The organism is Erysipelotrichaceae bacterium 66202529, from assembly GCA_017161075.1.
Classification (GTDB): Bacteria; Bacillota_I; Bacilli_A; order Erysipelotrichales; family Erysipelotrichaceae; genus Clostridium_AQ.
This window is the reverse complement of record CP046174.1, coordinates 1,672,471-1,787,813: the sequence shown is the minus strand read 5'-3', so window position 1 is coordinate 1,787,813 and position 115,343 is coordinate 1,672,471. Positions and strand designations below refer to the sequence as shown.

Here is a 115,343-nt window from a genome sequence, read left to right as displayed (position 1 = left end):
ATAATCGCAGGCCCCAAGGGAAAAGCCCTTGACCACATCGGCATCCTGATCTCTGGAGGTCAGAAAAATTATAGAGGCATTGTTTTTATCAATTTCCTTGATTTTATGATAAAGCTCATAGCCCTCGGTATCCGGCAGTACCACATCCAGTAAAATCAGATCCGGTGCAAAGGCTGTGACCGCCTGCAGTGCATGTGCTCCGTCATTCGCCTTACGCAGCTCTATATTCTCACTGCTGAAGATTTGTTCGATCATATGGCAGATATAGGCACTGTCATCAATAATCAGCAGTCTAGGTATCGTATCCATTCATCAGCTCTCCCTTACTATATAACTTGTATTCCATTGTTTACTGTCCTGACTTTCAGACTTCCATCCTGACACGACAGCCAGATCGTGCGTCCGAAGTTGCTTCCGGTATGCTCCGCAGCAAGCGGTATCCGCAGCTCCCGCAATACCGCTTTTACGGCTGCGACATTGCGCTTTCCAATCTGACTGTTCAACGTTTCCTGCTGAAACATTTCTGCTCCCCCTGCAATTTTCGCAATGATGCTCTGACGCTCCGCTCCCCTGCAAAGCATACCGTCCAACAGCTTTTTCACACCGCTGTCCGCAAATTTAAAGGCATTGTCCTGATTGACTGCCGCCGCTCTGCTGGGCAGCAGAATATGCACCATACCGCCGATCCTGCGCTTTTTCTCATACAGGCACACGCCCACACAGGAGCCCAGTGCATAGGTGACGAGAATACAGGGCTGCCTTGCGATGGCAGCATCCGCAATACCTATCGTGATAACCTCATTCATAGGACAGTCCCAATGTATCCAGCATGTTCTTCAAGGAATCCAGCTCCGGCAAAAACAGGACATGGCATACAAAGGACGCATCATCAAAGCAGAACCGGTTTTCGATGAACATCAGCTCATCGCCCAGATTGGCAAAACGAATCATCGGAACACTGAGTAACGCGCCTGCCATATCACAGCAAACCGAGGGTACAGATACATGGATTTGCATATCCAGCATCTGGGATAATGCATTGATATAGGAGCAGCACATGATGTTTCCTGTTTCACAGATTGCGGATTTGCTCATTTCATCCGGCCTTCTGACATCCACAATCTCACAGCCGAGCAATTTTTGCAGCATGCGGGCTGTAAAATCCTCATTCAGCAAAAACATGAAAATGCCCTTTAAACCGTGACTGACCTCCAGAAGGATTCCGGTCTCCACGATTTCCGCACCGCCCAGCAAGCCGGGAGCATCCTGATACGGAACGATTCTGATAACCGGAATTTCCAAATCAATCTCCTGATTGGTCATCGCAGATAACGCTGTGGCAGCATTTCCGGTTCCGATATTCCCAAGCTCCCGCAACGCATCCTTTGCCATTTCATTCAAATCCGAATATTTACGCAGCATACTCTGACCTCCTAAAGATGCAGTATGTTCTTAACTACCTTACGAAGCTGCTCATCGGCAAACGGCTTGATTATAAACTCTCTGGCACCGCACTGTACCGCCTTAACGATTTGCGATTCCTGTCCGATAGCGGAGCACATAACAACCGGTACCTCATTGTTGATCCGCATCATTTCCTTTAAAGCCTCCAATCCGTTCATAACTGGCATGGATATATCCAGAATGACCAGATCCACCGGCTGTGAAGTGAATTGCATACAGCCCTCCTGTCCGTTGGAGGCCTCCAGAAGCTCACAATCCAGCGGCTCCAGCACCCGTTTTATTTTCATACGCATAAAGGCCGCATCGTCAACGATCAATACCTTCTTTTTCATAGCACCTTCCCGTCTCTTTCCAGCAATTCAAATCGGGATACCAGCTCCCGCAAAATCTGTGCCTGCGCTGCGAGCTCCTCACTTGCGGCCGCACTTTCCTCCGAGGTCGCAGAATTTCCCTGTACGATATCAGAAATCTGTTCAATGCTCTGACGAATCTGGATAATGAAATTTGCCTGCTGTATATTGGATTGCGAAATCTGTTCGATTTTAGAAGCAACATCCCGCGCTCCGTCAACGATGTGCTTTAAGGACTGCTCACTGGCATCGATAAGAGCGCTTCCCTCTTCAACTGATTTTGTTGATTTCTGAATCAGCTGGGCTGTTATTTTACTGGCATCGGTTGTTTTCGTCGCAAGCTTACGGATTTCTTCGGCAACCACCGAGAAACCGCGCCCGGCATCCCCTGCCCGTGCAGCCTCCACCGCTGCATTTAAAGAAAGCAGATTTGTCTGAAATGCGATATCCTCGATTTCCTTAACAATACCGGTGATATCCTTAGAGGTCTGACGAATCTGGGCAATCGCCATCGTGACTGCTTCCATCTGTGTACTGTTATCCATGATTTCCTGTTCCACGGCATCTGCCAGATCACTGGCTGTCACGGTATCATCCGCATTGCGCTTCACCGTTTCCGAAATCTCATTGATATTTGCCGCCAGCTCTTCAATAGAGCCCGTCTGTTCACTGGCTCCCTGAGACAGCATCTGCGCACCGTTGGATATCTGCTGAGCCCCGCCGGATACCTGTTCCGCACTGTTGCTGATTTTCATCATAGACTCACTCAGCATAACGGAAATATGATCCAGAGAACGCTTCAGTGCTATAAAATCCCCTTTGAATTCCACCTCTGTCTGATAGTTCAGTTTTCCCTTTCCAATCAGCATCATACTCTTTTCTATTTCCGACATATACTCACGCAGCGCCTGAATAGTCATCCGCATGCTTTCCGCAAGTGAGCCCAATTCATTTTCTGCCGTATAGCTTATTTCCGTATGCAGATTTCCAGCCGCAAGCTCTTCAGCGGAACGCTTCAGCTCCTGAATCGGACGCGTGATGCTTTTTGAAATCAGATACCAGATAGCGCTGGAAAACAGAACCGTGATACCTGCAAGCGCGATAAGAACAAGCAGCATGGTATCCGAGCTTTCCTCACTCGCCTGATAATATGCATCCGCTTCCTCCTTCGTCGTCGTTTCCATCTGACGCAAAAACGTCCTTGTTTCCATCGCCTGGGGATTATATTCCTTTTCATAGATTTTCATCGCTTCATCAAACTTCTCTGTTTTCAGAAGATTTAAAACCTTTTCTCTCGGTGTAACCAGCTTTTCATAGCGTGTTTTCAGCTCACTCAGCATCTCCTTATCCTTATATAGACGCTCCAGATTTTTCATGGAATCATCGACAACCTCCATACTGGCCTCGGTTTCACTGAGTGTTTCCGCTGAAACTGCAAGATCACGATCCGATATGATCTGTAATACATTGCGGGCAACGATGTACTGGTTCAATCGAAAATTCATGGATTCCTTCACGATCTGATAAGAATTGTTATAAAATTCGTTAAAGCTGCCGGTAATGCTGTGTACGCCGACTAGCGTAGCGGATATGCTGATGACATACAGAAGAATTACAGTTAGAAAGCTGAGCAGCAGCTTTCTGGTAACCTTCATATTTTTAAATGCTTTCATTACGATTTTCCTTTCCCTTTTCTTCAGATATGATACACATATCTGTTTCCTGTTTCGATATAGACAATTCCGGTTTCTATATGAAAATGCAGTGTTCTGCCGTACATATCTCCGACATCCTCTCCCTCAATCGGGATATGCAGCCTTGTCAGGGCCGCATAGGCCGCCTGGATATTCGCTCTGCCAACCTCTTTGCTGCGATCCTCATCCGGCAGTAGAAACAGCTTTGCCCCTCCGATGATTTTGGCATACAGCTGGTGGTCATGAACGGCATAGCGCTGCATGGCATGATACAGCATCATAACCGCATCGCCGACATATTTTGCATTTTGCTGTGCTCCGGGATTTTCCGGAAGAATGCTGTTGACATAGCCTCCAACCCTTTTTTCTTTATCATAGAGGCAGATGCCCAGACTGGAGCCGAGCGCATACGATGTGATGATTCCATCCTGCTGTGCAATAACAAGCTCTCCTGGCCGTGCCACGACCTCCTTCATATCGCCACCTCCAGCCTTGCCATCAGATTTTGAATGCTGTCGATATTCATGATAAACAGCAGATGACTTGGTTTTGCGGAAGCAGAAAGCTTCAGCTCATGATCCAGCCAGAAGGCCTCCTTTTCCTGCCGCAGAATAAAGGAAAGACCATCATTGATAATCGAACCCTTCATGTCCATGGACACTGCAGGCAGCTGTACACGAATATTGATATCCGCAAAGGATGCCAAAGCGGATAGATAGGAGGAAATCATAATACTGCAGATTTCCTGCAAAACCGCCATACATTCCTTATTCAGATCCGCAAACCTCACCGTTTTGTGAAGATAGCTGTTCGAGATAGCACAGGCGAATTCCTCCTCCAGAATAAAGAGTCCATATCCCTGTATATCCTTATCATATGGAAACAGGATCCCTGCGACCTGATCCTCCAGCAGCTTCTGATTTAATAAAAAAGCATCGTCAATGACTCCAAGCCTTGAGGTATTGGTAAGCACCCGCTGCTGCAGGAGCGCAGATAGTGCGGTTGCGGCTGCCCCGATTCCAATATTTCCCAGCTCCTGAATCGTATCCTGTACCTGCAGCTGCTTTGTAACTGTATCCATCATTGATCCCCCAGTGCCGTAAGAACCTGAAGAAGCTGTGCTTCTGTAAACGGCTTAACGATGAAATCCCTCGCTCCCTTACGCAAGGCGTCCGCAATCAGCTCCTCCTGACCAAGTGCAGAGCACATGATGACATATGCATCGGCATTTTCATTCAGCAGCTCGTCCAGTACCTCCAGTCCGTTTTTCTGTGGCATCGTGATATCCAGCAAAATGATATCCGGTTGAACTTGTCTGTACAAAGCCAGACATTCCTCCGCATTCGCAGCCTGTACGATGTCCTCATATCCATTACCTCGCAACATTTTTTCTATAAGCTTGCGCATAAACATGGCATCATCCACAATCATGATTTTTTTTCTCATGTTCCATTACCTCTTTTTCTCCCCTTGACTTCATAATGCCTCCACAGCGTATCCGCAATCCTGTCCAGTGGCAGCTCCACGCATTGGGCCTGCAGGGATTTGGCCTCCCTGGGCATCCCATACAGCTCACAGGATGGTTCATCCTGTATGATTGTAAAGGCACCCGCCTGCTTCATTTCCAGCAATCCCCGTGCCCCATCCGTTCCCATACCGGTAAGCAGCACCCCCGCTGCCTGTGCTTTGACCTGATTGGCAAGTGAGGAAAACAGGATGTCGATGGATGGACGGACAAAATTCACCTTTGGCCCTTGCTTTAGATGCAGATAAAAGCCATCTGTTTCTTTTATCACCTGCAAATGTCTGTCCTCTGCCGCAATATATACCATTCCGTTTCGTATCAGCAAATGCTCGCTGGCAAGCACAACCGCAGGTTCACACAGGGCATCCAGATAGCGGATAAAGCTGTGCAGCTGTTTTATTGCCATATGCTGTACTACCACAATACCGCAGATATCCTCTGGCACATGCCGCAGTATTTCACAAAGAGCATGCGGCCCTCCTGCAGAAGCACCAATACCGATGACTGCACGGCTCGCTGTTCCCTGCTGTCCTGCCTTCGCTTTGCTTGTTGCCTTCTGCAAAACGAGTACATGTACGAGCATCTGTCGCGCAAAGGCCGGAGTAACTGATTCTGGCTTGATCAGCACCGTAAGCGGACAGTGCTTTGCACTTACGCGATGGCAGACGAGTAAAACCGGCATAGAAAGCAGTCTGACATTTTCCCCCTCCTGCAGTATTCGTTCATCTGCCGTATCACATTCCATTATCACCGCGGTGATACTATAGCGCGTTCCGTATGCCTGCACCTCATCAGATGTACGGGCATAATGAAGAATCAGCTCCTGCTCCGTCATGAGAATGGAAGCCGCCATTGCTTCCTGCTTTTGATCGATATGATATATAACGATGTGCTGCTTATCCATACGGCTGTCTTTCCTTTAAACGGTAAACAGAGGATTTCAGATATTCATACGACGGATATCCCTGCGTAATCATTTCCGCATGTCCCAGAATCAGATAGCCTCTGTTCTTCAGACTGGATGCGAAATTCTCATATATCCGTAAGCGGGATACCTCATCAAAATAAATTAGTACATTTCTGCATAAAATCAACTGAAAGTAGTTGCGATGATAGGGCTCCATAAGATTGTGATGGACAAATTTCACCTGCTTTTTCACAAACGGACGGATCGTAAAGGTTTTACGTTCCTCATGCACCTGACAGTATGCGTGCTTCCAGTGTCTGGGCAGTACATCCAGTGCCTCAACAGGATATTCCCCCTGCTGTGCCTCCTGCAATGCTTTTGTGCTGATATCCGTCGCTGTTATGGTAATTTCAGGAAGCTTTACACCCCGTTTTCTTTGATCCTCCAGACGCATGATAAGCGTATAGCATTCCTGTCCACTGGAGCAGCCCGCAATCCAGATATGATAGGGTGCATGCATATCAGCTTCTGGCAGGATGTGTTCTTCAATGAATTGAAAATGCGACGGCTCCCGCATAAAGAAGGTATAATTCGTTGTCAGCCGGTTGACGAGCTCCTCCTCCAGCTTCCCGCCAGTATCCTTTTTCAATAGCCGCAAATACTGGGAATAGCTGGAAATATGCTCGTTGTTCAATGTATTCATCAGGCGGTATTCTATCAAAATACGCTTTTTTGACAGATTGATTCCGTATTTGGTTTTCATAAAATCACAGAGCTGTATAAATTCATCATCCTTCAGCCTGATCATAGCCATCACCTCCCTCAAGACCATCCAGCTGCAGATGGTACAGCTCCCTGTCTCCATCCTTTATGGAATAGGGCAGCTTTTTACAGGTAGAGGGCTGCCAGCGTTCTTCGTCCAGCTCCTGTATCCCCGCAATGTTTGCAGCACAAACACCTACATATTCTCCCTGATGCTTTAGCACGATGATATAGCGCTCCTGCAAGGGCTCACGATGAAAGAGGAAGGCTTCCACATCTACGACGGCAGCCAGCTGCTCATCTACCTGCAGGAGTCCTCTCACCATCGTTTCCTTTATCGGCAGCTTATAGATATGCCCCGCCGTAAGAATACGGACAACCCTGCTGTTTTCAATGGCATACCCATGCGTTCCCTGATAAAAAACAAGATATGCTTCATGTGACATGCGAATCGCCCCCTTCAAAGACTGTCCACAGCCGTTTTTGCAGCTGCTCCATCGGACACGGTCGTGAATAATAATACCCCTGTGCTATATCACAGCCGATTTCCTTTAAGAAATCCACCTGCTGCGCAGTTTCAATACCCTCGGATATGACATGCATATTCAGCTCCTCTGCCATGTGTACGATATTGCTTAAAATTATTTTCTCCCGCTGATTGCTTTCCTTTAAAAAGAATGTACGATCCAGCTTGAGACTGTCCACCGGAAGCTCACTGAGCAGATTGAGAGAGGAAAAGCCGGTACCAAAATCATCCATGGACAGAAGAAAGCCTGCCTGCTTTAATTCCTTGGCCCGTTGTATGACAACTGTTTCATTTTCCAGAAATGCCGTTTCTGTAATTTCCAGCTCTATGAGCTGACGCTGAATATGATACCGGTTGCATATATTTACGATATGGTAAACGATATCCGCATCCTCCTCAAGATGGATTCGTGATAGATTAACTGCAATCGGGAATGATACGGCATTGCGTTCCTGCCATTCCTGCAGCTGATGGCATACCATTTCCAGCACATACATGTCCAGCTCCCCGATAAATTTATTTTTTTCAAACAAGGGAATAAAATCATTGGGCTGAATCAGCTCACCGTCTGCGCGCTTCCAGCGTACTAATGCCTCAAGACCAACGCATTTCTGTGTCCTGATATTCACCTTTGGCTGATAATAGACGATAAATTCCGCATCCTGCAGGGCCTGCTTCATGATGCGTGTAAGGGAATGCTCGCGCATATGCTGAGCTTCTATCTCCTTATTGAAGAATGCACAGGCGCTCTTGTGAGAATTCTTTACGGATTTTCTTGCCATATTGGCACAGTCCAGCATTTCAGATACGCTTCTTCCTGAATGTCTGCTTATATAGATTCCCATCATGCAGACAACGGTAACCGGCGGATTACTATGTACGCCACAGCGTTCTATTTTCTGAATCAGCGATGTGATGCGCAGCTTTAACTGCTCCATATCCTGATATTGCAGCATGACGACAAAATTATCACCGTCCCCACGCGCATAATATTCCTGTGCATCCAGATATAGCTTCAATATCTGAGAGATGGAGATGAGAATTGCATTCCCATACGGATACCCGTATTCGGCGTTGATGAATTTAAAATTTTTGATATCCAGTGTGATGACAGCCGTACATGCTGATGGATGCTCCTGCAGATACTGCTCCACCGTTTGTGTAAAGGTCTTCAGATTCCATGCGCCGGTCAGCATATCGTGACGGACGATCTGTTCACTGATTCGCTGGGAACGAAGCTGCATAATGGCAGTTCCAATGATTTTCACCAGGGTGGAAAACGTCGCCGTTTCTGTGGAAGTCCATACCCTCTCACTTTGACAATCCAGCATACTGAGATATCCGATATAGCGGCCATTATCATAAAGGGCACATTGCAGCAGGGCCTGTGCTCCGCGGACACGTTCCCGCAACGCTGTCATAACATCGTATTTAAACATATCCGACAGCTGTGAGCATACCAAAAGATGATGCTCATCGAACAGCTTCTGATGGCGGTCACCTACGGTAAGCGGCAGCCTTCTGAAATTGGCATTTTCCACCTGCTGATCGTGACACAGCCATTCGTGTGTGATGGCATAGCCCTCATCGCTGCTGTCACGCTCCATCACATAAATCTGCTGGGTATCAAAGTATTCACACATGCAGGATAACACCATTTCCAGGCCGAAATGCAGATCGTTGCAGCCAAACAGAAAATTCGTCATATCTATGATAAAGCGAACATCTATATCCTGATAATCCCAAGCATGCACCGGTATTTCCTGCGGATAGGCGTAAGAAAGCGGCTTCTGTGCATCCTTTACTTGGCAGTCAGCGACAAACAGCAAATCCTGTTCAACAGCCTGTGCAAGGGCGTATTGCGTTAACGTTAAAAGCTCCTGAAAGCTGCATTCCTTCTGTACATGACTGACACCGACATGCAGCCGGCATTCCTTCAAACAGCGTGCCAGAGAAGCTGTTGTTTTCATATGCGTATACAGCAGCTGCAATCTTCTTTGAATATCCGCAGATTCCATGTAGCCATAGCTGTATACAAAAAAAGCAGCAGGAGCGATTCTGACGAAGATATCCGTTTTATGAAATAGTTTCGTTAGTAAAAAGGAGAGCTTGGCCAGCGAAAAATCTGCCGCCTTATCCCCTGCAAGCTCACAAAAGCCTTCCCAATTATCCACCTGAAACAGCAGGGCCGTATCATGGCCGCCCCCGCGCTGCAGCACCTCATCGATTTTTTTACTGCCGTATGCATATCCGAAAAAATTCGTAAGTGCATCAATATGTCCGCTTTCCTGTTTCATATGTGGCTCCTTTTTCGTTATCATATCCATGCTGCTCCAGCAATACTCTGATGTTTAACAAATATGCCAGGCGTTCCTGATCCAGCAGATGGCATTCCTGTATATAGGTGAGCCGTGCCTGCAGGTATGCAGGAAGCTTACCGCACTGCTCCTGTAATTCCTGTATGCCGCAAACCTTTTGGACAAAGAGAAATGCCTCGATATCCTCATTCTGAAGCAAAACAGCATAAAAGACGTTCTGTTTGCGGGTTTGAGACATCACCTGCTCCAGATAAAAGCAGGGCAGCCTTCGTTCCTGATATACTACCGTATGTGCATCAGTGAATACCATATCGCTATAAGGCAGAATACTTCCGATATAGGACAGGGGAAGCAGAACAGTCATATCATCATTGTACAGTTCCAGCGCATACCGCTTTCCTGCAGACATTTCACTCATATATTCTCCCTTCCGCTGTACAGCAATTTATATAAAAGGCATGTCACGCCTTCAAAAAAAGCTGAGCATGCCGGTAATGTAGAATAAGCCTTATAGAATTGTGCATTCCCAGTGTCTTTGTTCCTGTAACAAATATTACAATATGAAAAATATTGCGTATTTTTCAGAAATACAAAGCAACGACTCATGTTATACATATTATACCTTTTGTGGAAGTTATAGTCAAAAATAAATGCTATATTTCCTGTAATTTTACAATCTTTTCTATTTTATTAAAGAATACAATATGAAATATATAAGAAAATCGCTCAATTTTCTGAGATAGGAATAAAAAAAAGAGATACCTTTGATCTCTTTTTGTAAGCAAGCAGCTGGTACGCAGACTTCTTTCATCTCAGCCATGTGTACAGTCACTCAGCCTTATTGCTTGTCTGTGATTTAATTTTTCAGATACTGTTTCAGCTCCCCCATGTGATGAATTCTTGCATATGCCTTGCTCTGATCCACTCCATAGCGGTCATCCGCATAGGCAAGCACCCGCATACCGGCAGCATTCCCTGCCGCGATTCCATACATGCTGTCCTCTACTGCAATACATTCCTCTGGCTCCACCTGCAGCTTTTTAGCCGCTGTCAAATAAATTTCAGGATTCGGCTTGCTCTCGTGAAACATCTCTCCGCTCAGCAGCTCATCAAAGCAGCCAACCAGATCACATACATTTTCCATAGTCTGAATCTGATGCATGCTGGAGCTGGATGCCACTGCTGTTTTATATCCATGCTCACGCAGCCAGATTAGCGTTTCCTTGACTCCCGGATTCAGCACCTCGTCATACCCGAAGGCATGATGCTTACAATATTCATCCAGCTTCTCCTTGAATTTTTCAATAGGCCAGTCCATATGCATAACCCGCATACTTTCTGTATAGGTATACGTGTAGGAGCTCCCTACCAGTGAATGCAGAAAAGCATCCTCCACGTCCGTTCCATAGCTCTTATAAAACCCTCTCAGCTGTTCCAGATTTTTCGGCTCACTGTCCACCAGCACTCCGTCCATATCAAAAATTACGGCTTTGATCATTGCTTACCTTCTCCTTTTTCCTTTTCTATCACAAGTATACAGGGACAATCCCGCTTATTGTGCATCGTGATTTTGCATACGCTGAAGCATCTGCTTTCCAGCTTTTCACACCATGTTAAAAGAGCAGTGCTTTCTTCTCTGTTATGCGCCTGTCCCCAATACAAGACCAGAATCAGAATACCATGCTTTCTCAGCAGATGCAATGCTTTTGTGATTGCGCTCACAGAGGAAGCATAGCGTGTTGTAATGGCAGGATCACCATGCGGCAGATACCCGAAATTAAATACCCCCAGATCCAGCGGCTCCTTGATATAGGAATCACAGTATTCATGGGAAGCCAACAGGAGGGAGGTCTTTTCCTCCAGATGCTCCGCCTGCAGCTTTTGCAAGGTCATATCGTATGCAGAGGGCTGTATATCAAAGGCATATACCTTTCGGCACTCCTTCTGCTGCGCCAGAAATACTGTATCGTTTCCCTGTCCCATTGTAAAATCCGCACATACGCTGCCCTCTATCACATGCTGTCTTATGATATCATGCACAATCTCAACAATCTTTTTCATGAAATCTCCTTTTTTCCCTGCTGTATTCATTATATAATAGCAGAAAGGAGAATGCTATGAAAACAATCACTGATCCAAAAATTATGCAGCTTTTGCAGCGATTCTCAACCATTCAGGAGGAGGCATGGCTGGTTGGAGGCTGTGTGCGTGATATGCTGATGGAGCGTGAGCTGCATGATTATGATATTACCACCAGTGCACCGCCGGATGTCGTCATAAAGCTGTTTCAATCGGCGGGCTATCGGGTTGTACCAACGGGATTAAAGCATGGTACTGTTACGGTGCTGGCAGACAAGGAGCCCGTGGAAATTACAACCTATCGTACAGAGAGCGGATACATCCATCATCGCAAGCCGCAGGAGGTCAGCTTTACCCGCAGTCTCGACGAGGATTTGAAACGCCGTGATTTTACCATGAATGCCATCGCCTGGCATCCTGTCCATGGATTTCATGATCCCTTTCATGGCAGAGAGGATATAGAAAAGAAATGCATTCGCTGCGTAGGTGATGCGTCCTTGAGAATGAAGGAGGATGCCTTGCGCATTCTGCGCGCACTGCGCTTTCACTGCACCCTGCAGTTTTCTCTGGAAGAAGCCACAATACAGGCAATCCGCACGCATGCACAGCTTCTATCCTGCATTTCAAAGGAGCGTATCCGGGAAGAATTCAACCGCATACTGCTGCAGGATTATCCAAACACCTTACTGCTGTTAAAGGATATGCATGTACTAGATGAAATCCTGAAGGGCTATACAAAGCTGATGTGCAGAAGCCAAAACAATCAATGGCATATTTATGATCTGCTTCAGCATACGGATATCGCATTAAACCACACAGCAGGCTACCCGCTGGAAAGCAAGCTGGCGGTTATATTTCACGATACCGGTAAGCCGCAGTGTGAGCAAATCGATGCAGATGGTATATCGCATTATTACGGTCATGCAAAGCAATCGGTTATACTTGGGGAGCAATGGATGAAGGAGCTGCGCTATGATAAGAAAACCATACGCACTGTTTTGCAAAGAATCGCTTTTCATGATTACCAGCTGACACCGCGGCGAGCAGTCCTGCGCCGATATCTTTCAAAATTTGATAATGATGTATCCCAGGCATTGCTGGCGATGGATGTTCAGCTTGCCGATCAGCAGGCTAAAAATCCCTTCTATGCAGAGGACGGTATCAAAACATTAGCGGCGTGCAGGGCGTTGCTGCTGAGTATGCGGGAGGAAGAACAGCTGCTATCCCTGCGTACCCTGGCTGTCAACGGGACAGACCTGCTTGCCTGCGGCTTTCAGGGAGCTCAGATTGGCAGCATGCTGAAAAAGCTTCTGGAATATGCAATAGAGGATCCATCCAGAAATACAAGAGATCAGCTGCTCGCAAAAGCCAAGGAGGAAAAAGATGCTTAAAGATAAAGAGCACCGGAAGCAGTCTGCCATGAAAACAGCTCGTGTCTGCCTGTAAAGGAGCTGAAAATCTGTATATGGATGAAGCAATTTCATGATTCCATTCGGACAACGCGCCTAGGCAATCCCAGAATATAAGGGATATTACAGAATCATAAAAAAGGAGGATGGAGATTTCCTTATCAAAGCAGAAATCCTATCCTCCTTTTCGATATCGTGAACAATCGCAGTATTTCTTGTGTTTACTCACTCAAACGCTTTAAATCATCCACCAGATTCTCACATATCTGTTCATCGAGCTGTGACAAAATATATCCCTGATAGGTACAGTATTTTGTCTTGATATCCTGTATCGTTTTCAGCTCTGTTTCATTACGTACCTTATCCTGCAGCTCACTGAGGATGTCCGCTGTCAGACGAATCGGCTGATCGTATACCATGGTGATATCCGCAAGAGAACAATTCCTCTGTCCCCGTATCCTGCTGACTGCCTGATTGAGATAATACTCTATCATAACCGCCTGTCTGTGAATCTGTAATCCGTAACTCATATAGCATCATCCTTTCTGACAATGCTATCGTACTGCTTATTGTTACATTATACATGTAATAAATACTAAAATGTTAAAGCTCCGCTTATAAGACCGTAACCAACTGCCAGAACACCACATAGCAGCATGACCGTAATCGGACTCTTTTTATATTTTCTTAACAGAAAGAGGCCCAGAGCAAACAGGCATATGCTTTCCACGTTCAAATCTGCCATGGAAATCGCCTTTCCTCCCCAGAAGGCATTGATGCCAAGAGATACACCCGCAGATGCAATCAATGCCACAACAGCCGGGCGAAGTCCCTTTAATACAGCCTGAATTGCATCCAGCTGCCGGTACTTATAGTATAGAAAAGACAACGTTAATACGATGATAAAGCTTGGCAGCACAACGCCGAGCGACGCAATCAATGCTCCAGGTAGTCCTGCGATCTTTGTTCCGACAAAGCTTGCGGCATTGATTGCAATCGGCCCAGGTGTCATTTGCGATATCGTTAAAATATCCGCAAACTCCCGCATGCTCAGCCAGCTGTGCATTGACACCACCTGATCCTGTATGATCGGCAATGCCGCATAACCGCCGCCAATACTCAACAGACCAATCTGCAGGAAGCTAAGCAACAACTGAAGTAAAATCACTGCAGACCACCTTCCTTTTTCATGGCACGCTCAATCATATAGCCGAGTGCACCGCACACAACTATGATGATCAGCAGATTCACATCGAATAGCACATTGCATACAAAAGCCACAAGCATAATGAGTACATATACCTTTTGCGGCTGACTCCAAACCTCTTTTCCCATCGTCCAAACGACATCGCAGATTGTAGCAACCACACCTGCCTGCATACCAAACAGCATGATTTGAATCCACTGGATTTTGATGAAAGCCTCATAACAATAGGATATAACCGTCAAAATAACAAGCGGCGGCAGCACCGTACCGATAACAGCGACAACAGCGCCTAAAATACCTGCACAGCGATACCCGATACTGATTGATGCATTGACCGCGATTGCTCCGGGAGAGGATTGCGCAATGGCGACCAGATCCATCATCTCCCCCTCCTCAATCCAGTGCAGCTCCTCTACAAATTTCTTTCTCATCAGCGGTACGATAACATAGCCTCCACCAAAGGTACAGGCACTTAACATAAATACGGAAGAGAATAGCTTCCAGTACATATTTGCATTTTTCTCCATTTTTATCACCTTCCCTATTATTATATTCCTTGTTATTTCATAATGAAAATAGTATTATTATATATATTTTATAATATTTTCTTATGAAAGGAGAATTGTATGACCCTACGACATTTGCGTATTTTTGTAGCGGTATGCACCTGGGGAAGCATTACCAGAGCCGCTGAAAAGCTGCACATGGCACAGCCCTCTGTTTCCCTTGCCATCCGTGAGCTGGAGGAAACCTATCAGCTGCAGCTGTTTGACAGAATTTCACGCAGACTGTATCTGACTAGTGACGGAGAAAAATTTCTCAAATATGCCGGACATATCACAGCACTGTTTGAGGAAATGGAAAACAGTATGGAGCACTGGAGCGATATGGAGCGTATGAGCATCGGCTCCAGCATCACGATTGCCAACAGTCTTCTCTGTGAATGTCTGATAAGCTACAAGCAGCATTATCCAAAACGACGCACACAGATTCTTATTGAAAATTCCAGCATTCTGGAGGAAGCAATCGCATCCAACCAGCTGGATCTCGCTCTGATTGAGGGCATACCGACACATGAGCATATACAAAAAATATCCTTTTTCAAGGATGAGCTTGCCGTCATATGTGCATTGGATCATCCGCTGGCAGAAAAAGAGAAGCTGTGCCTGCAGGATATCGCACAGGAAGCCTTTTTACTGAGAGAAAAAGGAAGCGGTACAAGAGAAATATTGGATTCCATCATGAAGGTACACGATATTCAACTGCATCCCATCTGGGAAAGCGCCAGTACAAGGGCACTTGTTAAAGGAGTACAATATGGCTTCGGCATTTCCATTCTCCCCTATCAGATGGTAAAGGCTGAACTGGAAGCAGGTATTGTCACCCGGTTGTATTTATCGGATGTATCCTTTCAACGCGATTATTATATTATTTTTCATTCCAATAAGCATCTCCATGCAGGATTACAGGACTTTATCACTACCTGTCAACGCGTCTGTGCCAGCATTCAGGCAAAAGAATAATCAAATAGGAAGGATGAATTGCATAGAAATTCTAAGGGAAAGAAATCTCTCTGCGATACACTTCTTACTTGAAAACAGGCAGCATCATCGCATAAACATAAAGGATGCAATATCATCCTCACACCAGATGATATTGCATCCTTTTACATACCGTTTTTTAGATAATCACCAGCATGGAATCCATTCCATGAAACGCTTCGACATTATCAGCTGGATGTGATTCCTAATAAAATTCAGTAAGCTGTCATAGAACTATGCTGTGCCTATTTCCGCTGCCATTTCTGCAGTGCCTTCTTCACATCGCTAACTGCAGAAAATTCAATATCCTCTCCCGTCAAATACTGGTATACATAATTCCATTCCTGAACAGAGAACTGATGATCATCGATGCGGAAAATTATATCCGCATATTCCTGAAATATCAGCTTCTGCCGAAGGTCAGAAATATAAGCGATATCGCTATTTTCAAATATATAATCCAGCAGTGCATCCTTCATGACTTCGCCCCATTTCCTTGTGTATATCTATAAAATTATACGTAAATAGACAGTGTGTTTTTTACCGGTTTTACCGCTTTTTTTATAGGAAAACGTCTGTTTCCTTCTAAAATATGCCTATTTCATAAAGTATGCTTTTTTATATACATCCATTGATATTATAAAAGAATTGCCATCTTTTTACAATATTTCACACATAAAATCCGAAAAAAATGAAATCACCATGTGTTTTACGGTAATAGATATGCGTTTCACTGATTTTTGACGGTGTTTTCCTTATGAAAGATGTATATTTGATCATAACCAGCATCTTTTAAAAGGGGAATCGGATTTCCATAAGAAAAAGAAGAACAATTCGTCCTTCTTTTTTCATTATGCATTCTGATAAGCGATTTCCCCGTTAATGATCGTATAACGTATAATATTCTGAGTATCCAACAGGGAGCTGTCACAGATTATGATATCCGCATCCTTCCCCTCCTCGATGCTTCCAATGCGTTTATCCAGTCCCAGAATCTTTGCCGGGTTAATGGTAATCGCCTTCAGGGCTTCTTCCTGCGGCAGACCGTCCTTCATAGCCAGTGCTGCACAAAGTGGCAGATACTCCTGTGGTACAACAGGGGAATCCGTCGTAATAGCGATCAGAATACCCTCCTTACACAGCACACCCGGTGTTGTAAAGGATTTGTTTGCCAGCTCGAATTTTGATTTATGTGTCAGGGATGGCCCGACGATTGCCGGATAACCGCTCGCCTTCACCTGGGCTTTAATGATTTCACCATCTGTGCAATGATCCAGTGTCACACGGACATCAAATTCCTTTGCGATACGAATCACCGTCAGAATATCATCTGCACGATGCGCATGGCATTTCAACGGCAGCTCCTTTTTGATAACCGGAATCATTGCCTCCAGCTTCATATCGTAAACCGGCATTTTTAGTGGATCATTGTTTGCGGCTTCCTTTTTTGCGATGTATTCCTTTGTTTTTGCCAGCGTTTCCCGCAGCAGCGCCGCGATGTTCATTCTGGTTTTGATCCGGCTGTCCTGATAAACACGCTTTGGATTTTCTCCAAAGGCACATTTCATTGCCACCGGATTTTGGATGACCATCTCATCGATGCTGACGCCATACGTCTTATAGGCCATGAAGGTACCGCCGATGACATTGGCACTTCCCGGGCCTGCGGCTACTGTGGTGATTCCGGCATTGCGGGCATTGACAATCGTTTCATCCAGCGGGTTACAGCCGTCAATAGCACGTACCTGCGGTGTAATCGGATCACTCATTTCATTCACGTCGTCGCCTTCTCCGCGAATGGCGCTTTCTTCCATTCCCAGATGGCAGTGTGCTTCCACCATGCCTGGGAAAACCTGCTTACCGGAAGCGTCAATAATCAGCTCTCCGGCCTCCTCCTTCAGATTTTCACCTACTGCCGCAATCCTTCCATCTTGTACACGGATATCCGCTTTGATGATACCGCTTGCCGCCATCGTATTGATTGTTCCATTCTTAATTAACATGCTGTCTGCTCTCCTTTGCACTTCCTATGCGTTTGTAATCAGTTCCGCAATCGTATCTCCCATCTGGGAACATGTCTGATATGTTTTTCCTTCTTCCATGATATCCTTTGTTCGGTATCCTCTGCGCAATGCTTCTTCCACAGCAGCCTCTATCGCTGCATATTCCTCATCCATATCGAAAGCATATTTCAACATCATGCCGGCGGCAAGTATTGTACCGATCGGATTGGCGATGTTCTGCCCTGCGATATCCGGTGCAGAGCCGTGAATCGGCTCATACATACCGCGCTTTGTTTCGCCTAATGATGCACTTGGAATCAGACCGATGGAGCCGGTAATCATGCTGGCCTCATCACTCAATATATCCCCGAACATATTTTCTGTCACGACCACATCAAACTGGGATGGATCCTTCACAATCTGCATGGCGGCATTATCCACCAGCATATGAGAAAGCGTCACATCCGGATACTCATTTGCGACTTCACTTACGATTTTACGCCATAAACGGGAAGTGTCAAGCACATTTGCCTTATCGACGGAAATAACACGGCCTCCCCTTTTCCGTGCCGTCTGGAAGGCTGTATGTGCAATTCTGCGGATTTCATGCTCGTAATAACACATATTGTCACTGGCATACAGTTCACCGTTCTTTTCAACCGTACTTTTTTCACCGAAATACACACCGCCGATCAATTCACGAACGACCATAAAATCAATGCCGTTTGCCACGATATCCTTACGCAGCGGAGAGGCATCGGACAGCTCTGCGAAAATTTTTGCAGGACGCAGGTTCGCATACAGACCAAGCTCCTTACGGATGCTCAGCAGTGCCTTTTCCGGGCGTATGGATGGATCAACAGCATCCCATTTCGGCCCGCCGACTGCCCCCAGCAGCACGCTGTCACTTGCCAGGCAGGCATCCAGACTTTCCTGAGGAAGAGAGGTTCCGTATGCATCAATGGCACATCCTCCGGCAGCTACCTGCGTATATACAAAGCGGTGTCCATATTTCTTCGCAATGACATCCAGTACCTTCACCGCCTCTTTGACAATTTCCGGGCCAATCCCGTCTCCCGGTATGACCGCAATCTGCTTCTCCATCCTATTTTCCTCCCTCTTTAATGGCATTCAGTAATCCGTTATGCTGCATAATATTCTGAATAAATGCAGGAAACGGCTGTGCCTGATAGGTTTCATTTTTTGTTTTATTTATGATTTCTCCGGTATCAAAATTGATTTCCACTTCATCCTTATCATCAATGCGTTCACTCGCCTCCACACATTCCAGGATCGGCAGACCGATGTTAATGGCATTGCGGTAGAAGATACGCGCAAAGCTTTTGGCAATTACACAGGAGATGCCGCTTGCCTTAATGGCGATCGGTGCATGCTCGCGACTACTTCCGCAACCGAAGTTAAAGCCTGCCACCATGATATCGTCCGGTTTGATTTTCTTCACAAAGTCCGCATCGATATCACACATGCATTTTTCTGCCAGCTCTTTAGGATCACTGGTATTCAGATATCTTGCAGGAATGATAACATCGGTATCGACATTATCTCCGTATTTATGTGCTGTTCCATTTGCATTCATACTTACGCTACCTCCTTTGGTGCTGCTATTCTGCCCATAATGGCACTGGCTGCCGCTACAGCTGGGCTTGCCAGATAAACCTCGGAATCCACATGCCCCATACGGCCGACAAAGTTCCGGTTCGTTGTCGCAACACAGCGTTCATTCTCTGCCAGGATTCCCATATAGCCACCCAGGCAAGGCCCGCAGGTCGGTGTTGATACAACGCAGCCTGCATCGATGAAGATTTCCGTATAGCCCAGTTGGATACACTGCTTGTAGATTTCCTGGGTTGCCGGAATGATGATGGCACGCACGCCCTTGGCAACGTGTTTTCCCTTCAGAATTTCAGCAGCCTCCTTCATATCGGACAGCCGGCCATTGGTACAGGAGCCAATGACAACCTGGTCAATGACAACCGATTCCTTTATTTCATCTATCGTCTTTGTATTTTCCGGAAGATGCGGGAAGGCTACTGTATGTGTGATTTGGCTTAAATCCAAATGGTACACATTGCTGTATTCCGCATCTGCATCCGCTTCATAGGTTTTATACGGGCGCTGTACACGCTCCTTGACATAAGCCTCTGTAATCTCATCAAATGCGAAGATTCCGTTTTTAGCACCGGCCTCGATTGCCATATTTGCCATACACAGACGATCATCCATGCTCAGGCTCTGTAACCCGATGCCACTGAATTCCATGGATTTATATAAGGCACCGTCCACACCGATCATACCGATGATGTGTAAAATAACATCCTTCCCGCTGACATGCGGCGCAAGCTTTCCGCGCAGATCGAATTTAATAGCTTCCGGAATTTTGAACCAGCATTTGCCGGTTGCCATTCCTGCGGCCATATCCGTACTGCCCACACCTGTTGAGAATGCGTTCAGCGCACCGTACGTACAGGTATGGGAATCTGCACCGATGATGCATTCCCCCGGCCCTACGATTCCCTTTTCCGGAAGCAGAGCATGCTCGATTCCCATTTCCCCGACATCGTAAAAGTGTTCAATGTTCTTAGCATAGGCAAAGGTACGGCAGGCCTTGCACTGCTGAGCCGCCTTGATATCCTTATTCGGTGCAAAGTGATCCATTACCATGCTGATTTTGCCTGGATCAAATACCTGTGTAAAGCCGTATTTTTCAAATTCCTTAATAGCAACCGGGGATGTGATATCATTTCCCAGTACCATATCCAGATTCACCTCAATCAGCTGTCCTGCCTCTACGTGATCCAGACCGGCATGTGCTGCCAGAATTTTCTGTGTCATTGTCATTCCCATTATGGTTTTCCTCCTGCTTTTATTGTTTAAGCTTTTGCTTCTTGTTCTGCCTCACGGCGCTGTGCCACTGCCCGGTTGATGGCAGAGAATAATGCCTGTACACTGGATGCGATGATATCGTCATGCACTCCCACACCCCATTGATTCATTTTGCGGCAGTCGATGATTTCCACATAGGACACCGCTCTGGATGAGGAGCCCTTACTCAATGCATGCTCCTTGTAGTCCAGGATATCGAAGGTCAGATTCATATTGTCGCGAAGGGCGTTGCTGACGGCATCCAGACGGCCGTTTCCTGTGGCGGTGATGAATTGCGTTTTTCCTGCATAGGTGATATTCATCGTTACGGTTACAATATCTCCCTGACGGACAAAGTGATAATCGTTAAGTGCATAGGGTGCATTGACATTCATGTATTCCTTCTGGAACAGATCATTGATTTCATTCGGCAGCAGCTCTTTATGCTCGTGGTCGGATACATCCTTCATATAATAGCCGACCTGCTCGCGCATATCGGATGGCAAATCATAGCCGTAGTATTCCTCCAGCATATAGCCGATACCGCCCTTACCAGATTGAGAATTGATACGGATAACATCGGTTTCATATACTCGGCCGACATCTCTTGGATCGATTGGCAGATATGGTACTGTCCAGTGATTGGGATCCTTCTCGTCACGATAATGCATGCCCTTCGCAATGGCATCCTGATGGGAGCCGGAGAAGGCTGCAAATACCAGCTGCCCTGCATACGGCTGTCGCATGTGTACCTGCATACGGGTACAGCGCTCGTATATTTCCACGATACGCGGCATGTTGGTGAAGTCCAGCTGCGGATCAACCCCCATGGCATACATGTTCATTGCCAGGGTGATGATATCCACATTTCCGGTACGCTCCCCATTGCCGAACAGCGTCCCCTCGATGCGGTCTGCACCTGCCAGAATGCCCATTTCCGTATCTGCAACACCACAACCGCGGTCATTATGCGGATGCAGGGATACGATGACATTCTCACGATATTTCATATGCTTGCACATATATTCAATCTGCTGTGCGTAAATATGCGGCATGCTCATTTCCACGGTTACCGGAAGATTGATAATGACCTTATGCTCTGGGGTTGGCTCCCAGATATCCAATACGGCATTGCAGACCTCCAGCGCATAGTCCACCTCTGTTCCGGTAAAGCTTTCCGGAGAGTATTCAAAGCGGTAATTCCCGCCGTCCTCCTCTGTCAGCTTCTTTAACAGCTTGGCACCCTCCACGGCGATATTCAGGATTTCTTCCTTTGATTTTTTAAATACCTGCTCGCGCTGTGCCAGTGATGTGGAGTTATATAAATGAATCACCGCATTTTTGGCGCCCTTGACTGCCTCAAAGGTTCTGCGGATAATATGCTCTCTGGCCTGTGTCAGCACCTGAACCGTTACATCATCCGGAATCAGATTTTCATCAATCAGCTTTCGCAGAAATTCAAACTCTGTCTGACTTGCTGCCGGAAAGCCGATTTCAATTTCCTTGAAGCCAACCTCGACAAGCAGCTGGAAAAACTCGATTTTTTCATCCAGACTCATCGGTATGATCAATGCCTGATTGCCATCCCGCAAATCCACACTGCACCACTGCGGTGCTTTTTCTATATACTCTTTTTCTGCCCAGTCCATACAAGGCTTTGGTGGTAAAAAATACTGTCTTTTGTACTTCTGATATCCTTCCATCATCCTGTCCTCCTTATTGTAACAAAAAAACTCCCATCTCTAAGCTAAGAGACGGAAGTTTATCACCAATTCCGCGGTACCACTCTTTTTGAATGATAAAAAATATCATTCCCCTCACATATCCAGACTTCGAATATGTTCTCACGGTAACGTGTGAGCAGACGGTAACGTTTACTGACATTTCAAAATGTGTTCAGGTTACAGCTTACGGGTGAGTGGATAAGATTTCTGCGCCGCTTTTCACCAGCCAGCGGTTCTCTACAGCAGAAGGTTCCTATGCTTGTCCCGATCCTTGCCTTTGGTTTTGTAGTCACTATCAAAAGGATAAAGCATTTTCTGTAAATTGTCAATGCATTTCTGTAATTCCGTTACATTATTTTGTGAAAATATTTTCATTTTTCTATTCTACGCAATCCTGTCTCTTATTTACAGACATCTGTTTTTGCATTATGGTATCAGCTGCTCGCTTATGCCGTATGCAGCAGCTCTATAATTTTGAATACGTTTCAGTGTGGAGCCGTTACAGTCATTGTCTAATATTCTTCCGGTATTGCAATATAACCGCTGTGTTTAAAGGCTTCTGTCTGCAGCTCCCTGATGATGGACACCCCGGCGCTTGTTCCGATACGCAAAGCTCCGCAGGCAATCATTTTCTTGAATGTAAGAGCATCCCGTATTCCGCCGGATGCCTTTACCTTGACTGCGTTACCGACACACCTGCGCATCAGCTGCACATCCTCTGCAGTGGCTCCCCCGCTTCCAAAGCCGGTGGAGGTTTTCACAAAGTCCGGTTTCACATCAACCGCAATTTTACAAATCTGTATGATTTCGTCCTGCGTCAGATAACAGGTTTCCAAAATGACCTTGCACAGCCTCTTACTGCTTCTGCATACGGTGACGATTTGCTGCATTTCTTCCTTCACATAGTCCCAGTTCCCCGCCTTAACCTCGGTAAGATTGATCATATAATCAATTTCATCCGCCCCGTTGTGTATGGCATCCTGTGCTTCAAATACCTTGGCGGCAATGGTTGTCTGCCCCAGCGGAAAGCCGATGGCGGCTCCTACATGAACATCACTCCCCTGCAGAAATTCTGCACACAGAGCGGTTTGTGACGAGTTGATAGCTGCCATTGCGAAATGATATTCTCTGGCTTCACTGCACAGCTGTTCCATCTGTTTGCGTGTTGCATCTGCTTTGACGTAGGTATGATCAATCATCCCTGCCAGCTCTTCTACTGTCCATCGTTTCATAAGTATCTCCTATCCAGAAAAGTCCTGCCTTTTCTTATTGATATATCATACCCCAGTTGTTACACAGAGGAAAGGGGTATCTTGTAGACGATTTGATAATCACTAAGCATACCAACCAGCACTCTATTAAAATTTTCAATCCAATCGGTATATGCTTCACAGCTTTCAGCTTTTGTATTTATATTATATCACGACAGCTGTAACAGATGAAAGAGAATTAAGCTCTTTATGTTGGTAACCACTGTATTCTGATAGTGAGATATGCTACAATCACAGTAGATATGGAAAAGTCAGGAGGTTAATGTTATGTATATTGTACGTCCCATTACGATGGAAACCCTCTGGGGAGATACGCGTCTGCATTCCTATCAGGGTGATCGTGCTGCGCAGACAATTGGCTGTGTTTATACGCTGAGTGGAATTGATGGAATTGACTGTGAAATTTATAATGCAAAGGAACGGACAACGCTTCACAGGGCGGTACAAAAGAATCCTTCTGCCTTCGGTCTTCAAGAGGGTGAGGATTTTCCTGTGATCATAGCTTTTGATTCCTGTGCACAGGATGTCAGCTTTCAGATTCATCCGACCGATACCTATGCAAAAGAGCAGCTGCACTTGCCCTATGGAAAAAGCGAGGCCTGGTACTTTATTGAAAAGCCAAGTGAAGGCTGGGTATATGCTGAGAACAAGGCAGGTCATCGAACAGCTGTTGAGACTGCGCTGCAAAGGAAGGATTTTCATGGTGTGATCGATCATATTCCAGTTTCGAAGCATGACCTTGTGTATATCCGAAGCGGTACGATGCATGCCCTTACCGCAGGATCCTTAATCTATGAGATTCAACAGTCCACCAACATCACCTACCGCTTATATGATTATGAACGAACGGATAAGCATGGCAATACAAGACCACTTCATGTAAAGGAAGCACTTGCGAATCTGGATTCCTCCCTGCATGTACAAAAACAGAGCTTCCCAAAGGGAACCAGCTTTGACCAACGGGAATTCTCTTTACAGCACCTCACCTTATCCGGCAGCTATACGAATACGTATTCCATCGCATCCGTGATTTCCGTGGTTTCCGGTAGTCTTTTCGTAGGTACATTTCCCGTGTCACAGGGCGTAAGTATCCTTGTTATGCCAGAGGAATGCATTCAGCTTACAGGAAGCGCGGAATGCATCATCGCGGCAGCCCATCCGTATTGGAGAGTATAGGAATAGAAGAAAGAGCTGCTATAAAAAACGCGTATGCTGAAATTCCGATTCCAATATACGTGTTTTTTTCAATTTAGCCTTCCTGTAGCTTTCGCATATAATAATCTTGATACAGCGTACCATCCCATCCAATCAACGGCTCCTTGGATGGACAAAATCCTAGATCCAGCAATACAGCCCTGCGGTTTTCTGCTTCCTGCACACATTTGGTTATAACGTGTGTACACTGGAACAGTCCTTTGATATGCGGTAGAATCATCATAAGGATTTCTCGAAGACAGGACTGCTTTTCATATTTGTGCAAAAGATCAAGTCGCAGTACCGCCATGTTATCATAGGCATCATCCGCTGATTGTTTAAAAAGCTCCATCGTACCAATCACAGTTGAGGAAGTGCAATCGAGAATACTCCAGCGAACGAACCCTTCTCTATGGTATTCCATGATCCAGTAATTGATAGCCTCTTCCATCCGGGCTTTCCTCGTATAATAAAAATTATCTTCACAATTATCACAATTGCAAAGAGCGACTGTTTTTGCTTCACTATACACCTTTAACAAATCATTCGCATCCTCCTGTTTTACGAATCGCATACGGTAATTTTCATTTTGATATGTGGGACATTCTCTATATGGATTCATTGTATTCTCCTTTCTGCCACAAAACTGAAGGGAATTGCTTGTGACAGCTTCATCATAACTTAAAAACTGCGACAGCGTTATGTCACAGTTTTCATAAACTACAGATCATCCATATATTGCATGTCAAATAACATTATGGAAGTGCTACGATCAGGCATGATTTTTTATAAAATGCTATTCCATACCCTACAATATCTGTATATCCCTTCTTCTTCAGCCCCTCCAGATACTGTTTTTCCTTTATCTGCTCACATGCCTGAACTGCTGCATGTTCCACCTCTTCCTCTTTTGAGGCAACTTTTAATTCCAGTAAGAACCCCCGTTTTTTCTTATAGAATGGAAGCACTGCAAGATCGAATCTGCCCAATCCGGATTCCTGATTCGAAAGAACCTGATAGTTACTAAACAATCCAACCAGCATACCATGATAAAATTTTTCATCGTAATCAAAATAGCTGATGGATTCAAATAAGATGCTATTTAATAGCTCATTTGCCAGATTCACATCTTCCTTTCGCAATGCTTCTGCAAAATCACTACGTATTTCCTTTACCTGTTCCTGAAACCATTCTTCAAAAATCGTAGTATAAATTCTTTTAATCTCTTTATTTGGAATCATGAGGCGATACACGCTGTTCTCCTCATCAACGCAGTTTATTGCCTTCAAATACCCTGTATATAATAAAAAGCTATATACATTATTGATTTGATCCATCTCTCTATATGTCAGACTTTCCTTCAGTGGTTTCTCAATATAACCGCCAGAAGACAATATCTCAAACTCCTGTCGCATGGTAGCGTCAGCTTCTTTTATATAGCGGTAAATAATATCATTCCCACTCGTATTTGCCCAAAAGGATACCGGCGTCTTCCGGCTTGTGTTCAGTAACTGATCCATATACATCAATACACTCCATGGATTGTAAATATCCTGTTTCCCAAACCGGTATCCATCATACCAGTCTTTTATGTCCTTTTGATATTCACTGAAATGATAATCCTGTAACAATGTACTGATTTCCATAGGGGAAAAGCCAAATTGTTGACTGGATACCTCATCAAAGATAGAATTAACTTTAAAATTATTAAGACCTGTAAAAATGGATTCTTTCGCGATTCGCAGGCAGCCGGTTAGAATTCCTTTTTCCAGAACTTCATTTGTTTTCAATGCTGCACTGAAGATACCACCAAGAAAATCTGTCATTTCTTCATAATAAGCATTTAAATACGCATTTTGCAAAGGTACATCGTATTCATCAATCAGAAGAATCACTTTCTTCTGATAATGTTTATATAGACACTGACTTAAAAAGCGCAATCCATTTTTTAAGTCAGCAATGTTCACATTACCTTCCTGATAGCATATGAGAAGCTTTTTATCAATATCATCCAGTCTTTCGCTAGTGAATAAATCCTTATATTTACCAATCAGTTCCCGTATGATCACTTTAAAAATATCAATCTGATTTTGAAACCTGATATCCTTCATATCCTTAAGTGTTATCAGAATAACCGGATACTGATTTTGATACTGTGCTGCACCCTTGTTTTTGGTGATGTTGAGTCCGTCAAATAGGTACGCATTTTCTTTTTGTTTGATTGAGAAAAAATAATAGAGCATGCTCATGTTCAATGTTTTCCCGAATCTTCGCGGTCTGGTATACAGAACAACTTTTTCTTTCAATACATCCTGAATAAACATGGTTTTATCGATGTAATAATATTGATGATCGATCAATTCTTTAAAGTCTTCTACACCAATCGGTAAACGCTTCATATCATCAGCTCCTTAGTGGTATTATACCACGTGATTGGAAAATCTCAATCCTGTTGCTGACCTATAATGTACCAAGTACAAGATGAAAGCTTACACTTCCCTCTTCCTGTGTCATAAAAATATCACCATCCATTTTCTGCATCAGCTGCTTACAGATGTACAGACCCAGGCCGTTTCCTGAATGCTTTGTTGCGTTACTTCCCCGATAAAAGCTTTGAAAGATTGCATTCACATCCAATTTATCTATATTCATCCCCGAATTTTCAATTTGCAAAATACTGTGATGATCCTCCTCATAAAAGGATACATGAATCCATTTTCCATCTCCGTATTTCAATGCGTTGTCTACGACATTACTAATAACCTCCCGCAGCCGGATGAGATCAGTATAAATCAAATGCTCTTTACAGGGCTTCTGCTCATAGGAAACAAGTGCCAATTCAACACGCTCCTGCTCATGCTTTAACAGGTTTTCCACTTCATGCAGATACACCTCCTCCATATGAACGTGAAAATCAAACAGGTCTTCTTTACTGGCGTGCATGATTTCCTTGACATACTGATCGATTTTATCACAGTTTTCATACAGTCGCTCACAAATCAGCTCTTCCGGATACAGGTGCTCCCTCATAGCATCCGTATACAGGCGGATGTTGGAAAGCGGTGTTTTGATATCATGTGAAAGAGAAGCAATCATTGTCTGCTTATCCTTCATCAGCTTGTTCTCCCTGTCCTCATGATGCCGCAGCTCCTCCTTCATCACATCGATTGCCCAGACGAATTTTCCGAAAAAGCGCTGTTTCTGCTGTGGCAGCTCATAGGTGAAATCTCTGTTTTTCAAAGCAGTTGCCATTGTCTCCATATTATGAAAGGGCTGTATAATCTGCCTGCGGATATAGAATAGAAGATAAATAACAAACAGGATGACACCAAGCAGGGTGGTATTTATAATCCAGAAGATTGCGGATGGTATGCGCTGTACCTGATAGGTAAAGCGGTAGAAGCTGCCCTCCTTGCTCGCTGGAAGAAGCACAGCTCTGGTTCTGGAACGATCCATGTAGGTCTCTATGGAGGTCTTTTTCATATCAATCAGCGCAACCTGGATATCCGTTTGATCTAGCTCATGCATCGGCGTTCCATTCTCCAGCTCTCTTGCCATGCGATTGATATCAACCAGAGCCTCATCCGGTATCGTTTCATCCCGCAGCTGCAGAAGCACTACATTCAAGACCAGCAGAACAAGCAGAAGCACTGCCGGAATAAGCCAGGTCAGTCTACTCCATGCCTTCATAGCGATACCCTACTCCCCACACAGTAATCAGCCGTTTTGGATGACGCGGATCAGTTTCTATTTTTTCACGGAGCGTATTGACATGTGTTGTCAGCGTAGACAGCTCACTGTCTGAGGCATCCGTCCAGATTACGGAAAATATATAGTCCTTACGCAGCGTTGTATGCTTTTTTCTCAGCAGCAGAACAAGCAGCTCAAATTCTTTTACCGAAAGAGCCAGCGGTTCTCCCCTCAATGTCACAATATGTCGTTCGATATCTATGGTAAGGTCGTCATCCTTTAGAATGCTGCGTTCCTCCTTCATTTCATAGCTTCTTCTCAGCTGGGCTTTAATTTTTGCCAGCATTACAGCCATGGCGAAGGGCTTTTCTACATAGTCATCCGCCCCCAGCTCATAGCCCAGCAGCTGATCGCTTGTCTGCGTTCTTGCACTCATGATGATGATGGGAAGATTGCTGCATTGTCTGGCCTGAGTACAAATGCGAAAGCCATCCATATCCGGCAGCATAATATCAACGAGAAGAAGACGCACCTTCTCCTGTTGTAAAAGAGCAAGTGCGTCATTTCCCCGGTTTACACAGCGTGTCTGATATCCCTCATGCAGCAGAAACCGCTCTAATACATCCCGCAGCTCATTATTATCTTCAACAACAAGAATATCAATCATACACACGCATCCCTTCTACCAGCCCTTTTCCATCAGCCAGTTATATACCTTCTTTTCCCGTTCCTTCAGCTCATCCGTATGCTTCAGCACACCAATATCAAGATTGCTTTCAATTTTCCCATCATTGATATAGCAGATGCGCTGTGCATAGGAAGCCACCTTTACATCATGGGTTACCATCAGGATGGTCGTTCCCTGCTCGTGTACCTTTGAAAACATATCCATGACTTCTCTCGCACTGGAGCTGTTCAATGCCCCGGTCGGCTCATCCGCAAACAGAATCTGCGGCTGATTGATCATTGCTCTGGCGATACAGGCACGCTGCAGCTCTCCGCCGCTTACTTCCTGAATGCTATGTCCTGCAATTGAGGTGATTTGAAACTTTTGCAGCAGCTCCTCCGCATAGGCATTGATTTCTTTGTGCTTCCTTTTCTTTGCCATATAGCCTGGAAGAATCACATTGTCATAGATGTTCAGATTATTTAGAAAATGCATCTGCTGGAAGATAAAGCCCATTTCATGCAGGCGCAGCTTCGCCATTTCGGTTTCATTATACCTGCTGATTTCCTTATGGTCAAATTCCACAATTCCGGAGTTGATATGATCCATACCGCTGATCGTATACAGCAGAGTGGATTTGCCACTGCCGCTTGGGCCCATAACGGCGATGAATTCTCCTTTTTGAATGGTGAGATCCACATTACGCAGGACGTGATTCTGTTTTTTATTTACAACAAAGCTTTTGCATAGCTGTCTGACTTCTATCATTGTTTCCATACGGTTTCCTCCTTATGAATTACGCTCATGTATTTCAACTTCTTTTTTGGATATAGTATCGGAAGCTTTTATTCCTCGCTTAAATCTTTGATATTCCATGCCGGTATGGTACGGTTGACAAGCCATTGCGCCGCCATGGCAGATAGAAGGAACAGCAGTGGATACAAAACATACATATTAAAGGGAGCACTTCTCAGCTCTACACTTCCCATTCCCATGGATTCCAGATAAGCCTCCAGCAGTCCGTTTGTACAGAAGGTGTGTACCAGAATTCCCAATAGAAGACCGCTCAGCACCTGAATCATACAGCGGGCAAACAGCCATCTGCGGATATTGCGTTTCGCATACCCCATGCTGCGCATAAGTGCAATCGCTTTTTTGGCTCGCAGCATGTGCAGCTTGGAGAACAGAATTGTCAGTGCAAAGATGATGATCAGAATGATTGAGATAATCAGATTGGACATCATGGTAATCTGCTGCGGCATATCTCCGCTGAAGGATTTCGTCATCTGCTTGCTGTCAATCAGCTTGAGGTCTGTATACTCCTTTTTTATAGCTTCTGCGATCTGTTGATTTGCTTGTTCGTCCTGTGACAGGTGGATAACCAGATAGCCGGTATATGCGTATTCATAGTCAATATCGCCTGCAAGGATGTTATTTCCCAGATTCATCATACTGCTGTAGATACCGCTGATGAGGTAGGTGTGTTTCTTTCCTTCATATTCCATACTGATGGAATCACCGACCGTTTTTCCATAACGCTTTGCCAGTGTAGTGGAAAGTGCAAGCTCATTGGACAGCTTGGGGGCCTTGCCGTGATCAAAGGTGATTGTATTCCCATCGGCGCGTTTCATGAGGTATACCGAGGTGTTCAGACCGTTATCGCTAAGAGAGGCACTGGTCATAGTTTCCATATCAACACGGACATTCTCATCATAGGCTTTCAAATCACGGCGCACCTTGGCACGTTTTTCTTTTAAATCCTTTATACTGATTCCTCCGTTTTGCTGGGAGTATAGATCACCGGTTGATATTTTGAGTATCTGCAGGAAGGTATCCTTTTGAAAGGCATCCTTGAGGGTTAGAGGAACGAGTATCAATATCATGCAGAAGGCATAAATGATGACCATCATGAGAAAGTGCTTCCTGTGTGCCATTAAATCGTTGAAGGCCAGAAAGTTGTGAAGCTTATGAAGGCGGGTTTTTGCGAGGGTGAAGTGGGTGTGTTCTTTATAGGTCTCTCCTTCATTTCCTTGACGAATGGCATCCATTGTACTCTGTTTTTTCAGCTTTCGCAGAACAAGGGTTGTTACGGTATAGACAAGTGACGGGATCAGGATGACAATAATCAGGGACAGATAGGTTCCTGTGTTCCCCGGCATAAGAGGGACGATACCAGCCTGCATGCTTTCCAGCAGTTTAGCAAACGGGATGGAGGCGAAGAATCCAATGATAACTCCAATCAATGTGACCCCCATGTATTTCATCAGATAGAGCGGTTTGATTTGAGAGTGCTGAAAGCCGATTGCTTTCATGATACCGATTTCCGCATAGTTGCTTTCAATCTGAAAGAGGATGGTGAAGCGGATAATCAGAAAGGACATGCAGAGCAGGATAATACCACTCATGAGCAACATGGCACTGGTTCCGAGGCTGACTCCCATAAAGGAAAGCTCAGCGGTTTCTTTGTCTACGAGAATTGCATTGGGCAATCCGGCCTTCTGCATATCATATTCCAGCTGTTTTGTGTTTGGCCCGTCATTTACCGAGAGTACCACAGCATGATCAATGTCCTGTGTGATATCGTATTGAATTTGATAATCTGCAGGATGCAGGATAATGCGTTTTTGTCCCATCATATCGGAGCCATATACAGAATCACGTACGAAGCTGGTGATGTTATAGGTGTAGGTCCTCGTCCCGCGCAGAATCTGGAAGGTGTCATTAAGCTGTAGGTTTAGCTGATGCTTCATGGATAGCGGAATGCCTACTTCACCCGGTTGAATATCCGGGGTTTTGTTGTTTTCATCAAATAGAAAATTATAGGTCTTGGGCAAGGTTGTCGCAAAGCAGCCGGAGCTTTCCAGGTCATTACGGCCGTTGAAGCACATAACACTCAGTGGCAGGGTGATATCGTGTTCGATTTGATACTCATCGATGCCTTTTGCTTTCATAAAGGCTGTGATTTTCTGTTCGTCTTTTTTGGTAACATTCATCATGGAGAAGTTATAGTCTGCCACCTTTCCCATATCGTCCATGAAGTAGGATATCTGGTTTTGTGATGAATAGATCAGGGATATACTGGCACAGGACAGCATGGTGGATACGGCAAGGAAGATCATTATCATGAAGTTGGTCAGCTTGCCATGCAGCAGGTCGTTTTTTAGTAGTCGCAGCAACATTTTGATTACCTCTCATTTCTGTATGTTCAGTATATCGCAGGAATTCTAAAGAAATCCTAAAGTGGAAGAAAATATGTAATGTTAACATTATTATTCTAATCCTTTTATAACTGCCTGTTCCGCTTTTCTTCCTGGATGAAATACGTAACTAGCATTTGAGAATTCCTTTTCAAATATTGGTGTCAATACTTGGCTTACTGCTTGTTCTATCCACCTATCCTTTACGCTTGGTACACCCAAATTTCATTTACTTCCGTCGTCCTTTGGTAAATGCACTCGTCTGACTGGCAATGGCCTATATCTTCTTTTTCTTGTGGTTTCACATAGCTCATCACCTTGTTCCTCAATATACTTTGGATGTTGGAACACTGTCATTTTGTTTACTACCGCAGAGCCTTTATTACTCATTACCTTACGCTTTGCTTCTTCCAAATTTTCTTCCGAAAGAATCTTTTCCAATATCTTTATTGTCATGTCTGCTTCTTCTTTTCCGTCGCTTGTTATTTTCCAACCCTCACGACCACTTGGTTCGATCACAGATTGTTTTGAGAAAATAACGTACATCCATGAACCTCGAAAACCGGTTCTTGGTTCTGCCCTTCGCTCCATTCCCATTACGTATTGATTGCCATATAATATGCGTCTAAAGTAGCCGAAAATAATCAAATAAAATGAACTACCTCGCTGCAAGCAACGAGGTATCTTGAATGGGCATAGCCCATTCATTACTAGCACACACAAACATCCAAGTTTAATTGCTCCTGCTGGAGCAATTGCTTATATTCTTTTTCATTTCCTTGATTTTTCACATACTCACGTATCACTGCTTCACTACCACTTGCTCCTGCCGCATTAACGAAATAGCCACTCGTCCAAAAGATCCCTCCTCATAATTACTTTTTTACTTCTGGGTTTCTGTTGGATATTTCTCTTGCTGTTATACTTTTCACCTTCTTGATGATTTCTGCAGGACTCATTGTGGGTACTGCTTGAATCAAAAAGTGCACATGATCTTTATCGGCGCCTATTTCAATGAACTCTATCTCATATCTCATACTTATTTCTTGACATATTATCCACCTCTTCGCTTATCACTAGTCTTCTATATTTAGTTGGATACACAAAATGGTATAGAAGCACAGATACATTATATGCCTTATGTTTATATTCGCTCATCCTGTTTCCTCTTTTCTCCTATACCTAGTATATATCTTATTTCTAGCTTAAACAATATGGACACGATGCAAGCATCGAGGTATTTAATCCTTTTCTAGAATAAATTTTCAAATACTATTATGATCAATAATGCGATGATACGATGTTTGAAAAAAGAAGATTAAGCTAATATTCATATTCTTGTTTTTAGTGCGCAATTTTTGCAGAGAAAGAACTTTGTTTGATTATGAAAGTTCTTTCTCTTTTGATCTTTGATGCATTGAAATTCTTAGAATATAAAAATAACCGTGTGAACTCCTGGAGTTCAGCCCACACGGCTTTTGCTAACGAATATCTGAGCCATTTTTATCCCCTATGACATCGAATATTTGAGCCATCACAATCAGAATCCGTTCTTCAGTTCCTCGATTTCCTCGTATGGAAAGCACTCAGCAGTTCACCGATGAAAGTCGGAATCAGATACTCTGCTTTCAGTGGGTTCTTCTCCACTTCTTTTTCAAAGAACTCCTTGAATCCTTCTTCCAGAACATCTAAGAAATCCAGTGTCAGTCCCCACATATTCATGGAAACCAGAGAATCTATGTCAATAGCCACACCGTCTGCCTCTGCACAGTTCACAGTTTTTACGATTTTCTTGGTTTCTACAACCTTGGTCAGATTATTTTCTGCATCCATCTTGCAGATACCACGAGTCACATTACCATTATCAGACAGCGTATTCTTCAGCACAAAGCCTGCTTTTCCATAATAATCATCTGTGTTAATCACAATGAATGGAGTGTTGATTACGCTCTTTGTCGCAAGCACCGCCTGACCATTTCCCCACGGTTTTGTTCTGCTTTCTGGCAAGCTACCCGAAATATCGTTGATATCCTGGAAAGCGTAGTCCACGGTCACATTATGAGCTTTGCAAATTGCCGCAATTCGTCACCGATAATTTCTTTGAATTCTCTTTCGATATCCTTCCGGATAATAAATACCACATGGTTGAAGACTGCTTCAATTGCATCATGGATCAAGTAGTCCATAATGATATGATTAGAAGTGTCCACCGGTGCCAACTGCTTGAATCCTGTTCCAAACCGGCTGCCGATTCCAGTCGCCATAAAAAGTAATGTTGTTTTCATCTCTTTCTCTTTTCTTTCTTATAGAATATATTTTTTAAGAATTGGTATTTGATACATAATCCAAGCTCCTGCAAAAGAGCTTGCCACAAAAAACATCCAAAACACAAATGTCGCAACCGAATAAAAACCGCCGAACGTTACCGGTGTGAGTTTCAAAAATTTATATGTAATATTGATAAATACTGGATGAATCAAATAAACTCCAAAGCACAATCTATCTATCCGCCAAAGGAGTTCCGTTTTTTCTGATTTAGCACCCATAAAAAGACAAAACACAACAATCGAAAGAAATGCAATCATTGGAGAATTATAGCCGAGCAGCTCCTTACTTTTGGGGAAATAGCATATACTTCCAATCACGACTATAACTATTGTAAAAACGAGCACACCGATGCCAATGCTCTTTTTGTCTAAAAAGCGAGATTTTATAATCGTAATATATCTTCCTGCCAATACATAGAAGATGGTAAATCCAGTAATAGGAATCGCAAAAGCAATTGTTGTGCCTGAAACTTTATCAATCGACTTTATAACAAAGCTGAAGATAAATATCACACCTATTAAATAAAGAAGCGTCTCTTCATCAGAATTGTTTACGAAAGCTTTTAACATTGGAAGTATAAAATACAATCCTATCAACGCATATAAATACCACAAATGACTCCAGCTGTTTCCATTTATCACATTTATTGTCGCCTCAAAAAAACTATTTACAGTTATTGACTTTGTGTTAAGCAGAATCTCCAACATCGAAAATGGAATTCCAAACACAAACAGTGCCAATAAAATTCTCCTCGCATACTTTTTTATGCAATCGCTATATGGAATCTGTCGATTGGGGTCAAGCAGTAACACACCCGTTATCATCAAAAAAACTGGAACAGCCCAGTTCATCAAAAGATTGTTCGTTGTAAAAAACACCATTTGATTCTTCGTCAAAAAGAACTGCTCACTATTGTTTGAAAGTGTATTATTAGTATGTAAAAAAACAACTGCTAGTGTTGCCGCAATCCTCAAAAGCGAAATATCTGCTTGCTGGTCAAATTATCCATGTCATCCTCCATTCTGTCAAACATAATTCTGACAATATATTTGTTAAGTTTTTGCTGCCTTTATCGGACACACCTTGATGCATTGATAGCAACACACACATTTGTTTTCATCAACCTGCGGATATTCAAAACCCTCCTCATCCTCTACCATGGAAATGGCTTCCTTTGGACAGATTGCATAGCAGGCTGTGCATCCACAACATTCTTCTTTTCTTTTATATAATACCGGTACTTCTCTTTCCACAATTAACCACCAACTTTTTGATTTTTCTCCTTATCTTTCTCAGGAATATTTTAACATCATTCTTTAGCCCAATGCCACCGTATCTCTTGGCAACATATTCAAACGATTCATTCTGGTACTCACTCCAAAATTGTTCCCGATTTTCTGGCTTTGGAAATGGCGCTTTCAACGGAGGTTGCATGCTATCTTTTAGTTCTGTTTGTCTCCAAACCAGTTTGTCTTTCACCCGTTCTAATGCTTTTTCGCCCGCTTCGTTATTCACCATAATCAATGATACGCCCTTATTGTCATCCAACTCTGGGGCAGCTTTCTCGATACCCCAGTAATCTGCAATTGTAATATCACCCGGATGCATTACAGACTTATAAAGACACTCATAACAACTTGGACGAAGAATCATGTGACCATAAAATAAATTTCTGAACACCCGGCTATTTGTTGACTTTCCATTCTCAAATCCGATGGTTTCCACATGATCGTGCCAGCCAAAATCCTTTTTATTTCTGAAGTCCACTTTGACTGCTTTGCCATGATTCTTTTGCTCCTGCCAATGCAAGTAGCTTTTCCACACAGCAGTGCTTGGTACACCGTGACATACAATATCCACACAAAAAAGGTTGCCGTACTCTTTTCCCAAAAATTGCTTTAATCCAGATACTTGACAAGATGTTCCAGAAAACAGTACACTCTTTCCAGCATCAAGGTCTTTATATACATTCTTAAATGTATTACCCAATTTGCTTTGGATATACTTAGAGCCTCTCATTTGATCTCTCTCGGCTACATTTTCGGCTCGAATATGTACTGCCGTAAATTCTTCTGTCAGAACACATCCATAAACAATACCACCATCTTCCAAAGCCAAGTCCGACAAAGCCGTGAAAATACCACCGGATCTGGATTCTGCTCTGATTTCCTCGTCCTTATGCTTTACTGCATATACTTTAGGTTTTTCCCAATTCATTATGCTGCCCTCCTCTCGGAGTAGTCAGCATAATAAGTCCAATCAGGAGTTAAGGCTTGCCCTCCCGCGATTGATATAATTAGCTTAACAATTTTATTCATAATCCTTGTCTTTAATGGAGTTGTTCCATATTTTTTCATAATGAAATCTACTCCTTTCTTATGGTAATCGTTCCAAAACTCATCTCTCTGCACCAACTTTTTGGTTGGAGATTCCAAGTTTGCCTGCCAGCATTGCTTTGTATCACTTAGTCTATATTCTAATTTTTCTTTGACTGATTCAAAGAGTTCTCCTTGATCCGTGTGAATTAAGAAGAGTGAATTGCCATTTTTATCATAGAAATCCGGAATAGTTTCTTCAATATGCCAAAAATCTCCGATTGTAATATCCGTTTTCCTCCCGGTAGTTGCATACGGACACTCATAGCAGGACGGGCGTAATGCACAACAATTGTAGAAAACTTTTACATAATCCTTAATCAAATGTTCTTGTCCGACAACTGTTACATATGCTGTCGTAGATTGCTAACCATTCCGTTTATCTTTAAATATCAGATATGTAGTCTTTCCGTGTATTTTTTCAATAGACTCTGCATATTCTTTCCTTGGACTTGGTGATCCGTGCCAGATAATATCAATTATCCATACCCTTTCGCGGAATCCCTTTATCTCTGCAAACTTACGAAAATCATCAGCCGGACACCCCATGCCGACAAAAAGCAAATTCTTCTGCGTATGCGCTTTCAGCCATTCTTCTGCGGCTTTATAAATTTACCCTGGCTTACTCTGCATATACTTTGATCCTTTTGCTTTGTTTCTCTATTCTTGCTCCAGAATCATCTGAAATTCTGTAAAATGATTCTCATAATTGTAAACTGCCGCTATTACTAGATTTCCATTCTTTAGAAAGATATCAGAAAAGGCAATAAATGCTCCACCAGAAGAACTGCTCATTAAGGCAGAGTTGTCTTTTAACCTTCCCGCGCATACTATTGTATCTATCAATTTTGCCATAACCTGTTCCTCTACACTCATAATCCAAATAAATCCTTTAATTTAGAAACAATTATTTTTTTACAGATACACTATATTTAGCCTTTCCCCCCCTATAAAATTTTAGCAGTATAAGTATTTTCTTGATTTCTTGCTTTACACTTTTCACAAAACAAGTTTTCCAGATCATAGAGTCAAAACTCTTGTTCATGTGAATTCCTTCTAAAAATTTATTTCGTTGCTTTGGAATAACAGATGGAGACACAAGCTGATGATTATGCTGCTGTGCCAAATTCAAGTCGACTGTGTGCAGTTCAACATTTGACATTTTTAGAAGCTGTTCACCTTTTTTTGTTTGGCATAGGGAAAGCGAGATACCTTTTTTCTGTTCTACAATCGACAAATTGCTTCCCCACGAATCCCCAATCGTGATATCGGAAGCCCGATTCAACTGTGCATACTTACATTCGTAACAGTTTTCCGTGTAAAACACCCCTCCTAGGAAACCAATCATATACGAGTCCAATACTCCTTTGGCTCCAACATTTTTAAAATTGTTTTCTTCTTTCTGCTCAACTTGAAAATGATCTTTCTGACGAAATCGAATTGCAGAAATCGAATGCAATTCGATTTGGTGTTCTTTCAGAAAAAGTTTCAACAATTGTGGTGCTGGAGAGCCATGGCATATTAAATCAATCGTATACAAATTATCCTTCAATTTATCTGTCAAAAAGTTCTGTATACCACCAACATGGCACGGCAATCCAATAAACAATACTTTCTCTCCGGACAGCAGCTTTTTTCGTATATCCCTATATATACCAATTGGATTACTTTTTATATATTTGGAACCAGCCATCCTTGTCAAGTCTTCTAATGTTTCAAAAGCAGAATATTTGAAACTTCCTTTTTCAAATACACAGGTAAATACAATTCCTCCCTGGCTTATAAATGCTCTTGATATTTCCGTTGCAAATCCGCCTGAAGCACAATTTTCTCTAGTTGTTTTATCTTTTGACCAACCTTGATACCAACTTATAGGCTTCTTCAATATCACAGGATTATTTACTTGGCATACTCTATTACAAGCCCCACAGTCAATGCACTTTGAATCATCTATTTCTGCATTGCATGCTTCTATGTCAATGTGTACATTTATCGCCCTTTTTTTACACATATCTGCACACGCCATACAACCTGTGCATTTATTCAACTCACATACAGTTTTCATAATTCGTTATCCCCCCTGTCAAAAGGTTTAAATACTGAATTGACCGGATACGATAAATATTGATGTTTTCGTTTATAGCATTAAAATCTATTTGAGGTATTTCTACTTGCTCTTTCACAGTCTTATCCTTTACCGTGTATGCACCCAACACATCAATCAGGTCATTCATTCTTGAATTTCCCTTATCATCCTTTTCAAAAAGAATTACTGGCCTATTAAAAATCATAGAAAAAGAAAGACCGTGGAAAGAATTTGTGACAACACACTCCGCATGACTAACCAGATAAAGAAATTCCTCCGGCATACAATTCCAAAAATAATGATTCGTCTTATTTAAAATATCCTCCCAAAAAGTATTTATCGATAAAACCTTGAATCCATATTTTTGAGCCAATTTTTTACCAAAGTCAAATATTTCTTTTTGTCTATTGAACGCATAAATTAAAATATATTTCTCACTTGGCATATTGTCAGGTTTTTTTGAAATACTATTCCATTCATCTCGGCTTAAAAGATATACTGGATCAGAAACAACTTGAATGTCTCTCAAACCTGCTGCTTCAAGAACTTCTTTCGCTGATTTTTCTCGTAGCGACACATGATCAAAATGCTTCAGCTTATCTTTTAAGGTTTCCAATTGTTCAATCGTCAAGGAATCCATTCCAAGACTAGCAGCATAAGAGGATTTTTTCCCTTTTTTGACGAATTTCAAGTAAAAGACATCGTCTTTTCCATTTGGCAACTTAAAATTCCAGATTTGGTCGCTGCCGGCGATAAACAGGTCCGCCTCACTTTCAAATCTTTCAATTTCTTCATAGTTTTTGTATTCCTCAGTCATTGGTACATATTTATTGAGGAATCCATAAAACACTTTCTCAGACTTATAGTTATCTGGAATCCTAATTACTTTTCTCAGCAACAATTTTAGTTTGTTTTTTGTTTTGGTCGACCCTTTATAGTACCATGGCCGGTAATTTATCACCTTTGCATTATTTCCGCAATTATTAAGAAACTTGCAGAGTGCATATGTCTGAAGGACAGCACCATAATTATATGCATAGTGACAAGTCAAAATTTTTATATTCATAATTAATTCCTCGTATAGACAACATCATCTATCATTTCCTTAAAAAAAATCATGCGCCATTTTAAGAGCTGCATTAATAATTCCAACATTCATAACAATAACATACACTACAATCACCACTAGCATTCCAAGATTTATAGGAGGCAAGTTGATATAATATGTAATTGCTAAAGCACTGCCTACAATAATTGAAGAAATCAAAACGCTACGTTTGATTTTCATCTTCAGGATTTTATTTATATCAAAATACCTGACAACTGCCATTGCTCCAAACGCCACAAGAGTTGATATTGATGCCGCGTATAAACCCATTTTCTTGATTAAAAGCAAATCAATCGTAATATTGATCAAAGCTGAAATACCCGATGTTGTCGCCACCTTCTTTGATTCCTTCATAGCTATATATACACAGCTATAAAGGCCCACAACAACTCTGAGAAGCATTGCATACATTAAGATGATAATCTGCGGGTAGGCCTCAGCATAATTTGAATGTACCATAATTGGGAAAATATATGGCATCAAAGCAACAGTTCCAAAACAGGCACATGAGAACATCTTATATAAAGTTGTCATAGTATCACTTAAGAAAGCATCTCTATCCTCATCCTGATAGTGCAAGGATACCGTTTCCGTCCATGTCAAATTAAAAATATTATAAAAATTAATAAAAACATTCGAAAACTTATTCGCAACAGTATAAATACCGTTTGTTGCAACTCCCAAAACATAAGAAACGATTGTTCTGTCCGAAACATTCACAACCCACCACGCCAAATTATTAGGAATTAGCGGGAGAGAGTATTTTCTTACTTCTCTGTACATACCACCATTAATCGAACTAAATCTAAAATAACTGTACACTCGTGATGCGGCAAGCAGATAAACAAGTGTAGCAATTTGCGCCGCAATTGTCGCCAGAAATAATCCGTTCAAACCCAATTTAAATACAACAAGCGTCAACGCATTTAACGCTACCGTTGTAACGGCCGAAATAAAGCTTGCAACCGCGTAAATAGTACTTTTTCCAAGTCCTCGCACAAACTGTAAAAGCAGCGTCACAAAAACGTGAAGCACAATGTATGTCGTCAAGAAAACACTGTACTTAAAGTTTGAAACCGCTGAAACTAACGCCATGATCAAAATAAATGCCACGGATTGCACTATATTCGCGGCAAAAACCGAAGAAAATATTTCCGTCTGTTTTTCTTTATTGCCACGAACATCAATCAAAAATCTAAATAATCCCTGATCAAACTGCCAATTAACAATAGGAATCAATAATGTTCCGTATGTTATCATTAGGTCAAACAGACCATATTCAGAAGTATCCAAAACCGCCGTATATAATGGCAGTAAAAAGAAACTAATGCATTGTGTGCATATTTTCCCAAAAGTCAATATAGCTGTATTTTTAGCCAGTTCTTTTTGCCTTCCCATAGTTTTTCCCTTTCTTTACTTGATTTCCAATAAACGCCTTAGACATCTCAATATTTTTCAAAATTTCTTGTTCGTTGTATTCTATATCATCATGGGGGTGTCGCTGTTTAAATTCCTCATAAGAAGAATATACACGATTTTCAATTCCTGCCATTTGTGCAAGAGTTCTGACTCTCGCTCCTGTCACACGCGGCAAATGCAGATAAACATTTTTTCTATAAATAGTCGAAAATGCCGTCCCATGAAACGAAGATGTCACAATAGTTTTTGCATCACGAATCAGCTTGACAAACTCCAAGGGTCCGACATCACCCTTATAAATTGCCTCCTTATCCAAACGAAGATGTTCATCAAAATATACTATTCTATATCGCTGTTCTTCTGCCAAAGTCTCAGCAATTCTAATAAGCTCCTGATTCTCTTGCACATAATACAAAACCAAATAATCCTGATCTATGCCAGTCTGCACATCACAAATGACATCATCCCACATATCTTTTGTTAGTAAGAATGTCGGATCTACTACTTTTATGCACTTGATGCCCCTACTAGTTACATACTCGCTGATATCCTTTTCTCGAAAAGACAGCTCATCAAACTTTTGTATCCTGTTAAAGAATTCTTCGCTCTGTATCATTGAATCTTGAGCATTTCCAACACTTCCGGCATACACGATTTTCTTAAAATTTCCAGGTGCATTTAAATAATAAGCATCATCAAAGCCATCTGTTATATGAGGATTTAATACCTGGTCGCTTCCTGAAAATACCAAATCGTATTCTTCCATGGTTTTAAAGACTTCTTCTTTGTTTTTGGACTCTGAAAAAGAAATCAGCTTTCTCAACTGATCAAAGCCATTCCTTTTCTTTGTATAATTTTTTGAATGTACTAGTGCATTCAAATTATCTGCCAAACACTTTATTATATGTCTGTTAAATGTTTTGTATTTTTTATATCTATCTGCAATTACAGGGTTTCTGTAATCTATAACTTCCGTATCAGAGTTTATCCCTTTAACATATTTGTAAAGGGCATAACACTGCAGCAGCGCACCATAGTTATCTGCTCTTTGAAACGTAATAATTCCTATTTTCACGACCTTCACCTTTTCTTGTTTTGTCCAGATAGAAAATACTTTGCTTTTAGGACAAAATAAAATCCCGAACAATTCCCATGCATTGTCATAAATTTCAATGTGTTATAATACCCATTTGGGTTGCTGTCAAAGAACTGCAGGATGTCTTTCATCAGCTCGTCATTCATTACCGACTTAATATACTCTTGCGGTTCTACATCACAATCTTCACGAAATACCGAATACAGATGCTTGAACAGCAATTCACCATTCAATATTTCAATTTCCTTATCCTTATCGTTGATTCCAAGATTATGATAGAGGGCTTTTTGTTCTTTTTCCATACGCCTTCTACGTTCAAGTTCACCCTTATGGAACTGGTTCAAGGCACTTTTTGTGCTCCGATGAAAATACGAATAAAAAGCTCTCGATATAACAGTGCAACTGTTTAATCCTGTAAATACGGCACAGTTAAAAACAAAATCTTCGCCAACTTTCAAAGATGTATCAAACTTTGCTTTTGCATCAAGAAGAAAACTTCTCTTGTACCATTTATTCCAGATAACGTTCATCAGCCAGATTTTTTTATCTGGTGTCATATTCCGAATGCAATTGCATACCGATTTTTTATTACTCAGGCTACAAGTTTCACTCGGATTCTGAAGAAGATGCCGATTTTCTGACTCATAATAATTATCAATGCCAGAAACGATCAGATCAGGATGATTTTTCAGCGCAACGCTTTTGTAAGTAGCATACATTTCTGCAAGAAGTTTGTCATCCGAATCAATAAAATGAATATAATACCCTTGTGCTTGCTGCATTCCTAAATTTCGTGCATTGCTTACACCAGGGGTATCAGTATGGATCAGCATAACATTAGAGTGCGTCTCCTTCAGTTTCCTGCATACATTCAGAGAATTATCTGTCGAAGCATTATTGACCAGGATCACTTCAAACTCATTCAAAGGCAGCCCCTGTTCATACACGCTCTCGATGCAGGACGCTAAATACTTTTCCGTATTATGAACTGGTATGATAATTGAAAGTAGCATCTTCTCCCTCCTTCCATTACTTTTTCAAAAATTTTGCTGAATAATACCGCACTGCATTCGCAATACGCACCCAAATCCTCTTCTTTGCGTATTTGTTGAGGACATATTCAAACCCCTTCCGCTGATAATCGACCCAGAATGCTTCTCGATCTATACCTGGAGCAGTCGGCCTTTGCATATTGGGTTGCATAAAGTCCTCAATTTTAGCAGGTTTCCAAACACTTTCCACTTTGATATGCTCCAGCAAGCGTATCCCTTTTTCTGTATCTGCAATGCAAAGCGATACGCCTTTCTTGTAATCAAATTCCGGGTATACTTTCTGTATGTTCCAGGCATCCGCAACGGTCAAATCCGCAACTCGATCCAATGATGTATAGCGGCAATTATGGCAGCTAGGTCTCAGCACAATCTCTTCGTAGAATAATTTACGATATAGCGTAGATTTTCTTTCGTTATCCCCAAAGCAATATGTTTCAATATAGTTGTCCCACCCGAATTTCTTATCTCTGAAATTAAATGCCGTGACTTTCTTTTTCTCTCTCTTTTCCAGATACGTAATATATTCAGAAAACATCATTGGAGAAGGAGCGCCGTGACAGATAATATCCAACGTGTAAAGATTTTCTATTTTACCATGCTTTATCTTAAAATACGCATTTACCGCATCCACCTGACACGCTGTCCCGGAAAAAAGAACGGGATTTTCTTCTGCATCCTGTAAGATATCCGCAAAAAGTCCTTCTATGTTACTCTGTGCATATTTGGAACCACGCATCAGATCTCGATCCACCTGATTTGTTGCCCGCATATGGACTACTTCCATCTGTGGAGTCAGCACCGCGCCATACACTGCACCACCTTCGCTTAAAATCCAATCCGAGCAGATTGCAAAGGCAGCACCTGAGCGGCTTTTCATCAATTCTCCAGTATCGCTGTGTTGAGATACAATGCACTCTTTAACCGTGATGCGTGTGTTCTTCTTAGTTACAAAAGAGCATATTTTAGAGCATTTTTCGCAATGAATACAAGCCGCATCATCTATCTTCGGATACCGAAATCCTTCCGCATCGTTTGTCATAGAAATGCAGTGAACGGGACAAACCTCCACGCAAAGAGAACAGCCACAGCATTCTTTTTTATCGATTGGCACTGGCATTTTCCTAGTTCACCCCCTCAATCGCTTTTCTTAGAAATTCTTTTGACTTAGCTCGTTGCTCATCCAATTTTGCGTTTACGGCATTCCAGTCAATGCTTGCATTCCCATTTAACTGGCACAAAATGTTACGGTTCTGCAAGCCCAGAAGATACATTAATGCTTCGATTCTTCTATTTGCTGTCAGATTCTTTCTATCAAGTGCGTAATAAAATTCTTTTTTCAAATTTACAGATAGCGCAGTCCCGTGAAAAGAAGAGGTCACTACGCATTCTGCATAATACAAATAATTCAAGAATTCTTCCGGACTCGCCGTAAAGATATTTTTCATCCCGGCTTCTCTTCTCGCCGAATGCGTAAGGTAAATGATTGGAAGTCCTTTTTCTTTTCCAAGTTTTCGTGCAAAATCGAACAAGCCTTCCGCATCCATCATTTTATAGACAAGGATATACTTTCCTTTCACGATTGCTTCTTTGATGAATACTTTTTTCCATTCTTCCTGATTCAATAAAAACGTCGGATCTAAGACCTGCTGAATCTTATATATTTCCGAATGATCCAGATATTTTACTACATCCATTTCACGCAAGGATACTGCTGCAAAATCGGAAATATCCTTTTCAAAATAATATTGGATCTTTTCCTTATCATCGAAGCTTCCAAAACTTGCAGCGTAGGCTATTTTTTTACAGGGAATATCAAATGGAAGAAAATAGTTCTCATCACCGCCAGTCAATTTAGGATTCCAGATTTGATCGCTGCCAACTACAATAGCATCATAATCCCTAGTCTTTTCCAAAAGCTCTTTCGGTGTTGTAGGGGCAGATAGATTGCAATATTTCCTTGCAAACACCGAAAAATTTCTTTTCAGTTGAGTATTGGGAATCGCACACAAAAATGCTTTGATTGCATCTTTTGTTGTTTCATATTTTCTAAGTATTTTATACCGTTGTTCAACTGCTTCACACCTATAATCAATTATTTCACAGTCGACCTCTTTTAAATTATTAATTGTATCCATCAGGGCATATGCCTGCAGTACTGCCCCATAATTTGTTGTTTTATGAAAAGTTAATATTCCACACTTCATATTGTGTCTTTCTCCATTTTTTCTTTTATAAGCATCTTTTCACCATATACGCCCATTATCACCATACAAATATATGTAAAGAAGATTGAATAATCAAAAAGCGGATTTCCAAACAAGCCATAAAACAGGAAATAGATTTGAAAATAAAAACTAATCAACAAATAGTTTTTTGTTTTTTCTTCTTTCGCACTTCTATAATTCAGGACCGTCTTCACAAATGTATATATAGAAAATATGATAAACGAAATACATCCTAAAATTCCATTCTCATAAAATAGTTGTATATAGATATTGTGACCATAGTTGCCATCAAGAATTAGTGCTGCTGATAGATTCCCCTTTCCTATAAGCCAGTCATTTTTGACATTACTCAGTAGCTGCTGATATATATCAAATCGTCCTGTGGAAATGTCCTCTTGTGTCTGAAAGCGTGTGAAAATTCTAATTGCCTGTGGAAAGTACTGTGATAGAAAACCGTAACCGATTACTGCAACAATTCCCAAAATCAGCAGATACTGAATTTTCTTAGAGATTTTTTTATCCAAGAGAAGCGGAATTGCTAACAATGCTGCAACATTAGCAAGCATAGCGCCTCTCTTTGATGTGTAAAGAAGTGCAATAAATGCCAATATATATATCACTAGTACAAATTTTCTCTTTTTGTCCGTTTTCTCTGCATTAAAATATTTCGCACAAACCACTGCCAAAAATGTTGTAACATAAAAGGCCGCAAGACTTTGTAAACCCGTAATCCCACAATCTATATGATACCTATTCCATTGAAAAGCATTTGTCGCATAGGATTTTGGGGAAAGAACGACTTTAGCGACGGACTGCACAAATGACGGAATAAATGGATATAATAAAACAAACAGTGCTTGTATGCCAGTCAAAAACATTAAGTGCTTCGGTAAATACTCAATCCACGAACATTCAACATTGCTACGAAGTAGCATTATCAATAAAAACCATGTTGTTATCATATAAACTCGACCAGAATTTCCCGCAGGGGTAAGCAAGCTACCTATTGTAATACATATAACAAAAGGCATCATTAGCAAGGACTGCGTTGTAAAATTCATTCGTCCCGGTTTTATCCCATACAGCAAAAGGATCACGGCAATTAAGTAAATTGCCGGATTAACAATATGGTACATATAGTTTGTTGTAATAAATACAGCAACCACAAAAGCTATTATACTTTTCTTTCTGATACACAGACCTCTATTTATCATTCTTCCATCTCTTTTCATTTAATCCACATTTATTATAGAATCAATATATTCTTTAAATGTTTCGCAATATTTCTTTGAGTCAAACTTTTTTGCCTGATCAACGGCTTTAATTGCCATATTTTTTCTCTCGATTGGATTTTCAAGCATTAAATACATTGCTTTTTCCAAATTATCAACATATTCATCGTTTTGTTCGACCAGAATCGCACAATCTTTATTTGTAATTTCAACAATTCCTCCACACTTGCTTGCAATGACCGGAAGACCACTCATCATCTCCTCAATCACAGTAAGTGCAAATGGTTCATCCCATTGAGATGGGACAATGCCAACATCTCCAAGTTGATACCATTTATACAATTCTTCGTGCTTTATAAAACCCGTAAAAATGATTTTATCTTTAATGGGTCCTGCCAACTTTTTTAGCTCTGACACATACTCCGTATCCTTTGCGCCATCAAAAAAGCTACTTCCAATAATCATTAATTTTGTATTCGCTTTTTTCTGCACCAACTGTTTAAACGCAACAATGAGTTCTCTCACACCTTTTTCTTTAGTTAACCTTCCTGCAAAAACATATACCGTATCATTGTATTTAAAATGCAAACTTTCTCTTTTTGACTGCCGCTCTGTTTTCGTTATACGTCTTCCAAAGATAGAGTAATCCACCCCATTATAAAGTATCTTTACTTTTTCACTCTCACAGATTGAGCAAACATAATTTCGTACTGTACCACTAATAGTATATATTTCATCATATAAATCGAAAATTTTTCTTGCACATTTGCTGTTCTTATTAAATCCATTGTTGTGCATATGCAATATATATTTTTTTGCATTGCATTTTTTCAGAACAAGTCCATATTCTGGAACATTCTGAACAACAATAAAATCAAACAAACACTTTTCATTATGAATTCGATTTGCTACATTATCAATATAATTGTTTCCCACATATATATTTTTGCTCAAAGCATTAATGATTCCTCTAGTTTTTCTTGCGATTTGATTTGAAAATCCGTGGTTTTTAATATAATGATACTTCACGCCACTAATTATTTTATCTTCATCATTTTCGCCAATAGAGTAAACATGCACATCATACTTATCATACCGTTCTACTAATGACTCAACTAGCAAATCAATTAAACCTTCTACCGCGCCACCCTTCACTGCAGGCTGGGGCAGTTTTCCGGGTGAAACAAATGCTATTTTAATCATAATTTATCACTTTCTATTTAAGGAGTCCTTATAAAAATCATCCAACTTCTTAGCTTCAGTTACAATATCAAATCCTGCTTCTATTAAATTTACCTGATCAATGTTGCGTGTTTCCATGAAAGCATCTTTTATACTTTCTACCCACTTTTTCGTATCAAACTGTTCCACAAAGGCGACATTACTATTAACTTTAGTTCTGCCATCAACTGTTCCTGAAAATCTGCATGGAATCCCCGTAGCTTGAGCTTCAATAGCAGCAAGGCATAGTCCTTCAAACTTTGAAGGCAACGCAAATACATCACTTGCTTGAAGCTTTCTACTCACATCATCAATCAATCCCATAAAAAGAACATTGCTCGACAATCCTCGTTCTTTTACGTCTTCTTTAACCCCATCAAGTAATTCTCCATCACCAATCAGCATTAATTTGTAGCTGTCATCTTCACAATAAAGATCATCAAATAAATCAATCAAGAAAGCATGATTCTTTTGCTTAGTAAATCGACCAACATGACAAATCACTTTATTGTTTTCCAATCCCAATGCTTTTCGTTCAGCTTCTCGTACACTCCTATTGTACTTATATTTCTTAAAATCAATCGCATTCTTTATTATAGTAGATGAGCTTTTTCCAAATATAGCTTCCCCGGCTTCATGTCCGCAGGCAAATCTATCCGTTGCTATAAATTTTGCCAACAAGCACAATACTCTCTCTAAAATGTTCTTTTTCTCTGCCAAATGCGAATGGCTAATTCTCACCTTAACTCCAGCCAATTTTGCAGCCAAAAGTGGAAAGAAATTTGTTGCTGTCATATGACAGTGTACTATCTCAATTTTCTCATCTTTAAAGATTTGATACATGGTTTTTATATTTTTACACACGCTATTTTTCTTTGACGGCACAACATGAATGTGATATCCCCTACTTTCATACATTTTAAGATACTCATCCGATTTTGTTGCCTGCGTGACAATATGAACTTCATATTCATTTGGGGGCATGTTATCAAAATAGTTCATTACAACTTTTCCAACGCCACCAGCAAGGGAAGTCATACAATGTGCTATTTTTATCATTCTTGTATCCTCATCACATTATTGAATCTTGATATTTCTTGGACAGATACTTTGCAGTTTCTTCCATATCAAATCCAGCAGTTACAACTTTACTGTTTCTTTCTATGCGCTCTTGAGTTGTACTCTGTTCATCGCATATTATTTCAGCAATTGTTTTATTATCATCTTCCAGTGAAAACCATTTGACATTATTTGTTACGTCTGTTTCATCAGAAATTGTATTTGATAAATAAAGTGGCAATCCCGCGCTTTGAGCTTCAATTGCCACAATTGGTAATCCTTCATATAATGATGGCATTATGAATGTATTCATTGCCATCATCAAATCTGGAATATCTTTACGAACTCCAAGAAACATCACATATTCTGTCAGCTTTCTTTCTTTGCAATAATTCTCAACTATATTTTTTTGTTCTCCATCTCCCACCAGCAAAAGCATACTGTTGCCATTCTTATGAAGAAATTCTTCATATATTTGTACTAATCGTTTTTGGTTTTTTTGTTCAGTAAATCTACCCACATTACCAATAACAAATACATTATCCGATATTCCCAGCTCTTTTCTCTTTGCCAAGTGCCTTTTCAAATCATATTTGTAAGCATTAGTATTAATTCCGTTCTTTAAAACAGTAAAAGCCTTGTTTTTTCCGTATAGCCACTCGCCCGCAACCTGTGAACATGCAAAATGTTCATCAGAACACTTCCATAAAATATTTCTGTTCAACATATGTAATAATCGCGTTGCTCCACCTATGCTTGGACTTGTATTGTGCGAATGTGCAAAAACTCTTACATTAGTATGCCTATGAGCAATCAAAAATGGAAGAAATATTGCTGCAGAATTTTTATGAATGTGTACTATATCATAGCCTTCATCGATAATAGCGTTTAGAGTTCTCATATATTTGATTGGCTTTCGATATGAAGGCACTTTATAAATCTTAGCACCCAACTTTTTTAGTTCTAATGCCATTGCCGGATTATCTGATCTTGTCACGAAACCAAATTGTACCGTATCTCTGTCGATTCGGCTGTATAAATTAAAGAGAAAAGATTCGATGCCTCCAAGATGACAATCAAGTTCCAAATGAAGCACTTTTACTTTTTTCACAGCGACTTATAACCTCCTCTTACACCATCATTTCTTTGTCAAGCTTAAAGCAAGTATCCCATGCTCCTCAGAAACCCTCCGAGCATTGAATCTGTTATGTACATCAACCAATCCCTGCGCCACCAATTTATCTTTCAATCCCTTATCCCGATAAATCTGCAGTACAGCTTCATCTGCTTCAATAGCATCATCCGCTTTAACAAGTAAACCATTTTCACTATCTTGAATGATATTGGGAATCGCATCCACTTTGGTCGCAACAATTGGCTTGCCAGCCATCATGTACTCCGGCAGAGCTAATCCAAATCCTTCCCAGCGGCTTAACAGACATGCGACATCAAAGAGTTCCACATAACTCATCGGATCATCAACCCAACCAGTAATATGTAAATTTTCCGAAAATCCGTTGTCTTCAGCGTACTTTCTGATTTTCGCTTCTTGATTTCCGCTTCCGACAATGATGAAATGTACATCTGGAATTTTATCTTTAACCCGTTTTGCCATCTTCACAAATACATCTGGTGCTTTTTGGGGACTGATACGGCCAACCATACCAACTACAAAGGCATTTCCTGGTATGTTTAGATCTGCTCTTTTAGCTTTTCCGTGTTCTCCACTTTCGTATGCTTCTATGTCCACACCGTTAAAAATGACTTGTAGCTTATCTTCTTTGCAAATATTCTTCTCCAAAGCGGACTGTTTTTCCGCATCTGAAATACAAATAATTTTATCACAGAATAGTGCTGCTACTTTTTCAATAGCTGTGTACATCATTCTTTTCTTTTCTGAACAGCGCATATTGAATGCCCAGCCGTGCGGATTATAGATGCACTTATTCTTCAATCCAATGTCAGCCACACGGGCGATTGCACCAGCTTTACTGGAATGCGCATATACAATATCTGGATTATATTTCTTTATGAGTTTTCTGACCTCTGCAATCGACTTTAAGTCATTTACCCAAATTGCTCTTGTCATCTCAATTTGCTCAAAGGAATCCACCAAGCCTTCATAATCTTCCTCTTGGAAATCCTGTGAGCAAACCAAAATATTTTCAAATTTGTCTTTATCCAAATACTTAAGGAGCATTCGGATGTAGCGATCCACGCCACCAGCGGCTTGTGCCACATGCAGTATTCTGATTTTATTCTTCCTCATCCCTCAAATACTCCTCATCTTTTTCCCGCAATGTCTATGTACTCATCCTATGGATGGCAATTAACTGTCTGAAATTTCGATATGATTAACACATCGTCTAAGTGCTTTTCCTTGCTGTCGTACCATTTCGTGCAGCAATGATATCCCTACTTCTCTGCACCTTATCGAGTACACCTGTCATGCTGCAGCAATAATCGAAGTGTTGCTTTATAGTGTCATGCTAATTTACAAAGCAATAATCTAATTCATCATCTTCGCAGGTCTATTTAATACATCAGCGCTTAGGTAAGTTTCATCGTAATATCGCTGTTTTTGCATGATATTAACATCACAACCACCTTTACTCAAAAGCAGAAAACTTAGCTTTTCTATATGCACCCTCGTTTTGCTTTCTGTACTGTCAATAGTGGAATTTTTGCACGTTATTGAGAAAAGCAGCATTTTAGCATGAGACATTTATCCATTTTACCATGTACTCTTCACCATCCATACGACTATCAGAGCTCGACTGATTTTGTTGAGTAGACATTTATAAGTGTAGCTATTACAACATAGTCTAAATCAAATTACTGTCTTTGTCCGAATCTTGGCCATTTCAACCAGATTATCAATGTTGTATCATTTACTCTGTTATATCAAGAAAGTAATCAGCTATTCTACAGCCCCAGTTACCGCAATAATAAAATTTTAATGAAATAGTAATTCTTCATATCTTTAAAACACCCCTTTGAAGGAGCTTTTTATATCTATGTATACTTTCCAAATTAAGGTTGTATAGATTTATAAGCAAATACATTTTAATAAAATATAGTATGTATTATTTTTTATCATCACATCATATATAAGACTCTATCTAAACTCTAACTTATACTCAATGATGTAACTCCTATATAATATACTTGATTTTTTAGGGTTTTATTCTAATAGATTTTTCAATTTTATAATCTTTTCGTCATCTGGATGCATCACATACAACGGCTGACTACCGAACGAATACGTAGGCAACATATCTCCAGTACCATCCGCACTGACGCTTGTAACCTTCCACGTAGCCATATCCTTGATCTGCATCTGAATAAGAGCTGTAATTTCATCCGTTGTCATATTCGTCTGAAACATTCCCTGTACGGCATTCATGATGCTTTCATAATTCTTGATAACATTAGACTTTGTAAACTTCTTCAGCATTGCTTCAATTACCTGTTGCTGGTTCTCTCCACGATGACGATCTCCACTTTCATAAGCATATCGTTCTCTCGCAAACGCTAATGCACAAGCACCATTTACGTGCTGATTGCCTTTGATATAGTTACAATTCTTATTCGTATATGCAGTTAATTCTTTATCAGAATAAATTTCGATTCCACCTAATGCATCCACCATGGTCGTCAGCGTATCAAAATTCAGACGTATATTATAATTTATCTTTATATCTAACAGCTTACTGATCGTTGCCTGTGATGTCTCCACACCATACAATCCTGCATGTGTCAGCTTGTCCATAGCACCTGTCTCACAACTGCCATTCGGACACTGTAACGGTACATAATAATCTCTCGGTATAAATACCAGCAGCAGCTCTTTTTTTTGCGGATTTACCGCCGCCAGCATGTTGACATCACTTCGGCTTGTTTTTGATATCGAGCCATTCGTATCAATCCCTGATATATACACGATGAAAGGATCCTTTGTGATATTGTTCGCTTTTAAGTTCTTCAAAACTTCCTTACGGTCCAGCGTATAGATAACTCTTGTTTCCTGTTCAAAGCTGCCATCAATAATGTTGAATGCATCCCGCATCCCCTCATTCATAATGATGGCATCGGTTCTGCCTTCCTGTAAGCCCTGTATTTCATCCTTGAATTCCTTGTACTCAATTTTGGATATCTCATTCGCAAACTGTGAGCTTAAGCGGTTCAACATGAAATCCGTGTTCTCACGATCAATCGTTTTCAAAATGCCAAACTGCTTTCCATCCAGGTCTTTGATATCCTTATAACTGCTATCCCTTTTCACAAGCACAGAAATCTCAGTTGTCTTGATATCGCCGTTACTGACTGCTTTCACTGTTTCCTGTGCCTTGTTTATGACCTTGATATTCATAAACAGCATACATATACAAAGGACTACCGATAGAATACATCCCAGAATTTTTGTAATCCTATTCGCCTTTTTCCCAAGGATACAATAAATAACTGCACCGATAATCAATACGATGACGACAAGAATGGGTATATAATATTTCAACGGCAGAATATGGAACCGGTACAGACTCCATAACAAATATGCCGCTGCCAGAACCATTACGATCCAGCAACCATGCTTCCCAAACTTTTTAATGCTTTCCATCTTTTCCCAGACTCCTCTCCAGCTCTTCCTGCTTCCAGGAATCCTTCAGATCCTTAACAAATTTAAAATAAGTGGAGCGTTTGAACCCTAACTTTTCACGATAATCCTCATGCTTCATTTCTTTTCGCATGATTTTTTTGATATTGACTTCAAAATCAGCGGGCAGCGTTATTTTTGGACGGCCGTAATCACCTTCCCCTTTTCGCTTTTTCTCCAGGGCTCTCTGGATTCCTTCCATTTGCTTATCATAGATCTGCTTTCGTTGTGTCTTTCTAACAAAATCGATCAGATTCAATATCTGTTCTAAATTCAAATCTGAATCATCCAAAAGCCTTATCGTTATATCCCTATCCTTTAGATGTGTGAGATGGACAAAGAGTGTATTTCCATCTGCCGCGATCGCTGAAAGCCTGTAAACATAAAGCTCATCCTTCATTTCCAAAGTAGCCATCAGCTGTTCCCACGCATCATACCTGTTATTATCTATGTAAATAAAAGCTTCCTGTATATTCAAATCTGAGTGTAATACGATGGTGTGTATGGCTTCGCATTCAGCGTCCGTTGTAGCATATGCATAGAAATACTTCATCAACTCACCTCATCCCAATAACATAATCTTTTCTTAACTTAGTTATAATTCCCGTAATAGCTGTAATATGACTTCGATGTAATATCGACCTTTGTCAACACACATCCCAATACATTTGCACCATTTCTCTGCAGCATCGTCAACGCATTTTTTGCTTCCCGCTTATCCGTATCCATCGCCGATACAACAAACAATGTTCCATCAACAATACTCGATACCGGAATCGCATCCGCTACTGCATTCAACGGCGGACAGTCAATGATGATGTAATCAAACATCTCACGGAATTTCTCAATCAGCTCCTTAAAGCGCTCGCTTGCCAGCATCTCCTGCGGATTTGGAACTGATTTTCCACTTGTCAACACATACAGCTTTCCATCCGTACTGTTATCCTTAAACTTCTGAAAATAACCTCCGATTTCCAAATCAACCTCAGACTTATCCTTCATCAGATTACTGATACCCAGCTTATTCGAAACCTTGAAGATCTTATGCTGAACAGGCTTACGCAGATCACAATCGATCAACAGGACCCTTTCATACTTCGCAATCGCCACCGTAGCCAGATTGCTTGCGACCGAGCTTTTCCCCTCTGCAGGATTTGAGCTGGTTACACAAATCACCTGTATATCCTTATTGAAAGACGAATATTCTATATTCGTTCGCAGCTGACGATATACCTCCATATTGTCAAACTGACTCTTCTTTGTATGCTTCTTCGGATCACTCCGCTTTGGTGCTATCTTTCGTTCCATCTCATCATCTCCTCCTCATGCGTTGTATCCAGGATTTTTTCTTTACTGCAATCTGTTCCACATCCTCATCCTGAAGGATATGCTGTGGATTGATCATACAGAGCAGCTCTGCGCTCGCCGTATCAGATACCTTTACGATTTCCTGATACACATCACGCAGCTTACAGATACGATTTCCACTGGCACGATGAGCATCACTCGCAACGATATGCACCAGTCCTTCCTGCAACAGTCGTCTGGCATTCTTTTGGATCTGACTGCCATGCATCCCCAAAAGACTCGTCCGATTCATCTGAATCACATAGCCGCTGTTCATCCATTCCTTTACTCTATGTACGTCGATATCCTTATGAAAATACCGCTCCGCATGTGCGATCATCGGAACCAGCCCTCTGATCGACAATTCATACAGCTGCTCATCGGCATAGCTATTCTTTTCAATATCCTTAAGGACATCAAACTCGCACAACAGATAGCGGCTTTCATTGATCGTGTTATAATATCCTCCATCGATCATATCCAGATAATTATCATTCAGAAACATCTCACAACCGCTATAAACGGTGATACCATATTCCTTACCAAGCTCTCTCAGCTCCCGGATCCGATGATTCATTTCTCTTACATCCGCTTCCTTTTGAGCTCCCGGTATGAAATGCGGTGTTGCCGCAAGCTTTACGATTCCATCTGCCTTGGCCTGCTGTAACGCCTTTTGTGCTTCTTCCCGACTATCGATACCATCATCGATATCCCATGCCATATGGCAATGCAGATCAATGAAGCTCATATCCTAATCCTCCAGAAACGGAATCTCTGCCAGTACCGGTATCTCCAAATAAGATTCCGCATCTTCCTTCGTATGCAGCCGCTTATCCAGCAGAAACTGTACCGTGACAAAGCCACAGGATACCATGATTCCAAGCAGCGCCCCAATCAGCAGGTTCATCTTTAAGCTCGGAGATACTGGCGTCTCATTCACCTGAGGAGCATCCAGAATCGTCATATTCTTGATGTCCAGCTTATCCTTCATACTTACAAAAAACAGATTCACAGTCATATTCACGATGTCCTTCGACATCTTCGCATCCTCTGTCCGGGCACTTACCGTGATAATCTCACTATCCGCTTCATTGCTTACACTTAGTGATTTCTTGACCAGTGTCTCATCCTCCAGCTTCAGCTTCTCCGTGACATCCTCCAGCAGGCTGTTTCCCTGCAGCATGAGGACATAGTTGTTCACCATCTTGGAATTGGCAGTCAATGTATTGTAATCGATCGTTCCACTCTCCGTGATATTCGGCTTCAGATAGATCCTTGCCATGCTTTCATATTTCTTCGGGATCAGAAACTTTGTCACCAATAAGGAAATGATGATCGCAATCACCGTCACTGCGATGATAAAGGACAGCTTTTTCCTTAACTGCCGCAACAGTCTTCCCAGATCTATTTCTATCTCTTCATTCTGTTCTATGCTCTTCTGTAAATCTTCCACTAATTTCTCTCCTTTGCTTTCTTCTATTGAGGCGAGAATCTTACTACAAAAAAAGATACACTCTCCCCTTCCCCCACCTGCAGTGTTGAATGGTTGATTGTATCCTGAACCTCTCCATAAAGTGCCTCAACAACTATTACTTCTGAGATTCGATCTTTTTCACTATCTCCAGAGAAACGTCCACCTGCAGCTTTCGTTCATTCATTTGAACATTCAGGATTGCACGACGCTTATGTCTGTCAATTCGTATAATATTACTTTCATATCCTTTTAACGGGCCTTCTGTGATGATGACCTCTCCATCCAGGATCTCACCCTTTGATAACCGGACATTGTGTTCCCTGTCCATGAGCCCTTCCAGATAAGCTCTTTCTTCTGCGCTCAATGCACTGATATCATTCTCGTACTTCAGCTCTTTCAAAATACCACTGATCTGTGAACGGTACTGAATCAGTGCTTGTTGAAATCCGTTCGGATTCAGCTCTGTTTCTACGAACACATACGAAGGGAACAACGGCTTCTTCACAATTACCCGCTTGCCCTGTATACGGTGCACCACTTCCTTCAAAGGAGTAAATGCCTTTACATCTTCCTTTTGATTTAAAAGCTCTAAGATCTTCTTCTCTCTGCCACCCATCACATACAGTACGTACCATGGCTTCATCATCTTGCCCCGTCCCCGTGAAATACGGTCTTGATCGTCTTGACGAGGATCGTCATATCCAGCTTCAAGCTCCAGTTTTTATAATAATATTCATCCATCTTCAACCGATCCTGGAAACTGATGTCACTTCGTCCATGCGTCTGCCACATTCCGGTAAGTCCAGGCTTGCAGCCAATCACATAGTCATAATAAATTCCCATATCTTTTCGTTCCCTTGGCAGATACGGCCTTGGCCCGGTCAGGCTCATATTCCCCTTCAGTACATTCAAGAACTGTGGGAATTCATCCAGACTCTTCCGTCGCAGAAACCCTCCTGCCTTTGTAATCCTGGGATCCTTCTTCAGCTTTTTGTTCGTTTCATATTCCTCTCTGATAACCGGATCCTTTTCCATAAGCTCATGCAGTATACGCTCTGCGTCCGGGATCATTGTCCGGTATTTATACAATACGAATTTCTTTCCACCCTTACCGATCCGCACCTGTTTAAAGAATATGGGATCATGATCATGATTCTTCCTGTTCGTTCTCCACACATAGATCGTCAAGGGGATCAGAAGGATACATCCGGCAATACCACCTAAGATATCAATGGCCCGCTTGACTGCTTTGTTGAAGGTCGAAATCCTTCCCTTTGCTGTAGATACAAGCAGCTGACCGTCAAAATCCTCTATCCTGGTATCAAAGGTCAAAATCTTAACAGACGGCATATAGCGTATCTTACTGACTGTCCGCAGCTTCAACAGGATGTCATCGAATTGTGCATTTGTAAGACTTGTTGATGCAATGACTGCGGAGTTTATCTGCAGCCTCTGAACGGTCTGTTCCAGCTCAGCTAGTGCAAAGACCTCTTGTTTTACTTCAGCAGCCACATCACCATCCTGTGTATCGATGTAACCTTTTACCTTCATAAGCGCAAACCGATTCGTCTTACACACCTCAGCAAATGTAACAGCCTGTTTGCCTGTACCGATAATCAGCACATTATCTGCACAGCTGTTTCGAAACCAGATGCGTAGATATCTCTGTAATAGGATACTAAAGCAAAGCATGATACAGGAAATCACTGCATTCAGCAAAATACAAGGAACGTTGAAATCCTGCATAGGATCGAGCAGGATACTGACGATAAAAAAACAGATATGACTTTTTACAAGCAACTCGATTTCTTCCCAGATCAGGAGCGTCTTCGTCCGATAATGGCCAAATAGATACTGAATGACGAAATACAGGACACAGATGCGAACTGTATAGTCACCTGGAAATTCAAAAAGATAAGAAAGACTGCAAACAACGATTTCTTCCAGCAGACATGCTGTTATTCCTATTTTTTTCCTCATGTACTTACATTCATTAATGAATTCACTACCCTCCCTTTTTATAAAATGGAATTTTAAATCTCAAAACGTATACCTTTTAAGATATTTTTAAAAGACAGGATTTGTAGACTTCTATGTATGATTTCTTACGTAAAAACGAAAAAAAACAGATGATTTTCATTGAAAACCACCTGTTTCGTTAATTATAAGTAAATAGACAGAAAGGTATACCTTTATAATCATAAAGGGTATGTAAATGTTTAACTCATTCCATTCTACACGTAGCTATTCTACTACAATAGACCTTTACAATCAATAAAATTATACAAAAAAGTCTATTTTTTTAAATTACTAAACTTTATAAAATATCATGCAAGTCACATTTATGAGCGTGATATCAGTCATATCTATAAAAGTAACAAAAAGGTGGCATTAGCTTTCTATGCCTCTGCCACCTTAATATTTTGAACTGTTATTTTCCAAGACCTCTATTATACAAGACTTCTTATAAAACCCTATTCCATAACCTACAATATCCATATAACCTTTTTTATTCAAGCCCTCTATATATTTCATAGCTTTGATCTGTTCACACGCCGCTCTTGCTGCTTTTTCTACTTCCTCCTCTTTGCCTGCGACCTTTAACTCCAGAACCAACCCTCTTTTTTTCTTGTAAGAAGGAAGTATAGCAATATCATACCTTCCCAAACCAGATTCCTGATTTGAACGGATGCTACTATTTGTAACTCCCTGTAACATTCCATTCACAAATCCATGATAAAATTTTTCATCATAATCAAAATAGCTCATAGATTCAAATAATACACTATTCAAAATTTCATTTGCTGTATCTATATCTTCCTTTAACAATGCATTTATGAAAGCTGCATTTTTGATTTCTATTTGCTGACGGAACCATTCCTCAAATATTGTCGTATAGATATAGCGTATTTCTTTATTGGGGATTTCAAGCTGATAAATATTGACATCTATTTTTTTGATTGTCTTTAAATAGCCGGTGAATAATAGAAAGCTATATATATTATCTATATTATCCATTTCTCGATACGTCAGTTCTGATTTGATTACTTTTTCTGTCTTACCACCAGTTGATAGTATATCAAACTCTTGCTTCATTTCTGCAGTGCTCTGCCGTATATAACGGTAAATGATATCATTTCCACTTGTATTTGCCCAAAATGATTCAGGTGTATTGTCTTCCTGCCTGATTTTCTGTATATACTTCAAAACACTCCATGGATTATATATTTCCTGATTACCAAACAGATATCCATCACGCCATGGGTGGGCACCGCCTACCATTCTTGAACTACATGCTCATAAGCAGAAAGTTCATACTCTTTTAATAAATGTGTAGTTTCCTCAGGCGTAAAGCCAAAGTATAAACTGGATTGTCGATCAGAAATAGAATATACATTAAAATTATTTAGTCCAGTGAAAAGGCTAAAGCCCGCCTGCGGTGTTGATTCTTTTGCTATTCTCAGACATCCAGTAAGAATACCTTTCTCTAACGCATCATTTGTTTTTAAGGCAGCACTAAACACATTGCTAAAAAAATCCACCATCTCATTATAATATCCATTCAAATAGGCACTCTGGAGAGGGACATCATATTCATCAATCAAAATAATGACATTTTTTTGATAATGCTGCCGCAAGCATCCAGAGATAAATTTCAATGCATTTTGTAAATCAACGTCACTTTGCGTTCGCCGATAAAGATTTATAAGCTGTTCTTTATCAAATTCATTTATTAAATCACTTGTAAGTAATTCCTGGTTATTACGTATAATTTCCTGTACTAAAAGGGAAAACATATCCCGCTGCTTTTCAAAGGAATTGTTTTTCAAGTCTTTTAACGTAAGGAAGATAACCGGATACTGATTTTGATGCTGTACTACTTCCTTTTCTTTCAAAACATTTAAGGAATTAAATATATATGAATATTCTTTTTCTTTTATAGAATAAAAGTAGTAAAGCACGCCTGAGCGGGCACCGCCTACTCATATTTAATGATTTTCCCGCTACTAGTGCGCTTCTTGTCGGATACCAAAGGTATCGACACTATTTCGGTGAAATCGACACGGCCTTGTATATAATACGACTTTTTCATTGCATACATCTTTGATGAGTAATGTTTTGTCCACATAGTAATAATCGTTCGTAATCAGCTCTTTGAAGTTTTCTATACCAATTGGCAAACGTTTCATAAAATCAGCTCCTTTAAAAGTATTATACCACGTTAGCATTTTTTCAAAAAGTGAAATTATGTTATGCGGGCATAACATAAAAGATTGAGAACCAGGATGATAGGAGTATTCACACTGCGAATATATCCTCATTCCGGGCAATACTCTCTGTTTGAAGCTTCTTATATACACTTGCATACGCATATTATACCTCGATTATAATTGTTTGCTTTAAAACTGCTACTCAGAAAATTGATAAAATTTAGCATCAAAAAATATCATCGAAATTCTTCAATAGCTTTCCTTCCCATCGTTCGTACCCAATCTTGTAGCTTATTATATCGCTTATAGATATCAGAAAATTAAGCATTTCGGTGATATTCTCATACATTTGCTAAACAATTCATGTATCAGGTTGAAGATAGCGATAGGTATTATATTTTGAAGCTTGGAAGATCTTATCGAAGAAACTGTATCCCTAAATAGGCTCTTTCTCGCTTCAAGGCATAAGGCAGGAAAGAAATACAAAGAGTTTGATAAATATTGATGATTTTGTATTTCCCGATTCTCATATGCTAAGTGTCGAGAAAGAACCTTTAGATAATATGAGCCTACCTTAATAAATGATCATTAACGATGCCGCTAATAATGATTGTGATAAATATTTTGAACGCATTTAAAAAAGCTAATTTATCAGAATACTGTTTTTATGTCTCCTATATATCAAAATCCTATCAATGATAGAAAACCAGGTATTATTTCACAATTCAAAGCGTTTTTTTCCAAAACTACTCACTCGTTTACATTACAATAAAATATAAAAAAACGACAGCATTACGGATATCCGTACTTACTGCCGCAGGATTTTTATTTAAAAGCCTTTTTAAACTTATCGAATGGAGACTCATGAGATTTCTTATTGCGGATTTTCTCATACAGCTCCTTTTCATCGCGTGTAATTTTGGTAGGCACTTCCACCTTGACCTCGACATACTGATCACCCTGACCGCCACGTGAGGAGGCAGACTTGACACCCTTACCCTTCAAACGGAACTGCTGGCCATACTGCGTACCTGCCGGAATCGTCAGCTCCACATCACCGTAAACGGTTGGCACATCTACCTTACATCCCAAAATCGCATCCACAGCGCTGATTGGCACCGTGATACGGATATCATTGCCATCACGGACAAACTGTTTGTGACGGCTCACCAGGATTTCGATATACAAATCCCCATTCGGCCCGCCATTTACACCGCGCTCTCCCTTATTCGGTACACGCACCTGCTGGCCGGACTGAATACCTGCCGGAATCTTGATATCCAGCTTCACACGCTTATGCTCATAGCCCTTGCCATGGCACTTCGGACACTTGTTCACAATCGTCTTTCCTGTTCCGTTACAATCCGGACATACAGACTGACTCTGGAACACACCAAACGGCGTTCTCTGCTGCGTCGTTACTGTACCGGTTCCATTACAATGCGGACAGGATTTGATATCGGACTTGCTTTTCGCACCGCTTCCCATACACTCATCACACTGCTCATCCACCTCGATCGTAACGGTTTCCGTTTTACCGAAAATAGCATCCATGAAATCAATGCGCATCTGCATGAAGCGATCATTTCCCTTACGCGGCCCGTTATTGGAACGCCGGCCACCACCGCCGCCGAAGCCACCGCCAAAAAACGAACCGAAAATGTCACCGAAATCCTCAAATCCGCCAAAGCCTCCGGCACCACCGCCAAAATTGGCACCATCCATACCGGCATGACCGAACTGGTCATAGGTTGCCTTCTTCTGCGGATCACTCAGCACCTCATAGGCTTCATTTACTTCCTTGAATGACTCCTCAGCCCCCGGATCCTTATTGACATCCGGGTGATACTTTTTCGCCATCTTCCGATAGGCTTTTTTTATTTCATCATCGCTGGCACCCTTGCTGAGTCCCAGGACTTCATAATAATCTCGTTTGCTCATGTGGATCACCCTCCTAACTTTCCAGACTGTATATGAACTGCTGGATACCCGCGTCACCGAAAATACGCACTCTTGGCAGCTGCAGCTTATCCATGCCGGGTTCTATTTTACCATAATTTGTCGTAAAAGCCATATGCACACCTGCATCTTTCATAATTTGCAAGGCACTTTCCGTCACATCGCCATATGGATAACAATACACATTGCCTCCGCCGATGATGGAAAACGACTTTTTCGTATCTGCGACACCTTCCTCATGTCCCACACAGCGCAGAGCTCCGCCATGACCGCCTTCGCACCCGCCGGTATGCATACCATAGGAATGCGACTGCAGCTCCATACCGTTTTTTTGCATTTCCTGGAAGCTTTTTGGCAGCGTATCGTTTTTCAGATGGTCACCAATCAGAAAGAACGTCGCCGTATCCCCATATTTTTTCAGCAGCGGATATGCATACTTATAGATAGAAGCTGTGCCATCGTCGATTGTGATGGAAACACTGTTCTTCGGCAGCTGTACCTTTCCATCCATGAAATTCTCCACATCCTGCATCCGCAGCGTCACATAATCGTGATCCTTAAGATACTTCAGCTGTGCTTCAAAATCCTTGACCTCCAGCCAGTTTCCATTTTTCGATACTTCTCCGTTTTCCTTGGAATAGAAATAGTGATACATGAAAACCGGAAGCTGCTTAGCGGTTGGCTCACTGTTATTGTCCGATTTCTGTGTTTCAGCTACTGCAGATTTAGGAATATACACGAGCTTATTCTGAATCAGCACGCCATAACGATCTTCATCCTTCACGTAAATCGGATAGGAAGCCTTATGAGTTACTTCCGCAAGCTTGTTTCCTGTTTCATCCTCGATGGCATAGCTGTCCTTTGTCACGATATTTTCATTAAACGGCAGATATACACTGGACTTTTTGACACTGTTTTCTTCTGTTTGTTCGGGTACCACATGATCAGCCAGGATGTAGCAGTCATCCGTTTGCAGCCTGAAATAATTTTCTTTCATGTTCTGTGCGTCACGCTGATCCAGGTGCAGCACAGTCCCCTTAAAGATACGGCCGGTTTCCTTGTATTCTCCATCCTTTTTCTCATACAGCGGCGTTTCCTTATCAACACGCACCATTTGTGCATAATGTGAGGTTACGTCAATAGCAGACTTCTGCTTCTGCATCGGATATGTCCAATAGACGGCCAGCATCACACAACATACAAAACCTAGCGCAAGCACTAGGAATTGTAGTCGTTTCGTTTTCTTACTTCTTTTCTTCAAATTCAGCGTCTACAACGTTATCATCGTTGTTTGCGTTGTTTGCACCTGCTCCTGCATTCGGGTCAGCACTCTGCTGCTGATACATCTGAGCACTTGCCGCCTGAGCAGCCTTCTCCAGTGCTTCCAGTTTTTCTTTTACAGCATCCATGTCGTTTTCATCCAGAGATTTCTGCAGATCGTCACGCAGCTTCTGTGTTTCTTCCTTCTGCTTAGCATCGATCTTATCTCCGTTGTCAGCCAGCATGGAGTCAATCTGAGCAATGAAGCCCTCTGCACGATTGCGCAGGTCGATTTCTTCCTTACGTTTTTCGTCCTCAGCCTTGTGTTCCTCAGCCTCACGAACCATACGGTCGATTTCTTCATCGCTTAATCCGCTTGTATTCTGAATCGTAATGGACTGTTCCTTACCGGTACCCTTATCCTTTGCAGATACATGAACAATACCATTTACGTCAATATCGAAGGTAACTTCAATCTGTGGCACACCGCGGCGAGCTGGAGCAATACCGTCCAGCTTGAACATACCAAGCTCCTTGTTATCATTTGCCATTGGACGCTCACCCTGCAGAACACGGATGTCTACAGCAGGCTGGTTGTCGGCAGCAGTTGAGAACACCTGGGATTTGCTTGTTGGAATAGTAGTGTTTCGAGGAATCAGCACGGTCATAACACCGCCCATCGTCTCGATACCAAGGCTTAACGGTGTAACATCCAGCAGCAGTACGTCCTTTACATCACCGGCGATAACACCACCCTGAATAGCAGCACCCATAGCAACAACCTCATCCGGGTTTACAGATTTATTTGGTTCCTTACCAAGTACGCTCTTAACCGCTTCCTGTACAGCAGGGATACGGGTAGATCCACCTACTAACAGTACCTGGTGAATATCGTTCTTTGTTAAACCAGCATCACGCAGGGCATTTCTTACCGGCTCCATGGTACGGTCAACTAAGGATTTTGTCATTTCATCGAATTTTGCACGAGTCAGTGTAGCTTCAAAGTGCAGAGGTCCATCAGCTCCAGCAGAGATAAATGGCAGGGAAATCTGTGTCTGAACCATACCACTCAGATCCTTCTTCGCTTTTTCTCCAGCTTCCTTCAAACGCTGCATAGCCATCGTATCCTTACGCAGGTCTACACCGTTTTCCTTCTTGAAGGTATCCACCATCCAGTCAACGACGATGTTATCGAAATCATCACCACCCAGACGGGTATCACCGTTTGTAGACAGTACCTCAAATGTTCCATCAGCCAACTCCAGGATAGAAACGTCGAATGTACCTCCACCTAAGTCATATACCAGAACCTTCTGTTCCTTTTCTGTTTTATCAATACCGTAAGCAAGTGCAGCTGCAGTCGGCTCGTTGATGATACGCTCTACCTCCAGACCGGCAATCTTTCCTGCGTCCTTAGTAGCCTGACGCTGTGCATCATTGAAATATGCAGGTACTGTGATAACTGCTTTTTCCACCTTTTCTCCAAGGTAATCCTCTGCATAGGATTTCAGATACTGCAGGATCATTGCACTGACCTCCTGCGGTGTATACTGCTTGCCCTCCAATTCAACCTTTTCATTGGTACCCATCAGACGCTTGATAGAGCTAACTGTATTTTTGTTTGTAACGACCTGACGCTTTGCAGCATCACCGACGATACGTTCTCCGTTTTTGTATGCGACAACAGATGGTGTTGTACGGTTTCCTTCCGGATTTGTGATGACCTTGCATTCACCACCGTCCATAACGGACACACAGCTGTTTGTTGTTCCTAAGTCAATACCAATAATTTTACTCATAATCGTTATCCTCCTTTTATCTATTCGCTAACCTTTACAAGTGTTGCACGTAATACGCGATCCTTCAGCATATATCCCTTTTGCAGGACTTCAATGACCATGCCGCTTTCCACGCCTTCCTTTGCCTCCTGCATCAGAGCCTGGTGGTAATTCGGATCAAACGGCTTATCCAGCGCCTCAATTTCCTTTACACCCTCTTTATCAAGAATGTGTACCAGCTGCTGGTAAATCATTTCAAAGCCCTTGGCGTAATTTTTGATGTTTTGATCATCGACCTTAACATCCAGCGCACGCTCCAGATTATCCAGCACCGGCAGGATTTCCATCGCAAAGCTTTGAATGCGGTACTTGCGAACATTGTCACTTTCCGCCTGCAGACGCTTTTTCAGATTTTCCGTATCCGCATATGCCTTGAAATAGGCATTTTTATTAGCCGCTGCTTCTTCCTTCAGCTTTACGATTTCTTCTTCCAGCTCTTCAATTTTTTTCTTCTTACCGAATTTAGCGGATTTTTTATCTTCCTTTTCCGCTTCCTTCTTTTCTTCCTTTGTTTCCTTCTGCACTGCCTGTTCAGCAGTCTCAGCCGTCTTCACATCCTCGCTTTGTACGGCATCCTTTGTTTCTTCACTCACATGTTCTTTTTCTTCCTGCATGATGACCTCCTTATCGATTTTCATTTTTGTATAAATCCTCGATTACTTTGCTCATATATTCCATTAGGGCAACGACTCGGCTGTACTGCATGCGGGTAGGCCCCACGATCATCAGTTCCCCTTCTTCATCCTCGTTCAGCTTGAACTTGCTGGATACCACGGCAACATTATTGACCTGAATCAACTCATTGTCACCGCCAATTTCAATGGCAACATCACCCTCGTGATTCGCCAGCTGGCGAAACAGGCTGCTGTCCTCCAGCATTTTCATGAGCTCTCTCAGCTTTTCTATATCTGCGAACTCTGGCTGATACAGCATATTGCTCTGTCCGCTGCAATAAACATGGTCGGTTGCAAACCGCATGAATGCATTTACGAAGGCTTCAAACAGTACCTCGTGACGGGCAATATGGCTTGCCAATAAAGGCTCAATCTGCTGCATACGCTCAACAACCTCATTGATTGGCGTACCACTCAGCTTGTCATTCAACAGATTACAGCAGGTTTTGATATCCTCAACACTCACGGCTGTGTTGAAGTGAAATGTCTTGTTCTCCGTATGTCCGTGATCGGTGATGAAGACTGCAACCGCACTGGTCTCACTAAGAGGAAACAGCTGTATGTGCTGCAATGTCTGGTAGCGGCTTTCCGGTCCCAGCACCACAGAGGTCAGCGAGGTCATCTGGGATAGAATATCGCAGCTTTTCTTTACGATTTCATCCATGGAATAATGACGCTCCTGAAATACGGCCTGCAGGGAATTTTTGACACCGTCATCCAGCTCCCTCTCCATCAGGTTTTCAACATAGAACCGATATCCCTGACTGCTTGGAATACGTCCGCTGGAGGTATGTGTTTTTTCCAGCAGGCCCAACTCCTCAAGCGCAGCCATTTCATTGCGTATGGTCGCACTGGAACAGTTGAAGTCCAACAGATCCATCAGCTTCTTGGAACCGACAGGCTCGGCTGTCCGAGTGAACTCATCTACAATCGTTTTAAAGATCGCCGTCTGGCGCTTTGTCAGCATATGGTTCACTCCTTTCTAGCACTCAACCTCTATGTCTGCTAATAGTATATTCCAATATTTTAGCACTGTCAACACTTTAGTGCTAAAATCATAAATTATTTTAGGTAAAATCAACATGTCTAGGACACATACAGAATAATCCGCTGTCCTTTTCCTGCTTTGATTGCACTTCTTCATCACAGGCATAGCATAGCGCCTATATCATAATCAGTTTTTCTTCTCCATGCCACAAAGAAAACGAACATGTTGTACGCAAATGGATTGCCAAAAGCGTATCCTATACTATATACTTTTCACAGGGCAAACCATCTTATTTGCACATATACTATAAATATATAGGAAAGAAGGAAGAATCATATGAACAATATACAATGGAAATACGAAGATGAAATACTGGCAGGCACAACGCTGCGCGATCCATCCCTGCCGGAAAACAACAATATGGCACTGCATGCGTGTCAGGATCAAGAAACTGTCTTAAACAACCGTGCCGCTTTATCCGAGGTACTGGGCATCCAACCATCACAATGGACATTTGCGATGCAGACCCATTCAGATCACATACAGGAGGTAACAAAAGTGGATGCCGGTAGAGGAAGCATCCGGTTTGAGGATGGCATCCCGAATTGTGATGCTCTTTATACCAAGGAAAAAAATCTTGCGATCGGTATTTTTCATGCTGATTGTGTTCCTGTTCTGCTATACGATCCATTTACCGGAATCATCGCAGCCATTCATAGCGGCTGGCAGGGTACCGTACAGGAAATTACACGCAAATGCGTAGAGCTGCTGATACAAAAGGAACAGGTCAACCCCAATCACCTGATGGCCTATATTGGCCCTGCTATTGCTCATCGCAGCTTTGAAATCGGTGAGGATGTGATAGCCCGTATACAGGCAATGAGCTTTGATACAGCGCCTTATCTGACACTGCTTCCAAATGGCAAGGCACTTGCGGACAATAAGGGCTTGAATCTGCAGATGCTGCTTGACCTTGGTGTAGAGCGTGATCATATCATTGTCAATCCAAACGATACCTATCAGAAAAACGATGCATTTTTCAGCTACCGCAGAGATCATGCATGCGGAAGACATCTCAGCTTCATCATGCGTAAATAAGCAATACAAAAAAGACGGCGTGTCAGATATGCTTCTAAGAACAGCTCTGACAGATGTCCGTCTTTTTTTATTTCCGGATGCCTGCTGTGTAATCAGCCATGAGTTTCCTCCATATGGATTTTGTCTGACAGCATTGCAATAAATTCCGAATTGGTAGGTTTGCTGCGTTCCATGGAAATCGTATAGCCGAAAATCTTATGTATGACATGGGCATTGCCACGATTCCAGGCAACTTCGATTGCATGACGGATTCCCCGCTCCACACGGGATGGAGTTGTTTGAAATTCCATTGCAATCTTTGGATATAATGTTTTGGTTACCTTGCCGAGCAAATCCATATCACGGTATGTCTGCATAATTGCACAGCGCAGATACTGGTAACCCTTTAGGTTCGCAGGAACGCCAAGCTCATGCAGCAGCTGTGTAATCGTTCCCTCCAAATGCTGATTCTGACTGCGCCCCAGCGTTTTCTGCAGCTGATCATTCAGTGAATAATCCGGCTGATAGTTCCTGATAAAATGAATCTTGCGAATCAAATCAGGGATTTCATAGGGCTTCATCATAATGTAGTCGACACAATAGCGGTTGAACTCAGAAAGAATCATTTCACTCAGATACGAAGAAATACAGATGATGTGATCTACTTCCATTCGTCTGCTCCGTATTTCCTCCAAAACATAAAATCCATCTTTCTTAGGCAGGATCATGTCCAACACCAGAACATGTATATGCTTCCCCTCCAGTTGTCGGATACAATCCTCACCATCGCTTGTCATTCCGGCCAATTCAAATTCCTCAACGGAAGAAATGGCCCTTTCTAAAGCAGACAATTGACTTTTATTCTCATCTACTAAAAAAATCAAGCTCTTCATCTTTCATTCCTCCAACTACCTAGGCAGGAGTTATCATAAACCCTAAAGTATTTTTAGAGTCAATAGTTTATTAAATATTTTTAAGAAAAACATTAAATAATTTTATACTACTTGCAGATACGGTATCCAGACCATATGCCGCATCTGGTAATGATGGTCTGCACAGGCACTATAAAGCACCTGCGAAAGAATATCCCCGTTTAGCCTGAGACCATTCTCTGCCATGAAATGTATCAGCTTATCCTTTTCCTGCAGAATAGAATGCTGTGCATCTGCTTCAAAGCAATACGCAAGTGCGGGACATTCCTCATAGTACTCTACAACCTCATTTTCCTGAATCCCGATAAAATTACCGATATCCCGATACATACAAAAGCCGTAATCAAAGCGCTCCCTGCTATTTAGGAAATCCTCATCACATATACGGGCACTCAAAAACTGCAGCTCGCTGCTTTTTGACCATTGCTTCAGTTCACTGTTCAATGCCGCATCATCTGACAATATCACATCATCCTGCATATAGGAGATGCGATACAGGGCAGGCCGCTTTACAAACTGAATCGTCTGCTGAGCCTGTGCAGCCAAAGCTATGCATTCCATAGACAGATGAATGCTGTGAAGCCGCAGACTCATAGCTACGCTTTCCTGCAGCAGCTCCTTTTCCTTTTGTTCCATAAGCTCCAGAAATACGGCGTTTTCACTGTTTTCAAACAGATCCATCAGCTCATACAGCGTGAAGCCCATCTTCTGATATTTCTGCATATTCAGAAGATGATTGATTTGTGAAGCATCGAAATAGCGGTAATTGGATATGCTGTCCTTATGCGGCACAATCAGCCCCTTACGTTCGTAATAGCGCAGGGCTTCCGTACTGAGACCCAGCAGTCTGGCAGCCTCACCGATCTTATACATAAAAAAATCTCCTCCCTTTTCTCTGGTCTTCACAAACAATTCTCTTTCCCATCCGAATCTGCATACGTATGCATATAGGTAGTTTCTATTTTAGTATACTTTTGTGTTGTATGCAACCCAATTTGTAATTTCTCTTTAGAATGATTGCCTGCCGTTTATTTTCCATGCTATACTTAGGATATATTTTGCATTCGCTTGGGGAGGTTCCATCTTGAAAGGACAAACATACTACAGCAGTCTGTATGCTTCGCTCACATCACTGATCATTACAAGGCGGCTTCCCTACGGAAGTCGTCTTCCATCCGCAAAGCAGCTATGCAGTACGCATCAGGTTGGTATCCGGACTGTACGCAGTGTATTGCGTACCATGCGAGATGAGGGCTACATCCGTCTGCAGGAGCGAAAGCGGGCACAGGTGATATGGGAGCCATCAAGGGCAAAGGATGAACAAACCGATCAGTATATTCTGCAGGCCAACAGACAAATGCTTGATGTATTAGAAAGCATGCGCCTCTGTCTGCCGCCACTATGCAGCGGTCTATGTGATTTGCTTGAGGAGGAGCATCTGCTTCAGCTGCATGCTATGCTGGATAAGCTGGATGATAAAAATCCGGATAAGCGCAGAATGCTCATTCGCGATTTTAACGTATATCTGTTACAGCGCTATCACAATGATATGATTCTTGACTTGTACCTCTCCACCTTTTCCTATATCGAATACCCCCTCCTCTATCATACTGATCTATTTTCTACCTATCGCGGTGTCTTAAAACACGATTACAAGCTTCTGCTTACCGCTTTTTCTAAGAAAGACAGGCAGTTTGTCTATGATTTTTACTATCATACGATCTGCTATACCATGCAGCGCATTCAGGAGTATACCTTACAGCTTGCCGCAGACACACACAAGGAGCACCTGGAGGCCGAGCCCTTCGCCTGGCGTCCAAAGCATGCGCATGATTATGTTTATACGATTGTTTTCCGTGATATAATCCGCGGTATCGCAAGCAGGGCATATTGCGATCAGCAGCTTCTCCCGCCGATTGAACAGCTCTCAAAAACCTATCATGTATCCTATGCAACGATACGAAAGGTATTGAAGCAGCTAAATGATATCGGACTGGCAAAGACGTATAACGGTCTGGGAACACGTATCCAGCTACATAATGGAACAGCGCAGGCATGTGTAAAGGACAGTACCATGATCCGTGATGCCCTGCAGTTTATGGGGGCCATTCAGTTTATCACGATGACGATTGCACGCTGCAGCTTGGAATACTTCGAACAGCTGCTCGTACTCGCTCCTATTATGGAGGAGCGGTTACGACAGCGGCATTATGACGGTGTCGGATTTCTGAATGCTTTGTTAAACGTATTGCCTAACGGGAATCTGAAGCAGGTTCTCTATGAGTTTCGCAGCGTCTTATCCTGGGGCTATTATTTCACGCTGTTGCATCTGGATGAAGCCTGTGTCGATGAATTTTACGGGTATTGTGAAGCCGCAGTGTCCATGCTTCTTGCACATGATGCACTTGGGTACTGCAAAGCTGTTCAGCATGTATACGAACGCTTGTTTAGCATCATGAAATCCTGTGCAAAACGCATCGGTATTACACAGTGCAGTGCAATATGTCTGCCCCCTCTTGAACTACTGCCGCTGCGGGAGACAAAAAAGCCTGTGCAAAATGCGGCATCATGCAAATTGCCGGATAGAAAACAAAAATGCTGAATGCGCATACTCAACAAAAAAGCAAAACGCAGGACTGCTGAATATGATGATATATAGATTGCTTATCCCATAAGAGCAATTACTTTTAAGGAAAGTGAAAAAGACCAGCTTGTTTTTCGGTTCTTTCTCACTTTAAGGTACAAGGAAGGAATATGAGATACAAAAGGATTGATGAACATTGATTATTTTGTATTTCATGATTCTCATATACCCAGAGCAGAGAAAGAACCTGTTTTTCCAACAGCTTTTTCTAATAGAATCAAAAAAAGACGATACTGGAAATCGTCTTTTTTTCAGCAGCCGCCTAAAACAGGCTCTGCTTTTTTATGCATCTTTGTAACACAAACACTGATAGGGAACATTCTGCAAGTGATTATTGGTTTGCTTTTGAAAACATAAATACAGCGGCTTCCCTAATACCGTTTGCTACGCTGCTTCCTCCTTGTGATGTGTCGTATAAGCACGATCAAAGGTCACGACGAGATAATAATGATCTCCCTTGCGCTCTTCAATCAGCTGTGCAAGCTTATCTAGTATCTGCTGATTACTCATCTTAATATGGAAGGGAACCACTACATCAAATATCATATTGGTATGTGTTTCTCCTGGGACGATACGGAAATCATGCATACTCAGATCCTCGTCAATTTCCCTGACAACCTCTGCCGTTAACGTTCGAAGCTCATTGGTCAGCGGATCATCGATATCGATAGGGTCCATATGAATCACCATCTCCAGTCCCATATTCTCCTGAAAATCACGTTCGATATTATCAATCATATCATGTGATTTCAGAATATCCTCCCTGCAGTCAACCTCAACATGCACGGAAGCAAACGTACGATGTGCGCCATAATCGTGAATCACAAGATCATGCATTCCAAGCACGCCGTCGTAGCTGTTGATTTTTTCCTGAATCTGTTTGACAAGAGACTCATCCGGTGCCTGCCCCAGCAGCTCGTCAAGTGCAGATTTGATAATACCGCCTCCTGTCATCAGAATAAAGAAAGCGACAACAACCCCCATATATCCATCTAAATTGAAATGTAAAAGTGGAGAGAGCAGTGTTGACAACAGCACGGCACCGGTTGCCATGACATCACTGATGGAATCTGCGGCCGTAGCCTCCATGATGCTGGATTTCAACAGCCTGCCATACTTTTTATTATAGCTGTACATCCAGAGCTTTACCGAAATGGAAAACAGCAGGATTACAACACTGAGCCAGCTAAACGCAATCGCTTCCGGATGCAGGATTTTAGAGAAGCTTGTACGAATCAGCTCAAATCCCAGCAGGAGGATTGCCACCGCCACAATCATAGAGGCGATACATTCATACCGTGCATGACCGAACGGATGCTTTTCATCCGCAGGCTTGCTGGACAGCTTGAAGCTGAGCAAAGAAATCACAGAGCTTCCCGCATCGGAAAGGTTATTGACCGCATCTGCTGTAATAGAAACACTGTGCGCCAGTGTCCCGGCCACAAATTTAAACACAAACAAAAGTATGTTATTTGCAATTCCAACCGTGCTTGTAAGATTTCCATACGCCTTGCGCACAGCAGGCTTTTCTGTATCCTGATAGTCCTGTATCATTTTTTTCGCAAGATAATTTATCATTCTATCACCCAATTCTTTTCTAAATATTTAGTTTATCATATTTTGCCAAAATGGGAAAGTTTTACATGAAAGTTTTCGTTTCATCATATAGTATAGCGGTGATACCATGAAAAAATTCACAAGTCTTCTTCTTTTCGCTGTATTTCTTCTAACCCTCTGTTTTGGTACACTGACGCTGCAAAGTGCACAGAATGCTCTTTCTATCTGGTTTGAAAAGCTGGTACCCTCAATGCTTATCTCCATGGTGCTGGTACGTCTGTTATATAAGGAACAGGCTTTTGATCATCTGCCTTCCTTTGGCCTAGCCGCACTGCTTGGGCTTGACCATGGTGCATGGGGGCTTGTTTTATGTTCCATGTTTCTCGGTTTTCCCACCGGTTCTGTTTTTGTGGATGAAGCGGTGGCGGATGGTGTCCTGCAGGAACAGGATGCACGCAGACTGATCTATTGCTGCTGCTTTCCAACACCGGGCTTTGTCATCCTGTCATGCGGTATCGTTTTTTTTCAATCACTGATGATTGGAATTCTGCTGTTTGCACTGCAGCTGCTCAGCGGGCTGCTGTTGCTGCTGTTTACGCGCCGGCATAGGATTCACACCCGGATTCAGACTGTATCCTCATCCTCCTCCTTTATGCATAACCTCAGCAGCGCCATTACTGAGAGTGGCATTTCACTGTATATGATTGGCGGTTATCTGATGCTGTTTATGACTATTACAACGGTTTTATTTTCTTTCCTGCCGCCTTCCTTCTCCTTCATCGTTTCCAGTCTTGCGGAATTTTCCAGCGGCATCGTTCTCATTCACGGCGCAGAGCTCATTCCCCTGCAAAAGCTGCTTCTCACCTGCTTTCTGCTGGGCTTCGCCGGATTCTGTGTACATATGCAGATCATGAGCATGGTAGAGCATGTGCGATTGCGCTATTCCGTTTTTCTCCTGTTTCGCATCGCGCAGGGACTTTTGTCTGTGGCTTTGCTTATCGTATGCGTGCAGTTTCTGTAAACTTCCTGTATAATAAGGATAAAAGGAAGGTGACATTATGAAGATTGCTTGGATTGGATGCGGTGTTATGGGAAAGAGTATGCTGCTGAATCTGCATAAGGGCGGACATACGGTAAGCGCCTATAATCGGACATATGAAAAGGCGGAACCGCTAAAGGAACAGGGAATTCTAATTACACGGACAATTCGGGAATGCGTGAAGGATGCGGAGCTTGTCTGTACCATGGTCGGATATCCCAGTGATGTGAAGGAGGTATATGAGGGAGAGGATGGTATCTTTGCACATGCTCAGCACAATGCTGTTCTCATTGATTTCACCACGTCTTCCCCTGCACTTGCCAAAACACTTGCAGCTGTAGCTAAAGAACGCGGCTTCGCGATGCTGGATGCCCCCGTATCCGGTGGGGACAGCGGTGCCCGGGATGCCACTTTATCCATTATGGCAGGCGGGGATGCGGATGTATTTAAACGCATGCTTCCGGTGTTCTCTTTGCTGGGTAAAGGAATCCACTATATGGGTCCTGCGGGAAGCGGTCAGCATACCAAGGCTTGTAACCAGATTGCCGTAGCCGGTGCTGTTGCGGCGATGAGTGAAGCGCTGGTCTATGCAAGAGCTGTTGGTCTCGATGAGAAAAAAATGCTCGCTGCCATATCCGGCGGAGCGGCAGGAAGCTGGCAGATTACCAATACTGCTCCCCGTGTACTGAATCAGGATTTTGCCCCCGGCTTTTATATTAAGCATTTCATTAAGGATATGCACATCGTACAGCAGGAGATGGAGGAACAGGGTGTCCATCTGGACATGCTGGAGGCAGTCTGCAATATGTATGAGGCTCTGGCAAATGCTGGAGAGGAGAATAACGGCACACAGGCACTTGTGCATTATTATGAATAAATATACGAAAAAGGCTTTCGCTTCAGTTTATGCGAAAACCTTTTCTTTTCTATTCTTTTGTATTTTTAGATAGTCAGCATCGTATTTCCTTGTCCGCACAGCTCCTCAAAATCCTTTGTGAACGCATCCACTGCCAGAACGGCAGCATCCACTTTGATCAGCCCTTCAATCACATCCGGCGCAATCGTGCTTGCCCCAAGACCGTATTTGGCAAGCTCCAGAACCTGCTGGGAATTTTTAAAGCTCGCAGCGACAACCTCTGTTTTCAAGCCTGCATGCTTCAGCATATCATGAATATCCTTGGCAACCTGTACACCGTTATAGCCGAGATTGTCGATACGGTTTACATACGGTGCCACATAGGCAGCTCCGGCCATCCCTGCCAGATAGCCCTGCATCTGATTGTAAATCGCAGTTCCGGTAATATTTGCCCCTTCTGCATGTAACAGCTTCATTGCCTTCAATCCTTCCTTGACAACCGGAATTTTGATAAAGGTATTCTTACCCAGAACCTCCTGAATCTTATGCGCTTCCTCTACCATATCCTCAGCCTTTGCACTGACGACCTGTACATGCAAATCTGCATCCGCACCGATAAAGGCACGGATTTCCTTTAACACCTCAAACGGATTTCTGCCCGTTTTCTTCAGTATCGTCGGATTGCAGGTAACCCCTGTAATCGGAAAATACTCATAAGCCTTCTGAATTTCCTGAATGTCTGCGTTGTCAATTAAAATTTTCATCTCTCTATGTCCTCCCGTTTTTTTATTCTATAATCAGATTTTGGATACCCTGATCCCTGGCAATCTGATAGAATGTCTCCATTTCTTCTTTCGTATACAATTTCGGATTCTCAGCAAAGCAATACTCCATATCCAGATAGTCGTATTTTGCCTTTGCCAGCGGATTGTAATTGAGAAGCTCATACCGCACACCGGCATAGCAGTCGGATAGAAACCGTGCAATGGCAGCGATGTTTTCTCTGCGGGCTGTCATTTCCGGAATCAGCGGCGTACGTATCGTCACACGCTTTCGCATGCTCTCATCCTGCAGCAGATAGCGGATATTTTCCAGAATTACTGCATTCTCTACTCCAGTATAGGCTTTATGCACTGCACTGTCAAACACTTTTAAATCTGCATAAATATGATCCAGATAAGGGAGCACACGCTGCAGCTTTGGTAAGGAAACATACAGGGATGTTTCCATCGTCGTATGAATTCCTTCCGCCTTACAGGCCTGTAACAGCCTGCAGGCAAAGTCGTCCTGCAGCAGCGGTTCTCCTCCGGATAGGGTCACTCCGCCGCCATAGCGGAAAAAGGGTGCATCCTTTTGAATTTCTTTGAGCAGCTCCTCTACGGTATACTCCTTTGCATCATAACGCAGTGCCCCAGTGGGACACAGCTCCAGAATATGCTGCCAATCCTCAGAAGCACTACGCTGTAGCCGGATATTGTCATGCTTCATGCTTACCCCGCCATGCTTTGCGGCAATAACACAGCTTCCGCACCGCATACACTTGCTTTTCATATACAGCAGCTGCGGCTTCGGGCTCAACCCCTCCGGATTCTGACACCAGGCACAGCGAAGCGGGCAGCCCTTCAGAAAGATCGTCGTACGGATTCCCTCTCCATCATGCGTCGCAAAGCGCTTGATATCAAATACGCAGCCGCTAGATGCCTTCATAGCTTGTTCTGGCGATGATTTCATTCTGCAGCTCTCTTGCCAGCTCCACAAAATATGCTGTATAGCCTGCCACACGCACGGTTAAGGAGCTGTACTGCTCCGGATGCTTCTGCGCCGCAAGCAGATCCTTTTTGCGTACGACATTAAACTGAATATGTGGTATCTTCAAATCGACAAAGGTACGCAGGAAGCCCGCAAATTTATCGATCCCCTGTTCATTTTGAAAAAACTCAGGCAGAAATTTCATATTCAGTAGACCACCGTTTGTCGTACAGTCACAGGACAAACGGGATACCGATTTCAATACCGCCGTAGGACCGTGCAAATCCCTGCCATAAACCGCGGACATTCCTCCATCCGCAAGCGGTGTCATAGACAGACGTCCATCTGCGCTCGCCCCAACATGCTCCCCCATTGGAACATGCGCACTGACCGTATACATGCCGGTATGATACGGCCCGCCGCGATAATTCGTATAGGCGCGCAGCTTATCACGGAATGCACTCGCCCATTTGACGCCCAAGGCATCCACCCATTCCACATCATTACCGTATTTGTCCACCTTGTTCAATAACCGCTGCCGCAGGATTTCACTTCCCTCAAAGTTGTGCTCCAGTGCAGCTTGCAGTTCTTTTGGCGCTATGAACTTCTTATCATATACCATACATTTGATAGCCGCCAGGGAATCTGCTAAGTTTGCGACCTGGATCATTTGAATACCGCTCAGATTATAATGAGCGCCCCCCTGCGTTACATCCAACCCGCGCTCCATACAGTCATCTATAACACTGGATAGAAACGGAGAAGGAAGGATATCGATATGCGCCTTTTCCACCTGCTCACAGGCAGGAATCATACGCTGTATAAAATGATCGATCATCTCGTCAAAGGCTGCTTCCAGCTCCTCATAGCTGCGGTAGGTATCCAGACCACCCAGATCCGGACCGAGCTGCTTTCCGCTGAGCAGGCATTTCCCGTGATGCAGTGTCAGCTCCAGCACCTTATTCAAATTAAACATTGCTGCATCGCTCCAGCCCAGATTATTTCCCTGCGTTGTCAGCTCGACACAGCCAACAATGGCATAATCCATAGCATCCTTATGCGAAATGCCCAGCTTTTCCATTTCGGAAATAATCGCCTCATCGTTAAAGAACTGCGGCATACCGCTTCCCTTTGCCACAACGCGCACCGCCTGCTTTAAAAGCGCATCACCGCTATGACGGTGTAAGCGTACAGATAAATTCGGCTGTGGCAATCCGATATGCTCCTGCGCCTTCAAAAACAGAAAGCTCAGCTCATTGCACAAATCGTTTCCGTTTTCATCCTGTCCACCCACAGCGATATTAAAGCCGATGGGAAAGCCGGCAAAATATTTGGCGCTGTTTTTATTGCGCAGATAGACGATCTGATTAAATTTCAGCCACAGGCATTCAATGATATCCAGCGCCCGCTGTTCATCAATACGTCCCTCTTGCAGGTCGTTCTTATAATAAGGATACAGGGTTTCATCCAGACGTCCTGGTGAGAAGCTAGAGGCATTGCTTTCCATATGCAGTACTACAAACAAAATCCATAAAGACTGCACTGCCTCATGAAAGGTCTTGGCAGGCTGCATCGAAAGCCTTTTACAAATCCGGGCAACCTCTTCCATATCCTGCTTCCATTCCGCATGCTTTTTTGCTTCCCTGTACAGCTCATCGTGATAGCGCATCAGGAATTTGCATACCCCATCCATAACAAGGACAATGCTTTCATAAAAAGGACGCTGTTCTTTTGTACACGCTGCCAGGTGATGCTGTGCTTCTTCCTTTAAACCGGCAGGTCCTTTTTCCAGCCATTCCTTTACATTGGGACAAATATGCCCCTGCGCATGGTCCTTCTGATTGATTTTCACAACAGTTGCAATCGCACTGATTTCCTCACCATAACGCTGCTTCAGCACATCCTCCAGGGACTTTCCCTTCCAGTATGGCTTGATAACCTCACGAAAGGTTTGGATATCCTGTGGACGTACAAGGAATTTATCCTGTGGGCGTGTTGGCAGTGTCTCCAGTTCCTCATCCACCCAGGAGATACCGCTTTCCGGGAAAACAACCCCATAGCGGACACCCTTTGTCCGGTTACCGACAATCAGCTCCTGCGGCTCAATGCCGATTTCCAGCTCACATAAGGCATTGTGCAGAGCATGGGCCCGCTTTAAAATGACAAGCTCCTGTTCATGCTCCTGATAGGTTCTTGTGATAATCATTGCCTGCTCCATACTGACATAGCGTGGCTGGGACAGCATACTGTCCTTCAGCAAATCAATTCGCGCAGCTTTTTTTAATTCCATGACAGCTACCTCCGTTTACAGTTTCATTATAATATGCTTTTTCCTGTTGTCAACACTTTTATTATTATTTGTTATTATTTTTTATTGTTTTAAAGAAAAGAATAAAAAAGTCAGGCATCTTTATCCTGACGATTTGGCAATCTGTACCTTGAGCTGCAGGTTTCGCAACAGCTTTTCATTCTCTTTATCCAGCTTTTCATCTGTTATGATTCCGGTAAACTCATCCACTCCTGCATAGCGATAATTTCCAATCTGCATAAATTTATCCGACTCGCATACCATAAATACCTGCTTGCTGCTGGACAGAATAGCACGCTTGGTGGCGCCATCATTTGCCATATATGTATAGACGCTGTTATCGTGCACATCAATACCGACAACGCCGAGAAAGGAGATATCAAAGCGAAATTTCATGATCTGCTCCATCGCCAGACTCCCGACAAACCCGTCCCGTCCGTAATCGAATTCGCCACCGATAAAAATGACAGGAAGCGCACTGTCTGCCAAAATGGAAACAACCTCCAGCATATTGGTAACGATGGTTGCCTGCTTCCCGCTTTCCACCAGCTCCCTCGCTATGCGGATATTGACCGTTGAAATGTCCAGAAACACCACATCACCCTCCTGCAGCTGTCCCACAGCCGCTTTTGCGATATGTAGCTTCTCCTCCTGGTTTACATCCTTGCGTTGTGCCGCGATCTTTCGATGTATATTCTCACGAATCAATACAGCGCCGCCATATGCCTTCCTCAGCAAGCCCTTTGCCTCCAGAGCGCTGAGATCCTTACGGATCAGATCCTCGCTGACGGAAAAACGTTCACTGAGATCCTTTACCCTCACCTTACCATTGGCATGCAGCTCCTCCATGATTGTGTTCTGCCGTTCTTCTACAAACATGTAATCGACCTCCTGTTTTCAACAGTATATCATATTTCTTATGATTTCTTCACATTTCATAAAAGATTTATAAAAATCAATAAAGACTGCATTAGGAAAGTGAGCGCTTGCCTCTAAAATTCTGCATACGTCATTCTACCTTACAAAATAAAAAAATATTCATTTCATCGTATCAAAAAGCAAAGAATCTCTCTATCCTTTGCTTTTTTACTTTTATAGCGATTAGTTTAATTCATCCTTATATTTCTCCTGAATCTGCTTATGCAATGTCTTTTCATCTTCCGCTATATCCCCTGTAGATCTCTTATTTATTTCTGATTTTGTAAGAGCAACCTTATCTTGTGAAAAAGAATATGAAAATATCTGCCGTTGAAGCTAAACTTAAAATATATAAGGTCACAGACAAGGATAGCTAAAAAAAGAAGCACAGCTGTGCCTCTCTTATCGCAATTCACTATGCCTCAATGTCCGTTTTCCATAAGCCGTGCAGATTGCAGTATTCGTAAACATGCACTTTCCCTTTGAAATCACCCAGCGGGAAGATTCCTTCCGGTTTTTCTCCAGGCTTGAGATTTTTGCGGTAAACCATATCACCGGCCTCTACCAGAATCATTGTGATATAATGCTCTGCCAGCATCGGGTGTTCCATGGAACCAACCTTTACGTGCAGGCTTCCGTCTACGATTTCAGCAACCGGAACATGCTTTTCCAATGCTCCATCTGTTGTATTTGCCTGTAATTCATTCATCGGCTTTCCACAGCACATTACAGGAACTCCTTTGTCCTCGATCATTTCGACGATGTTGCCGCATACTGCGCATTTTAATAATTTCATGTTTATTTCCTCCTTATTTTATGTTATCTTCATAGTAGCAATTGCTGCTATGGATCATCCTTTACAACCAGTTTCCCCTGGCTCGATGCCAGTATAGCATGACCCACATTGTTAATTCTATTCATTTGACCGAAAATTTATGAGGTATCGTTATGAAACTTGAGCTAAAAAACAATCAGCTGTATATTCGTGATATTCCGTGTGCGGATACAGATGCGCTATTCACACACTTCCATATCGCCAAAAAGAAGCGCTATGCTTATTATCAGGAACGCCGTGTGTTTCTGAACAATCGTCATATTTCCCGCAACCACACACTGCATGAGAAAGATACCATACGCATTAGCCTGCAAGCGGAAGAGGATACGGTGAAGCCCTGGTATAAGCATGTGGAAATCCTATATGAGGATGACTTGTTCTGTATCGTAAACAAGCCGGCAAATCTGTTGGTTCACAGTGACGGTGTAGAAAGTGAGCATACCGTATGCAATATGGTAAAGGCGCATTATCTCACGGAAGGAAGCAATGCTTGTGTCCGTCCGCTGCACCGCCTCGACTATGAAACCAGCGGTGTGCTCATCTTCTGTAAGCTTCCCTTTTTTCAACCCATGCTTGATGAAATGCTGAAAAGCAAGCAGATTTACCGGGAATACGAAGCATTCGCCGTCGGTCGCTTCACACAGAAGCACTACACCATCACCCGGGGAATCGCCAGAGATCGACACGATGCGCGCAGGATGCGTGTGAGTGACAATGGCAAGGAAGCCAGAACCGATGTTTTCGTAAAACAGAGCTTTTCAGATTTCACCTGGATTCGCTGCCGCCTGCATACCGGGCGTACCCATCAGATTCGTGTGCATCTCGCATCCCTTCAGCACCCCCTGCTGAGTGATTCCTTATATGGGAAACGCGATCCGCGCTGTGCGCGCCTTGCTTTGCATGCCGCACGCGTTCACATACCGCATCCCCTTTCCCACACGACTTTAAACATTGAATGCCCGCTGCCGGAAGATATGAAAAGGCTTCTCGAGTAGCTATTTCAAAATACAAACCTTATTGCGTCCGGCCAGCTTTGCCTTATATACACTGCGGTCGGCTCTTTTTAATGCGTCCTGATAATCATGATCGCTCTTATAATAGTACGCTGCACCAATCGACAGCGTTACATGTGCCTTATTTCCATCGAAGATAAAATCTGTTTTTTCAATAAGACGCCGCAGACGCTCGATATACGCATAGATGTTCTCCTTGGAAATACCGCTGCAGATCAGCAGAAATTCATCACCGCCCCAGCGAAACAGCATATCGCTGCTGCGGATTTCCTTTTCAATCTGCTCGCATACATGCCGTAGTACATAATCTCCCATATCGTGTCCATAACGGTCATTCACCTTTTTGAAATCATCCACATCGAAAAATATAATCGTATAGAACTCCTCTTCCTTCTGAAATTTCTGAAAGGTGGTTACCAGCGTCATATCCCCGCTGCGACGGTTAAAGCAGCCAATGAGCGGATCCCTGCTGGCACTAGTCTTCAACAGCTCTTTTTCCGTTATATCATTCATGGTACCCAGAACCACATTGATATTGCCCTTATTATCCAGCAGCCCCTTGAAATTCGTTTCAAATATCAGATCAAAATTTGTCTGAATATTTTTCAGATGGATCACCGCATGCTCTGACAATGACTTTCGCTCAATGCGTTCCAGCAATACCGGCATCTGGTGTATCTGCAATAGCTCATTCAGCTGCTCCACCGTATACGGACGCATTTGTAGTCCCAGCTTGTCGCATAAGGACTGGTTTGCCGAAAACTCCTTTTTGACAACATCGTATTCCCATATATACATATTGGCCATACTCATTAAAAGACTAAACTTCTGCTGCTCATGCAGAACCCGCTCTATACGCTCATCCATAGCACGGATCGATTGGGTAACTCCAATGATATGCAGATTCCCGCTGATACAGCACACGTGTGCTCCTACCTCATAATGACGCACACCGCCATGCCGGCTTACACGTTCATAGGAAAAGTATTCTTCCTCACTGATTCCCTGCAATATGCGATGCACCGCCTCCTTGATCTGCTTCTGCTCGATTGCACTCACTCCCTGCATAAGCATCCGAAAGGAATTCACAATCACACTGCCGTCAGGACAGGTAATCGTCACCATCTGTGTCAACGGATCAAAATCCCATATATTTTTGCAGGACAGCTTCAGCAAAATCTGAAATCTGTCATCACTTTTTTCACCGCTTTGATCATATCCAGGCGTTTCCTGCCGTTCCTCCAGCTGTTTTATCAGAATCCGAATTTGATGGAGAAGAAATCGTTCATGTTCGTCAAGCATCAGCCCCACCGACCTTTCCTCTTACGATTGTTTCGCTCACTCTAGTATATCACACTGACATCACAAAAGAACACCCTTTTTCGATAAACAATTTTGAAATTTTTCTTTGTATTTTCTTTTTATTTATAAAAGAACACAGGTAGCTTTTCCTGTATTACTTTTTGTCCTTTTATATAATTATATAAGATTATTTGTATTTTTGTGCAAATCTTTTATACAAACTAGCATTCCGTTTCACTTCCGTTTACTTTCCATCATTTCGTGCTATAATTTGGATAGATATAAGGAGGGTTTTGAAATGCCACAAGCAAATCCATTGAAACAGATTGTTGTGAAACAGAAAGAAGGAAAGCCGGTTGGAATTTATTCCTGCTGCAGTGCAAACGATTATGTAATCGAGGCAGCTCTGGAGTGTGTCAAACGCGATGATTCCTGCGTATTGATTGAAGCAACTGCCAACCAGGTTGACCAGAACGGCGGTTATACCGGTATGACACCGAAGGACTTCCGTAATTTTGTATTAGAGAAAGCAAAGGCGATCGGCGTTGATGAAAGCCGTATCTTCCTTGGAGGCGATCATTTAGGGCCTCTTACATTCGCTTCGCTGCCGGAAAAGGAAGCGATGGAAAAAGCCGAAGAGCTTGTCCGCTGCTATGTCGCTGCCGGCTTTACAAAAATTCATATCGACACCAGCATGAAGGTAGCAGACGATGATCCAAATGAACGGTTAAGTGATGCGGTGATTGCCAAGCGTGGTGCTCACCTGGCACGAATTTGTGAGGAAACCTACCAGGAGCTGTTAAAGAGCAATCCGGATGCCGTACGTCCGGTATACATCGTCGGCAGCGAGGTTCCGATTCCAGGAGGCGCTCAGGAAGAGGGTGCCGGCATGCAGGTTACACGTGTCGAGGATTTCAAGGCTACTGTCAAAACCTTTGAGGAAGCATTCCTGGCAGAAGGTCTAAAGGATACATGGAAGGATGTCATGGGGGTTGTCGTTCAGCCGGGTGTAGAGGAAAAGGATGATGGCTGTACGGAGTACGATCGCAGCAAGGCTGCTGATTTGATGACTTCTATCAAGGAATATCCAAATCTTATTTTTGAAGGTCACTCTACCGATTATCAGACAAAATTCAAGCTGCGTGAGCTGATTGAAGACGGTGTCGGCATTTTAAAGGTCGGCCCGGGACTGACCTATGGTATGCGCGAGGCTCTGTTTGCACTTGCTAACATCGAAGCAGCTGTTTATCACGGCAGAGAGGATGAGCTGAGTGATTTCATCAACGTGCTGGAAGCAGCCATGATGGAAGATCCGAAGAACTGGAAAAAGCACTATCACGGTGATGATAACGCCCTGTGGTTTAAGCGTAAATACAGCTTCTCCGATCGCAGCCGCTACTATATGCCAAACCCTAAGGTGGCAGCTGCCAAGGATAAAATGATTGCCAATCTGCGCAAGAGCGGTATTCCGTTGAGTGTGTTATCCCAATTCATGCCGATTCAGTATACAAAGGTACGCGAGGGACAGCTGGAAAATGATCCAGAAGCACTCATTAAAGACCGTATCGTAAATACTATTGACGAATACCTGTACGCAACACATCAGGAAACATTATTCTAAAAAACAAAGGACTTTCAGCTCAGTGAAAGTCCTTTTTTCTGCCAGGATAGCTGTGACATGGCAAACAGCAGATACGCCATCACAAAGGAATCGTTCATAACCACTGCTATTGCTTCCAGCTCCCTGCGGCTTGCGGCATCTGCTTTGCGCATATAATAAAAAATAGAACAGATAATCTCCTTACTGCTTTGTTCCTTCAGTGAGGTCACCGCATCCTTTATATGCAAAGCATCACGGTCTGCACGCTCCGCAATGCTCACATAAAAATTTGCACAATCCATCACCAGCATGGCAAATTCTGAAAATTTCCAGATACCGCTATCCTCGATCTGAAAAGCCTGTGCAATCATCTCCAGCATCCGCAAAAACGGCCAGTCATACTCCTGAAACTGAGAAAAGCTCGCAATCATCTGGTGATGAAACACCTTTTTTACCAGTCTGCTCATGAACCGGCGATCCACTAAATCATCAATCTGTTCCAGCTGTCTGTGAATCTGATCCTCAAAATCAATAATCTGTGCTTTATCCTGCAGCGAAAAGGTATAGATACTGCCCAGACAACGGCTGAATTTTTTCAGCGTATCCTGATAGCCAAGCGTCATATTGCGATGGATACGAGCCTGATCAAACAGCAGAAAGCTTCCAAGAGATACCTGCGGTTCGATATAAATCAAATCCTTCTGCGGATGATGCAGCTTCTTTTTACCAACAGCCTTGAGATCCACTGCGACAATTTCCTGTGCACCCATGCTTCTCGCAAGCTCTACAGGGACATTATCATAATATCCCCCATCCACAAATTTCTCCCCATTGATTTCCTTCATGGGAAATGCCGGAAAGCAGGAAGCAGAGGCGATGATATACTCCAGCGCTGTATCCGGTGTCATATCCTTACGAAAAACAGGCTGCGGCTGTTTTCTGGTTACATTCACACACATACAGGCATATTCGATATCGGAAGAAAAAAACCGCTCTGCATCGTAATAAGTCCGCAGCTTCTTCACAAAAGGAGTGATATCTGCGCCCTTGTTTTTCACATAGCTTTTCAACAGAGTCTTATACTTTCCCTTCTGTGACATCAGCAGCTCGATATCCATATCCAGATTGACGCCGTTTGCTATGATATCCTCCACGGAAAGCTGCTCCCACAGCTCCAGACAGCGATCATACTGCTTTTGTACATACATAGCCCCAATCATGGCACCAATACTCGTACCTGTAACAATATCAAATGACAGTCCCAGCTCATCCAATGCCTTCCATACCCCCAGCTCATAGGCGCCCTTACTGCCACCTCCGCCAAAAACAAGTGCCCGCTTCATAACCTGCACTCCCTTCTTCCTTTTTTTCTGTTCCTATTATAGCACGTTCAGCCTGTGTCCATACAGAAAAAAACCTGTTCATATGAACAGGTCAATAGTTTCCTTTAAAGAATTCCATCAGATTGCGCAGTGACTGAATCAGTTCCACTTCCTTGTCAAGCTCCAGTTCATTCAACAGACGCTCAATCATCTCCTCATGGAAACGATTATGTATCTCCAGGATATTCTCAGCCCTTTCGGTAAGCTTCAGACGCACGATTCTCTTATCCCGCTCATCCCTGACACGCTCTACATATCCTTTTTTTACAAGCTTGGAAGTTGAAACTGTCAGTGTCCCCTGGGTTACCATCAAACGCTTGGCAATCGCGGACATCATATTGGATTCACTCTTTTCGATTGCTTCCAGAATATGTACTTCCGTCATGGACAGCTTTACACCCTGATCGCGGAGATTCTTCTCCTCAATCAACAGGATGTAGTTGAACAGATCTACCAGAAGTTCATTCAAAGTATGACGTGTGTCATCCATAAAGCTTCCTCAATTAAGCTTTTTCTAATGCTGCTTTTGCAGTATCTACGATTTTTGTAAATCCCTTAGGATCGTGAATAGCGATCTCACTCAGCATTTTACGATTGATCGTAACATTTGCCAGCTTCAGACCGTGCATCAGTCTGGAATAAGAAATCTCATTCATTCTTGCAGCTGCATTGATACGTGCAATCCACAGCTTACGCATATTGCGTTTTAAATCCTTACGGTCATTGTAAGCATATTTGAAAGAGTGCATTACCTGCTCGTGAGCAGTCTTATACAGAATGTGTTTAGCACCATAGTATCCTTTTGCTAATTTTAAAACCTTTTTTCTTCTCTGACGTGTTGTATATCCACCTTTTACTCTTGCCATCTCATATTCCTCCTATATTATTTCACTAACATCTGCTTGATACGCTTGAAGTCTGTACTGTGTACCGTACCGGATTTTCTTAAATGACGTTTCTGTTTCTGTGTTTTACCATGGAAACGGTGAGAAGTATAAGCATGACTTCTTTTCAGCTTTCCAGATCCAGTTTCTTTTACTCGTTTTGCTAATCCTCTATGTGATTTCATCTTTGGCATAAGTAGTACCTCCTATAATTTATCTCTATTTCTTTTTCGGTGCCAAAACGCATGACATCGTGTTACCTTCCAGAATAGGTCTCTTTTCAATAATCGCGATATCTGAGATTTCCTCTGTGAAGCTATTCATAATCTTTTTTCCAACTTCCAGTCTCGTAATCAGTCTTCCTCTGAAGCGCATGTCCACCTTGACCTTCATACCATCCTCGATCCATTTACGTGCATGACGCATTTTTGTATCAAAATCATGCTTGTCGATAACCGGGGACAGACGAATCGGCTTGATTTCTGTAACATGCTGTTTCTTTTTGGCTTCCTTCGCTTTTTTCTGCTGTTCAAAACGATAACGGCCATAATCCAGCACCTTACATACCGGCGGTTGCCCTTTCGGAGCTACACACAACAGATCCAATTCCTGTCTGTATGCAATTTCCAGAGCCTCACGACGCATCTTGATTCCAAGCTTGTCTCCATTGGCATCAATCACCATGACTTCCTTGAAACGGATTTTTTCATTTACCAGATCGTCGTTTACGTTGTTAGGAATAACTTTCTTGTTTATAATAGACACCTCCAATGTTGCCATAAGAAAAGCGGGTACTCATATGCACCCGCTCAAATATCTCATCAACTGTTTCGTCTTTTCGATATGCTGTAGCTTTTACCTATGCCTTCAGACATCAGGTGAGAAGGGGTGCTTCTAACTTTCCACTAACTTTTCTGCTTGGTTATCATATCATGAATTCAGGCACGCGTCAAGGATAATTAACGCATAATATAATCATCTCTTGCGTAGTAGCCGATTCCCGGTATGAGAAGCTCATCCACAGCATCTCCGTTTTCTATCGCCTTTTGAATAGCACGGGCATTCGCACTGAAGCTGATCACACGTTCCAGGATGCTGCGGTTCACATTGTCTTTTTTTAAATGGTTCATCACGGTTTCTTCTATATAGGAAAACGACTGCAGCTGACTCTGATACAGCTCCCGCGTTTTCTGATCCTTTTGAATCAGAAATAGACGCGTTCCGTATTCCACCTTCGGATACGCATATTTACAATAAATCTCCGGCACAAAGGAGAAAATCTCATATGCTAAAGAATCATCCTTGCACAAACGGATCAGCTGCTCGCGCAGTTTGCGGTGATCCTCCTTGCTATCACATTTTTCATACCATTTTATTGCCTTTTTCGTATACTGGCAGATTTCCTCCCTGCTAAAATCTGATGGCTCATAGCTGCGCTCCTCCTGTATGAGCAGAAAATTTTGTTTTTCTGTATGATAGCTGCCAATACAATCCCAGCTTTCCGCATACGGCAGCAGCAACTCACTCAATTCACTGTCTTCTACGCCGTTGATCCGTACCTCACACAGCACATTACTGCGATTTTTTGAGGTAAATACCTTAACCCAGTATGCTTTTTTATTTCCCAGACGAAGCAGCAGCTTCTGCTTCAGCATATCCCAAAAATCCTGTTCCATCAGGCCTTCCCGTTTTCCAATACCGTGGATTTCGTTTTTATAGACCTGAAAATAATGACGGAGCTGTGTGAAGCCAAACACGGATTCCTCTCCTGTTCCACGCAGAGCCCGCTGATACAGCCGCAGTGTATGACGGTAAAAATCCTCACACGCCAGCGTAATCGCCTCCTGAATGCATGTGCCGCTTGCCGCTACGGATTCCAGTATGGCATCATCCAGCCATTCATGGTGTAGCTGAAAAATAATCTGCGCAACATTATGCTCAACAGAGATCACATCGGCATAAATATAAATATCCTCTGCTTCCAGCACAAAGGCATCATCCAGTATCTGTCCATCCTCACACAGATGCTCCAGCTGTTCCAGTACCAGTGCATGGAAATCCACAGCTTCCTCTGCTGTATTTTTCTGTTTCTTCCTTCGAAATACCATAGACACCATCTTCCTTTTATCATTGCCATTTTGTAAACATTATATAACAAATTCCAGTTACTTTCCACCTTCCCAATTAAGATACCGTCAGTTTCACATAATTGTTTTTTTATTGTTCACCTTTGTGAGTATCCACACCGATATAAGCAGTCATTTATGAGCCCTTTATAAAAAAAGGCCACTCTTTAGTGACCATGCCGCAGAATACTGCCTAGGTATTTTTCTATGTTATAAGGGCGGCAACGGCTCCATTATAATCACACATCAATCACACGCACCTCGTTTTTTGTCGAATACTGCCAAAACATTTTGTAAATATCCTTTTAGCTTTACACATACAAAATGAAAAAATCATATTCTCGGCACATTACCTTTGCATTTTTTAAATTTCGACATAAATAGACTCGCTCCTATGAATTTAACATGTACTATAGCTGCAGGAGGAATAATTTTATGAATGGGAATGCCAATATAGATAAGGACATATCAGCTCTGCTTGACACACTGGAGATTCCGCATCATACAGGCTACAGCTATCTGCACACTGCATTACTGATTGCACATGATCAGCCAAGACTGCTCGCTGCCTGCATGGAAAACTTCTACGCGGCAATCGCAGAGCAATATAAGACGTCGATATATCATGTGGAGGAAGAATTGAAGCATACACTTACAACCATGTTCCTTGCTGGTAACTTCAAAAAGCAGCAGCTTATCCTACATACGCTGCATTATAAACAGCCGTCTCTGCGTGACTTCGTAAAAATGTCACTGAATTATATACAGATAAAGAGCAGAGAGTAAGAGAACGCTTTGTGAAATCTCATCACTTCTGTCGGTATATACAGGAAAACACCCGCTTTTTCAGCTTTTTTTACATAAGAAGCACTTTTTTAAAAAAAATATCATATTTTTTTAATTTAGGTATTGCAATTATGCGATTCATTTGTTATTATAATTGAGCAAGTTGCAAATGACTCCTTAGCTCAGCTGGCAGAGCAACTGACTCTTAATCAGTGGGTCCAGGGTTCGATTCCCTGAGGGGTCACCATGTAAAGAAACAGAGGCTGTAACGCATTAGTTTGATCATTATGATCAAGTCTATTGCAATACAGCCTTTTTTATACACTTATAATAGTGTACACTCTCATCTGGACAAAATACATGTTCCTATGCTATTGTAGAGAGCTTTTGAGTACAAAAAAAACTCATCCCCACCTATTAACGAAAATTTTATGCCTTACATTTTTGCGTAAGCCGATGTCTGTGATACTTCATCAAGTTATATCCTATATATACTTTGAATATCTCCATCTCGACATTTTCTAAGCCTCTTCGTTTTATCCGTGTATACAGGCGATCCTGCTTTATCACTCCGAATACTCCTTCTGCCTGAATACTTCTTTGCTTTTTCATTTCTTTTCCCATTTCTGTCCCTAGATTCTCATCTACTTTTTTCTGAAACTCTTCATTGATTGGATTCTCTGTTATAGTTCTTCTGCTTGATTTTGTACAGTCACCCCGCCTTTTGCATTCATCGCATCCTGCTCAGCCATATATCTGGCTTATTTTCAAGTATCTTCCTCTTTCATCATATTTCTCATTTAGCAGTATGTTAAATGTATTTCCTGCCGGACATATCTTATATCCATCCTCATTCTTTTCCCAGTTCATCGCATTATACTGCCTTTTCTTGAATTCGCTGTCGTTCTTTTTTGCATAGTAATTATATTTCATCCCCAGTTCTATTCCATTTTCCAGATTGAAAAAGTAATTATCATAGCTTCCATATCCTGCGTCTGTTATTGCCCATTTTGGATAATATCCATGATATTCTTTGTTTTGTTCAAGAAACGGAATATATGTCTTTATATCTCCCGGTGTCTGAAATACTCCTACATTCATTACGATTCCACTACTTACTGCGTGTTGAACGTTATAACATGGCTTGCATACACCTGTTTGGTTGTAATAATCATATTTGGTGTTCATCATTGTTGCATCATGATCGCTTTTCGAATAACTGTTTCTCTCCCCACAGATGTATAGATTTTCCTCATATTCTTTCAGTTTCAATGCATATTTGAGTATTTTATCATAATATTTCTGAAACGTGGACTTTCTTTTTCCTTTTCCATAGGCAATCTCCACTTCTTTCCTTACCATCAGTTCCATAAGATACTGCAAGATATAACCAATCTCCTGGCTGCAGTATTTGTGTTGATAGGAAAAGCAGAAGCCAAATTCCTGATTTAAGAGAACTATTGTTTCAGTAATATCTTCCCATAATCGCTCTCTGGCATTTACAACTCTTGTCTTATAAACAAATGAATTTTTGTATGCATTCGCTTCAAATTTTGACCCATCGATATACTGTATTGATTTATCTACTCCCATAAGATCTGCGATATGTGCTGAAATTTCAAAGAAAATCCCCTTGATTGATTTCTTCAGGTATCTCTGTTCGAAGCGCTGGAATGCCATATGCGATGGCGTCTGTTCATTTGATAGCCACATATAGCGGATATCTGTTTTACATAATTTTTCAATCTCGCGGAGGTCACTGTGCTTGCCTTCCATTTCCGCAAACAGCATGATATTAAGCATCATATAGGGATCATAGCCCTGATTGCCTCTGTGCACCTCTTTTTTCACATAAGAACGTAGGTTCATTCCTTTCATAGCCTCGGCAAACGATACTACTGGATCATTTTCATTGATTTTCTTTGAAATATCCATTGGCAACATCAACTGAACTGCGGTATAATAATTACCGTAATTAGGTTCTGAAAATGTGGTGTTTTCCATAGCCTAATTATACTAAAAAACCAGAGCTTATTCATTACGAATTTCTCTGGTTTTTATTTATGGGCTGCTTTCTTATGCGTTACAGCCCCTTTTTTTAATTCCCTGATGTGAATATGGTGTACATAGTATGTACAGGCTTTATACAGCTAGAAAATAGAAGGCTTTCTTCGATACGGAGGAAAGCCTTTATGTATATTCTCTTTTTCAAATATCAAAGGTTCTATACTATCCGTTTGTGTTTTTGAATACAGAGATAACGATATTATGACCATTACACAATGCTGCAGGGATCTCATTTGTTTGGACACAGCCGGATAGCCAAATTGACCCTATCTGAATCAAAAGAAATGAAAGCTTAATCCTTTAAAAACGCAGCTTCCGATATAAGAAAATCAACACTGTGATACAGCTTTACAGCTTTTTCTGATTATGTTCTCCCCGCAATCTATTTTTTGCTTCTTCGATGGTTTCCCCATCTTTGGTGAGATAACGGTCAATAAAAACATTCTCTATTTTTGCATACCTGTCAACAACCGTATTCTCGATTTTACCAAATGCACCAACTACCTTTCTGGCAATTATTTCATTTGCCTGTATGATTTTTGATTTTGCCATAGTTTAACACCGCTCCTTTTTATTCCCTTAATCGTCATGAATACACCAAGCATAAATACATAAAAACAGATAACAGCCCCGGTTAACATATTCATCCTATGCGCATTGGAATCACTCATACTTCCAAAAGAAGCAAGCATCGACCGTTGCAAAATCAAAACAGACACGGCTGCATCTGCATAACCTATACTACGAATCGTCGCAAGAAGCGGAGAAGGATTTTTCCGCTGCCTGACTGCGCGTAGAATGGCCATTATTAGTTTATAAAACGTATACGTGGCGATGGTAATCATCGTAACAGTATCATGTACTGCTACAATATTCCCCGCCAGGCTGAGATAAATAACACCTGTCAGAATAAAGCTCAATACAGCAAGCAATATACCGGACAGCTTCATCACAAAATATTCTGTGGCAAAAGAAGCCGCAGAGCCTGTTTTCCGTTCACATAAAACGGCAGAAAAGCGCATAATACTTAAAATGGTATAATATGCACACATCGTAATAAACCATAGTGAACGGTTAACAATACCAAGTGTTCCGTGATAGAAAGCATACAGCAAATTGACAGAAAGCCCCAGAGCTGCGGCAGCTACTATCCTGTAGCGCTCGTCGCTCACAATTCGCTTTCCCATCTTTGTAGCTCTGATTTTAAATTTGATTTGCTTAACCATCATACATCAAAATCGATGATGACATTTAAAGAATGAAATGGATCAGCTGCCGTTTGTATTGCCTTTTCTATCTCACATAGAGGAAATTCATGTGTGATGATGGATGCTATCTCCCATTTACCGCTTTTCATAATTGACATTACATCGAACACATCCTGGGGCATATATCCACCAGAACCGATGATACTTTTCTGTGCAAGGGTCAAATGGAGCAAATCCAATTTGCGGATGGCATCGTTTACCGCAACAGATACAAAACGGCTTCCGATTTTTCCCACTTCCATATAGAGATCAAGAATAGATTCACTTCCTGCCGCATCAATAAAAATATCGATATTCGCGCTTTTGCTTGATCGCTTTGATACTGCTCCAAAGTAAACAGTGGTCTTTTTGACGAAATCCTCATGTTCCATATTGCATACTGCAAACCCCATCTGCGCTATCAGCTTCAGACGGAAATCGGATAGATCGCAAACCATAACATGTTCGATTCCAAACCATTTCAGAGCTATTGCAGCAGCAATTCCAATCGTACCACCGCCAAAGACAACGGCGGTATCCCCTTTTTGCGGTCTACTGCGCCGTGCTGCGCGGCAGCCAACGGTAAACGGTTCAATCAGGCAGGCTGTTTTATCTTCAATCTCATTCGGTACGAAATAAAGAGAATGGTTTAATTTTGCGTTGGGAATCAGAATATATTCTGAAAATCCTCCAATTGTTCCCGCCCTGCTGGTATCGTCCTTTGCAAAGCGCGGATAGGGATAAACACGCTGTCCGATTTGAACATCCGATACCTGACTTCCAACGGCCGCAACACGGGAAATTGTTTCATGCCCGAACTCTTTACCAATGGCAATACGATGACCTGTATCTGGGCCCCTCATATATACCGCAACATCTGTTCCACATATACTCGAATACATATTTTGAATGAGAACATCATGCTCTGATACATGAGGAATAGGTGTATTCTTCACCTTTATTTGTCTTTGCCCCATATAGATGGCTGAACGCATATCACCACTCATTCTTTAATGCCCTTTGTAAAAGGAAGCAATAGGAGCAGGACAACAATACCGAGCAGACCTATACCAATGCCCAAAACCATTTTACCCCATACCATACTAAGGCACATTCCAACACCCAATACCAAAGCACCTCCAGCAGCGATGAGTATTGCAAGAACTGTTTTACCAGAACAATGAAGGAAAGCTTTATGCTCCATTTTGCGCCATATAAGAAGTGTGACAAGTCCTAGAAGAAGTCCTGCAAGCCCGCATATAATTCCCGGCTGCAGTGCATCCCACTCGGCAATCAGAGCCATACACATACCCAGAGCAAACAAAACAGTGCTGACTGTTCCAAATACCATCGCGATAAAATTACTTTTTTTCATAAAAAACACCTCCGTAAATTACAAAAGCAACCGTTGTTGCTTCTTTGTAAGTTTAGTATAATGGAAGCAGATAGCAGAAACAATCATCAATCTGCATACATGTGTTGGAATAATAAAAGGGGGATCCCATGAACACAAAAAATAACCGGCGCCGTCGAGAATCCATCGAACGCATAGAAAAGATCTTTATCGAATTACTGCAAACAAAGGAGCTACACGAGATCACCGTTTCAGAAATCTGTAAGCGATGTGAATTAAACCGCAGCACATTCTATGCGAATTATACAGATATTTACGAGCTGGCAGACAAAATAAGAGAATCTCTGGAAAAAGAGGTAAATTTGCTTTATGAAGCAGAAAGAACACAAAGCTTTAATAGCAATGATTACCTGAAGCTGTTTCGCCATATCAGGGAGCATCAGCTATTTTACCGCACATACTTTAAGCTTGGCTATGATAATCAATTCAAGCTCAAAAGCTATGACATTCATCAAGCAAAGCAGGATTTTAATGATCAGCATATCGAATACCATATTGAATTTTTCAGAAGTGGATTTAATGCGATTGTGAAAAAATGGCTTGCAGGCGGATGTAAAGAAACGCCAGAGGAAATGGATGAGATTATCCGCAGTGAATACCGAGGACGCATATCAATATAATGTAAAGCAGGTTGATGCAGCCAGTATCCGTTATTCTGATGCAGCAGCTTTCCCTCAAACAGAAACAGCCAAAAACCTGTACGTATTCCTATAGTTTACATAATTTATACGTGAAAAGCAGAGAAGAATTTCGCTTGAAAAAGATCCTATTGCACGGTAAGACATTGTGCCAAGAGTACTAAGCATTCATGAGTCAAATAGGAAGAAGTGGATATGTAATTACGACGGGATTTAAGTATATCGTTTCTTATATCAGCCAACGATGATACTCAGCGAAGTGCCTTATAGTCATATCATGACTGCTGGAAAACAGGAAAAGTCTATAACGTTATACGTTTATGAGACTAACACAGGAAAGGCATATCTACGGATATGCCCTTTATCATAAATCATTTCATCATCCTTATTACACCAGAATATTGTAACATTTCATAAGGCCGGTGTTTAGCACTGTGTATAGGTAAGCCAATTCATAAGGTCTGGCTTCCTTTTTTTCTTTCAGCTTTTACATATGAATCAGTACCCGCTTGGCCGTGTTGGTTCATCATCAATTGCCTTATCATTCGTCCATCCGGTGCCATGGTTGATCAGATACGGATGCTCTGCACCCTTTAAAACCTTGGTAATGACACCTTCCTTTACCGCCAGAAGTCTTCTCGGATACCAGTTTCCTCCGTTTGCCTGTGTCCATAAGCCGGTATAGGTAACCGGTGTTCCCACCTTATACTTCGGATTGTTCGATGGCGTTGGCTTTGGATCCGGTTTCGGCTTGCTGCTCTCTTTTCCAAAACCGTTTAATCCCTTTTTCTTCATGATGGCAGGATAGTCCTTATAAGCATAGTCCAGATCCATTCTGCCACGATAACCGGAAATAGAGCCATCACTGGTAAACTGCCACATACCATACGGCTTGTTGTAGGTATTCACACTTGCCCATTGTGCAACCCATTTATCAAAGCGATCCAGTCGTGATGAATTTATATGATGTGTCAGCCAATCCAGATTTGCATAGATGCCGGCATAAAAGCCTGCCTTTTCCAATTCTCTGCAGGTGTAATAGCAGGTCTCCACATTCATTGCATCACTGACACCATTGCGCCGTTTCCAGCCGTCTGCATCCTCCATATCAATATAGCATGGATAGCTTGGCTTACAGGATTTACATAATCGGATAAAGCCGGATGCTTCTTCCTTCATTTGCGTATCATTGGCAACATAGGAATAATGATATAAGCCATACGGCAGCTTCACACGGTCGCATTCCCGCACATTTCTTCGAAACTGCTTATCTTCCACAAAATGACCCCAGCTGGAACGGATAATAGCAAATTCGATACCGCCTTTTTTTATTGCATCCCAATCCAGCACGCCATTGTGTTCTGATACATCAATGCCCAGTCTGCGCATACACACACCTCCTTTCCTTACATACTACGCATCCATTTTCCTTCTGTACAGGCGTTCGCCAAAAAGAAAGGATGTCATACCTCTGACATCCTGATATCGTGATCACACTGCCCCAGAATCATGCGTGCACGTTCCTGCGGTAAGGGAGGAGCATAATAGTATCCCTGTATATACCGGCAGCCGCATGCTTTCACAAACGCAACCTGCTCTTCATTTTCCACACCCTCAACCAGCAGCTGCTGGTGAACCTCATGAAAAGCCTCGCACATTTTGTGCAGAACGATTGCCCCCTCCTGAGATACCATCGCTTGCCACAGCAGACTTTTATCAATTTTAATCGTCTGTACCGGCAGACTCAGCACATTGGATATATTGGAATACCCAGTACCAAAATCATCCAGGAGAAACTCAATTCCCTCTTGCTTCATACGCTGCATGAAGGCGGTAATCATATGGGGATCTCTTGCGAGCATACTCTCGGTCAGCTCAATTTGCAGCAGCTTTGCAGGAATACCGTATTCCGCAATGATGCTGAGAATCGTATTTGCCAAATCCTGCTGTAAAAACATGACTGCTGAAAAATTCACGCTGATGCCCTTCATCGGTATACCACTTTGCTGCAGCTGTTGCAGAAACAGACAGGTCTTGTGAAGCACCTGATAGGTAATCTCTGTAATCAGACCGTTTTCCTCAGCCAAGGGAATAAATTCATCCGGACGCAGCTGACCGAGCTCATGCGGCGGCAAACGCAGCAATGCCTCTGCCTTCGTATAAGCCTGTTCTTCCATATCATAGATCGGCTGATAATAAACAACAAAGCTGTCCTCACGGATACAGCGGCGCAATAGCTCTAAAATCTGCTCATTGCGGTAAAGCCGCTCCATCATTGCCGTAGTACAAAAGCATGTCGTATTCTCCTCAGCGCGTTTTGCCTGTCTGAGCGCATATTCCAGCCCCTTGATAATTTCATCCTTACCGCGGTTATGCTCCTTAACATGCAGGATTCCGATTCCATACCGTATCTGAAAATCAAAATTCTCTACAGACCAGGAGTGCTGCATACGTTCCATCAGCTGCTTGTGATAATGCAGGCATATCTGCTCATCCCTGCATACAATAGCAAATTCATCCCCGCTAAAGCGGAATATCCGGGCCGCCGGCATCTGCTTTTCAAGATATTCACAAATACGAATTAACAGCATATCCCCTGCCCTTTGTGAAAAATGATCATTGATAAACCGAAATCCTTTCAGAGATAAAACGATAATGGAATACGGATCGCTGTCTTTCATACGGATTTCCAGCAGATGATTAAATTCCTGACGGTTTAAAATACCGGTTAATGGGTCTGTGAACAACTGCTTGTTTTGCAAATACAGATAAATGATAAGCAAGGCGCTGGTAGCTGCTGTTCCGGTGAGAATATAGCTGGGATAAAGGAGCTGAAACAAAATTACCACAGCGGAAAGAACAGGAAAAAAGTTCAGAATGATGAAGACTGCTGAATCAATATTACGACGCTTGGATATTGTGAAAAACACAGAAAACAGAACATAAATATAAAAGACTGCGTATGTAAGAATGACCCATGCTCCGCGTTGATAGCCGAATACCGGATCAAGGGAAAACAACAGATGTGTTAACGGATTGGAAAACAGACAGGCCAGGTAAAGCAGCGCTGGAATGCTGGCGAGCAATACATGCTTTTTCAGACTTTTCGCATCCTGTTCAAACACGATAGTCAGTGTATAAATATAGTACACCATTCCCATGAGCGGTGTGAAGATATAGTTGAGATGCAGCAGCAGCTGATTGATCAGATAGGTTGTAGCTGAAAGCCGCGTAAGCAGCAATGTCGATAAAATATTCGTCAGTATTGAAAGATAGGTTATTAAAAGACAGGCACGAAAGGCCTGGTTTTTTCTGGAGGGAAGCAGATTTCCCTTCCATGAATATACCATGATGATGTTTAACATGATGATTGATACGCACTCTGCCGAGATATCCCATTCCATAAATTATCACCTATGGAGATATTGTATCACATATCTGTCACAATGGTATATCAATTCAGGAAAAAGATAAAAGATTCCTTACTGTCTGTAATAATTTCCTGACATATAGAAAAATCAGCTCTGAAAACACATACAATACCGTCATACTAGCTGTTTTTTATCCCTTTCATCAGGGGAATGCTGATTAGGGATAATGATGCTCTTAATAGTATTGCCCTATCCCATGGAATGACGGTTTATGGAATGATACGCAGCGGGCCGGATATGCAGTCATGCTAAAAAAGCTTTATATAGAAAGGTAAACAATGCGATATGGTAACAGGTATCCATACTTATCCTGCATCTGCTTTTATTTCTTTCATATCAAAAACAGATGAATAAAGACACTATATCAAGATGTCCCCTCTGTTATCCGGCTACCGGTTCTCTTTCTCCCATTTAGAAGCGGCTTTGTATAGTGACTGTATATGTAACGTATCAATCATATAAACAAGACCTTCAATAATAAAAAAACCGAAGGCCTCGGCTTTTTCTATGTTTCATCATGCAGATCCAGCTGCAGTATATAATCGTCCATGATGAAGCCATGTCCGATATCCGTCTGGACAGAATCGATATCCCGAAACCCCTTTGCACGGTACACATCCAGACTGTGCTGGTTAAACTTATTACAGGTCAAATACACTGCCTGTTTGCCCTGCTCCTTCGCAAAGGTAATCGCCTGCTTCAACAGGATGCTGGACAGTCCCTTCCCTCTTGCATTCTTATGCAAATACAGCTTGCTCAGAAATAAGCGGTCCTTTTCCGGCTTTACACCACAGAATCCAATCAGCACTCCCTCGCTATATGCCAGAAAATACGTATAGTGCTCCTCCTCGATTGCTTTTTTCAATGCAGGATAGCTTTGAAATTTCTCAACCATATAATCAATCTGTTCTTCAGTGATAATAGATACAAAATATTCATGCCATATTTCCGATGCCAGTGTAGCAAGTGCACGGATGTCCTCATCACTGCTGCAAATACGCAGGTCCATATACATTCCTCCCTTGTTTTTTTATCATTATAGAGCAAGGCAGAGGCTTTGTAAATGATTTTTCCAAACAGAAAGACAGGGCCAGCCCCCCTGCAAATCGCAAATTACCGGGTCTTGCTATACGCTTTTACAGCTGAGGCTGATGATTTCCACAGTATCCTTGATTCACTGCGATATGTGAAAGATACCTGCTTCTTTGCCATCCCCTGTATATCAAAGCCCCTGCAGCTCCTGCCTCCATTGTTCAAATAAAGCATCCTCGCGAAGACTGCGGTTCGCATTGCTCGTGCTTGGCAGATATACACAGGGAAGCGTGATATCCGCAAAATGCTTACAATACAACGCATGTGCCTTTCGGCCGTTACAGATCACTTTGCGTAATGTCGGATAGGTATGTATTAGCTGTGTCAGGTCATTGACCTTTTCCTTACGGATTGCACTATCAAGACTGCCTTCCCGTTCACATTCCCCGATCACATCCCACAGCAAAATCTGATGCTTGTACAAAATTTCCTTTTTCTGCTCATAGCTGTTGATTGGCATATCAAAAACAGTATGCATGATTTTCCAAAACCGGTTATGTGCAAAGCCATAATATTCCTGCTTTTCAAGGGATGCGACACTTGGCATAGACCCTAGAATCATAACCTTAGGTGCGGAGGGAATTATCGGATCAAATCCCTTTAGCACACTTCCACTCCCTTGAAATCATGCGGAAGTGCTTCCGTGATACGCACCTTAACGAAGCTTCCAAACTCGATAAACCGATCACTCTTAAACATAACGATACCGTCCACCTCATCCGGTGCCGAGCTGATGCCACGGCCGCGGTAAATGCCGCTGAGACCTTCCTGATCCTCTACCAGAACCTCGATGACCTCACCAACCATTTTTTTCTGATTTTCCAGTGATATTTCCTCCTGGCGCTTCATCAGACGGGCAAGGCGTGCCTCCTTGACTTCCTCATCGACAGCCCCATCCATCGTATATGCAGGTGTATCTTCTTCAGGGGAATACGTAAAGGCTCCCATGCGATCCCAGTGTATATCCTCCACAAACTGCATAAGCTCTTCAAAATCCGCATCCTGCTCCGTTGGAAAGCCCACAATAAAGGTAGTACGAAGCGTTGGATACGCGAAGGTTGCACGAATCTTCTGTACCAGAGTCAAGACCTCTTCCTTACTGCCTCTGCGATTCATCAGCTGCAGCATCCGGTTGGATGCATGCTGCATCGGAATATCAAAATACGGTAACACCTTTGGCAGCTGCGCCATCCCCTCAATTAGCTCTGTATCGATTTCATCCGGATACATGTACAGAATCCGGATCCAGTGAAAGTCCTCGATCGCATGCAGCTCCTTCAGCAGATCCAGCAGTGCACGTCTGCCATATAAATCCACACCGTACTTTGTTGTATCCTGTGCAATCACGACCAGCTCCTTTACACCGCGCTGTGCCAGCTTTGTGGCTTCCTTCACCAGCTGTTCGATTGGAAAGGAAACATTATCCCCTCGAATCAAGGGTATCGCACAATAGGTACAGTGATTGCTGCAGCCCTCGGCGATTTTCAAATAAGCCGTCCACGGCTTGCTGGACACCTTGCGTTCGCATTTATCATAGCTGACCAAATCATGACCATCCAGCAGCTGCTGTAAAATCTCATGAAGCTGCGGATATTCCCGAATACTGATAACCGCATCGATTTCCGGTATATCCTGTTCCAGCTGCTCCTTATAACGCTGTGCAAGACAGCCGACAACGATCAGCCTTCTGCACCTGTGTTTTTTATACTCCGCCATCTGAAAAATCGTCTGGATGGCTTCCTCCTTTGCGGAATTGATAAAACCGCACGTATTGATAATAATAGCTTCAGCCTCAGCCGCATTTTGAACGAGCTCATGCCCGCCGCTTTTGATCATACCCATCATTTTTTCACTGTCTACCAGATTCTTACTGCAGCCCAGTGATATAAACCCAATTTTCATATAAAACACCTCAATTATTACTATACCATGAAGATAACATTCATGAAAGCCGCAAATTATGTAAAATTTTGTTATAGTCATGCAGGAATCATATAAATTCTTCGCGTTCTCTGCTATAATTATGTTCAGAATATCACAGGGAGGTAACGTATGTACGGACGAGTTGAAATCGATGATGAAACAAAGAGAAAGCTGTCTCTTTTATTAAAATATTATCGCAAGAAGGCAAATCTGAATCAGCGCGACTTCATCACCTATAATGGAGCGACCATCTGTTCTGCCGATACCTATAGTAAAATAGAAAATTGCAAAATTATCAAAAGCAATTCCATCTATCATTATCTGCTGGTACAGATTCATGCGGAGCTCACCCTTCCCGCCTCCTGGTGGCAGCCGTGCAGGCGTACCTTCCAACAGCTGCTGGAGCTGGTAACGCGCTATGAGCTGCAGGCACTGGCAAAGCAGTGTGAAGCACTTTTACAGCTTCTGTCAGAGAAAACAGATATATTTGCGAGGGAATACCGGGAGCTGCTGCAGCTCATGATCTCCTATTATGAGAATTGCAGTGACATGAGCGAGGAGCAGTATCAAAAATATATGGAGCTGTATGCCGTCTTTGATCCCTCCATACAGGAAATCATCAAGGATATGCTGTATACCTATACCGTACACCGGTATCGTGACACTAAAAAATGCAGCAGTGTATTTCACCGTCTGCAGATGGGTGACAGTACCTCCTTGCTGAATATCCTTAACCGGAGCTATCAGGCTTATTATGAAAAGCGGTTCTTGGACTGCTTTAGGGATTCCCTGTATCTGGAGCAGCAATTTCTGAAGCAAGGCAACTACAACCGTCTGCTGGATGTCTATGACGCCATAGTTCTGCTGTATGTGGATGTACAGAAGGAAGCATACGATAATGAATATGTGGAAAAGCTGTTTGCCGTTGTCCGCCAGCATCGTGAGCAGCTGCATCCCAACAAGTATCTGCAAAGTCTTTATCAGTGCGGTATGCTGTATTATGAAATAGGACAATATGAAAAAGCTTGTGATTATTTCTGTGAGCTCGCCACGAGGGATGATTACCATTACCTGCCTGCGGCACTGATGGCCTGCATCCTGTGCGAAAAGCTGAACCGGCCATATCCACCTGAAATATTAAGAAAGCCGCGTTATCCAAAGCGCTTCCCCCAGCACGTTCTCACCTATCATGAATACTACCGGTATAAGGTGACACAGGAGGATGTATTTAAACAGGAGGAATATTTTTTAAAGCACGTACTGCCGGTAATCAGCAATGAAGACCGTCTGCTTTGGGAACCAGCCCAGCAGCAGATGGAACAGCTCATTCGGCAGACAAAGCATTATCACCTGAAAAAACGCCTTCATATGAACTGAAATCAGAAATTAACGTTTTCACATACGGATATCTGACAAATTTCACATATTTTTTCCAAATTTCAATATTTGTTATTTTTTCTCCTTTATTTCATGATATAATTTCTACATACAGGAGGCAAACATCCTGTGCAATCAATTCATAAAAAGGGAGGACAATATGAAAAAATTACTATGTGCTGCATTTGCCGTACTTGTACTGGCAGGCTGCTCCGGCGGAGCAAAAACAGAAACAAAAACATGTTCTATGGAACAGAGCGGATTCAAGATGGACGCAACCTTTACTGCTGAGGATGATTCCATTACCAAAACCTCTGTAAAGGTTACAATGGATCTTTCATCCGCAGGTCTTGGAGACGATACAAAGCTGACAGATGATCAGAAAAAGCAGTTAGAAACTGCTGTATTCAATCAGCTGGGAATCGAAGAAGGAAAGGGTGTTAATGTCAGTGCGGAATTCAAGGACAAAAACATCATCGCAACGGTTGACGTTGACATGAAAGAGGGAGATGCTTCCACACTGAAGAAGCTTGGCTTCGGAGGAGAGGCTAGCCTGAAGAAAACGCTGGAAGAAGCAAAAGAAAGCGGAGCTACCTGTAAATAATCCTGAAACTCAGAATTCTGCTCTGAGTTTTTCCTAATTAGAAGTAGAAAGGACACCAATGATGAAGAAAGTATTATGTGCCGCATTTGCAGCTGTCATTCTGGCAGGCTGCTCCAGCGGAAAAGAAGAAACCAAAACAATGACCTGTACAGCTGAACAGAAGTCCAATGGTTCCACGATTACACAGACGATTAAATTTGATTACCAGGGTGACAATATCACGAAGCAGGATCAGAAAACAGTAATCGTTGCACCGGATAAGAAAACCTATGAGGCAATGCTGCCAACCCTGCGCGCTGCTTCTCTGGAAAGCAAGGCTAAGGGCGTAGAGGGAATGAGCTACAGTTTAAAAGAGGATAAGGATAAATTCTCAATCACCGAAAATATCGTATTCGATATTACAGAAATCAATCCAAAGGATTACGGTACCTTTACCAACCAGACACTGAGCGGTAAGAAAATGGTAATGGATCTGGAAAAGACAAAGGAAAACATCGAAAAAAGCGGATTGACCTGTAAAAAGTAATCATTAACACTATACACAAGAACGATGCAAGCAGAAAAGCTCCCTTTTACGCAAGTAAGAAGCGGGCTTTTTTTCTGCCTGTATAGCTTTGCGGGCAGAAAACTTCTACACAGTAAAATACTCACTGAAATCTGATAAGTCCTATAAAAATCGACATTTTACCTTTATTTTGTTGTATAACTCCTCCTTTTTGCATATAAATTTTACATAGATAGTGATATAATTACAGATATGAAACAAAGAATATCAGGAGGCTACCTATGCAGTCAAACATCGCGGAGTTATCAAAGGATCTTGAATACCAGTACCTGATGGAATCTCTCAATGCCAGTGTCAGTAAGCATCTGCTGGATGAGCATTTCACACTCGTTGCCGCAAACAACAGATATTATGATATGTTCGGGTATGAAAAAGCAGAATACGAACAGAAATTTCAAAACCGGCCCGATCTGTATTATAAGGATGATCCCGGGGATTGGGAGGCACTGAATGAAATCGTTGTAAAAACCCTGCAGGAGGGGAAAAACCGCTATGAATGTATCTGCCGCATGCGCCATAAAAGCGGAAGAAGGCTGTGGATCAAGCTCATAGGCACCTTTATTGACGAATACATAAACGGTTATCAGATTTCCTATTCCGTTATGATGGATATCACTGACCTCATGCAGGCTAAAATCGAAAAGAACGCCACACAGAATAACTTCCCGGGACTGATTGCCAAGTATCGGGCAACCGCTGACAGTCTTATTTTTATGGAAGGAAATGACAGCTTCCATCAGTATTTTAAAACCAGGCTTTCCTTTTCCATTGAAGATTTGAACGCAGACAACGGGCTGCTTGAGGTAAAAAAACAATATGCCGCCATACGCAGAGGAGAGTCTGTCCGCTGTATGATCTCCCCTGTTTCCAATACCGGAGGCAAGCGTTTTTTCAATGTGAATGCACAATGTGTAGACTGGATCAATGGCGATCCTGTCTATCTGCTCATATATACCGATATCACCGAGCTGACGCGGCAGAAGGAACAGCTGGAGGAATATAACCATTCCCTGCATAAGCTTGCATATTCCGACGAGGTGACAAAGGGCTTCAACCGCAGAAAATTTGATATGGTTGCTCAGGAATCCATCCGCCAGGCAGAAAGCGATACCTATCAAATGATCTGGATGAATATGCAGAAATTCAAGCTTGTGAACGATATCGGTGGTGTTGATTTGGGGGATCGCACACTGGAATATGTTCATGATAAGATTACAAAGCATTTAAACAGGGATGAATATGCGGCCCGTATGTTCGCTGATAATTTCGTCATCCTTATGAAATGCAACACGAAAGAGGAAACCGAGCAGCGCCTGAAGCATATGGTGGCGGATATCAATTCCTTTAATACAGAAGCCTCACATAAATATTATCTGACCTTTTCTGCCGGAATTTATACGGTGCATGAGCCCTGCCTGCCGATTATCTATATGGAGGATCGTGCACATGCCGCTATTAAGGCCAAGCATAGTAAAAATACAGATCTTTGCGTATGCAGCTATTACTCAGATGAAATACGCGATCGCATGTTCATTGAAAAAAATATGGAAAACCGGATGCGGGAGGCCTTGAAGCATGAGGAATTTGAGGTCTATTTACAGCCGAAGGTCAGTGTACAGACAAAGAAAATTGCAGGTGCGGAAGCACTGATCCGCTGGAACGACCCTCATTACGGACTCATTCCGCCAAATGATTTTATTCCGCTGTTTGAAACAAACGGATTCATACTGCAGCTGGATCTTTATGTGTTTGAAAAGGCCTGCTCTCTTTTAAGCAAATGGCTGAAGGAAGGAAAAACACCGCTTCCGATTTCTGTTAATATGTCCCGTGTGCATTTTCAGAGCATGGATTTTTTAACACCGTATATCCGTCTTCGTGAGCAATATGCGGTTCCCTTTGAATATTTGGAAATCGAGCTTACAGAAACGATGGTCTTCGAAGATCCTGACACGTTTACCAGAATCATTAAGAAAATCCACGACGCAGGCTTTCGCTGTTCCATGGATGACTTCGGATGCGGCTACTCTACCCTGAATTCTCTGAAGGATCTGGACGTAGATGCCATTAAGCTGGACAAGGCCTTCTTCTCATCCTTATCCATGGCAAATGAAAAGGAAAACATCATCATACGCAGTGTGCTGCGCATGGCGAAGGAGCTGGATATGACGACAGTGGCAGAAGGAATTGAAACAGTGCCGCAGGTTGAATTTTTGAAGCATACCACCTGTGATCTGATTCAGGGCTATGTATATTCCAAGCCGGTTCCTGTCCATGAATTTGAGAAGCTGCTGGATGGACAGTTGGATGGATAAGCAAAAAAGGTTTATTTACACAGGCAGGAGGGTCTGGCTATGCTGATAAAGCCGCAAAATAATGAAACTAACTATATCCACTTCGTATACCGCAATCTGACAGGTCTTGGTATCGTCCTGCATACTGTATACGCGGTGATGATGGGAATGCTGCAATTCGCAATTCCCTGCTTTTATAATATATGCAGCGTGCTGTTTTATATCGGCATGCTGCTGCTCGTAACAAAAAGGAAAAAATATGCAGCTGCGGTATCGCTGATCCACCTTGAAACGATCTGCTTTGTAAGCACGCATACGATACTGTTCGGATGGAATTCTGCTTTTTTCCTGTTCCTTGTAGGAATGGCTTCGCTTGTATATTTTTGTCCCTACCGCAAAACCTACATTCCCTACGTATTCTCCCTACTGCATATTCTGGCTTTTTTCCTTCTGCATCTCAATGTACAGGATCCCATATTGCCGGCAGATGGGGCTGTTTTATTAAACATTTTGTTTATCTGTAACAGTATAGGAGCCTTTGTGATCATTCTGTACGTGGCCTATGTATCACGGGCAAGCGCCATTATCGGAAAGGAAGCCTTAATCAAGCAAAATGAGGATTTACTGCAAATTGCTGATTATGATCAGCTGACCGGGCTGTATAACCGCAGCTGCATGAAAAAACGGATATCGCAATGCGACAGCACACATAGCTTTCTCGCCATGGGAGACATTGATGATTTTAAGCTGATCAACGACACCTATGGACATATTTGCGGAGATCACATTTTACGTGAGCTCGCTGAGCTTATGCGCAGTAAGCTGGATCCGAATATCTTTATCTGCCGCTGGGGTGGCGAGGAATTTGTTTTTCATTTTCACAATGCCAGTGATGAGGAAGCCATACAGCAGCTAACAGAATTTTGCCAATGGCTGAAAAGCTATACATTCATGTATGAGCACCACAGCATATGTGTAACGATGACCTTTGGAATCTGTCAGGGAAGGCCCGGGCTTTCTCTGGATCATTGGATCAATCAGGCAGATCAGCTGTTATATCAGGGAAAACGGAATGGGAAGCAGATGGTTGTCTTTCATACCGCTATTTAGCTTTCCGGCTGCATGAGGAATGATACGAAACCCATACTAAACTATAGGAGTGATAGGATGAAGAAACGAATTCTCGGTGTGCTTCTGTTAATGATTGTCAGCGGCTGTACACAGAAAGAAAAGCAGGTAATCGAGCAGATTACCTGCAAAGGTACCTTACAGGATACCAGCATCACAACAACATTGAAGGCAGAAAATAACCAAATCCAGGAACAGAGCATACTCCTACAGAGTGATTATGCCGCATATGGCTACAGCGATAAGCAAATGGCAGCGTGTATCAAGGAGCGCCAAAAGGAATATTCCAAAATCAAAGGACTGCAGTATGAGGCTTCCGTGTCTGGAAAAAAATTCATGCAGAAGCTGCATTTCGATCTGCGCAATGTCAATGCACAGGAGCTGAAGGATATGGATTTTCTAACTGCCGCAAATACATCCGATTTCGTTTTGGATAAAGCAGTTGCGGTCTATGAAAGTCAGGGTCTTGTCTGTACGACAGATTAAGGCAGCAGGCAAGCTTTATATGCTCTGTAAGCCAGCGAATATTGGGAACCGCAAAAGGAGCATATAATAAAAGTGCTGGTATAGAAGGAGTAGCTTGCATTCCTTACGCGGCTTTGATTATGACAGCATCATTCAGGATAAAAAGCAGGAAACCTTGCTGAGGTTCTTCCTCTTTTCATTCCATGGATAAGAAATACCAAAAGAAGAAGGAATATTCCTATAAATACTAGGAGCTTTCCTTCTTTTTTAATGTATTCTTACCTGCACTTGCATAGGATGCGTTGTGGAAGCTGTATTCTCTTACAGTTGTATTCCAATACAATCTGAAAGTGATAAGCTCAACACGTTTTTTATATTATTTTCTTATATCGTTGATCTTCTTTTCTCTTTCATCGTCTGTTATTTATGTGAATCCCACTGTGTCCAGGTATCTCCGATACGGCGCAGTGCTTCCTGCAAAATGGATTTCTGCGTACCGATGTTCAGACGTACCCAACCATAGCCGTCCTTCACAAAATAGCTGCCGACAACCATAGAAACATTGGCTTTGATAAAGAAGCTCTGCATTTCCTCTTCATTCTTGAATATATCGCGCATATCAATCCATGCCAGGAAGCTGGAATCACTTTTCATCACCTTCGCCTTAGGCATATGTGTTTCAAACCAGTCATACACAATGGTGAAATTTTCACCAATATAAGTAGCCAGCTGATCCAGCCATTCTTCCGAATCGTTATAAGCCGCAACGATGGCAGGAACGGCGAACACATGAGGACTGGTCACATAGACCTTTTGCAGGTATGCCAGCAGCCGCTCCCGGATTTCCTTATTCTTAACAATGATATAGGAGGATTTCAAGCCACCCAAATTAAAGCCCTTATTCGGAGATACACACATAATGGATGCATCCGCAATTTTATCATGGGCATTCCACAGCGTAGTAAAGCCTTCACGCTCGAAGATCACATCCCGGTGGATTTCATCACATACAAGCAGAACCTTATGCTTTAAGCATAGCTCGCTGAGCTGATGAAGCTCCTTTTTTGTCCATACCCGGCCGCTTGGATTTTGCGGAGAACAGAAGATAAACAGCTTGACATCCTCCTCAACCATCTGGCGCTCCATGGTTTCAAAATCCAGATAATACCGCATATTCTCCAGCTTCAGGGAATTACAGACCAGACGACAGCCGCCGCGCTCTACCGCTTCTGCGAACGGATCATAGGCCGGGGTGTTGATCATAACGGCATCCCCTTCCTTACAGAAGCACTGCACGATATAATGCAGGGTACCGCAGGTTCCAAAGGTCAGCTTGATCCATTCCTTTTCAATATCCACATGAAAACGGCGCTTATTCCAGCTGATCAGGGCATCATAATAAGCATCATACGTATACGTATAGCCATAATCCCCCAAAGCCGCACGCTCGATCATCGCCTGTTTGATTGCCGGAGCACATTCAAAATCCAAATCTGCCAAATCCATGGGAATCGCTTTCTCATTCAAACCGAATTTCTCTTTCAGAATCGTATTATCCCACTTGCGGCATTTGCCGAGCTTGCGGTTGATTACGTGATCAAAATCGTACTTCATATTATTTTTCCTCCAGTATGATAAGCTCTTTAGTTGTAGTATTCAGGGGTACACCGACGCCGTTTTCAATCAGAACATCGTCCTCAATGCGCACACCGCCGACACCTGGCACATAAATACCAGGCTCACAGGACATAATCATTCCTTCCTCAAGAACTGTTTCACTGCGCTGGTTCAATACCGGCAGCTCACCATCCCCCATTCCCATGCCATGACCGAGTCCGTGCGTGAAATATTCCCCATAGCCATAGCCGGCAATTATGCTGCGTACATGGGCATCCACATCCTTCCCCTTTACACCGCTGCGGATAAAGGCGACTCCGGCGCACTGTGCTTCCAGAACAATATCATATATCTTCTTCATTTCCGGCTTGGGTTCCCCGATACAAATCGTTCTGGTCATATCGGACTGATAGCCCTGATAGGTGATACCAAAATCAATCGTGATACATTCATGAGCCGCAAAGGTTTTCTCACTCGGACGGCCATGCGGCATACTTCCGCGTACCCCACTGGCAACGATCGTATCAAATGCCATTCCACTGGCACCGTTTTTGATTGCCAGATATTGCAGCAGCGCACTGACCTCCGTTTCCTTCATGCCAATACGAATCGTAGTGATCGTTTCCTGAAAAATAGCATCCGTGATTGCACAGGCCTTGCGTACTAGTGCGATTTCCTGGGCATCCTTACAACGGCGCGCTGCCTCCAGCTCCTGTTCCAGCAGTACGGTTTCAAAGCCAAATGATTGCATGGAAAGATATTCCTTTACCAGCACCTGATTGGCCTCGATGCCAAGACGTGCACCGTTTCCAACAATACGCTGTACCTCTGTTAAATAGCTTGTTCCCTGGTCGTGTACAATAAGGGTAAAGCCGCTGGTTGTTTCCCTTGCCTCATTACTATAGCGGCCATCCATAATCTGATACAGCGCATCCCTTGTGACGAGCACCTTGACACCGCTGCCTGTAAGTGCTCCCAGGTAGCGTTTATTGGAACGGCTTTTGATTAAAATGGCGTCGATTTGTTTTTCATCCAGAATTGAGCGGATTTTCTGTATTCTTTGCATACTGCTTCCTCCTTTATGGAAAGCGGCACCCGTAAGGATGCCGCTGTGCTTGTTTTTTAGAAATCAAGATCCAAATCGTTCAGTAAAGCCTCCTCATCCTCAGAGAAGATGTTTTTTGCTTCCTCAGCTTTCTTGGCTCTTGCTTCCTCCTCGCGCAGCTCCTGACGCTCCATAATTTTGAAGAACGGCAGATAGAGCAGAATAGCAAGGATCAGCTGTGCACCACATGCCAGAATGACTCTCCAGTCTCCGTTGGTCAGGAAGCCCTCCAGGAATACTCCAACATAAGGAGGATCGAAGAACGGCTTATCCAGCAGACCATAGTGCATCAAAAACATTGGCATCGTACCGATGATGGCACCACCGAATACGAATGGGATAAACATGATCGGATTCAGAATAATTGGTGCACCAAAGAGAATCGGCTCATTGATACCAAACAGGGACGGGAACAAGGCAACCTGCCCGATTTTGCGGTAACGCTTGGATTTGGATAGCATACACGCCACAACACAGCCGATGGTAATACCGGCACCGGTGAATCCGAAGAAGGCACTGGAGGTACCCGCTGTATAGAAGTGCGGCAGCGGATTGCCCTGCTGCATAGCTCTGATATTTTCTGCAATAAAGGTAGCCATGATCGGACGTGTGATCGGGCCGAATACAGAGGAATGAATACCAAAGAAGAAAATCAGACAGATCATGAAATGCAGGAACAATACTGCCCATGGATTATCCATAGAACCAACCAGCGGTGCTAAAAATTGTGTCAGAATCTGTGGAGGCAGTGCTCCGAAAATCTGCTGAGAGAAGAAACGTACAGCGATGAAGGTTCCGGCAACGATAATCGTCGTAGGAATCAGCTCAAAGGATTTGGATACGAAGTCCGGTACCCCCTCCGGCATGCGGACAGTCAAATTTCTTTCCTTACAGAAACGATACAGCTCCGTGGCAGCCATACCAACCAGCATGGCACAGAACAGACCCTTGGCTCCGAAGTTCGTAATGCTGATACCGCCCTCAACGTTTTCAGCAGCTACAAACAGGAAAGCAAAGGTGGACAGAGTGATACAGCCGGGAATATACAGCTTGTAATGATTTCCCAGGTTGTATGCGATACACATGGTTACATATACACTCATCATACCGATGGATAAGGTAACCGGCAGGTCAAGCAGCTCCGCATTGTTCAGAATGAACTGACTGAATGCGTTATTCTCTCCAATCATATTTGGTAAAGCAGGGATAATGGCGAAGAAGCTCCCCAGAATCGTGAATGGTGTCATTGCGACCATGGATGCCTTAATGGCACTCAGATGGCGCTGTTTATCTACTTTTTGAGCAATCGGCATCAGCCATTTGTTCATAAAGGCCTCAAATTTATTAAACATACTAGGTTCCTTTCTTTTCTTATATACTATACAATCGTGAATTATTTTCCCATCTGATGCTTTTTGTGTGTCACCAGTGCCAGCTTTAATACCGTGGCTCCGTCCATCTGTCCGTATACATCCTTGTCGATTACGGCAAACGGTACGTTTTTCGGTTTGCATACAGCCTCGATAAAATCAATTTTATGAGATACCTGCGGCCCGACCAGAACCACATCCCAGTTATCGATTTCCTCCTCCAGAGAGTCTGCAGGAATCGCTGTAAACTTAAAATCCTCTTCGTTCAGCTTTGCGCTTTCCTTTACGACCTTTTTCATGTTCTGCATCAGCATATTGGTGGAAAAACCACCTGCGCAGCATAATAAAATTCTCATGTTAGTTTCCTCCCTCTTTTGCTTCAAAAACATCAACCAGTGCTTCAATCACATCTCTTGCCAGCTGGCTGGTCATATAGTGATCCTGTGCATGGACCATAAGCAGTGACAGCTCCGGCTTGTCGGCTTCCGGATCCATTTCCGACTGGATCAGCTTCGTCTGGATTTTGTGTGCCTCCAAATCGATTTTTCTGCTTTCCTCAAGCAGGGCGCGGGCTTGCGCATAGTCGCTTTCCTTTACCTTGCGAAGGGCTTCAAAGGCCTTCCCCTTACTGTCACCGGCTGCGGAAATAATGCCGATGATCTGTTGTTCTAATTCTGTCATGCTAGACTCCTTTCAAAAAATTTGTAGATGTACGATAGGCTTCCTCGTCAAAATTAACGATCAGCTCTGTAAAGATGTCGATGGCATCCGCAATATCGCGAAGATGCGCAATCGAATAGGCGCAGTGTCCATAGCGGACAGGCAGGCAGCTGACAGCGGTTGGTTTCCCATCCCGGCTCTTGTGAGCCTCTCCGCCATCGGTTCCTCCTCCATTGAACATATCCAGCTGCAATGGCTTATGCAATGTATGTGCCGTGTCCTTGATACGGCGTATCAGGGCACGATTGGGAGCAAGTGTGCGATCGAAATTTGTCAGCATCATCCCCTTACCAATTTGGCGCTGATTGGTATGATTGCGTACAAATTCATCATTGAAGCAGGCTACATCAATCGGGAATACCACATCGGGATTCACCTTGTATACTGCGGTTTTCGCACCGCGTATTCCCACCTCCTCACTGGAGGTTCCCACCATGTAAACGGTATTGGGGTGATCCATGCTCTGCAGGCGTTTTAATACCTCACCCATGATGAAGCAGCCCAAACGGTCATCAAACGCCTTTCCTGCCACTACATCCTGTATAGAGAAATGTTCAAATTCTGTCGTATAGGTCACCATGTCACCAACCTGAATCCCCAGGTCGTAGACCTCCTGTGCTGTTTCTGCGCCAAGATCCACATAAACCTTAGTGGCTGCATTGTTCTCATAGGCTGCCTGAATAATGCCGTGGATTTTTTTGCCGTCCTCTGTCGTAATGCGTACCCTCTGCATGAACTGGGCCAGCGGCTTTACACCGCCCACGCTCATCAGCATGACCTGTCCCTGTTCGGATACGCTGCGAACGATAAAGCCGACCTCATCGATATGAGCGCAGAGCATGATCTTCGGGCCGCGGTTTCCCTTTTTGAAGATGATGCTTCCTAGATTGTCTGTGGAAATTTCATCCGCATACTCCTTCAGCTCCGTAACCAGAACATCCCGTACCTCCTGCTCATTGGATGCGATGCCATCCGCATTGGACAGCCTTTCTAAAAACTGTATATTCATAAAACCCCTCCTTTAAAATCTCAGGTGTGCGATGCATTTCATGAAATCCTCATAGGACTCCGCACGCCGCAGCTGTGCAATCAGTGCAGAATCACTCATGACCTCAAACAGCACCCTGGTTATATTCTGATGCAGCTTTAAATCTCCCTTTTCCAGATCGACCAGGAAAATGACCTGTACCGGCTTATCCTGTACAGCTACCTCCTGCTTTACAATACCGACAGAAAGGATATTCCCCCGTCCGCACATTTCCAG

At 42.7% G+C, this 115,343-nt stretch carries 111 protein-coding genes, 1 tRNA gene, 5 pseudogenes and 1 other annotated feature (2 of these 118 only partly in view); of the genes and pseudogenes, 19 read left to right on the top strand and 98 right to left on the bottom strand.

Annotated elements, in window-relative coordinates; all coding sequences use genetic code 11:
• The 15 genes from GKZ87_08435 to GKZ87_08365 form a co-directional block, all read right to left on the bottom strand.
• Window positions 1-309, bottom strand: the 5' end (the start) of a protein-coding gene (locus GKZ87_08435) for a diguanylate cyclase (protein ID QSI25504.1). The gene continues 624 nt to the left of window position 1, outside the view; only the first 309 of its 933 coding nucleotides appear in the window; it begins with the start codon at window positions 307-309; its stop codon lies off the left edge, out of view.
• Between the two features lie 17 nt (window positions 310-326).
• A complete protein-coding gene (locus GKZ87_08430; protein QSI25503.1) occupies window positions 327-806 on the bottom strand; it encodes a chemotaxis protein CheD in 480 nt (159 codons plus the stop codon).
• Window positions 799-1,422, bottom strand: a complete 624-nt coding sequence (locus tag GKZ87_08425; GenBank protein ID QSI25502.1) for a chemotaxis protein CheC — start codon at window positions 1,420-1,422, stop codon at window positions 799-801. The genes GKZ87_08430 and GKZ87_08425 overlap by 8 nt, the downstream gene beginning before the upstream one ends.
• Window positions 1,423-1,433: 11 nt before the next feature.
• Window positions 1,434-1,796 (bottom strand): response regulator, encoded by a 363-nt coding sequence (locus GKZ87_08420; protein ID QSI25501.1) that lies wholly within the window; start codon window positions 1,794-1,796, stop codon window positions 1,434-1,436.
• Window positions 1,793-3,487: a HAMP domain-containing protein gene (locus GKZ87_08415; protein ID QSI25500.1), complete on the bottom strand. Its 1,695-nt coding sequence runs from the start codon at window positions 3,485-3,487 to the stop codon at window positions 1,793-1,795. Before GKZ87_08415 ends, GKZ87_08420 begins: the two co-directional genes overlap by 4 nt.
• Before the next feature lie 23 nt (window positions 3,488-3,510).
• Complete coding sequence (locus GKZ87_08410; GenBank protein QSI25499.1) at window positions 3,511-3,984, bottom strand: chemotaxis protein CheD; 474 nt, start codon at window positions 3,982-3,984, stop codon at window positions 3,511-3,513.
• Entirely contained in the window at window positions 3,981-4,592 is a 612-nt protein-coding gene (locus GKZ87_08405; protein QSI25498.1) for a hypothetical protein, read from the bottom strand. Before GKZ87_08405 ends, GKZ87_08410 begins: the two co-directional genes overlap by 4 nt.
• Entirely contained in the window at window positions 4,589-4,954 is a 366-nt protein-coding gene (locus tag GKZ87_08400; GenBank protein QSI25497.1) for a response regulator, read from the bottom strand. Before GKZ87_08400 ends, GKZ87_08405 begins: the two co-directional genes overlap by 4 nt.
• Window positions 4,951-5,937 (bottom strand): hypothetical protein, encoded by a 987-nt coding sequence (locus tag GKZ87_08395; GenBank protein ID QSI25496.1) that lies wholly within the window; start codon window positions 5,935-5,937, stop codon window positions 4,951-4,953. Before GKZ87_08395 ends, GKZ87_08400 begins: the two co-directional genes overlap by 4 nt.
• Window positions 5,930-6,805, bottom strand: coding sequence for a protein-glutamate O-methyltransferase CheR (locus GKZ87_08390; protein QSI25495.1), 876 nt, complete (start codon window positions 6,803-6,805; stop codon window positions 5,930-5,932). The genes GKZ87_08395 and GKZ87_08390 overlap by 8 nt, the downstream gene beginning before the upstream one ends.
• A complete protein-coding gene (locus tag GKZ87_08385; GenBank protein ID QSI25494.1) occupies window positions 6,729-7,148 on the bottom strand; it encodes a hypothetical protein in 420 nt (139 codons plus the stop codon). Before GKZ87_08385 ends, GKZ87_08390 begins: the two co-directional genes overlap by 77 nt.
• Window positions 7,138-9,555: an EAL domain-containing protein gene (locus GKZ87_08380; protein QSI25493.1), complete on the bottom strand. Its 2,418-nt coding sequence runs from the start codon at window positions 9,553-9,555 to the stop codon at window positions 7,138-7,140. Before GKZ87_08380 ends, GKZ87_08385 begins: the two co-directional genes overlap by 11 nt.
• Window positions 9,500-9,964, bottom strand: a complete 465-nt coding sequence (locus GKZ87_08375; protein QSI25492.1) for a hypothetical protein — start codon at window positions 9,962-9,964, stop codon at window positions 9,500-9,502. The genes GKZ87_08380 and GKZ87_08375 overlap by 56 nt, the downstream gene beginning before the upstream one ends.
• 438 nt (window positions 9,965-10,402) lie before the next feature.
• Complete coding sequence (locus GKZ87_08370; GenBank protein QSI25491.1) at window positions 10,403-11,044, bottom strand: HAD-IA family hydrolase; 642 nt, start codon at window positions 11,042-11,044, stop codon at window positions 10,403-10,405.
• The gene (locus tag GKZ87_08365; GenBank protein QSI25490.1) at window positions 11,041-11,607 is read right to left on the bottom strand and encodes an rRNA methyltransferase; all 567 of its coding nucleotides are present in this window, start codon (window positions 11,605-11,607) and stop codon (window positions 11,041-11,043) included. Before GKZ87_08365 ends, GKZ87_08370 begins: the two co-directional genes overlap by 4 nt.
• Window positions 11,608-11,663: 56 nt before the next feature.
• Here GKZ87_08365 and GKZ87_08360 point away from each other — a divergent pair, with 56 nt between their 5' ends.
• The gene (locus GKZ87_08360) at window positions 11,664-13,016 is read left to right on the top strand and encodes a [cytidine(C)-cytidine(C)-adenosine (A)]-adding enzyme (protein QSI25489.1); all 1,353 of its coding nucleotides are present in this window, start codon (window positions 11,664-11,666) and stop codon (window positions 13,014-13,016) included.
• Window positions 13,017-13,255: 239 nt separating this feature from the next.
• On the opposite strand, the gene GKZ87_08355 is transcribed toward GKZ87_08360, so the two are convergent.
• The 3 genes from GKZ87_08355 to GKZ87_08345 form a co-directional block, all read right to left on the bottom strand.
• Window positions 13,256-13,564, bottom strand: coding sequence for a hypothetical protein (locus GKZ87_08355; protein QSI25488.1), 309 nt, complete (start codon window positions 13,562-13,564; stop codon window positions 13,256-13,258).
• 65 nt (window positions 13,565-13,629) lie between these two features.
• Window positions 13,630-14,202, bottom strand: coding sequence for a chromate transporter (locus GKZ87_08350; protein QSI25487.1), 573 nt, complete (start codon window positions 14,200-14,202; stop codon window positions 13,630-13,632).
• Entirely contained in the window at window positions 14,199-14,768 is a 570-nt protein-coding gene (locus tag GKZ87_08345; GenBank protein ID QSI25486.1) for a chromate transporter, read from the bottom strand. The genes GKZ87_08350 and GKZ87_08345 overlap by 4 nt, the downstream gene beginning before the upstream one ends.
• A gap of 99 nt (window positions 14,769-14,867) precedes the next feature.
• Between GKZ87_08345 and GKZ87_08340 the strand changes: the two genes are divergently transcribed.
• Window positions 14,868-15,764, top strand: coding sequence for a LysR family transcriptional regulator (locus GKZ87_08340; protein ID QSI25485.1), 897 nt, complete (start codon window positions 14,868-14,870; stop codon window positions 15,762-15,764).
• Between the two features lie 263 nt (window positions 15,765-16,027).
• On the opposite strand, the gene GKZ87_08335 is transcribed toward GKZ87_08340, so the two are convergent.
• The 7 genes from GKZ87_08335 to deoC all read right to left on the bottom strand — a co-directional run bounded on the left by GKZ87_08335 (window position 16,028) and on the right by deoC (window position 23,624).
• Window positions 16,028-16,261 carry a hypothetical protein gene (locus GKZ87_08335; protein ID QSI25484.1) on the bottom strand — a complete coding sequence of 78 codons (234 nt, stop codon included), beginning with the start codon at window positions 16,259-16,261 and terminating at the stop codon, window positions 16,028-16,030.
• A 372-nt stretch (window positions 16,262-16,633) separates the two neighbouring features.
• Window positions 16,634-17,785 (bottom strand): amidohydrolase family protein, encoded by a 1,152-nt coding sequence (locus tag GKZ87_08330; protein QSI25483.1) that lies wholly within the window; start codon window positions 17,783-17,785, stop codon window positions 16,634-16,636.
• Between the two features lie 24 nt (window positions 17,786-17,809).
• Window positions 17,810-18,889 carry a 3-isopropylmalate dehydrogenase gene (leuB, locus tag GKZ87_08325; protein ID QSI25482.1) on the bottom strand — a complete coding sequence of 360 codons (1,080 nt, stop codon included), beginning with the start codon at window positions 18,887-18,889 and terminating at the stop codon, window positions 17,810-17,812.
• Between the two features lies 1 nt (window position 18,890).
• On the bottom strand, window positions 18,891-19,382 hold the full coding sequence (leuD, locus tag GKZ87_08320) for a 3-isopropylmalate dehydratase small subunit (protein QSI25481.1): 492 nt from the start codon (window positions 19,380-19,382) through the stop codon (window positions 18,891-18,893).
• A gap of 2 nt (window positions 19,383-19,384) precedes the next feature.
• The gene (leuC, locus tag GKZ87_08315) at window positions 19,385-20,650 is read right to left on the bottom strand and encodes a 3-isopropylmalate dehydratase large subunit (GenBank protein ID QSI25480.1); all 1,266 of its coding nucleotides are present in this window, start codon (window positions 20,648-20,650) and stop codon (window positions 19,385-19,387) included.
• A 26-nt stretch (window positions 20,651-20,676) separates the two neighbouring features.
• Entirely contained in the window at window positions 20,677-22,371 is a 1,695-nt protein-coding gene (gene leuA, locus GKZ87_08310; GenBank protein ID QSI27919.1) for a 2-isopropylmalate synthase, read from the bottom strand.
• Window positions 22,372-22,415: 44 nt separating this feature from the next.
• Window positions 22,416-22,673, bottom strand: a binding site (T-box leader).
• A gap of 231 nt (window positions 22,674-22,904) precedes the next feature.
• On the bottom strand, window positions 22,905-23,624 hold the full coding sequence (gene deoC, locus GKZ87_08305) for a deoxyribose-phosphate aldolase (protein QSI25479.1): 720 nt from the start codon (window positions 23,622-23,624) through the stop codon (window positions 22,905-22,907).
• Between the two features lie 306 nt (window positions 23,625-23,930).
• On the opposite strand from deoC, the gene GKZ87_08300 reads away from it, so the two are divergent.
• Complete coding sequence (locus tag GKZ87_08300) at window positions 23,931-24,839, top strand: mannose-6-phosphate isomerase (protein ID QSI25478.1); 909 nt, start codon at window positions 23,931-23,933, stop codon at window positions 24,837-24,839.
• A gap of 73 nt (window positions 24,840-24,912) precedes the next feature.
• Here GKZ87_08300 and GKZ87_08295 read toward each other — a convergent pair whose 3' ends face one another.
• The 40 genes and pseudogenes from GKZ87_08295 to hrcA form a co-directional block, all read right to left on the bottom strand.
• Window positions 24,913-25,479 (bottom strand): GNAT family N-acetyltransferase, encoded by a 567-nt coding sequence (locus GKZ87_08295; GenBank protein QSI25477.1) that lies wholly within the window; start codon window positions 25,477-25,479, stop codon window positions 24,913-24,915.
• Window positions 25,480-25,612: 133 nt separating this feature from the next.
• Complete coding sequence (locus GKZ87_08290) at window positions 25,613-27,256, bottom strand: AAA family ATPase (protein QSI25476.1); 1,644 nt, start codon at window positions 27,254-27,256, stop codon at window positions 25,613-25,615.
• A gap of 61 nt (window positions 27,257-27,317) precedes the next feature.
• Complete coding sequence (locus tag GKZ87_08285) at window positions 27,318-28,547, bottom strand: GHKL domain-containing protein (GenBank protein QSI25475.1); 1,230 nt, start codon at window positions 28,545-28,547, stop codon at window positions 27,318-27,320.
• Window positions 28,531-29,214: a response regulator gene (locus GKZ87_08280; protein ID QSI25474.1), complete on the bottom strand. Its 684-nt coding sequence runs from the start codon at window positions 29,212-29,214 to the stop codon at window positions 28,531-28,533. Before GKZ87_08280 ends, GKZ87_08285 begins: the two co-directional genes overlap by 17 nt.
• 15 nt (window positions 29,215-29,229) lie before the next feature.
• Window positions 29,230-29,991, bottom strand: a complete 762-nt coding sequence (locus GKZ87_08275) for an ATP-binding cassette domain-containing protein (protein QSI25473.1) — start codon at window positions 29,989-29,991, stop codon at window positions 29,230-29,232.
• 68 nt (window positions 29,992-30,059) lie between these two features.
• Window positions 30,060-32,393 carry an FtsX-like permease family protein gene (locus GKZ87_08270; GenBank protein QSI25472.1) on the bottom strand — a complete coding sequence of 778 codons (2,334 nt, stop codon included), beginning with the start codon at window positions 32,391-32,393 and terminating at the stop codon, window positions 30,060-30,062.
• 243 nt (window positions 32,394-32,636) lie between these two features.
• Entirely contained in the window at window positions 32,637-33,008 is a 372-nt protein-coding gene (locus GKZ87_08265; GenBank protein QSI25471.1) for a hypothetical protein, read from the bottom strand.
• Window positions 33,009-33,121: 113 nt separating this feature from the next.
• Window positions 33,122-33,569, bottom strand: a pseudogene (gene tnpA, locus GKZ87_08260) (IS200/IS605 family transposase).
• Window positions 33,570-33,998: 429 nt separating this feature from the next.
• A pseudogene (locus GKZ87_08255) lies at window positions 33,999-34,696 on the bottom strand (nucleotidyltransferase).
• An 18-nt stretch (window positions 34,697-34,714) separates the two neighbouring features.
• The gene (locus GKZ87_08250) at window positions 34,715-35,722 is read right to left on the bottom strand and encodes an acyltransferase family protein (GenBank protein QSI25470.1); all 1,008 of its coding nucleotides are present in this window, start codon (window positions 35,720-35,722) and stop codon (window positions 34,715-34,717) included.
• A gap of 69 nt (window positions 35,723-35,791) precedes the next feature.
• Window positions 35,792-35,992, bottom strand: coding sequence for a 4Fe-4S dicluster domain-containing protein (locus GKZ87_08245; GenBank protein ID QSI25469.1), 201 nt, complete (start codon window positions 35,990-35,992; stop codon window positions 35,792-35,794).
• Window positions 35,964-36,956 carry a coenzyme F420 hydrogenase gene (locus GKZ87_08240; GenBank protein QSI25468.1) on the bottom strand — a complete coding sequence of 331 codons (993 nt, stop codon included), beginning with the start codon at window positions 36,954-36,956 and terminating at the stop codon, window positions 35,964-35,966. Before GKZ87_08240 ends, GKZ87_08245 begins: the two co-directional genes overlap by 29 nt.
• Window positions 36,956-37,969 (bottom strand): annotated as a pseudogene (locus GKZ87_08235) (hypothetical protein). The gene GKZ87_08240 and the pseudogene GKZ87_08235 overlap by 1 nt, the downstream one beginning before the upstream one ends.
• Before the next feature lie 52 nt (window positions 37,970-38,021).
• Entirely contained in the window at window positions 38,022-39,179 is a 1,158-nt protein-coding gene (locus tag GKZ87_08230) for a coenzyme F420-reducing hydrogenase (GenBank protein ID QSI25467.1), read from the bottom strand.
• Window positions 39,163-40,266, bottom strand: a complete 1,104-nt coding sequence (locus tag GKZ87_08225) for a polysaccharide pyruvyl transferase family protein (GenBank protein ID QSI25466.1) — start codon at window positions 40,264-40,266, stop codon at window positions 39,163-39,165. Before GKZ87_08225 ends, GKZ87_08230 begins: the two co-directional genes overlap by 17 nt.
• A gap of 39 nt (window positions 40,267-40,305) precedes the next feature.
• Complete coding sequence (locus GKZ87_08220) at window positions 40,306-41,706, bottom strand: oligosaccharide flippase family protein (GenBank protein ID QSI25465.1); 1,401 nt, start codon at window positions 41,704-41,706, stop codon at window positions 40,306-40,308.
• The gene (locus GKZ87_08215; GenBank protein ID QSI25464.1) at window positions 41,681-42,901 is read right to left on the bottom strand and encodes a hypothetical protein; all 1,221 of its coding nucleotides are present in this window, start codon (window positions 42,899-42,901) and stop codon (window positions 41,681-41,683) included. The genes GKZ87_08220 and GKZ87_08215 overlap by 26 nt, the downstream gene beginning before the upstream one ends.
• Window positions 42,808-43,836, bottom strand: a complete 1,029-nt coding sequence (locus GKZ87_08210; GenBank protein QSI25463.1) for a glycosyltransferase — start codon at window positions 43,834-43,836, stop codon at window positions 42,808-42,810. Before GKZ87_08210 ends, GKZ87_08215 begins: the two co-directional genes overlap by 94 nt.
• Before the next feature lie 16 nt (window positions 43,837-43,852).
• A complete protein-coding gene (locus GKZ87_08205) occupies window positions 43,853-44,992 on the bottom strand; it encodes a 4Fe-4S dicluster domain-containing protein (GenBank protein QSI25462.1) in 1,140 nt (379 codons plus the stop codon).
• Window positions 44,993-44,996: 4 nt separating this feature from the next.
• Complete coding sequence (locus GKZ87_08200) at window positions 44,997-46,079, bottom strand: hypothetical protein (protein QSI25461.1); 1,083 nt, start codon at window positions 46,077-46,079, stop codon at window positions 44,997-44,999.
• Window positions 46,076-47,332, bottom strand: coding sequence for a hypothetical protein (locus tag GKZ87_08195; GenBank protein QSI25460.1), 1,257 nt, complete (start codon window positions 47,330-47,332; stop codon window positions 46,076-46,078). The genes GKZ87_08200 and GKZ87_08195 overlap by 4 nt, the downstream gene beginning before the upstream one ends.
• On the bottom strand, window positions 47,333-48,535 hold the full coding sequence (locus GKZ87_08190) for a glycosyltransferase (GenBank protein ID QSI25459.1): 1,203 nt from the start codon (window positions 48,533-48,535) through the stop codon (window positions 47,333-47,335).
• 6 nt (window positions 48,536-48,541) lie between these two features.
• On the bottom strand, window positions 48,542-49,612 hold the full coding sequence (locus tag GKZ87_08185; GenBank protein QSI25458.1) for a glycosyltransferase: 1,071 nt from the start codon (window positions 49,610-49,612) through the stop codon (window positions 48,542-48,544).
• A gap of 13 nt (window positions 49,613-49,625) precedes the next feature.
• Complete coding sequence (locus GKZ87_08180) at window positions 49,626-50,723, bottom strand: glycosyltransferase (GenBank protein ID QSI25457.1); 1,098 nt, start codon at window positions 50,721-50,723, stop codon at window positions 49,626-49,628.
• Window positions 50,724-50,750: 27 nt separating this feature from the next.
• Complete coding sequence (locus tag GKZ87_08175) at window positions 50,751-51,881, bottom strand: glycosyltransferase (protein ID QSI25456.1); 1,131 nt, start codon at window positions 51,879-51,881, stop codon at window positions 50,751-50,753.
• Between the two features lie 915 nt (window positions 51,882-52,796).
• Window positions 52,797-54,230: a LytR family transcriptional regulator gene (locus GKZ87_08170; protein ID QSI25455.1), complete on the bottom strand. Its 1,434-nt coding sequence runs from the start codon at window positions 54,228-54,230 to the stop codon at window positions 52,797-52,799.
• Window positions 54,217-54,819 (bottom strand): hypothetical protein, encoded by a 603-nt coding sequence (locus tag GKZ87_08165; GenBank protein ID QSI25454.1) that lies wholly within the window; start codon window positions 54,817-54,819, stop codon window positions 54,217-54,219. Before GKZ87_08165 ends, GKZ87_08170 begins: the two co-directional genes overlap by 14 nt.
• Before the next feature lie 38 nt (window positions 54,820-54,857).
• A complete protein-coding gene (locus GKZ87_08160) occupies window positions 54,858-55,574 on the bottom strand; it encodes a polysaccharide biosynthesis tyrosine autokinase (protein QSI25453.1) in 717 nt (238 codons plus the stop codon).
• Window positions 55,575-55,578: 4 nt separating this feature from the next.
• Complete coding sequence (locus GKZ87_08155; GenBank protein QSI25452.1) at window positions 55,579-56,361, bottom strand: capsular biosynthesis protein; 783 nt, start codon at window positions 56,359-56,361, stop codon at window positions 55,579-55,581.
• A gap of 3 nt (window positions 56,362-56,364) precedes the next feature.
• Window positions 56,365-57,066, bottom strand: coding sequence for a capsular biosynthesis protein (locus GKZ87_08150; GenBank protein QSI25451.1), 702 nt, complete (start codon window positions 57,064-57,066; stop codon window positions 56,365-56,367).
• 136 nt (window positions 57,067-57,202) lie between these two features.
• Window positions 57,203-57,733, bottom strand: a complete 531-nt coding sequence (gene loaP / locus GKZ87_08145) for an antiterminator LoaP (GenBank protein ID QSI25450.1) — start codon at window positions 57,731-57,733, stop codon at window positions 57,203-57,205.
• Window positions 57,730-59,143, bottom strand: a pseudogene (locus tag GKZ87_08140) (exopolysaccharide biosynthesis polyprenyl glycosylphosphotransferase). The gene loaP and the pseudogene GKZ87_08140 overlap by 4 nt, the downstream one beginning before the upstream one ends.
• Before the next feature lie 359 nt (window positions 59,144-59,502).
• Window positions 59,503-60,369 carry a hypothetical protein gene (locus GKZ87_08135; GenBank protein ID QSI25449.1) on the bottom strand — a complete coding sequence of 289 codons (867 nt, stop codon included), beginning with the start codon at window positions 60,367-60,369 and terminating at the stop codon, window positions 59,503-59,505.
• Window positions 60,363-61,049, bottom strand: a complete 687-nt coding sequence (locus tag GKZ87_08130; GenBank protein ID QSI25448.1) for an AAA family ATPase — start codon at window positions 61,047-61,049, stop codon at window positions 60,363-60,365. The genes GKZ87_08135 and GKZ87_08130 overlap by 7 nt, the downstream gene beginning before the upstream one ends.
• 45 nt (window positions 61,050-61,094) lie before the next feature.
• On the bottom strand, window positions 61,095-61,277 hold the full coding sequence (locus GKZ87_08125) for an AAA family ATPase (protein QSI25447.1): 183 nt from the start codon (window positions 61,275-61,277) through the stop codon (window positions 61,095-61,097).
• A gap of 846 nt (window positions 61,278-62,123) precedes the next feature.
• Window positions 62,124-63,239: a molecular chaperone DnaJ gene (gene dnaJ / locus GKZ87_08120; GenBank protein QSI25446.1), complete on the bottom strand. Its 1,116-nt coding sequence runs from the start codon at window positions 63,237-63,239 to the stop codon at window positions 62,124-62,126.
• Window positions 63,240-63,252: 13 nt separating this feature from the next.
• The gene (locus tag GKZ87_08115) at window positions 63,253-64,419 is read right to left on the bottom strand and encodes a polysaccharide deacetylase family protein (protein ID QSI27918.1); all 1,167 of its coding nucleotides are present in this window, start codon (window positions 64,417-64,419) and stop codon (window positions 63,253-63,255) included.
• An 82-nt stretch (window positions 64,420-64,501) separates the two neighbouring features.
• Complete coding sequence (gene dnaK / locus GKZ87_08110; protein QSI25445.1) at window positions 64,502-66,316, bottom strand: molecular chaperone DnaK; 1,815 nt, start codon at window positions 66,314-66,316, stop codon at window positions 64,502-64,504.
• A gap of 20 nt (window positions 66,317-66,336) precedes the next feature.
• A complete protein-coding gene (gene grpE, locus GKZ87_08105; GenBank protein ID QSI27917.1) occupies window positions 66,337-66,969 on the bottom strand; it encodes a nucleotide exchange factor GrpE in 633 nt (210 codons plus the stop codon).
• A gap of 10 nt (window positions 66,970-66,979) precedes the next feature.
• Window positions 66,980-67,996: a heat-inducible transcription repressor HrcA gene (gene hrcA / locus GKZ87_08100; GenBank protein QSI25444.1), complete on the bottom strand. Its 1,017-nt coding sequence runs from the start codon at window positions 67,994-67,996 to the stop codon at window positions 66,980-66,982.
• A 357-nt stretch (window positions 67,997-68,353) separates the two neighbouring features.
• On the opposite strand from hrcA, the gene pgeF reads away from it, so the two are divergent.
• Window positions 68,354-69,115: a peptidoglycan editing factor PgeF gene (pgeF, locus tag GKZ87_08095; GenBank protein QSI25443.1), complete on the top strand. Its 762-nt coding sequence runs from the start codon at window positions 68,354-68,356 to the stop codon at window positions 69,113-69,115.
• Window positions 69,116-69,207: 92 nt separating this feature from the next.
• Here pgeF and spo0A read toward each other — a convergent pair whose 3' ends face one another.
• Window positions 69,208-69,987: a sporulation transcription factor Spo0A gene (gene spo0A, locus GKZ87_08090; GenBank protein QSI25442.1), complete on the bottom strand. Its 780-nt coding sequence runs from the start codon at window positions 69,985-69,987 to the stop codon at window positions 69,208-69,210.
• 102 nt (window positions 69,988-70,089) lie between these two features.
• The gene (locus GKZ87_08085; GenBank protein ID QSI25441.1) at window positions 70,090-70,899 is read right to left on the bottom strand and encodes a MerR family transcriptional regulator; all 810 of its coding nucleotides are present in this window, start codon (window positions 70,897-70,899) and stop codon (window positions 70,090-70,092) included.
• A gap of 211 nt (window positions 70,900-71,110) precedes the next feature.
• Here GKZ87_08085 and GKZ87_08080 point away from each other — a divergent pair, with 211 nt between their 5' ends.
• Window positions 71,111-72,628: a GntR family transcriptional regulator gene (locus GKZ87_08080; GenBank protein ID QSI25440.1), complete on the top strand. Its 1,518-nt coding sequence runs from the start codon at window positions 71,111-71,113 to the stop codon at window positions 72,626-72,628.
• A gap of 171 nt (window positions 72,629-72,799) precedes the next feature.
• Entirely contained in the window at window positions 72,800-73,027 is a 228-nt protein-coding gene (locus tag GKZ87_08075; GenBank protein ID QSI25439.1) for a hypothetical protein, read from the top strand.
• A gap of 27 nt (window positions 73,028-73,054) precedes the next feature.
• Here GKZ87_08075 and GKZ87_08070 read toward each other — a convergent pair whose 3' ends face one another.
• Entirely contained in the window at window positions 73,055-74,248 is a 1,194-nt protein-coding gene (locus GKZ87_08070; protein QSI25438.1) for a cation diffusion facilitator family transporter, read from the bottom strand.
• Window positions 74,249-74,354: 106 nt separating this feature from the next.
• Between GKZ87_08070 and GKZ87_08065 the strand changes: the two genes are divergently transcribed.
• Both GKZ87_08065 and GKZ87_08060 read left to right on the top strand, forming a co-directional pair.
• Entirely contained in the window at window positions 74,355-75,248 is an 894-nt protein-coding gene (locus tag GKZ87_08065) for a hypothetical protein (GenBank protein QSI25437.1), read from the top strand.
• Window positions 75,249-75,285: 37 nt separating this feature from the next.
• Entirely contained in the window at window positions 75,286-76,143 is an 858-nt protein-coding gene (locus GKZ87_08060; GenBank protein QSI25436.1) for an NAD-binding protein, read from the top strand.
• Between the two features lie 65 nt (window positions 76,144-76,208).
• On the opposite strand, the gene GKZ87_08055 is transcribed toward GKZ87_08060, so the two are convergent.
• The 5 genes from GKZ87_08055 to GKZ87_08035 all read right to left on the bottom strand — a co-directional run bounded on the left by GKZ87_08055 (window position 76,209) and on the right by GKZ87_08035 (window position 81,893).
• Window positions 76,209-76,886 (bottom strand): fructose-6-phosphate aldolase, encoded by a 678-nt coding sequence (locus tag GKZ87_08055; GenBank protein ID QSI25435.1) that lies wholly within the window; start codon window positions 76,884-76,886, stop codon window positions 76,209-76,211.
• 22 nt (window positions 76,887-76,908) lie between these two features.
• Window positions 76,909-77,853 (bottom strand): glycyl-radical enzyme activating protein, encoded by a 945-nt coding sequence (locus tag GKZ87_08050; GenBank protein QSI25434.1) that lies wholly within the window; start codon window positions 77,851-77,853, stop codon window positions 76,909-76,911.
• Entirely contained in the window at window positions 77,816-80,161 is a 2,346-nt protein-coding gene (locus GKZ87_08045) for a formate C-acetyltransferase/glycerol dehydratase family glycyl radical enzyme (protein QSI25433.1), read from the bottom strand. Before GKZ87_08045 ends, GKZ87_08050 begins: the two co-directional genes overlap by 38 nt.
• A 120-nt stretch (window positions 80,162-80,281) precedes the next feature.
• Window positions 80,282-81,058: a DeoR family transcriptional regulator gene (locus GKZ87_08040; protein ID QSI25432.1), complete on the bottom strand. Its 777-nt coding sequence runs from the start codon at window positions 81,056-81,058 to the stop codon at window positions 80,282-80,284.
• 454 nt (window positions 81,059-81,512) lie between these two features.
• Window positions 81,513-81,893 carry a desulfoferrodoxin gene (locus GKZ87_08035; protein ID QSI25431.1) on the bottom strand — a complete coding sequence of 127 codons (381 nt, stop codon included), beginning with the start codon at window positions 81,891-81,893 and terminating at the stop codon, window positions 81,513-81,515.
• A gap of 152 nt (window positions 81,894-82,045) precedes the next feature.
• Between GKZ87_08035 and GKZ87_08030 the strand changes: the two genes are divergently transcribed.
• Entirely contained in the window at window positions 82,046-82,927 is an 882-nt protein-coding gene (locus GKZ87_08030; GenBank protein QSI25430.1) for an RluA family pseudouridine synthase, read from the top strand.
• Here GKZ87_08030 and GKZ87_08025 read toward each other — a convergent pair whose 3' ends face one another.
• Complete coding sequence (locus tag GKZ87_08025) at window positions 82,928-84,247, bottom strand: diguanylate cyclase (protein QSI25429.1); 1,320 nt, start codon at window positions 84,245-84,247, stop codon at window positions 82,928-82,930.
• A 298-nt stretch (window positions 84,248-84,545) separates the two neighbouring features.
• On the opposite strand from GKZ87_08025, the gene GKZ87_08020 reads away from it, so the two are divergent.
• Window positions 84,546-85,868: a tagatose-bisphosphate aldolase gene (locus tag GKZ87_08020; GenBank protein QSI25428.1), complete on the top strand. Its 1,323-nt coding sequence runs from the start codon at window positions 84,546-84,548 to the stop codon at window positions 85,866-85,868.
• A gap of 14 nt (window positions 85,869-85,882) precedes the next feature.
• Here GKZ87_08020 and GKZ87_08015 read toward each other — a convergent pair whose 3' ends face one another.
• The 6 genes from GKZ87_08015 to GKZ87_07990 all read right to left on the bottom strand — a co-directional run bounded on the left by GKZ87_08015 (window position 85,883) and on the right by GKZ87_07990 (window position 90,221).
• Window positions 85,883-87,190: a patatin-like phospholipase family protein gene (locus tag GKZ87_08015; GenBank protein ID QSI25427.1), complete on the bottom strand. Its 1,308-nt coding sequence runs from the start codon at window positions 87,188-87,190 to the stop codon at window positions 85,883-85,885.
• A 91-nt stretch (window positions 87,191-87,281) separates the two neighbouring features.
• Complete coding sequence (locus GKZ87_08010; protein QSI25426.1) at window positions 87,282-87,719, bottom strand: MarR family transcriptional regulator; 438 nt, start codon at window positions 87,717-87,719, stop codon at window positions 87,282-87,284.
• Between the two features lie 13 nt (window positions 87,720-87,732).
• Complete coding sequence (rplT, locus tag GKZ87_08005; protein ID QSI25425.1) at window positions 87,733-88,095, bottom strand: 50S ribosomal protein L20; 363 nt, start codon at window positions 88,093-88,095, stop codon at window positions 87,733-87,735.
• Window positions 88,096-88,112: 17 nt separating this feature from the next.
• The gene (gene rpmI, locus GKZ87_08000; protein QSI25424.1) at window positions 88,113-88,307 is read right to left on the bottom strand and encodes a 50S ribosomal protein L35; all 195 of its coding nucleotides are present in this window, start codon (window positions 88,305-88,307) and stop codon (window positions 88,113-88,115) included.
• Between the two features lie 25 nt (window positions 88,308-88,332).
• Window positions 88,333-88,893 (bottom strand): translation initiation factor IF-3, encoded by a 561-nt coding sequence (locus tag GKZ87_07995; protein QSI25423.1) that lies wholly within the window; start codon window positions 88,891-88,893, stop codon window positions 88,333-88,335.
• A gap of 179 nt (window positions 88,894-89,072) precedes the next feature.
• Entirely contained in the window at window positions 89,073-90,221 is a 1,149-nt protein-coding gene (locus tag GKZ87_07990) for a pyridine nucleotide-disulfide oxidoreductase (GenBank protein QSI25422.1), read from the bottom strand.
• Between the two features lie 423 nt (window positions 90,222-90,644).
• On the opposite strand from GKZ87_07990, the gene GKZ87_07985 reads away from it, so the two are divergent.
• Window positions 90,645-91,025 (top strand): sporulation protein Spo0A, encoded by a 381-nt coding sequence (locus GKZ87_07985; GenBank protein QSI25421.1) that lies wholly within the window; start codon window positions 90,645-90,647, stop codon window positions 91,023-91,025.
• A gap of 171 nt (window positions 91,026-91,196) precedes the next feature.
• Window positions 91,197-91,272 (top strand) — tRNA-Lys (locus GKZ87_07980).
• Window positions 91,273-91,454: 182 nt separating this feature from the next.
• Here GKZ87_07980 and GKZ87_07975 read toward each other — a convergent pair.
• The 6 genes and pseudogenes from GKZ87_07975 to GKZ87_07950 form a co-directional block, all read right to left on the bottom strand.
• A pseudogene (locus GKZ87_07975) lies at window positions 91,455-91,763 on the bottom strand (IS1182 family transposase).
• A 6-nt stretch (window positions 91,764-91,769) separates the two neighbouring features.
• Window positions 91,770-93,029: a transposase gene (locus tag GKZ87_07970; GenBank protein QSI25420.1), complete on the bottom strand. Its 1,260-nt coding sequence runs from the start codon at window positions 93,027-93,029 to the stop codon at window positions 91,770-91,772.
• A gap of 411 nt (window positions 93,030-93,440) precedes the next feature.
• A complete protein-coding gene (locus GKZ87_07965) occupies window positions 93,441-93,644 on the bottom strand; it encodes a hypothetical protein (protein ID QSI25419.1) in 204 nt (67 codons plus the stop codon).
• Window positions 93,608-94,321: a hypothetical protein gene (locus tag GKZ87_07960; GenBank protein QSI25418.1), complete on the bottom strand. Its 714-nt coding sequence runs from the start codon at window positions 94,319-94,321 to the stop codon at window positions 93,608-93,610. The genes GKZ87_07965 and GKZ87_07960 overlap by 37 nt, the downstream gene beginning before the upstream one ends.
• Window positions 94,318-95,334 carry a zinc-binding dehydrogenase gene (locus GKZ87_07955; protein ID QSI27916.1) on the bottom strand — a complete coding sequence of 339 codons (1,017 nt, stop codon included), beginning with the start codon at window positions 95,332-95,334 and terminating at the stop codon, window positions 94,318-94,320. The genes GKZ87_07960 and GKZ87_07955 overlap by 4 nt, the downstream gene beginning before the upstream one ends.
• Window positions 95,335-95,342: 8 nt before the next feature.
• Window positions 95,343-95,714 (bottom strand): hypothetical protein, encoded by a 372-nt coding sequence (locus GKZ87_07950; GenBank protein QSI25417.1) that lies wholly within the window; start codon window positions 95,712-95,714, stop codon window positions 95,343-95,345.
• A gap of 128 nt (window positions 95,715-95,842) precedes the next feature.
• On the opposite strand from GKZ87_07950, the gene GKZ87_07945 reads away from it, so the two are divergent.
• A complete protein-coding gene (locus tag GKZ87_07945; protein ID QSI25416.1) occupies window positions 95,843-96,373 on the top strand; it encodes a TetR/AcrR family transcriptional regulator in 531 nt (176 codons plus the stop codon).
• Between the two features lie 516 nt (window positions 96,374-96,889).
• Here GKZ87_07945 and GKZ87_07940 read toward each other — a convergent pair.
• The 5 genes from GKZ87_07940 to rimO form a co-directional block, all read right to left on the bottom strand.
• Entirely contained in the window at window positions 96,890-97,780 is an 891-nt protein-coding gene (locus GKZ87_07940) for an endolysin (protein ID QSI25415.1), read from the bottom strand.
• Between the two features lie 74 nt (window positions 97,781-97,854).
• Complete coding sequence (locus tag GKZ87_07935; protein QSI25414.1) at window positions 97,855-99,795, bottom strand: EAL domain-containing protein; 1,941 nt, start codon at window positions 99,793-99,795, stop codon at window positions 97,855-97,857.
• 532 nt (window positions 99,796-100,327) lie between these two features.
• Complete coding sequence (locus GKZ87_07930) at window positions 100,328-100,831, bottom strand: GNAT family N-acetyltransferase (protein QSI25413.1); 504 nt, start codon at window positions 100,829-100,831, stop codon at window positions 100,328-100,330.
• 213 nt (window positions 100,832-101,044) lie between these two features.
• Window positions 101,045-101,521, bottom strand: a complete 477-nt coding sequence (locus GKZ87_07925) for a DNA-deoxyinosine glycosylase (protein QSI25412.1) — start codon at window positions 101,519-101,521, stop codon at window positions 101,045-101,047.
• On the bottom strand, window positions 101,515-102,816 hold the full coding sequence (gene rimO / locus GKZ87_07920; GenBank protein QSI25411.1) for a 30S ribosomal protein S12 methylthiotransferase RimO: 1,302 nt from the start codon (window positions 102,814-102,816) through the stop codon (window positions 101,515-101,517). Before rimO ends, GKZ87_07925 begins: the two co-directional genes overlap by 7 nt.
• Window positions 102,817-102,966: 150 nt before the next feature.
• Between rimO and GKZ87_07915 the strand changes: the two genes are divergently transcribed.
• From GKZ87_07915 to GKZ87_07890, 6 genes are all read left to right on the top strand, one after another.
• Window positions 102,967-104,214, top strand: coding sequence for a hypothetical protein (locus tag GKZ87_07915; protein QSI25410.1), 1,248 nt, complete (start codon window positions 102,967-102,969; stop codon window positions 104,212-104,214).
• A 160-nt stretch (window positions 104,215-104,374) separates the two neighbouring features.
• Window positions 104,375-104,818: a DUF1307 domain-containing protein gene (locus GKZ87_07910; GenBank protein QSI25409.1), complete on the top strand. Its 444-nt coding sequence runs from the start codon at window positions 104,375-104,377 to the stop codon at window positions 104,816-104,818.
• A gap of 61 nt (window positions 104,819-104,879) precedes the next feature.
• Window positions 104,880-105,344: a DUF1307 domain-containing protein gene (locus tag GKZ87_07905; GenBank protein ID QSI27915.1), complete on the top strand. Its 465-nt coding sequence runs from the start codon at window positions 104,880-104,882 to the stop codon at window positions 105,342-105,344.
• Window positions 105,345-105,604: 260 nt separating this feature from the next.
• Entirely contained in the window at window positions 105,605-107,695 is a 2,091-nt protein-coding gene (locus tag GKZ87_07900; GenBank protein QSI25408.1) for an EAL domain-containing protein, read from the top strand.
• Window positions 107,696-107,734: 39 nt separating this feature from the next.
• Window positions 107,735-108,784 (top strand): diguanylate cyclase, encoded by a 1,050-nt coding sequence (locus GKZ87_07895; protein ID QSI25407.1) that lies wholly within the window; start codon window positions 107,735-107,737, stop codon window positions 108,782-108,784.
• A gap of 12 nt (window positions 108,785-108,796) precedes the next feature.
• Window positions 108,797-109,288: a DUF1307 domain-containing protein gene (locus GKZ87_07890; protein QSI25406.1), complete on the top strand. Its 492-nt coding sequence runs from the start codon at window positions 108,797-108,799 to the stop codon at window positions 109,286-109,288.
• Window positions 109,289-109,687: 399 nt separating this feature from the next.
• Here the strand turns inward: GKZ87_07890 and GKZ87_07885 are convergent, their stop codons facing one another.
• The 7 genes in view from GKZ87_07885 to GKZ87_07855 are tightly spaced (at most 56 nt apart) and all read right to left on the bottom strand, a layout consistent with a single transcriptional unit that may run on beyond the window.
• On the bottom strand, window positions 109,688-110,881 hold the full coding sequence (locus GKZ87_07885; GenBank protein QSI25405.1) for a putative C-S lyase: 1,194 nt from the start codon (window positions 110,879-110,881) through the stop codon (window positions 109,688-109,690).
• A gap of 1 nt (window position 110,882) precedes the next feature.
• Window positions 110,883-111,950: a M24 family metallopeptidase gene (locus tag GKZ87_07880; protein QSI25404.1), complete on the bottom strand. Its 1,068-nt coding sequence runs from the start codon at window positions 111,948-111,950 to the stop codon at window positions 110,883-110,885.
• Between the two features lie 56 nt (window positions 111,951-112,006).
• Window positions 112,007-113,341, bottom strand: coding sequence for a PTS sugar transporter subunit IIC (locus tag GKZ87_07875; protein ID QSI25403.1), 1,335 nt, complete (start codon window positions 113,339-113,341; stop codon window positions 112,007-112,009).
• Between the two features lie 41 nt (window positions 113,342-113,382).
• Complete coding sequence (locus tag GKZ87_07870; protein ID QSI25402.1) at window positions 113,383-113,715, bottom strand: PTS sugar transporter subunit IIB; 333 nt, start codon at window positions 113,713-113,715, stop codon at window positions 113,383-113,385.
• A 1-nt stretch (window position 113,716) separates the two neighbouring features.
• Window positions 113,717-114,040, bottom strand: a complete 324-nt coding sequence (locus tag GKZ87_07865; protein ID QSI25401.1) for a PTS lactose/cellobiose transporter subunit IIA — start codon at window positions 114,038-114,040, stop codon at window positions 113,717-113,719.
• A 1-nt stretch (window position 114,041) separates the two neighbouring features.
• Window positions 114,042-115,088: an aminopeptidase gene (locus tag GKZ87_07860; GenBank protein QSI25400.1), complete on the bottom strand. Its 1,047-nt coding sequence runs from the start codon at window positions 115,086-115,088 to the stop codon at window positions 114,042-114,044.
• Window positions 115,089-115,100: 12 nt separating this feature from the next.
• Window positions 115,101-115,343 carry the 3' portion of a PRD domain-containing protein gene (locus GKZ87_07855; GenBank protein QSI25399.1) on the bottom strand. The gene runs 1,638 nt beyond the window's last position, so only the last 243 of its 1,881 coding nucleotides appear in the window; its start codon lies off the right edge, out of view; its stop codon occupies window positions 115,101-115,103.

What these genes read in the sequence shown, in the direction of transcription:
- GKZ87_08430 (QSI25503.1), bottom strand. Translation starts at nt 806, where the DNA reads ATGAATGAGGTTATCACGATAGGTATTGCGGATGCTGCCATCGCAAGG.
- GKZ87_08425 (QSI25502.1), bottom strand. Translation starts at nt 1,422, where the DNA reads ATGCTGCGTAAATATTCGGATTTGAATGAAATGGCAAAGGATGCGTTG.
- GKZ87_08420 (QSI25501.1), bottom strand. Translation starts at nt 1,796, where the DNA reads ATGAAAAAGAAGGTATTGATCGTTGACGATGCGGCCTTTATGCGTATG.
- GKZ87_08415 (QSI25500.1), bottom strand. Translation starts at nt 3,487, where the DNA reads ATGAAAGCATTTAAAAATATGAAGGTTACCAGAAAGCTGCTGCTCAGC.
- GKZ87_08410 (QSI25499.1), bottom strand. Translation starts at nt 3,984, where the DNA reads ATGAAGGAGGTCGTGGCACGGCCAGGAGAGCTTGTTATTGCACAGCAG.
- GKZ87_08405 (QSI25498.1), bottom strand. Translation starts at nt 4,592, where the DNA reads ATGATGGATACAGTTACAAAGCAGCTGCAGGTACAGGATACGATTCAG.
- GKZ87_08400 (QSI25497.1), bottom strand. Translation starts at nt 4,954, where the DNA reads ATGAGAAAAAAAATCATGATTGTGGATGATGCCATGTTTATGCGCAAG.
- GKZ87_08395 (QSI25496.1), bottom strand. Translation starts at nt 5,937, where the DNA reads ATGGATAAGCAGCACATCGTTATATATCATATCGATCAAAAGCAGGAA.
- GKZ87_08390 (QSI25495.1), bottom strand. Translation starts at nt 6,805, where the DNA reads ATGGAGACAGGGAGCTGTACCATCTGCAGCTGGATGGTCTTGAGGGAG.
- GKZ87_08385 (QSI25494.1), bottom strand. Translation starts at nt 7,148, where the DNA reads ATGTCACATGAAGCATATCTTGTTTTTTATCAGGGAACGCATGGGTAT.
- GKZ87_08380 (QSI25493.1), bottom strand. Translation starts at nt 9,555, where the DNA reads ATGGATATGATAACGAAAAAGGAGCCACATATGAAACAGGAAAGCGGA.
- GKZ87_08375 (QSI25492.1), bottom strand. Translation starts at nt 9,964, where the DNA reads ATGAGTGAAATGTCTGCAGGAAAGCGGTATGCGCTGGAACTGTACAAT.
- GKZ87_08370 (QSI25491.1), bottom strand. Translation starts at nt 11,044, where the DNA reads ATGATCAAAGCCGTAATTTTTGATATGGACGGAGTGCTGGTGGACAGT.
- GKZ87_08365 (QSI25490.1), bottom strand. Translation starts at nt 11,607, where the DNA reads ATGAAAAAGATTGTTGAGATTGTGCATGATATCATAAGACAGCATGTG.
- GKZ87_08360 (QSI25489.1), top strand. Translation starts at nt 11,664, where the DNA reads ATGAAAACAATCACTGATCCAAAAATTATGCAGCTTTTGCAGCGATTC.
- GKZ87_08355 (QSI25488.1), bottom strand. Translation starts at nt 13,564, where the DNA reads ATGAGTTACGGATTACAGATTCACAGACAGGCGGTTATGATAGAGTAT.
- GKZ87_08345 (QSI25486.1), bottom strand. Translation starts at nt 14,768, where the DNA reads ATGGAGAAAAATGCAAATATGTACTGGAAGCTATTCTCTTCCGTATTT.
- GKZ87_08340 (QSI25485.1), top strand. Translation starts at nt 14,868, where the DNA reads ATGACCCTACGACATTTGCGTATTTTTGTAGCGGTATGCACCTGGGGA.
- GKZ87_08335 (QSI25484.1), bottom strand. Translation starts at nt 16,261, where the DNA reads ATGAAGGATGCACTGCTGGATTATATATTTGAAAATAGCGATATCGCT.
- GKZ87_08330 (QSI25483.1), bottom strand. Translation starts at nt 17,785, where the DNA reads ATGTTAATTAAGAATGGAACAATCAATACGATGGCGGCAAGCGGTATC.
- leuB (QSI25482.1), bottom strand. Translation starts at nt 18,889, where the DNA reads ATGGAGAAGCAGATTGCGGTCATACCGGGAGACGGGATTGGCCCGGAA.
- leuD (QSI25481.1), bottom strand. Translation starts at nt 19,382, where the DNA reads ATGAATGCAAATGGAACAGCACATAAATACGGAGATAATGTCGATACC.
- leuC (QSI25480.1), bottom strand. Translation starts at nt 20,650, where the DNA reads ATGGGAATGACAATGACACAGAAAATTCTGGCAGCACATGCCGGTCTG.
- leuA (QSI27919.1), bottom strand. Translation starts at nt 22,371, where the DNA reads ATGGAAGGATATCAGAAGTACAAAAGACAGTATTTTTTACCACCAAAG.
- deoC (QSI25479.1), bottom strand. Translation starts at nt 23,624, where the DNA reads ATGAAACGATGGACAGTAGAAGAGCTGGCAGGGATGATTGATCATACC.
- GKZ87_08300 (QSI25478.1), top strand. Translation starts at nt 23,931, where the DNA reads ATGTATATTGTACGTCCCATTACGATGGAAACCCTCTGGGGAGATACG.
- GKZ87_08295 (QSI25477.1), bottom strand. Translation starts at nt 25,479, where the DNA reads ATGAATCCATATAGAGAATGTCCCACATATCAAAATGAAAATTACCGT.
- GKZ87_08290 (QSI25476.1), bottom strand. Translation starts at nt 27,256, where the DNA reads ATGAAGCGTTTACCGATTGGTGTAGAAGACTTTAAAGAATTGATCGAT.
- GKZ87_08285 (QSI25475.1), bottom strand. Translation starts at nt 28,547, where the DNA reads ATGAAGGCATGGAGTAGACTGACCTGGCTTATTCCGGCAGTGCTTCTG.
- GKZ87_08280 (QSI25474.1), bottom strand. Translation starts at nt 29,214, where the DNA reads ATGATTGATATTCTTGTTGTTGAAGATAATAATGAGCTGCGGGATGTA.
- GKZ87_08275 (QSI25473.1), bottom strand. Translation starts at nt 29,991, where the DNA reads ATGGAAACAATGATAGAAGTCAGACAGCTATGCAAAAGCTTTGTTGTA.
- GKZ87_08270 (QSI25472.1), bottom strand. Translation starts at nt 32,393, where the DNA reads ATGTTGCTGCGACTACTAAAAAACGACCTGCTGCATGGCAAGCTGACC.
- GKZ87_08265 (QSI25471.1), bottom strand. Translation starts at nt 33,008, where the DNA reads ATGGGAATGGAGCGAAGGGCAGAACCAAGAACCGGTTTTCGAGGTTCA.
- GKZ87_08240 (QSI25468.1), bottom strand. Translation starts at nt 36,956, where the DNA reads ATGAATTGGGAAAAACCTAAAGTATATGCAGTAAAGCATAAGGACGAG.
- GKZ87_08230 (QSI25467.1), bottom strand. Translation starts at nt 39,179, where the DNA reads ATGAAAACTGTATGTGAGTTGAATAAATGCACAGGTTGTATGGCGTGT.
- GKZ87_08225 (QSI25466.1), bottom strand. Translation starts at nt 40,266, where the DNA reads ATGAATATAAAAATTTTGACTTGTCACTATGCATATAATTATGGTGCT.
- GKZ87_08220 (QSI25465.1), bottom strand. Translation starts at nt 41,706, where the DNA reads ATGGGAAGGCAAAAAGAACTGGCTAAAAATACAGCTATATTGACTTTT.
- GKZ87_08210 (QSI25463.1), bottom strand. Translation starts at nt 43,836, where the DNA reads ATGCTACTTTCAATTATCATACCAGTTCATAATACGGAAAAGTATTTA.
- GKZ87_08205 (QSI25462.1), bottom strand. Translation starts at nt 44,992, where the DNA reads ATGCCAGTGCCAATCGATAAAAAAGAATGCTGTGGCTGTTCTCTTTGC.
- GKZ87_08200 (QSI25461.1), bottom strand. Translation starts at nt 46,079, where the DNA reads ATGAAGTGTGGAATATTAACTTTTCATAAAACAACAAATTATGGGGCA.
- GKZ87_08195 (QSI25460.1), bottom strand. Translation starts at nt 47,332, where the DNA reads ATGAAAAGAGATGGAAGAATGATAAATAGAGGTCTGTGTATCAGAAAG.
- GKZ87_08190 (QSI25459.1), bottom strand. Translation starts at nt 48,535, where the DNA reads ATGATTAAAATAGCATTTGTTTCACCCGGAAAACTGCCCCAGCCTGCA.
- GKZ87_08185 (QSI25458.1), bottom strand. Translation starts at nt 49,612, where the DNA reads ATGATAAAAATAGCACATTGTATGACTTCCCTTGCTGGTGGCGTTGGA.
- GKZ87_08175 (QSI25456.1), bottom strand. Translation starts at nt 51,881, where the DNA reads ATGAGGAAGAATAAAATCAGAATACTGCATGTGGCACAAGCCGCTGGT.
- GKZ87_08170 (QSI25455.1), bottom strand. Translation starts at nt 54,230, where the DNA reads ATGGAAAGCATTAAAAAGTTTGGGAAGCATGGTTGCTGGATCGTAATG.
- GKZ87_08165 (QSI25454.1), bottom strand. Translation starts at nt 54,819, where the DNA reads ATGAAGTATTTCTATGCATATGCTACAACGGACGCTGAATGCGAAGCC.
- GKZ87_08160 (QSI25453.1), bottom strand. Translation starts at nt 55,574, where the DNA reads ATGGAACGAAAGATAGCACCAAAGCGGAGTGATCCGAAGAAGCATACA.
- GKZ87_08155 (QSI25452.1), bottom strand. Translation starts at nt 56,361, where the DNA reads ATGAGCTTCATTGATCTGCATTGCCATATGGCATGGGATATCGATGAT.
- loaP (QSI25450.1), bottom strand. Translation starts at nt 57,733, where the DNA reads ATGATGAAGCCATGGTACGTACTGTATGTGATGGGTGGCAGAGAGAAG.
- GKZ87_08135 (QSI25449.1), bottom strand. Translation starts at nt 60,369, where the DNA reads ATGGTAGGCGGTGCCCACCCATGGCGTGATGGATATCTGTTTGGTAAT.
- GKZ87_08125 (QSI25447.1), bottom strand. Translation starts at nt 61,277, where the DNA reads ATGAAACGTTTGCCAATTGGTATAGAAAACTTCAAAGAGCTGATTACG.
- dnaJ (QSI25446.1), bottom strand. Translation starts at nt 63,239, where the DNA reads ATGAGCAAACGAGATTATTATGAAGTCCTGGGACTCAGCAAGGGTGCC.
- GKZ87_08115 (QSI27918.1), bottom strand. Translation starts at nt 64,419, where the DNA reads ATGCAGAAGCAGAAGTCTGCTATTGACGTAACCTCACATTATGCACAA.
- dnaK (QSI25445.1), bottom strand. Translation starts at nt 66,316, where the DNA reads ATGAGTAAAATTATTGGTATTGACTTAGGAACAACAAACAGCTGTGTG.
- grpE (QSI27917.1), bottom strand. Translation starts at nt 66,969, where the DNA reads ATGCAGGAAGAAAAAGAACATGTGAGTGAAGAAACAAAGGATGCCGTA.
- hrcA (QSI25444.1), bottom strand. Translation starts at nt 67,996, where the DNA reads ATGCTGACAAAGCGCCAGACGGCGATCTTTAAAACGATTGTAGATGAG.
- pgeF (QSI25443.1), top strand. Translation starts at nt 68,354, where the DNA reads ATGAACAATATACAATGGAAATACGAAGATGAAATACTGGCAGGCACA.
- spo0A (QSI25442.1), bottom strand. Translation starts at nt 69,987, where the DNA reads ATGAAGAGCTTGATTTTTTTAGTAGATGAGAATAAAAGTCAATTGTCT.
- GKZ87_08085 (QSI25441.1), bottom strand. Translation starts at nt 70,899, where the DNA reads ATGTATAAGATCGGTGAGGCTGCCAGACTGCTGGGTCTCAGTACGGAA.
- GKZ87_08075 (QSI25439.1), top strand. Translation starts at nt 72,800, where the DNA reads ATGAACATTGATTATTTTGTATTTCATGATTCTCATATACCCAGAGCA.
- GKZ87_08070 (QSI25438.1), bottom strand. Translation starts at nt 74,248, where the DNA reads ATGATAAATTATCTTGCGAAAAAAATGATACAGGACTATCAGGATACA.
- GKZ87_08065 (QSI25437.1), top strand. Translation starts at nt 74,355, where the DNA reads ATGAAAAAATTCACAAGTCTTCTTCTTTTCGCTGTATTTCTTCTAACC.
- GKZ87_08060 (QSI25436.1), top strand. Translation starts at nt 75,286, where the DNA reads ATGAAGATTGCTTGGATTGGATGCGGTGTTATGGGAAAGAGTATGCTG.
- GKZ87_08055 (QSI25435.1), bottom strand. Translation starts at nt 76,886, where the DNA reads ATGAAAATTTTAATTGACAACGCAGACATTCAGGAAATTCAGAAGGCT.
- GKZ87_08050 (QSI25434.1), bottom strand. Translation starts at nt 77,853, where the DNA reads ATGAAATCATCGCCAGAACAAGCTATGAAGGCATCTAGCGGCTGCGTA.
- GKZ87_08045 (QSI25433.1), bottom strand. Translation starts at nt 80,161, where the DNA reads ATGGAATTAAAAAAAGCTGCGCGAATTGATTTGCTGAAGGACAGTATG.
- GKZ87_08040 (QSI25432.1), bottom strand. Translation starts at nt 81,058, where the DNA reads ATGTTTGTAGAAGAACGGCAGAACACAATCATGGAGGAGCTGCATGCC.
- GKZ87_08035 (QSI25431.1), bottom strand. Translation starts at nt 81,893, where the DNA reads ATGAAATTATTAAAATGCGCAGTATGCGGCAACATCGTCGAAATGATC.
- GKZ87_08030 (QSI25430.1), top strand. Translation starts at nt 82,046, where the DNA reads ATGAAACTTGAGCTAAAAAACAATCAGCTGTATATTCGTGATATTCCG.
- GKZ87_08025 (QSI25429.1), bottom strand. Translation starts at nt 84,247, where the DNA reads ATGCTTGACGAACATGAACGATTTCTTCTCCATCAAATTCGGATTCTG.
- GKZ87_08020 (QSI25428.1), top strand. Translation starts at nt 84,546, where the DNA reads ATGCCACAAGCAAATCCATTGAAACAGATTGTTGTGAAACAGAAAGAA.
- GKZ87_08015 (QSI25427.1), bottom strand. Translation starts at nt 87,190, where the DNA reads ATGAAGCGGGCACTTGTTTTTGGCGGAGGTGGCAGTAAGGGCGCCTAT.
- GKZ87_08010 (QSI25426.1), bottom strand. Translation starts at nt 87,719, where the DNA reads ATGGATGACACACGTCATACTTTGAATGAACTTCTGGTAGATCTGTTC.
- rplT (QSI25425.1), bottom strand. Translation starts at nt 88,095, where the DNA reads ATGGCAAGAGTAAAAGGTGGATATACAACACGTCAGAGAAGAAAAAAG.
- rpmI (QSI25424.1), bottom strand. Translation starts at nt 88,307, where the DNA reads ATGCCAAAGATGAAATCACATAGAGGATTAGCAAAACGAGTAAAAGAA.
- GKZ87_07995 (QSI25423.1), bottom strand. Translation starts at nt 88,893, where the DNA reads ATGGCAACATTGGAGGTGTCTATTATAAACAAGAAAGTTATTCCTAAC.
- GKZ87_07990 (QSI25422.1), bottom strand. Translation starts at nt 90,221, where the DNA reads ATGGTATTTCGAAGGAAGAAACAGAAAAATACAGCAGAGGAAGCTGTG.
- GKZ87_07985 (QSI25421.1), top strand. Translation starts at nt 90,645, where the DNA reads ATGTACTATAGCTGCAGGAGGAATAATTTTATGAATGGGAATGCCAAT.
- GKZ87_07970 (QSI25420.1), bottom strand. Translation starts at nt 93,029, where the DNA reads ATGGAAAACACCACATTTTCAGAACCTAATTACGGTAATTATTATACC.
- GKZ87_07965 (QSI25419.1), bottom strand. Translation starts at nt 93,644, where the DNA reads ATGGCAAAATCAAAAATCATACAGGCAAATGAAATAATTGCCAGAAAG.
- GKZ87_07960 (QSI25418.1), bottom strand. Translation starts at nt 94,321, where the DNA reads ATGATGGTTAAGCAAATCAAATTTAAAATCAGAGCTACAAAGATGGGA.
- GKZ87_07955 (QSI27916.1), bottom strand. Translation starts at nt 95,334, where the DNA reads ATGCGTTCAGCCATCTATATGGGGCAAAGACAAATAAAGGTGAAGAAT.
- GKZ87_07950 (QSI25417.1), bottom strand. Translation starts at nt 95,714, where the DNA reads ATGAAAAAAAGTAATTTTATCGCGATGGTATTTGGAACAGTCAGCACT.
- GKZ87_07945 (QSI25416.1), top strand. Translation starts at nt 95,843, where the DNA reads ATGAACACAAAAAATAACCGGCGCCGTCGAGAATCCATCGAACGCATA.
- GKZ87_07940 (QSI25415.1), bottom strand. Translation starts at nt 97,780, where the DNA reads ATGCGCAGACTGGGCATTGATGTATCAGAACACAATGGCGTGCTGGAT.
- GKZ87_07935 (QSI25414.1), bottom strand. Translation starts at nt 99,795, where the DNA reads ATGGAATGGGATATCTCGGCAGAGTGCGTATCAATCATCATGTTAAAC.
- GKZ87_07930 (QSI25413.1), bottom strand. Translation starts at nt 100,831, where the DNA reads ATGGACCTGCGTATTTGCAGCAGTGATGAGGACATCCGTGCACTTGCT.
- rimO (QSI25411.1), bottom strand. Translation starts at nt 102,816, where the DNA reads ATGAAAATTGGGTTTATATCACTGGGCTGCAGTAAGAATCTGGTAGAC.
- GKZ87_07915 (QSI25410.1), top strand. Translation starts at nt 102,967, where the DNA reads ATGTACGGACGAGTTGAAATCGATGATGAAACAAAGAGAAAGCTGTCT.
- GKZ87_07910 (QSI25409.1), top strand. Translation starts at nt 104,375, where the DNA reads ATGAAAAAATTACTATGTGCTGCATTTGCCGTACTTGTACTGGCAGGC.
- GKZ87_07905 (QSI27915.1), top strand. Translation starts at nt 104,880, where the DNA reads ATGAAGAAAGTATTATGTGCCGCATTTGCAGCTGTCATTCTGGCAGGC.
- GKZ87_07900 (QSI25408.1), top strand. Translation starts at nt 105,605, where the DNA reads ATGCAGTCAAACATCGCGGAGTTATCAAAGGATCTTGAATACCAGTAC.
- GKZ87_07895 (QSI25407.1), top strand. Translation starts at nt 107,735, where the DNA reads ATGCTGATAAAGCCGCAAAATAATGAAACTAACTATATCCACTTCGTA.
- GKZ87_07890 (QSI25406.1), top strand. Translation starts at nt 108,797, where the DNA reads ATGAGGAATGATACGAAACCCATACTAAACTATAGGAGTGATAGGATG.
- GKZ87_07885 (QSI25405.1), bottom strand. Translation starts at nt 110,881, where the DNA reads ATGAAGTACGATTTTGATCACGTAATCAACCGCAAGCTCGGCAAATGC.
- GKZ87_07880 (QSI25404.1), bottom strand. Translation starts at nt 111,950, where the DNA reads ATGCAAAGAATACAGAAAATCCGCTCAATTCTGGATGAAAAACAAATC.
- GKZ87_07875 (QSI25403.1), bottom strand. Translation starts at nt 113,341, where the DNA reads ATGTTTAATAAATTTGAGGCCTTTATGAACAAATGGCTGATGCCGATT.
- GKZ87_07870 (QSI25402.1), bottom strand. Translation starts at nt 113,715, where the DNA reads ATGAGAATTTTATTATGCTGCGCAGGTGGTTTTTCCACCAATATGCTG.
- GKZ87_07865 (QSI25401.1), bottom strand. Translation starts at nt 114,040, where the DNA reads ATGACAGAATTAGAACAACAGATCATCGGCATTATTTCCGCAGCCGGT.
- GKZ87_07860 (QSI25400.1), bottom strand. Translation starts at nt 115,088, where the DNA reads ATGAATATACAGTTTTTAGAAAGGCTGTCCAATGCGGATGGCATCGCA.